At 62.5% G+C, this 115,343-nt stretch carries 95 protein-coding genes and 3 pseudogenes (1 of these 98 running past the window's edge); 67 read left to right on the top strand and 31 right to left on the bottom strand.

Annotated elements, in window-relative coordinates; translation table 11 throughout:
- The 6 genes in view from tssA to AC0IYH_RS17705 are tightly spaced (at most 24 nt apart) and all read left to right on the top strand, a layout consistent with a single transcriptional unit that may run on beyond the window.
- Positions 1–1,007 carry the 3' portion of a type VI secretion system protein TssA gene (gene tssA / locus AC0IYH_RS17730; RefSeq protein ID WP_471835460.1) on the top strand. Its footprint begins 562 nt before the window's first position, so only the last 1,007 of its 1,569 coding nucleotides appear in the window; its start codon lies beyond the left edge, outside the window; its stop codon occupies positions 1,005–1,007.
- Between the two features lie 24 nt (positions 1,008–1,031).
- The gene (gene tssF / locus AC0IYH_RS17725) at positions 1,032–2,801 is read left to right on the top strand and encodes a type VI secretion system baseplate subunit TssF (protein WP_471835458.1); all 1,770 of its coding nucleotides are present in this window, start codon (positions 1,032–1,034) and stop codon (positions 2,799–2,801) included.
- Positions 2,765–3,850, top strand: a complete 1,086-nt coding sequence (tssG, locus tag AC0IYH_RS17720; RefSeq protein ID WP_471835456.1) for a type VI secretion system baseplate subunit TssG — start codon at positions 2,765–2,767, stop codon at positions 3,848–3,850. Before tssF ends, tssG begins: the two co-directional genes overlap by 37 nt.
- Positions 3,831–4,355, top strand: a complete 525-nt coding sequence (tssJ, locus tag AC0IYH_RS17715) for a type VI secretion system lipoprotein TssJ (protein ID WP_116630255.1) — start codon at positions 3,831–3,833, stop codon at positions 4,353–4,355. Before tssG ends, tssJ begins: the two co-directional genes overlap by 20 nt.
- Before the next feature lie 3 nt (positions 4,356–4,358).
- Positions 4,359–4,799 (top strand): type VI secretion system baseplate subunit TssE, encoded by a 441-nt coding sequence (tssE, locus tag AC0IYH_RS17710; protein WP_471835453.1) that lies wholly within the window; start codon positions 4,359–4,361, stop codon positions 4,797–4,799.
- 15 nt (positions 4,800–4,814) lie between these two features.
- Positions 4,815–5,915 carry an OmpA family protein gene (locus AC0IYH_RS17705; RefSeq protein ID WP_471835451.1) on the top strand — a complete coding sequence of 367 codons (1,101 nt, stop codon included), beginning with the start codon at positions 4,815–4,817 and terminating at the stop codon, positions 5,913–5,915.
- 11 nt (positions 5,916–5,926) lie between these two features.
- Here the strand turns inward: AC0IYH_RS17705 and AC0IYH_RS17700 are convergent, their stop codons facing one another.
- Together AC0IYH_RS17700 and gspH are read right to left on the bottom strand one after the other, a co-directional pair.
- Positions 5,927–6,526 (bottom strand): type II secretion system protein GspJ, encoded by a 600-nt coding sequence (locus tag AC0IYH_RS17700; protein WP_116630252.1) that lies wholly within the window; start codon positions 6,524–6,526, stop codon positions 5,927–5,929.
- The gene (gene gspH / locus AC0IYH_RS17695; RefSeq protein WP_471835449.1) at positions 6,523–6,975 is read right to left on the bottom strand and encodes a type II secretion system minor pseudopilin GspH; all 453 of its coding nucleotides are present in this window, start codon (positions 6,973–6,975) and stop codon (positions 6,523–6,525) included. The genes AC0IYH_RS17700 and gspH overlap by 4 nt, the downstream gene beginning before the upstream one ends.
- Positions 6,976–7,053: 78 nt before the next feature.
- Here gspH and AC0IYH_RS17690 point away from each other — a divergent pair, with 78 nt between their 5' ends.
- A complete protein-coding gene (locus AC0IYH_RS17690; protein WP_116630250.1) occupies positions 7,054–7,485 on the top strand; it encodes a type II secretion system protein N in 432 nt (143 codons plus the stop codon).
- Here the strand turns inward: AC0IYH_RS17690 and gspI are convergent.
- Positions 7,472–7,837 carry a type II secretion system minor pseudopilin GspI gene (gene gspI, locus AC0IYH_RS17685; protein WP_116630249.1) on the bottom strand — a complete coding sequence of 122 codons (366 nt, stop codon included), beginning with the start codon at positions 7,835–7,837 and terminating at the stop codon, positions 7,472–7,474. The genes AC0IYH_RS17690 and gspI overlap by 14 nt on opposite strands.
- A 148-nt stretch (positions 7,838–7,985) precedes the next feature.
- On the opposite strand from gspI, the gene gspG reads away from it, so the two are divergent.
- From gspG to AC0IYH_RS17565, 24 genes and pseudogenes are all read left to right on the top strand, one after another.
- Positions 7,986–8,435: a type II secretion system major pseudopilin GspG gene (gene gspG, locus AC0IYH_RS17680; protein WP_116630248.1), complete on the top strand. Its 450-nt coding sequence runs from the start codon at positions 7,986–7,988 to the stop codon at positions 8,433–8,435.
- Between the two features lie 8 nt (positions 8,436–8,443).
- A complete protein-coding gene (gene gspK, locus AC0IYH_RS17675) occupies positions 8,444–9,322 on the top strand; it encodes a type II secretion system minor pseudopilin GspK (protein WP_163821354.1) in 879 nt (292 codons plus the stop codon).
- Positions 9,319–10,389: a type II secretion system protein GspL gene (gspL, locus tag AC0IYH_RS17670; protein WP_471835446.1), complete on the top strand. Its 1,071-nt coding sequence runs from the start codon at positions 9,319–9,321 to the stop codon at positions 10,387–10,389. The genes gspK and gspL overlap by 4 nt, the downstream gene beginning before the upstream one ends.
- Positions 10,382–10,894 (top strand): type II secretion system protein GspM, encoded by a 513-nt coding sequence (gene gspM, locus AC0IYH_RS17665; RefSeq protein WP_471835444.1) that lies wholly within the window; start codon positions 10,382–10,384, stop codon positions 10,892–10,894. Before gspL ends, gspM begins: the two co-directional genes overlap by 8 nt.
- On the top strand, positions 10,891–13,212 hold the full coding sequence (gene gspD / locus AC0IYH_RS17660; RefSeq protein WP_471835442.1) for a type II secretion system secretin GspD: 2,322 nt from the start codon (positions 10,891–10,893) through the stop codon (positions 13,210–13,212). The genes gspM and gspD overlap by 4 nt, the downstream gene beginning before the upstream one ends.
- 772 nt (positions 13,213–13,984) lie before the next feature.
- Positions 13,985–15,403, top strand: coding sequence for a type II secretion system ATPase GspE (gene gspE, locus AC0IYH_RS17655; RefSeq protein WP_116630243.1), 1,419 nt, complete (start codon positions 13,985–13,987; stop codon positions 15,401–15,403).
- Complete coding sequence (gene gspF / locus AC0IYH_RS17650) at positions 15,403–16,614, top strand: type II secretion system inner membrane protein GspF (RefSeq protein WP_122772739.1); 1,212 nt, start codon at positions 15,403–15,405, stop codon at positions 16,612–16,614. The genes gspE and gspF overlap by 1 nt, the downstream gene beginning before the upstream one ends.
- Before the next feature lie 464 nt (positions 16,615–17,078).
- Positions 17,079–18,269, top strand: a complete 1,191-nt coding sequence (locus AC0IYH_RS17645) for a substrate-binding domain-containing protein (RefSeq protein ID WP_471835439.1) — start codon at positions 17,079–17,081, stop codon at positions 18,267–18,269.
- Between the two features lie 196 nt (positions 18,270–18,465).
- Positions 18,466–30,699, top strand: coding sequence for a filamentous haemagglutinin family protein (locus tag AC0IYH_RS17640; RefSeq protein WP_471835437.1), 12,234 nt, complete (start codon positions 18,466–18,468; stop codon positions 30,697–30,699).
- A 716-nt stretch (positions 30,700–31,415) separates the two neighbouring features.
- The gene (locus tag AC0IYH_RS17635) at positions 31,416–32,009 is read left to right on the top strand and encodes a transposase (protein WP_471835558.1); all 594 of its coding nucleotides are present in this window, start codon (positions 31,416–31,418) and stop codon (positions 32,007–32,009) included.
- Between the two features lie 56 nt (positions 32,010–32,065).
- Positions 32,066–33,646, top strand: coding sequence for a ShlB/FhaC/HecB family hemolysin secretion/activation protein (locus AC0IYH_RS17630; protein WP_471835435.1), 1,581 nt, complete (start codon positions 32,066–32,068; stop codon positions 33,644–33,646).
- A 24-nt stretch (positions 33,647–33,670) separates the two neighbouring features.
- Complete coding sequence (locus AC0IYH_RS17625) at positions 33,671–35,470, top strand: DUF2341 domain-containing protein (protein WP_471835434.1); 1,800 nt, start codon at positions 33,671–33,673, stop codon at positions 35,468–35,470.
- A gap of 11 nt (positions 35,471–35,481) precedes the next feature.
- Positions 35,482–35,907, top strand: coding sequence for an ExbD/TolR family protein (locus AC0IYH_RS17620; protein ID WP_471835433.1), 426 nt, complete (start codon positions 35,482–35,484; stop codon positions 35,905–35,907).
- Between the two features lie 3 nt (positions 35,908–35,910).
- Positions 35,911–36,615 (top strand): energy transducer TonB family protein, encoded by a 705-nt coding sequence (locus AC0IYH_RS17615; protein WP_471835431.1) that lies wholly within the window; start codon positions 35,911–35,913, stop codon positions 36,613–36,615.
- Positions 36,616–36,657: 42 nt separating this feature from the next.
- On the top strand, positions 36,658–38,358 hold the full coding sequence (locus AC0IYH_RS17610; RefSeq protein ID WP_471835429.1) for a putative porin: 1,701 nt from the start codon (positions 36,658–36,660) through the stop codon (positions 38,356–38,358).
- Positions 38,359–38,376: 18 nt separating this feature from the next.
- Positions 38,377–39,003, top strand: a complete 627-nt coding sequence (locus AC0IYH_RS17605; RefSeq protein ID WP_116630234.1) for a DNA repair protein — start codon at positions 38,377–38,379, stop codon at positions 39,001–39,003.
- 19 nt (positions 39,004–39,022) lie between these two features.
- The gene (locus AC0IYH_RS17600; RefSeq protein WP_116630233.1) at positions 39,023–39,490 is read left to right on the top strand and encodes a YbjN domain-containing protein; all 468 of its coding nucleotides are present in this window, start codon (positions 39,023–39,025) and stop codon (positions 39,488–39,490) included.
- Entirely contained in the window at positions 39,487–40,428 is a 942-nt protein-coding gene (locus tag AC0IYH_RS17595) for a peptidylprolyl isomerase (protein WP_116630232.1), read from the top strand. Before AC0IYH_RS17600 ends, AC0IYH_RS17595 begins: the two co-directional genes overlap by 4 nt.
- 51 nt (positions 40,429–40,479) lie before the next feature.
- On the top strand, positions 40,480–41,457 hold the full coding sequence (locus AC0IYH_RS17590) for a LysR family transcriptional regulator (RefSeq protein WP_471835427.1): 978 nt from the start codon (positions 40,480–40,482) through the stop codon (positions 41,455–41,457).
- Positions 41,458–41,865: 408 nt separating this feature from the next.
- A pseudogene (locus AC0IYH_RS17585) lies at positions 41,866–43,026 on the top strand (HAMP domain-containing protein); the annotation flags it as partial.
- Entirely contained in the window at positions 43,027–43,890 is an 864-nt protein-coding gene (locus AC0IYH_RS17580) for a methyl-accepting chemotaxis protein (protein WP_471835557.1), read from the top strand.
- 256 nt (positions 43,891–44,146) lie between these two features.
- Positions 44,147–46,195, top strand: coding sequence for a hybrid sensor histidine kinase/response regulator (locus AC0IYH_RS17575; protein ID WP_471835425.1), 2,049 nt, complete (start codon positions 44,147–44,149; stop codon positions 46,193–46,195).
- A gap of 128 nt (positions 46,196–46,323) precedes the next feature.
- Positions 46,324–47,505, top strand: a complete 1,182-nt coding sequence (locus AC0IYH_RS17570; RefSeq protein WP_471835424.1) for a GGDEF domain-containing protein — start codon at positions 46,324–46,326, stop codon at positions 47,503–47,505.
- 127 nt (positions 47,506–47,632) lie between these two features.
- Positions 47,633–47,809 (top strand): annotated as a pseudogene (locus AC0IYH_RS17565) (histone-like nucleoid-structuring protein, MvaT/MvaU family); the annotation flags it as partial.
- Positions 47,810–47,932: 123 nt separating this feature from the next.
- Here the strand turns inward: AC0IYH_RS17565 and uraH are convergent.
- On the bottom strand, positions 47,933–48,343 hold the full coding sequence (gene uraH / locus AC0IYH_RS17560; RefSeq protein WP_116630227.1) for a hydroxyisourate hydrolase: 411 nt from the start codon (positions 48,341–48,343) through the stop codon (positions 47,933–47,935).
- 10 nt (positions 48,344–48,353) lie between these two features.
- Positions 48,354–48,857 carry a heme-binding protein gene (locus AC0IYH_RS17555; protein WP_116630226.1) on the bottom strand — a complete coding sequence of 168 codons (504 nt, stop codon included), beginning with the start codon at positions 48,855–48,857 and terminating at the stop codon, positions 48,354–48,356.
- A 146-nt stretch (positions 48,858–49,003) separates the two neighbouring features.
- Here AC0IYH_RS17555 and AC0IYH_RS17550 point away from each other — a divergent pair, with 146 nt between their 5' ends.
- From AC0IYH_RS17550 to AC0IYH_RS17520, 7 genes and pseudogenes are all read left to right on the top strand, one after another.
- The gene (locus AC0IYH_RS17550) at positions 49,004–49,675 is read left to right on the top strand and encodes a heavy metal response regulator transcription factor (protein ID WP_116630225.1); all 672 of its coding nucleotides are present in this window, start codon (positions 49,004–49,006) and stop codon (positions 49,673–49,675) included.
- Positions 49,672–51,078 (top strand): heavy metal sensor histidine kinase, encoded by a 1,407-nt coding sequence (locus AC0IYH_RS17545; protein WP_471835555.1) that lies wholly within the window; start codon positions 49,672–49,674, stop codon positions 51,076–51,078. The genes AC0IYH_RS17550 and AC0IYH_RS17545 overlap by 4 nt, the downstream gene beginning before the upstream one ends.
- Before the next feature lie 267 nt (positions 51,079–51,345).
- A pseudogene (locus tag AC0IYH_RS17540) lies at positions 51,346–52,074 on the top strand (PAS domain-containing protein); the annotation flags it as partial.
- 147 nt (positions 52,075–52,221) lie between these two features.
- On the top strand, positions 52,222–52,659 hold the full coding sequence (locus tag AC0IYH_RS17535; protein WP_471835553.1) for a methyl-accepting chemotaxis protein: 438 nt from the start codon (positions 52,222–52,224) through the stop codon (positions 52,657–52,659).
- 373 nt (positions 52,660–53,032) lie between these two features.
- Positions 53,033–53,620, top strand: a complete 588-nt coding sequence (locus tag AC0IYH_RS17530; protein WP_471835421.1) for a histidine phosphatase family protein — start codon at positions 53,033–53,035, stop codon at positions 53,618–53,620.
- Entirely contained in the window at positions 53,617–54,372 is a 756-nt protein-coding gene (cobF, locus tag AC0IYH_RS17525) for a precorrin-6A synthase (deacetylating) (protein ID WP_471835419.1), read from the top strand. Before AC0IYH_RS17530 ends, cobF begins: the two co-directional genes overlap by 4 nt.
- Positions 54,373–54,383: 11 nt before the next feature.
- Complete coding sequence (locus tag AC0IYH_RS17520; RefSeq protein ID WP_471835417.1) at positions 54,384–55,103, top strand: alpha/beta hydrolase; 720 nt, start codon at positions 54,384–54,386, stop codon at positions 55,101–55,103.
- Between the two features lie 130 nt (positions 55,104–55,233).
- Here the strand turns inward: AC0IYH_RS17520 and AC0IYH_RS17515 are convergent, their stop codons facing one another.
- Positions 55,234–55,788, bottom strand: coding sequence for a DcrB/PsbP domain-containing protein (locus AC0IYH_RS17515; protein WP_471835416.1), 555 nt, complete (start codon positions 55,786–55,788; stop codon positions 55,234–55,236).
- Positions 55,789–55,860: 72 nt separating this feature from the next.
- Positions 55,861–57,669 (bottom strand): monovalent cation:proton antiporter-2 (CPA2) family protein, encoded by a 1,809-nt coding sequence (locus AC0IYH_RS17510; protein WP_122772761.1) that lies wholly within the window; start codon positions 57,667–57,669, stop codon positions 55,861–55,863.
- A gap of 211 nt (positions 57,670–57,880) precedes the next feature.
- Here AC0IYH_RS17510 and AC0IYH_RS17505 point away from each other — a divergent pair, with 211 nt between their 5' ends.
- Positions 57,881–58,246, top strand: a complete 366-nt coding sequence (locus AC0IYH_RS17505; RefSeq protein WP_471835414.1) for a type II toxin-antitoxin system RelE/ParE family toxin — start codon at positions 57,881–57,883, stop codon at positions 58,244–58,246.
- Complete coding sequence (locus AC0IYH_RS17500) at positions 58,239–58,544, top strand: XRE family transcriptional regulator (protein WP_116630217.1); 306 nt, start codon at positions 58,239–58,241, stop codon at positions 58,542–58,544. Before AC0IYH_RS17505 ends, AC0IYH_RS17500 begins: the two co-directional genes overlap by 8 nt.
- Positions 58,545–58,596: 52 nt before the next feature.
- On the opposite strand, the gene AC0IYH_RS17495 is transcribed toward AC0IYH_RS17500, so the two are convergent.
- The 4 genes from AC0IYH_RS17495 to AC0IYH_RS17480 form a co-directional block, all read right to left on the bottom strand.
- Complete coding sequence (locus AC0IYH_RS17495) at positions 58,597–59,499, bottom strand: EamA family transporter (protein WP_116630216.1); 903 nt, start codon at positions 59,497–59,499, stop codon at positions 58,597–58,599.
- A 53-nt stretch (positions 59,500–59,552) separates the two neighbouring features.
- The gene (asnB, locus tag AC0IYH_RS17490; RefSeq protein WP_471835411.1) at positions 59,553–61,457 is read right to left on the bottom strand and encodes an asparagine synthase (glutamine-hydrolyzing); all 1,905 of its coding nucleotides are present in this window, start codon (positions 61,455–61,457) and stop codon (positions 59,553–59,555) included.
- Positions 61,458–61,502: 45 nt separating this feature from the next.
- Complete coding sequence (locus tag AC0IYH_RS17485; protein ID WP_471835409.1) at positions 61,503–62,462, bottom strand: diiron oxygenase; 960 nt, start codon at positions 62,460–62,462, stop codon at positions 61,503–61,505.
- A gap of 79 nt (positions 62,463–62,541) precedes the next feature.
- Positions 62,542–63,330: a crotonase/enoyl-CoA hydratase family protein gene (locus AC0IYH_RS17480; RefSeq protein WP_101268966.1), complete on the bottom strand. Its 789-nt coding sequence runs from the start codon at positions 63,328–63,330 to the stop codon at positions 62,542–62,544.
- A 107-nt stretch (positions 63,331–63,437) separates the two neighbouring features.
- Here AC0IYH_RS17480 and AC0IYH_RS17475 point away from each other — a divergent pair, with 107 nt between their 5' ends.
- The 3 genes from AC0IYH_RS17475 to AC0IYH_RS17465 all read left to right on the top strand — a co-directional run bounded on the left by AC0IYH_RS17475 (position 63,438) and on the right by AC0IYH_RS17465 (position 67,252).
- Entirely contained in the window at positions 63,438–64,235 is a 798-nt protein-coding gene (locus AC0IYH_RS17475) for an AraC family transcriptional regulator (RefSeq protein ID WP_471835406.1), read from the top strand.
- Between the two features lie 102 nt (positions 64,236–64,337).
- Positions 64,338–65,891 carry a DUF726 domain-containing protein gene (locus AC0IYH_RS17470; protein WP_471835405.1) on the top strand — a complete coding sequence of 518 codons (1,554 nt, stop codon included), beginning with the start codon at positions 64,338–64,340 and terminating at the stop codon, positions 65,889–65,891.
- 41 nt (positions 65,892–65,932) lie between these two features.
- Entirely contained in the window at positions 65,933–67,252 is a 1,320-nt protein-coding gene (locus AC0IYH_RS17465; RefSeq protein WP_122772766.1) for an Nramp family divalent metal transporter, read from the top strand.
- Between the two features lie 16 nt (positions 67,253–67,268).
- On the opposite strand, the gene AC0IYH_RS17460 is transcribed toward AC0IYH_RS17465, so the two are convergent.
- From AC0IYH_RS17460 to AC0IYH_RS17450, 3 genes are all read right to left on the bottom strand, one after another.
- A complete protein-coding gene (locus AC0IYH_RS17460) occupies positions 67,269–67,646 on the bottom strand; it encodes a type II toxin-antitoxin system VapC family toxin (RefSeq protein WP_471835403.1) in 378 nt (125 codons plus the stop codon).
- Positions 67,643–68,002, bottom strand: coding sequence for a type II toxin-antitoxin system Phd/YefM family antitoxin (locus AC0IYH_RS17455; protein WP_471835401.1), 360 nt, complete (start codon positions 68,000–68,002; stop codon positions 67,643–67,645). Before AC0IYH_RS17455 ends, AC0IYH_RS17460 begins: the two co-directional genes overlap by 4 nt.
- Before the next feature lie 121 nt (positions 68,003–68,123).
- Positions 68,124–69,056 (bottom strand): LysR family transcriptional regulator, encoded by a 933-nt coding sequence (locus AC0IYH_RS17450; protein WP_122772769.1) that lies wholly within the window; start codon positions 69,054–69,056, stop codon positions 68,124–68,126.
- A 117-nt stretch (positions 69,057–69,173) separates the two neighbouring features.
- Here AC0IYH_RS17450 and AC0IYH_RS17445 point away from each other — a divergent pair, with 117 nt between their 5' ends.
- The 3 genes from AC0IYH_RS17445 (at position 69,174) to AC0IYH_RS17435 (ending at position 70,379) form a co-directional block, all read left to right on the top strand.
- A complete protein-coding gene (locus AC0IYH_RS17445) occupies positions 69,174–69,662 on the top strand; it encodes a DMT family transporter (protein ID WP_116630208.1) in 489 nt (162 codons plus the stop codon).
- Between the two features lie 4 nt (positions 69,663–69,666).
- Entirely contained in the window at positions 69,667–70,119 is a 453-nt protein-coding gene (locus AC0IYH_RS17440; protein WP_116630207.1) for a DMT family transporter, read from the top strand.
- An 89-nt stretch (positions 70,120–70,208) separates the two neighbouring features.
- On the top strand, positions 70,209–70,379 hold the full coding sequence (locus tag AC0IYH_RS17435; protein WP_101268984.1) for a metallothionein: 171 nt from the start codon (positions 70,209–70,211) through the stop codon (positions 70,377–70,379).
- A gap of 122 nt (positions 70,380–70,501) precedes the next feature.
- Here the strand turns inward: AC0IYH_RS17435 and AC0IYH_RS17430 are convergent, their stop codons facing one another.
- Positions 70,502–70,774 carry a hypothetical protein gene (locus AC0IYH_RS17430; protein WP_122772771.1) on the bottom strand — a complete coding sequence of 91 codons (273 nt, stop codon included), beginning with the start codon at positions 70,772–70,774 and terminating at the stop codon, positions 70,502–70,504.
- 16 nt (positions 70,775–70,790) lie between these two features.
- On the bottom strand, positions 70,791–71,033 hold the full coding sequence (locus AC0IYH_RS17425; RefSeq protein WP_069023127.1) for a DUF6555 family protein: 243 nt from the start codon (positions 71,031–71,033) through the stop codon (positions 70,791–70,793).
- Between the two features lie 118 nt (positions 71,034–71,151).
- On the opposite strand from AC0IYH_RS17425, the gene AC0IYH_RS17420 reads away from it, so the two are divergent.
- The 3 genes from AC0IYH_RS17420 to AC0IYH_RS17410 all read left to right on the top strand — a co-directional run bounded on the left by AC0IYH_RS17420 (position 71,152) and on the right by AC0IYH_RS17410 (position 73,160).
- On the top strand, positions 71,152–71,928 hold the full coding sequence (locus tag AC0IYH_RS17420) for an AraC family transcriptional regulator (RefSeq protein ID WP_471835397.1): 777 nt from the start codon (positions 71,152–71,154) through the stop codon (positions 71,926–71,928).
- A gap of 70 nt (positions 71,929–71,998) precedes the next feature.
- Positions 71,999–72,172 (top strand): DUF1427 family protein, encoded by a 174-nt coding sequence (locus AC0IYH_RS17415; RefSeq protein ID WP_116630204.1) that lies wholly within the window; start codon positions 71,999–72,001, stop codon positions 72,170–72,172.
- 28 nt (positions 72,173–72,200) lie between these two features.
- The gene (locus AC0IYH_RS17410) at positions 72,201–73,160 is read left to right on the top strand and encodes a quinone oxidoreductase family protein (RefSeq protein WP_471835395.1); all 960 of its coding nucleotides are present in this window, start codon (positions 72,201–72,203) and stop codon (positions 73,158–73,160) included.
- Positions 73,161–73,225: 65 nt separating this feature from the next.
- Here the strand turns inward: AC0IYH_RS17410 and AC0IYH_RS17405 are convergent, their stop codons facing one another.
- The 3 genes from AC0IYH_RS17405 to AC0IYH_RS17395 form a co-directional block, all read right to left on the bottom strand.
- Positions 73,226–74,254: a purine-nucleoside phosphorylase gene (locus AC0IYH_RS17405; RefSeq protein WP_471835393.1), complete on the bottom strand. Its 1,029-nt coding sequence runs from the start codon at positions 74,252–74,254 to the stop codon at positions 73,226–73,228.
- A gap of 14 nt (positions 74,255–74,268) precedes the next feature.
- Complete coding sequence (locus AC0IYH_RS17400) at positions 74,269–75,216, bottom strand: nucleoside-specific channel-forming protein Tsx (RefSeq protein WP_116630201.1); 948 nt, start codon at positions 75,214–75,216, stop codon at positions 74,269–74,271.
- A gap of 154 nt (positions 75,217–75,370) precedes the next feature.
- A complete protein-coding gene (locus tag AC0IYH_RS17395) occupies positions 75,371–76,309 on the bottom strand; it encodes an AraC family transcriptional regulator (protein ID WP_116630200.1) in 939 nt (312 codons plus the stop codon).
- A gap of 260 nt (positions 76,310–76,569) precedes the next feature.
- Between AC0IYH_RS17395 and AC0IYH_RS17390 the strand changes: the two genes are divergently transcribed.
- Both AC0IYH_RS17390 and AC0IYH_RS17385 read left to right on the top strand, forming a co-directional pair.
- Positions 76,570–77,829 (top strand): ABC transporter substrate-binding protein, encoded by a 1,260-nt coding sequence (locus tag AC0IYH_RS17390; RefSeq protein WP_471835552.1) that lies wholly within the window; start codon positions 76,570–76,572, stop codon positions 77,827–77,829.
- A gap of 13 nt (positions 77,830–77,842) precedes the next feature.
- Positions 77,843–78,616, top strand: a complete 774-nt coding sequence (locus AC0IYH_RS17385) for an L-iditol 2-dehydrogenase (protein ID WP_471835391.1) — start codon at positions 77,843–77,845, stop codon at positions 78,614–78,616.
- Between the two features lie 142 nt (positions 78,617–78,758).
- Here AC0IYH_RS17385 and AC0IYH_RS17380 read toward each other — a convergent pair whose 3' ends face one another.
- Positions 78,759–79,451, bottom strand: coding sequence for an NUDIX hydrolase (locus AC0IYH_RS17380; RefSeq protein WP_471835389.1), 693 nt, complete (start codon positions 79,449–79,451; stop codon positions 78,759–78,761).
- 146 nt (positions 79,452–79,597) lie between these two features.
- On the opposite strand from AC0IYH_RS17380, the gene AC0IYH_RS17375 reads away from it, so the two are divergent.
- From AC0IYH_RS17375 to nadE, 3 genes are read left to right on the top strand one after another with little or no spacing between them, the layout of a single operon-like run.
- Positions 79,598–80,245: a nicotinamidase gene (locus AC0IYH_RS17375; RefSeq protein ID WP_471835387.1), complete on the top strand. Its 648-nt coding sequence runs from the start codon at positions 79,598–79,600 to the stop codon at positions 80,243–80,245.
- Positions 80,246–80,255: 10 nt separating this feature from the next.
- Positions 80,256–81,473, top strand: coding sequence for a nicotinate phosphoribosyltransferase (gene pncB / locus AC0IYH_RS17370; protein ID WP_122772778.1), 1,218 nt, complete (start codon positions 80,256–80,258; stop codon positions 81,471–81,473).
- A 1-nt stretch (position 81,474) separates the two neighbouring features.
- Positions 81,475–82,284 carry an ammonia-dependent NAD(+) synthetase gene (nadE, locus tag AC0IYH_RS17365; protein WP_471835385.1) on the top strand — a complete coding sequence of 270 codons (810 nt, stop codon included), beginning with the start codon at positions 81,475–81,477 and terminating at the stop codon, positions 82,282–82,284.
- Here the strand turns inward: nadE and AC0IYH_RS17360 are convergent, their stop codons facing one another.
- Genes AC0IYH_RS17360 through AC0IYH_RS17330 form a run of 7 tightly spaced genes read right to left on the bottom strand, consistent with a single transcriptional unit; the run spans position 82,285 to position 88,718 of the window.
- A complete protein-coding gene (locus tag AC0IYH_RS17360) occupies positions 82,285–83,316 on the bottom strand; it encodes an ABC transporter substrate-binding protein (RefSeq protein ID WP_471835383.1) in 1,032 nt (343 codons plus the stop codon).
- A gap of 14 nt (positions 83,317–83,330) precedes the next feature.
- Positions 83,331–84,428: an NAD(P)/FAD-dependent oxidoreductase gene (locus tag AC0IYH_RS17355; protein WP_471835381.1), complete on the bottom strand. Its 1,098-nt coding sequence runs from the start codon at positions 84,426–84,428 to the stop codon at positions 83,331–83,333.
- A complete protein-coding gene (locus AC0IYH_RS17350; protein WP_471835379.1) occupies positions 84,425–85,768 on the bottom strand; it encodes an FAD/NAD(P)-dependent oxidoreductase in 1,344 nt (447 codons plus the stop codon). The genes AC0IYH_RS17355 and AC0IYH_RS17350 overlap by 4 nt, the downstream gene beginning before the upstream one ends.
- Positions 85,765–86,055, bottom strand: coding sequence for a (2Fe-2S)-binding protein (locus AC0IYH_RS17345; RefSeq protein ID WP_122772782.1), 291 nt, complete (start codon positions 86,053–86,055; stop codon positions 85,765–85,767). Before AC0IYH_RS17345 ends, AC0IYH_RS17350 begins: the two co-directional genes overlap by 4 nt.
- The gene (locus AC0IYH_RS17340; protein ID WP_065932095.1) at positions 86,055–86,849 is read right to left on the bottom strand and encodes an ABC transporter permease; all 795 of its coding nucleotides are present in this window, start codon (positions 86,847–86,849) and stop codon (positions 86,055–86,057) included. The genes AC0IYH_RS17345 and AC0IYH_RS17340 overlap by 1 nt, the downstream gene beginning before the upstream one ends.
- Before the next feature lie 4 nt (positions 86,850–86,853).
- A complete protein-coding gene (locus AC0IYH_RS17335; protein ID WP_116630188.1) occupies positions 86,854–87,699 on the bottom strand; it encodes an ABC transporter permease in 846 nt (281 codons plus the stop codon).
- Positions 87,696–88,718 (bottom strand): ABC transporter ATP-binding protein, encoded by a 1,023-nt coding sequence (locus tag AC0IYH_RS17330; RefSeq protein WP_471835376.1) that lies wholly within the window; start codon positions 88,716–88,718, stop codon positions 87,696–87,698. Before AC0IYH_RS17330 ends, AC0IYH_RS17335 begins: the two co-directional genes overlap by 4 nt.
- Positions 88,719–88,960: 242 nt before the next feature.
- Here AC0IYH_RS17330 and AC0IYH_RS17325 point away from each other — a divergent pair, with 242 nt between their 5' ends.
- The gene (locus AC0IYH_RS17325) at positions 88,961–89,791 is read left to right on the top strand and encodes an IclR family transcriptional regulator (protein WP_116630186.1); all 831 of its coding nucleotides are present in this window, start codon (positions 88,961–88,963) and stop codon (positions 89,789–89,791) included.
- A 22-nt stretch (positions 89,792–89,813) separates the two neighbouring features.
- Here AC0IYH_RS17325 and AC0IYH_RS17320 read toward each other — a convergent pair whose 3' ends face one another.
- Both AC0IYH_RS17320 and AC0IYH_RS17315 read right to left on the bottom strand, forming a co-directional pair.
- Positions 89,814–90,479: a response regulator gene (locus AC0IYH_RS17320; protein WP_053256610.1), complete on the bottom strand. Its 666-nt coding sequence runs from the start codon at positions 90,477–90,479 to the stop codon at positions 89,814–89,816.
- The gene (locus tag AC0IYH_RS17315) at positions 90,454–93,837 is read right to left on the bottom strand and encodes an ATP-binding protein (protein ID WP_471835373.1); all 3,384 of its coding nucleotides are present in this window, start codon (positions 93,835–93,837) and stop codon (positions 90,454–90,456) included. The genes AC0IYH_RS17320 and AC0IYH_RS17315 overlap by 26 nt, the downstream gene beginning before the upstream one ends.
- Positions 93,838–94,150: 313 nt before the next feature.
- On the opposite strand from AC0IYH_RS17315, the gene urtA reads away from it, so the two are divergent.
- The 11 genes from urtA to AC0IYH_RS17260 all read left to right on the top strand — a co-directional run bounded on the left by urtA (position 94,151) and on the right by AC0IYH_RS17260 (position 105,478).
- A complete protein-coding gene (gene urtA / locus AC0IYH_RS17310; protein WP_116630184.1) occupies positions 94,151–95,359 on the top strand; it encodes an urea ABC transporter substrate-binding protein in 1,209 nt (402 codons plus the stop codon).
- A 169-nt stretch (positions 95,360–95,528) separates the two neighbouring features.
- Positions 95,529–96,446, top strand: a complete 918-nt coding sequence (gene urtB / locus AC0IYH_RS17305; protein WP_165842718.1) for an urea ABC transporter permease subunit UrtB — start codon at positions 95,529–95,531, stop codon at positions 96,444–96,446.
- A gap of 10 nt (positions 96,447–96,456) precedes the next feature.
- Positions 96,457–97,608, top strand: coding sequence for an urea ABC transporter permease subunit UrtC (urtC, locus tag AC0IYH_RS17300; RefSeq protein ID WP_116630183.1), 1,152 nt, complete (start codon positions 96,457–96,459; stop codon positions 97,606–97,608).
- Positions 97,605–98,363, top strand: coding sequence for an urea ABC transporter ATP-binding protein UrtD (urtD, locus tag AC0IYH_RS17295; protein ID WP_116630182.1), 759 nt, complete (start codon positions 97,605–97,607; stop codon positions 98,361–98,363). The genes urtC and urtD overlap by 4 nt, the downstream gene beginning before the upstream one ends.
- A gap of 10 nt (positions 98,364–98,373) precedes the next feature.
- On the top strand, positions 98,374–99,063 hold the full coding sequence (gene urtE, locus AC0IYH_RS17290; protein ID WP_116630181.1) for an urea ABC transporter ATP-binding subunit UrtE: 690 nt from the start codon (positions 98,374–98,376) through the stop codon (positions 99,061–99,063).
- 218 nt (positions 99,064–99,281) lie between these two features.
- Complete coding sequence (gene fmdA, locus AC0IYH_RS17285) at positions 99,282–100,511, top strand: formamidase (RefSeq protein ID WP_116630180.1); 1,230 nt, start codon at positions 99,282–99,284, stop codon at positions 100,509–100,511.
- A gap of 2 nt (positions 100,512–100,513) precedes the next feature.
- Positions 100,514–100,861, top strand: coding sequence for an FmdB family zinc ribbon protein (locus AC0IYH_RS17280; protein WP_471835369.1), 348 nt, complete (start codon positions 100,514–100,516; stop codon positions 100,859–100,861).
- Between the two features lie 15 nt (positions 100,862–100,876).
- The gene (locus AC0IYH_RS17275) at positions 100,877–101,920 is read left to right on the top strand and encodes an aliphatic amidase (RefSeq protein WP_471835367.1); all 1,044 of its coding nucleotides are present in this window, start codon (positions 100,877–100,879) and stop codon (positions 101,918–101,920) included.
- Positions 101,921–101,923: 3 nt separating this feature from the next.
- Positions 101,924–102,883 (top strand): AAA family ATPase, encoded by a 960-nt coding sequence (locus AC0IYH_RS17270; protein ID WP_471835365.1) that lies wholly within the window; start codon positions 101,924–101,926, stop codon positions 102,881–102,883.
- Between the two features lie 64 nt (positions 102,884–102,947).
- Entirely contained in the window at positions 102,948–104,303 is a 1,356-nt protein-coding gene (locus AC0IYH_RS17265) for an MATE family efflux transporter (RefSeq protein ID WP_471835364.1), read from the top strand.
- Between the two features lie 2 nt (positions 104,304–104,305).
- Positions 104,306–105,478, top strand: coding sequence for an MFS transporter (locus AC0IYH_RS17260; RefSeq protein WP_471835362.1), 1,173 nt, complete (start codon positions 104,306–104,308; stop codon positions 105,476–105,478).
- Here AC0IYH_RS17260 and AC0IYH_RS17255 read toward each other — a convergent pair whose 3' ends face one another.
- Positions 105,479–105,844 (bottom strand): type II toxin-antitoxin system HicB family antitoxin, encoded by a 366-nt coding sequence (locus AC0IYH_RS17255; RefSeq protein ID WP_116630174.1) that lies wholly within the window; start codon positions 105,842–105,844, stop codon positions 105,479–105,481. It abuts the gene before it with no gap.
- Positions 105,841–106,092 carry a type II toxin-antitoxin system HicA family toxin gene (locus AC0IYH_RS17250; protein WP_116630173.1) on the bottom strand — a complete coding sequence of 84 codons (252 nt, stop codon included), beginning with the start codon at positions 106,090–106,092 and terminating at the stop codon, positions 105,841–105,843. The genes AC0IYH_RS17255 and AC0IYH_RS17250 overlap by 4 nt, the downstream gene beginning before the upstream one ends.
- Before the next feature lie 210 nt (positions 106,093–106,302).
- Here AC0IYH_RS17250 and AC0IYH_RS17245 point away from each other — a divergent pair.
- On the top strand, positions 106,303–115,343 hold a 9,041-nt coding region (locus tag AC0IYH_RS17245; protein WP_471835359.1), incomplete at its 3' end, for an amino acid adenylation domain-containing protein.

Below are 115,343 nucleotides of genomic sequence, written 5' to 3'. Positions count from 1 at the left end.
CGGCGCGGCTGGCGCAATCGGGCGGCTTGGACGCAGTGGTGCCCCAGCACACCGTCAGTCAGGATTCAGCCGCAACCACTGCGATCAAATCCGGGCGCGACCTGTTGGACAGCAGCCGCGCCTTGGCCGCCTACCTGCGCGACCAACCCCTTGGCTGGCTGGCCGCTCATCGCCTGATGAAGAGCCTGCGCTGGGACACGGTGCATCAAACCCCGCCGCAAGAGGCGAACGGCAACACCCGCCTGACCCCACCCAGAAGTGACTACCGCGCACAGCTCAAACGCCTGTACCTGCAACAAAGCTGGACGGAGTTGATCGAGCAGGTCGAGCGCATCTATGCCGAAGGGGTCAACCATTTCTGGCTGGATTTGCAGTGGTACCTGTATCAGGCCCTGCGCAAACAACCCGCGCCGCAGGATCGCTGGGCCGATATCGCCAAGCGTGACCTGGGCATGTTCCTCGAGCGCCTGCCAGGCCTGGAAGTGCTGTGCTGGAACGATGGCAGCCCGTTCGCCGATGCCACGACCCGCGAGTGGATCACCCAGCACGTCAGCGGCAACCAACCCCGGCAATGGCTGCCCGTCGCTTCGGTGGCGCCCGTCACCGGCGATACCGACATTTTGTCCCTGGAGGGCGAGGCCGTGGCCCAGGCCGACAGTGACGGCGTGGATCAGGCGCTGGCCTGGCTGGCGGCACGCCCGGGCATCCACACCGGCCGCCAACGCTGGTTGCTGCGTCTGCTGATGGCGCGTGTTGCCGAGCAGTATGGCAAGGGCGACCTGGCCATTCACCTGCTGGCGGAGCTGGATGCCACGGCACAGCGCCAGGCCTTGGCCGAGTGGGAGCCGCAGCTGAATTTCGAGGTCAAGGCGCGCCTGCTCAAACTGTTGCGCGTGAAAGCCCAGCGCAATGACGCCGACAAACCCACCTTGGCGCGACGCATGGACACCCTGCTGGCATCACTGGTGGCCATCGACCCGGTCCGCGCCGCAGTGCTGTGCGGCTGACCTCTCTACATCAGGACTAATTCTGTGAGCATGGACAATCTGACACTGCGTTACTTCGACGCCGAAATGCGTTACCTGCGCGAGGCCGGCAAGGAATTCGCCGAGGCATTTCCGGATCGCGCGGCGCAACTCAACCTGGACAAACCGGGTGCCCAGGACCCGTATGTGGAGCGCCTGTTCGAAGGTTTTGCGTTCCTGATGGGGCGCCTGCGGGAGAAACTCGACGATGACTTGCCGGAGCTGACGGAAGGCTTGGTCAGCCTGTTATGGCCGCATTATTTGCGCACCATTCCGTCGCTGTCGGTGGTGGAATTGACGCCCGGCCTCGCTCAGATGAAGGCGAGCGAGGTCATCCCCAGCGGCTTTGAAGTGCTGTCGCAACCCATTGGCCCGCTAGGCACCCGTTGCCGTTACACCACCACCCAGGACCTGACCCTGCGGCCGCTGGAGCTGGAATCGGTGGGGCGCGGCCATGAAGCGGATGGTCGCTCGGTATTACGCCTGCGCTTTGGCTGTCGGGCGTTGACCGACTGGAGCCAGATCGACCTGAACCGCTTGCCGCTCTACCTGAACGCCGACGCACCGCTGGCCAGTGCGCTGCATCAGGCGTTGACCCTGAATGCGCAATCGCTGCACGTGCGCTGGCCCGGCCAAACCGGACGTCAGCCATTTGCCGGGCATTTCGCGGCCAAGGGCTTTGCCGATGAGGACCGGCTGTGGCCCAAGGGCGACAGCGCCTTCAGCGGTTATCAGCTGTTGCTGGAGTATTTTTGCTTCCGCGAAAAATTCATGTTCGTGACCTTGTGTGGCTTGGAGCAGCTAAAGATTGAACCCGGCACCGACTGGTTCGAGATTGAAGTGATATTGCGTGAGTCCTGGCCGGCCAATTTCGACCTGAACCGCGAACACATCCGCCTGCACGCCGTGCCGGTGATCAACCTGTTCGCGCTGGAAGCCGACCCGCTGACCCTGGCGCCCCTGGAAACCGACTACCTGCTGCGGCCCATGCGTTTGCAGGACGGCCATACCGAGATCTACTCGGTGGACCGGGTGACCGCATCGCGCAATGCGGATCTCCAGGACTACGTGCCCTTCACCAGCTTTCGCCACAAGGGCGGAATGTTGCGCGACGAGGCGCCGGAGCGTTACTTCCACACGCGCCTGAAACGCGCGGCCAACGGCTTGCATGACACCTGGTTGATCCTCGGCGGCGAGGGTTTCGACAAGGACCGCCTGCGTGGGCAAGAAAGCCTGTCATTGCGCTTGACCGGCACCCATGGCCAGCTGCCGCGCAAGGCCCTGCAAAGCACCTTGCTCGACACGGTGGCGAGTTCCACCCAAGCCAGCATACGGGTGCGCAACCTGTGTGCACCCACCCAACCCTGCTACCCACCCAACCGCGATCGTTTCCACTGGCGGGTACTCAGCCACCTGGGCTCCAACTTCCTGCCGATGCTCGACAGCGCCGAGGTCCTGCGCGGCACCCTCGCGTTGTACGACTGGACCGGCAGCGAACTCAATCGCCGGCGCCTGGCCGCGATTGCCGAGGTGCGTCATCACCTGGTGCAGCGGTTCGAGAAAGGCTTTCTGCTGCGCGGCGTGGATATCGAAATCACCCTGGATGCCAATGGCTTTTCGGGGGAGGGCGACATCAGCCTGTTCGGCGAGATGCTCAACCGCTTTTTCGCCCTGTATGCCGACATTCATCTGTACACCCAGCTCACGCTGATCCTGCAACCTACTGGAAAGTGCCTGCGATGGAACGAGAACCACAGTCAGCGTATTCCCGGCTGAAAGCCGGCGGTCTGCTCGACGCGCTAAAGGGCCAGGTCGCCGAGGCCAACCTGTACCGTTTTTGCCAGTTGCTGGAACAGGCCTTGCCGGATCACCCGCCGTTGGGCAGCACCGCGCACCCGGCCGATGATGCGGTGCGCTTTCGGCCCGACCCGGGCATGGGCTTTGCGGCGGGTGAGTTGAAGGCGATTGAGACCGACGAACGCCACCCGCAGCGCCCGGCGACGGTACGCACCCGCTTGCTTGGGTTGTACGGGGTGGATTCGCCGATGCCGACGGCGTTTCTCGATGACATCGCGCAGCGTCGTGAAGGGCATGAAGCGCTGGAAGCCTTTCTGGATATTTTCAACCATCGGATCTTCACCCAGTTCTACCGGATCTGGCGCAAATACTCCTACCCGGCAACGTTCGAAGCGGGCGGCACCGATGCCACCTCGCAATGCTTGTTGGGCCTGATCGGGCTGGGCATTCCCGGTACCGCGCGCCAGATCGCCACGCCGGTTTCACGCTTTCTGGCCTTGCTCAGTGTGATGCGCCTGCCCACGCGTAATGCGCAAGGCATTACGGCGCTGGTGACCTTATTGGCGCCCAATACTCAGGCGCAGGTGACTGCGCATTGGCCGCAGAAGATTGCGCTGGCGCGGCCGGCGAGCCTGTGCAAACGACATCCGGTGAGCTTGTCCCAAGGCACGCTGCTGGGCAGTGTCGGCCACGACGCCAACAGCCAACTGCGCCTGACGCTGGCAACCCAAGACCTGCAAGAAGCCAGTGGCTGGTTACCGGGCAACCCGTTGCACCGCGATTTGCTGGTGCTGCTGCGGGTCTACCTGGGGTGGCGCTGCACGGCAAAGTTGCAGTTGTCACTGCCGGTGCGCAGCTTGCCGGTGCCGCTGCTGGGGCAGGCACCCATTCGGCTCGGCATGACCGGCGTGCTGGGCTTGGACGAGGCTGCGGAGCACGACACGCTCACGATCAACCTGGGCCGTTACCAAGGCCTTTCGATTAATGCTCACAACAGAGACACACAGCATGTTGCGTACCTTTATTAGTCTCATGATGCTCGCTGCGCTTGGCGGTTGCGGGTTGGTCCAGACCGTCGCAGATGGCACCACATCCACCGCCAAGGCGATCTTCTACACGCAGGTGAAAACCCTGCACCTGGACTTCAGCGCGCGTACGGCGCTGAACACCGATACCAAGGACCTGAACGGCGTCTCTGCGGCCACCCTGGTGCGGGTCTACCAATTGCGCGACAGCAAGGCGGTAGAGCAGGCGAGCTACGACGGCTTGCTGGCCGATGACGACCAACTGCTGGCCAGCGCGCTGCTGGACAAACACGCGGTGGTGGTACGGCCCGAGAAGGGCGCACAGCTGAGCATGCCGCTCGATAAGGACGCCCGGTTCGTCACGGTGGTGGCGCTGTTCCGCAACCCCGATACGCAACTGCACACCTGGCGCCTGACGCTGGCGCGTGATGACCTCGATCCGGACCGCGCGCGGCTTATCGAGTTGGGGGACAACCGTTTGACCCTGCGGGCCCTCGCCAAGGACTGAGCCATGACCGAGTACAACCCCTCGCTCTACGAACGGCTGCTGCAGAATTTCGACGGTGAACTGGACCTGCACAGCGTCAGCGAGGAAGACCAGCACACCCTGTCGGTGCTGGACAACCTGCAACGCATCCTCAACAGCCGCGCCGGTGCACTCAGCCATCTGCCGGATTACGGCCTGCCGGACATGGGGCGGATCCTGCAAGGGCTGCCTGCATCGGCCCATGACTTGATCGGCACGCTGACCGCCACGGTGCTCAAGTACGAACCGCGTGTGGCGGCGGTGTCGATTGACCTGCTGCCCCAAGCGCTGCCGGGCCATCTGGAATATGCCTTGGACCTGCAATTGAAGGACGGGCAGCGCGCGTTCTTCGCCAGCACCTTGACGCCCGAAGGCAAGGTACTGATGCGCCACCTGAAACGACAGCACTCCCTGTTGAGCCGATAACGCAAAGGAAGCCTGATGACGGCGTTGTTTGAGATGCGAATTCGAGTCGGCGGCGATCCGCGCGGCTTCAATGAATTTACCGCCCTGCGCGAGGAGTTGGCCAAGCTGAATCACCCGGCCTGCCCGGATGTGGATTGGGCCAAGGTCGAACAACTGTGCCTGGCGCTGTTCGAGCACAATGGCGCGGAATTGTATTCGGCCTGTTTTTACACCTTGGCCCGCGGCCAACGCCACGGGCTGGAGGGCGTCACCCAAGGCGTGGTGCTGCTGGAAGCATTGAGCCACGAATGGGCTCGGCTGTGGCCGCTGATGGAAACTGCGCGGCTGGACTTGCTGGGATGGTTGTTCGACCAACTGCAATTGCTTATGCGCGGCCTGTCGACAGCAGCGAGCGGTGGCGGTGCGCTGGTTCGGTTAGAGGTCGAACTGGCTCGTTTGCACGCGCGTTTACTGCCCCATCTACCCGCGCCGCTACTGACACTGGACGCTTTGCGAAACCAGACTTACAACTGGGTCCAGCGCTTGGAACCGCAGCCCGCAACGGCCGAAAGGATGCTGGCTCCCATCAGGTTGATGACGCCAACGCCCGTGGTCATTTTGCCGCCGCCCGATATGGAGCTGCACGGGTGGAGCCTCGCCGCATGGCTATCAGCCGGGGCATTGATCGTTGCCTTGGCGATGGTGTTTGGATGGCGAACATGGCTGGCAAACATCGACCACCCACCGCTCGCGCCGATACGTTTGGACAGCTTGTCGCTGTTCGATGCCGGCAGCGCAACACTGAAACCGGACTCCACCAAAGTGCTGATCAATGCCCTGGCCGGCATCAAAGCCCAGCCGGGCTGGCTGATCGTGATCGCCGGTCACACCGATGCAACCGGTGCCGTGGAGCACAACCTGGCCCTGTCCCACGCCCGAGCATCCGCGGTGCGCGACTGGATGCAGCGCATGGGCGACATCGCCGACAGCTGCTTTGCAGTACAGGGGTTTGCGGCCAACCAGCCGGTCGCCAGCAACGAAACAGAGGCGGGGCGTATCGCCAATCGACGTGTCGATATCCAGCTGGTGCCACAGGCGGGGGCCTGTGGGCAAGCCGCACGGGTGGGGGAAAGCTGACCACAAAGCGCTTACTTCAATGGCCCCACCACTTGGCGATACCGCTCCACTCCCTGGGGCGTCTCCCGCACCAGGCTGATCTCCAACCCCAGCGGGTCCTCCCGCCGGTTCCCGCTCAACTGCCGCCAGCCCTTATCGGCCTCCCACACCCGCACTTGCAGATCACTGACCCCGGCCAGCACCACCACGCCGTCCTTGGCCGCCGGCAGCGGGAATCGATCCCGTGCCGGCGCTGCCGCGCGGTACAGGTTGTCGCCCTTGAGCCACCAGCGCACCCGTTGCAGGCCATCCCCCGCGACCGGTGCGCTGCGGATCACATCCAGCCTGAAGCCCTTGCTGTCGGAGCTGCGCACCGTGACTGCGGCCAAGCCTTCTGGCTTGGCGTCCGGGTCCTGTGCGCTCAGTTCGACGCTGGCGCGCAGGCTGATATCGCGTTGCATCTGGTTGAGTGCGCGCAACAGCACTTCGGTCTGTTCGGTGCTCGCCTGCAGGTGCTGATCGGCACGGGTGACGCTGTCGAGGCCGCGCCAGGCGATCACGCTGACGATGGCCATGAGCATGATCGCCACCATCACTTCGATCAGGGTAAAGCCTTGCTGGGACTTGTTCATGGTTGGGCTACCACGCGCATCAAGCCGGCAGCATCGCGTTGCAGGCTGAGGCTGTGTTGGCCGTCGGAGAGCACCACGCGCAGCGGCGGGCTGATCCATTCGGCGTCGAGCACCAGGGTTTGCCGAGGTTCAACACTGATCTGCATCGGCGTGCTTTCCCATAGGCGCGGGCGCAGTTGAGCGTCGGCCTGGAACGCCTCGGTGGCGCTGCCGTCGTCGCTGCGGCGGTTGAAGCGAAAGCCCTTGGCGTCAGCGCGCCAGGTGATGGGCCGGCCATCGGCGCGGGCTTCGGCCTGGGCGATTTGCAGCAACTGGCTCAGGCGCTCGGCGTCCTTGCGCAGCAGGTGCAGCGGGTCGGGCTTGATGGTGAGGCTGATGGCGGCGCTGGCGATGCCGATGATCACCAGCACCACCATCAACTCGATGAGGGTGAAGCCTTGTTGTTTCATCGATGGGCCTCAGGCTGAAATAAAAACGTGCGAATTGGTCTGTAGGCTGGTGCGACGGACAAACAGGAGGTCCCACCCATGGCATTCGCCCTTCGTTTTTCACCGGCCCACGGCGTGCAGGCATTGGCTGTGCTGGCGGCATTGGCCGGTGTAGCGGTATGGACGCCGCTGTTGCTCACATCCGCCGAATCCCACACGCCACCGGCCACGCCGCAGGCGTTGGCGGCGCGCAGCGATAACCCGGCGTTGCAATGGTTTTCCAATGCGCCGACGGCGTTGCAGGTCAAGGTCACCGGCGTGCTGGCCGGCGCACGGGGGGCGGTGGCGATCCTCAGCCTCAACGACGGCCCGCCGCGCAGCTTTCTATTGGGCGAGCGGCTTGGCCCGGGCGTGCGGTTGACGGCCATTGCCGGCGACGGCGTAGAGATCGAGCGCGGCGGCGAGAAGCTGCGCGTCAACCTCGACAAGTTGCCGGAGGGGCCGGCGTTGCCGCGGCTCACTCGGCCATGACCTGGGTGTCCAGGCGCGCCAGGGGCGGCGCGTCACGGCTGGCATCACGCACCAGTACATTGACCTGAAACAGCCGGCCATCGGCATTGATGGTTTGCTCGCAGCGCAGCTTCAAACGGCCCTGGTCACACTCGAAGGTCTGCTTGCCGCTGCGCAAGTGGCCTTGCAGGCGCAATTCCGCCAGGCGGCTTTGCGCCGCCAGCAAGGCCATGGATTTGTCGCGCAACAGCCCGTTGCTCTGGGTCATCAACCCGGCCACGCGCACGGCGGCGGCCATGGCCACGGCGATGATCGCCAGCGCCACCAGCACCTCTATCAGGGTAAAGCCTTGCTCCTTGCGACGGCTGTACATGGCGCTCTCAAAGGCCGGAAACAGGCCCGCAGACTAGCGCCGGCAGTTGACCGATTGGCGACCGAAACTCCCGAGGATTTTCAATACGACTGACATATGTTCTTGCAACACTGCGCCACGAAATGCACCCAAGCCAAGGAATGTCGAGATGGATATCGCGCGCCTAACAACCCCATTGCCAGGCCCTCGCGGCCAGCGTGGCTTTACCTTGATCGAGATCATGGTGGTGGTGGTCATCCTCGGGATCCTGGCCGCGATGGTGGTGCCCAAGGTCCTCGACCGGCCGGACCAGGCGCGGGCCACGGCGGCCAGGCAGGACATTGGCGGCTTGATGCAGGCATTGAAGCTCTATCGCCTCGACCACGGCACTTACCCAAACATGAACCAGGGCCTCAAGGTGCTGGTGGAGCGCCCGGCGGATGCCAAGAACAGCACCTGGCGCGCCTACCTCGACCGCTTGCCCAACGATCCGTGGGGCAACCCGTATCACTACCTCAACCCAGGCGCCAACGGTGAAGTCGATGTGTTCTCCCTCGGCGCCGACGGCCAACCGGATGGCGACGGCGTGAATGCCGATATCGGCTCCTGGCAGTTGTAAGGCGCGCCATGAACCGGTATTCGCCCACAGCGGCGAAGCAACGCGGCATGGCGATTATCAGCGCCTTGCTGATCGCGGCGGTGGTGGCGGTGCTGGCCGGCGCCATGCTCACGCGCCAGACCGTGTTCACCCGCAGCCTGGAAGCCGAGCAATTGCGCATCCAGGGCCAGTGGCTGTTGCAGGGTGGCCTGGAGCGCAGCCGGCAGCTGCTCTGGGACGCGCGCCAGAAAGACGTGCTCACGCGCCTCGACCAACCCTGGGCCCGCGCCCAGGGCGGCGCGTTCGAAGGCCGGATCGAGGACGAGCAGGGCAAGTTCAACCTGCGCAACCTAGTCAACCGTCAGCAGCTGGACACCGAGCAACTGCAGAGCTTTGAGCGCCTGTGCCGGTTGATCGGGGTCGACCCGGCCGTGAGCCGACGCATCAGCCAGCGGGTGATCGCCTCGTATGACCGCACCGACCTGCCGGCCAAATACCCGATGCTGCGCAGCCTCGACGACTTGAGCGGCATCGAAGGCCTCGACCCGGCGCTGTTGCGGCGCATGCAGGCGTATATCAGCGTGTTGCCCGGCATTACCTGGGTCAACGGCAACACCGCCAGTGCCGAAGTGCTCAGCGCGGTGGTGCCGCAGCTGAGCCTGGCCCAGGCCCATGGGCTGGTGGCCGAGCGTGATGGCGGGCATTGGTTTATCAATCGCGGGGATTTCGTCAACCGCTTGCACTTGCCGCAGGTCAATGTGGACGCCGTGCAAGTGGGCATCACCAGCGAGTGGTTTCGCCTGCAGGGCCAGGCGCGGCGCGAACAACGTCGGGTGACGCTGGAGGCGCTGCTGCACCGGCCCGAAGACCGTGCGCCACGGGTGATCTGGTCGCGGGTGGGGGTATGAAACGCCTGCGCATCGGCTTGCCGCCGCTCGCTGAGCTGAGCCTGGACAGCCCGGTGACTTTTGCCTGGCTGGAGCGCGGCGTGGTGGTGGATGAGGGCCACGCCAGCCTGGCGCAGTTGGGCAAGCAGCGCCAGGCGGTGGAGTGCTTTCTGCATCCGCGCGACAGCCTGTTGACCAGCCTGGAACTGCCGCCATTACCCGCCGCCAGAACCGCCGCCGCCGTGGCCTGCGCCGCGCAGGCGCTGATCCTTGGCGCAGTGGACCAGATGCAGGTTGCCCACGGCCCGCGCGAAAGCGATGGGCGCGTGCAGGTCGGCTGGGTGTCCAAGGCCGGGCTGGAGCAACTTGGCCAGGTGCTGGCCCAGGCGCATCTCAAACTGCGCGGCCTGTACCCGGCACCCCATGCCTTGCCAGTGGGCGCTGCGGCGTTGCACGACGGTTATCTGCTGACGCGCGACAGCCTGCAACAAGGCGCGGTGCATCCGTTGGGGTTGCAAGCACTGGATATGCCGCTGGTGGATGCGGCCCAGCGATGGAGCGGGCCGGTGCCGGCTTGGGGCTTACAGGCGCGCTTCAGCCAGGCCGCCAGTGGCGGCTGGGGCAGGGCGCTGGGTTGCGTGGCGCTGGCAGTAGCGATCTGGACCCTCGGCCTCAACCTCTACGCCGCGCGCCAGGTCGACGAAGGCCTGCGGCTCAAGGCGTTGATGAGCCAGCAGGTGCGCCAGGCGTTTCCTCAATTGCCGGTGGTGCTCAACCCGTTGCAGCAGGCTCGCCAACAGTTGGCCGCGCGCCAGAGTGGCGCGGCGGCCGACCCCGGCCAACGCTTCACCAGCCTGTTGCAACTGGCGGGCAGCAACCTGCTGTTTATGGTCGGCAGCGTCGACAGCCTGAGTTTCGAACAGGGCCGCCTGCACCTGGCACTGCTCGCCGACAGCCGCAACCCGGCGGCGGTCGGCGACTGGCAGGCCGCGCTGGCCCAGGCAGGGTTTGCCGCCGAACGCGATGAGCGTGGCTGGAGCATTGGCCCGGCGCAGGCGGCGGAAAAACCGGAGGCCGGCGATGAATAAACTCCAGCGTCTGCGCAGCCAGTCCCAGGTGTTCTGGGGCGGCCTGGCCCTGCGCGAAAAACGCTTGTTGAGCGGCGCAGGATTGGTGCTGGCGAGCCTGTTGATCTGGCTGGTGCTGGTGCAGCCGGCGTTGAAAAAAATCGATTACTGGCAGGCCGAAACCCCCAAATTACGTGCCCAGGCCGCCGCCTTGCAGGCGTTGTTGCAGGACGTCGCCGCGCCTCGGCGGGCTGACGAAGCCGCGATGCGCCAGGCCCTCGAAAGCGCTGGCTTGCAGGGGCATTACCAGCTGCAGGCATTGGAACCGGGTGGTTGGCGGCTGACCTTCGACAATGCTCCGGCCGATGCCGTGGTCGGCTGGTTGTTGGGCGGTCCCCGTTCCTTTTCTTTGGACGTGTCCGAAGCGCGTTTGCAGCGTGCCCCGGATGGCGTCGATAACTCGGCCGGCACTGTGTCCGGGACCGTTCGCATGGATCAGGCGCTTGGCGCTAAGGAAGCTTCATGAAGTGGTCAGTCCCCCCGTTTCGCACCGTCGCGCCGCTGCTGTTGCTGGCCTTGAGTGCGTGCAGCAGCCAGCAGGCGGCCAAGCCGTTGCTGGTGGACAGCGAACTCGGCCAGCCCCTGGCCGACACCCGCCGCAGCGGTGATAGCGTGCTGGATCGCCAGCGTGAACCGCTGCCCAGGCCCGCCGTACAACACCCGGTAACCAACAGCGCCCGTGGCCACGCACCGGCGGCCGTCAAGGCGCGCAACCCGCTGGGCGAGCAGCCGGTGCAGCTGAATTTTGTCGAGGCGGATATCCAGGCGGTAGTGCGCGCATTGTCCCGCGCCACCGGCCAGCAATTTTTGGTGGACCCACGCGTGAAGGGCAACCTCACCCTGGTCAGCGAAGGCCAGGTGCCCGCGCACCAGGCCTACGACATGCTGCTGGCGGCGCTGCGCATGCAGGGTTTCAGCGTGGTGGACGTGGGCGGCGTGGCCCAGGTGGTGCCGGAGGCCGATGCCAAGTTGCTCGGCGGCCCGATGTACAGCGCCGGCAGCAGTGGCATGCAGACCCGCACCTTTCGCCTGCAATATGAAAACGCGGTGAACCTGATCCCGGTGCTGCGTCCCATTGTGTCGCCGAACAACCCGATCAACGCCTACCCCGGCAACAACAGCATTGTGATCACCGACTACGCGGAAAACCTCGCGCGCGTGGCGCAGATCATCAATGGCATCGACACCCCGAGCGCCATCGACACCGACGTGGTGAAAGTGCAGAACGGCATCGCCGTGGACATCGCCGCCATGGTCGGCGAACTGCTGGAAACCCAGGGCGCCGACCAGACCCAGAAGATCAACGTGGTCGGCGACCCGCGCTCCAATTCGATCATCATCCGCTCCGGCAGCCCCGAGCGTACCGAGCTGGCGCGCAACCTGATCTACAAGCTCGACAACGCCCAGAGCAACCCGAGCAACATGCACGTGGTGTACCTGCGCAACGCCCAGGCGGGCAAGTTGGCCCAGTCGCTGCGCGGGCTGCTGACCGGCGAGAGCGATTCGGGCGTGAGCGACGATGCGCGCGGCAAGCTCAGTGCCATGGGCGGCAACAGCCAGAACAGCCAGGGTACGAATAACGCGCAAAACAGCAGCGGCACGCCCACCGGCAGTGGCAGTGGCGTGCAACCGGTCTATGGGCAAACCAGCGGTTACAGCACCGGTTCCGGCAGTGCCGCCAGCGACCAGGACACCGCGTTCAGCGCCGGCGGTGTGACCATCCAGGCAGATGCGACCACCAACACCTTGCTGATCTCCGCACCAGACCCGCTGTACCGCAACCTGCGCGAAGTCATCGACATGCTCGACCAGCGCCGCGCCCAGGTGGTGATCGAGAGCCTGATCGTGGAAGTCGGTGAAGACGACGCCACCGAGTTCGGCGTGCAGTGGCAGGCCGGCAACCTGGCGGGCAAGGGTGGTTTCGGCGGCGTGAACCTGGGCGGCAGTGGTATCAATGGCACGCCCACCAGCCCGACCAGCATCGATGTGTTGCCCAAGGGCCTGAACATCGGCCTGGTCAACGGTACCGTGGACATCCCCGGGATCGGCAAGGTCCTCGACCTCAAGGTGTTGGCCCGCGCGCTGAAGAGCAAGGGCGGCACCAATGTGCTGTCCACCCCGAACCTACTGACCCTGGACAACGAAGCGGCGAGCATTTTTGTCGGGCAGACCATCCCGTTTGTCACCGGCAGCTATGTGACCGGCGGCGGGGGCACCAGCAACAACCCGTTCCAGACCGTGCAGCGTGAAGAGGTGGGCTTGAAGCTGAACGTGCGCCCGCAGATTTCCGAGGGCGGCACGGTGAAGCTGGATATCTACCAGGAGGTCAGCAGCGTCGACACACGGGCCTCGGTGGAGGCGGGCACGGTGACCAACAAGCGCGCGATCGATACCAGTATTTTGTTGGATGACGGGCAGATCATGGTGCTCGGCGGCCTGCTGCAGGATGGCTATAGCCAGAGCAATGATGCGGTGCCGTGGCTGTCGGATATTCCGGGCTTGGGGGCGTTGTTTCGCAATGAGAAGCGCAGTGTGACCAAGACCAACTTGATGGTGTTTTTGCGGCCTTACATTATTCGCGACAGTGGGGCGGGGCGCAGTATTACGCTGAACCGCTATGAGTTTATGCGCCGGGCGCAGGGTGGGTTGCAGCCGGAGCATAGTTGGGCGATGCCGGATGTGCAGGCGCCGCAGTTGCCGGCGGTGGAGAAGGCGATACCGGGGGCTTTGGGGCCTCGGGCGGTGATTCGGGCGGTGCCGGTTTCTTCGGGGGCGCGGCCTTGATGGTGTACATATCCATTGCTGCGGTAGCGGCCACTTATGGTTCCGCTCTTACAGCGGGTCACTTTTGGAAGGACCCAAAAGTAACCAAAAGGTCCTCGCCCCACCACTCGGCACCTCGCCCAGGCTCGGTGTGCCCGCACGCAGGCTTGAATCCGTGGGCCGCCGCGATGGGCCATCCCTGGCCCAGCGCGGCTAACCCGGCGTCCTGCCGGGTTACCCACGGATTCAAGCCAGCGTGCGGCCAGCGTGGTTTACGGGGCGCTCGCAGATCAAAGGCCACAGCGCGGCGGCCTTATAGTCGACCGGTTTTTCAAGTCGTACTCAGTCTGAAATGTGGGAGGGGGCTTGCCCCCGATTGCAGTGGGTCAGCCAAATATTTATCAACTGACACCCCCTCATCGGGGGCAAGCCCCCTCCCACATTTGATCTCCACATGTCAGATGCACCGCGACCGGCTTTTGATCTGCTTTGCTTTTGATTTTGATCTTAAGCGCCCCGTAAAACCACGCTGGCCGTACGCAGGTATTGAGGAGCGGGTAAACCGGCAGGACGCCGGTTTAGCCGCGACGGGCCAGGGACGGGCCGTCGCGGCGGCCCGCGGAGCAATGCCGGAGTACGGGCACACCGAGCCTGGGCGAGGTGCCGAGTGGTGGGGCAAGAGCCTTTTGGTTACTTTTGGGCTCTTTCCAAAAGTGACCCGCCGTAAGGGCGAAACCCATAGTGGCCATTACAAAAAAACCGGATATGTACACAGCCAAAAAGGCCCAACCCAATGAGCCTCCTACCCTACGCCTGGTCCAAATCCCAACGCATCCTCCTGCGCCCCAGCGCAGAAGGCCTGCTGCTAACGGTATGCCCCTCCACCCCCGGCTGGTCCATCAGCGAAGTCCACCGCCAGTTCGGGCAAACCCAGCTGGAACACGTACGCGACGACGAACTCGACGGCCTGCTCACCAGCGCCTACGCCGATACCGGCAGCGCCGCCGCCGTGGTGGGCGCGGCCGAAAACGAAGTCGACCTCGACCGCCTGATGCAAGACATGCCCGAAATCACCGACCTGCTCGACACCCAGGACGGCGCCCCGGTGATCCGCATGATCAACGCCTTGCTCACCCAGGCCGCCCGCGACGAGGCCAGTGATATTCACATCGAGCCCTACGAAACCCACTCCGTAGTGCGCTACCGCGTCGACGGCACCCTGCGTGACGTGGTCTCGCCGCGCAAGGCATTGCATGGTGCGCTGGTGTCGCGCATCAAGATCATGGCCCAGCTGGATATCGCCGAAAAACGCCTGCCCCAGGACGGTCGCATCGCCCTGCGCGTGGCCGGGCGGCCGATTGATATCCGCGTGTCCACGGTGCCCACCGGGCATGGCGAGCGCGTGGTGATGCGCTTGCTGGACAAACAGGCCGGGCGTTTGCAGCTGGAAACCCTGGGCATGGAGCCGCAGTTGCTGGCACGCTTGGATACGCTGATCCGCCAGCCCCACGGCATCGTGCTGGTCACCGGGCCCACGGGCAGCGGCAAGACCACCAGCCTGTACGCCGCCCTGGCGCGGCTGGATGCGAGTACCAGCAATATCCTCACCGTCGAAGACCCGGTGGAGTACGACTTGCCGGGCATCAGCCAGATCCAGGTCAACGCCAAGATCGACATGACCTTCGGCCTGGCCCTGCGCGCGATCCTGCGCCAGGACCCGGACATCATCATGATCGGCGAAATCCGCGACCTGGAAACCGCACAGATCGCCGTGCAGGCCTCGCTCACCGGGCATCTGGTACTCGCCACCTTGCACACCAACGACGCGGTGTCGGCGGTCAACCGCTTGATCGACATGGGCGTGGAACCCTTCCTGCTGGCGTCGTCGCTGTTGGGCGTGTTGGCCCAGCGCCTGGTGCGCCGTCTGTGCCCGCACTGCAAGCAGGAAGACCCGGCCGCGCCCGGCACCTGGCGCCCGGTGGGCTGCGCGCAGTGCAACCAGATCGGCTACAGCGGGCGTACCGGGATCCATGAGTTGTTTTGCGTCGACGATGACGTGCGCAGCCTGATCCACAACGGCGCCGGCGAGCAGGATCTACGCCTGGCCGCACGGCGTGCCGGCATGTTCAGCATGCGTGAAGACGGCGAGCGCTGGGTGCGCAGCGGCGCCACCGCACCCGAAGAAATCCTGCGCGTGACACGGGACGCCTGATGAATCGCTATCGCTATGAAGCCGCCGATGCCAGCGGCAAGGTCGAGGCCGGGCACGTGGAGGCTGACAGCCAGAGCGGCGCATTTGCCATGCTGCGCAGCCGGGGCCTGACCGCGTTGCTGGTGCAGGTCGAAGGCGGGCAGCCAAGCGCAGCCGGCAGCAGCCTGTTCAGCGCCAAGCTGTCGGACAACGACCTGGCCTGGGCCACCCGGCAACTGGCGAGTTTGCTGGGGGCCAGCCTGCCATTGGAGGCGGCACTGAGCGCCACGGTGGAGCAAGCCGAGAAAAAACACATCGCCCAGACCCTGGCCGCGGTACGCGCCGATGTGCGTGGCGGCATGCGCCTGGCCGATGCCTTGGCCGCACGGCCCAGGGATTTTCCGTCGATCTATCGCGCGTTGATTGCGGCGGGGGAGGAGTCCGGTGACCTGGCTCAGGTGATGGAGCGCCTGGCCGACTACATCGAGGAGCGCAACAACCTGCGCGGCAAGATCCTCACCGCGTTTATCTACCCGGGCGTGGTGGGGCTGGTGTCCATAGGCATTGTGATTTTCCTGCTCAGCTATGTGGTGCCCCAGGTGGTCAGCGCGTTCTCCCAGGCACGCCAGGACCTGCCGGGGCTGACCCTGGCGATGCTCAATGCCAGCGATTTTATTCGCGCCTGGGGCTGGCTGTGTTTTGTCGGCATGCTCGGCAGTTTCTGGGGCTGGCGCCTGTACCTGCGCAACCCGGTGGCGCGCCTTAACTGGCACAGCCGCGTGCTGCGCCTGCCACTGATCGGGCGGTTTGTGCTGGGCTTGAACACGGCGCGGTTTGCCTCGACCCTGGCGATCCTCGGCGGCGCCGGTGTGCCGTTGCTGCGCGCCCTGGAAGCGGCGCGGCAAACCCTGTCCAACGAGCGCCTGAGCCAGTGCGTCAACGACGCCACCGCCAAAGTGCGCGAAGGCGTCAACCTGGCCCCGGCGCTGGCGGTGGAAAAGGTCTTTCCGCCGGTGTTGATCCACCTGATAGCCAGCGGTGAAAAAACCGGTTCGCTCCCGCCAATGCTGGAGCGCGCGGCGCAGACCTTGTCGCGGGATATCGAACGGCGCGCCATGGGTATGACCGCGTTGCTGGAGCCGCTGATGATCGTGGTGATGGGCGCCGTGGTGCTGGTGATTGTGATGGCGGTGCTGCTACCGATTATCGAGATCAACCAACTCGTCACCTGAACACACCACAAGGCTAATGTGGGAGGGGGCTTGCTCCCGATAGCAGTGGGTCAGTCAAGGATGTTGTGACTGATACACAGCAATCGGGGGCAACCCCCTCCCACATTGGTTTTGTGTTGTGTTCAGTGCAGTCCTGCAACCTCGGGTTCCTCATCCCGTCATGTTCCAACCCCCGCCACACGGCCCGCGCTGCCTCCAGCCCAACGCCGCAAAACCCTGCTGAAATCCCGCTGTCATCTGCCCCGAAACCGCTCATTTGCATGACCAAAACACCCGAGAATCTTTTTGAAAATCAACGCCTTCCTCCCGAGGTTTTTTCCTTTTGCTGTCATCGGAAACTGCCAAATTCCCTACCCATGGCCTCACCCCTCGCCACCCCCGCAAGCCGGCTTGGGACCGAAGCCATGACGTCATGCAAGCGCCATCTACCCCAAACGTACAAACACGACGAAAGGAGCTTCTTCATGTTTAAGCGCAACGTTCTCGCGGTATCCATGACCCTCGCTGCACTGTGCTCGGCCCAGGCTGCAATGGCTGACATCAACGGCGGCGGCGCAACCCTGCCACAAGCGCTGTATCAGACCTCCGGCGTACTCACCACTGGCTTTGCCGGCTACATCGGCGTGGGCAGCGGCAACGGCAAGGCAGCCTTCCTGAACAACGACTACACCAAGTTCGTGGCTGGCGTGACGAACAAGAACGTGCACTGGGCCGGTAGCGACTCCAAATTGTCGGCTACCGAGCTGTCCACCTATGTGACTAACAAGCAACCAACCTGGGGCAAGTTGATTCAAGTGCCATCGGTGGGGACTTCGGTTGCGATTCCTTTCAACAAAAGCGGCGCCGCAGCGGTTGACCTGAGCGTCAACGAGCTGTGCGGTGTGTTCTCGGGTCGTATCAACGACTGGAAAGATATTTCGGGCGCTGGTCGTACCGGTCCGATCACCATCGTGTATCGCAGCGAAAGCAGCGGTACCACTGAGTTGTTCACGCGTTTCCTTAACGCCAAGTGCACCACCGAAGCTGGCACCTTTGCCGTTACGCCTATTTTCGCCAACAGCTACAGCCTCGGCCTGACCCCACTGGTCGGCGCTGTTGCCGCCACTGGCAGCCAAGGTGTGATGACGTCCCTGTCCTCCACCGCCGGCGGCGTTACCTACATGAGCCCTGACTTCGCCGCCCCAACCCTCGCCGGTCTGGACGACGCTACCAAGGTTGCCCGCGTGGGCAAGGTGGTCGCCACTAACACCGCCGGTGTTTCGCCAGCTGCGGCTAACGTTTCCGCTGCCATCGGCGCCGTACCGGTACCTGCCACCACCGAGCGTGGCAACCCGGACGCCTGGGTTCCAGTATTCGGTCCCGACAACACCGCCGGTGTGCAACCTTACCCAACCTCGGGCTATCCGATCCTGGGCTTCACCAACGTGATCTTCGGCCAGTGCTACGCCGATGCCACCCAGACCACCCAAGTGCGTGACTTCTTCGCCAAGCACTACGGGGCGTCTAACAACAACGATGCAGCCATCACCGCCAACGCTTTCGTGCCGCTGCCAACGGCTTGGAAAGTCGCGATTCGCGGCAGCTTCCTGACCGCCAGCAACGCCCTGAGCATCGGCAACACCAACGTCTGCAACGGTATCGGTCGTCCGCTGTAACCCACGCTTTCACCGACCTGCAACACCTGATCAGCAACGGCTTGTGCCGTTGCTGATTTTTGCGTTTGTGCCCGTTGCTACCAGCCCTCTATGAACTTTGCGTGACAGAAGTTCGGTCCCGCCCCTCGCCAACCGCCTAACCCTCATACGTGAGCTTGTCTTGCCTCTGGCGAATAACAAACAAGGAAGATTCCCGATGGTCCGCTGCAAATCACCGGTTAACCTGAAAGCCCAAGAGCCCGTCCTGCGTCTCAAGCCTTTGGCCCAGGCCATTGCGTTGTTGATGGTGGCGGGCAACGCCCACGCGGCCACGGCGTTCAGTTCCAGCTGGTTTGCCGACAAAGGCGCGACCCAGGCGGCGACGGCGGCGCGGATCAGTGCCGGGCAGGTGCCGGGGATTCCGACGTTGAACCAGCAGGCGAAGGTCAACCAGCAGTTGGCGCGTTCCATCAGCACCTTGAATACCAGCGTGGCGGCGATTGCCGCGCAGCAGGCGGCGCAGGCCGCTGGGCGCCAGGCCGCGTTCGGCCAGGTCTCGACCATTCCCGATGGCCTCGGCAAGGGCGGCCTGCAGGTCGATAACAGCCTGACCCAGGGCTGGACCAATGCCAAGGGCCCGGTACAGACCCAGGCTGGCGGCAAGACCACGGTGACCATCGAGCAAACCGCCGACAAGGCGATCCTCAATTGGGAGACCTTCAACGTCGGGCGCAACACCAGCGTGGATTTCCAGCAGCAGTCGAGCTGGGCCGTGCTTAACCGCGTCAACGACCCTGATGCACGCCCCAGCGAGATCCAGGGCCAGATCAACGGCGCCGGGACGGTGATGATCATGAACCGCAACGGCGTGGTGTTCAGCGGCACCAGCCAGGTCAACGTGCGTAACCTGGTGGCAGCGGCGGCGAACATCACCGACGAGCAGTTCACCCAGCGCGGCATTTACGTGGACGCCACCGGCACCCAGCCGACCTTCACCGATGCGGCGGGCAAGGTCGAGGTGCAGCGCGGCGCATTGATCCAGACCCACAACCCAGCCACCTCCACCGACGCCGGCGGCTATGCCTTGCTGTTGGGCTCGGAAGTGGAAAACGCCGGCACCATCAACACCGCCAAAGGCCAGACCACCTTGGCTGCCGGCGACAGCTTTTACATCCGCAAGGGCGTCGGCACCACCGGCAATGACCGCTCTACCACGCGCGGCAATGAAGTGGCCACCAGCCTCAAGGCCGGCAGCACCGCAGGCAAAGTCAGCAACACGGGCCTGATCATGGCCGCCACCGGTGACATCACCCTGACCGGGCACCAGGTGCAGCAAAACGGCGTGGCCCTGGCCAGCACCTCGGTGGACACCCGTGGCACCATCCACTTGCTCAACGCCTCCACCGACACCACCGGCAGCGTGACCCTGGGCGAGGGCAGCACCACCGCGATCCTGCTCGACAGCAGCGGCAGCACCGCGCTCAACGGCCAGAAAGACAACGGCCTGATCAAGCTCGACGGCACGCCCGCCAACCTGATCACCGGCCAGTTCAACAACCTCAGCGCCGTGGCCGACCGCACCGACCAATCACGCATCGAAATCGTCAGCGGCGGCACCGTGGACTTCCAGAAAGGCTCGATCACCCTCGCCACGGGCGGCCAGGTGGCGGTCAGCGCGGCCGGGCGCAGCCTGGTGCGCGACGGCGCGATGATCGACGTGTCGGGCGCCGTCGGCGTCAAGGTGTCGATGGAATCCAATAACATCAAGATCAACGTGCAGGGCAATGAGCAGCGCGATGCGCCGGTCAACCGTGACGATGGGCAGTTGATCAACAACGATGTGTGGGTCGACCTGCGTGATCTGGTGTTCGTGCCCGCTGGCACCAACGGCTACGCCACGGACCGCTGGTACACCGCCGGCGGTTTGCTCGAAGTCGGCGGCTACCTCGGCACCCAGGGCCACTCGGTGGGCGAGTGGATGGCCCAGGGCGGCACCGTGACTTTTACCGGCAAGGACGTGGTGACCCAGACCGGCGCGCAGATCAACCTGTCGGGCGGCACCGTGGATGTGCAGGCCGGTTATATCCAGCAGACCTGGCTCAAGGGCCCGGATGGGCGGCTGTACGAGCTGTCCAACGCGCCTGGCGACATCCTCTATTCCGGGATCTACAAAGGCTATGAAGACACCAGCGTGCGCTGGGGCCAGACCGAGTACTACTACAACCCGATGATCGCCAAGCAGCGCCGTTACGAGAGCGGTTACACGGTGGGCCGCGATGCCGGCAAGCTGGTGATCGGTACCACCAGCGCGGTGCTCGAAGGGCAGGTAATCAGCGACGTGTTCCAGGGCGACCGCCAGACCCAGGCGCCGAATATCAACCTCGACGGTTACCAGCAGTCGCAGAAGGCCATGGCCCAGCGCGCGCAGTTGATCATTGGCGGCTACACACCGGTGTACAACAAGACCACCGGCACGCTGCGTTATGCCTTGGGCGCGAACGCGGACGAGGTGTTGATCGAAGGCAGCACGCAGAAAATCGCCGATGGCCTGGACCTCACCACCGCACTGCCGGCGGACCGCCAGGGCAAGATGGTGCTCGACAGCGACCAGCTCAATGGCTACCAACTGGGCGCGATCAAGGTCGCTGGCAAGCAGCAGGTTACCGTCAACGGTGCGCTCAAGGTGGGCGATGGCGGCGATATCACCCTGTTCGGGCGTGGCGTTGCGATCAACGCCAACCTCACGGCCCACGGCGGCAGTATCAATGCGGGCAATATCCTCAGCCAGGTCGACCCGCTTAAAGCCGGTGCCGTGGGTGACACGATCTTCAACGGCGGCGGCACGGTAAACGTCGCCGCCGGGGTCACGCTGGACACCAGCGGGCGTTGGAGCAACCTGCTGCTGGCCCCGACCGACAACAGCGGTGTGGCCTTTGTGAACGGCGGCAAAGTGTCGTTGCGCAGCACGGGCAATGTGAACCTGGTGGCTGGCAGCGTGGTGGACACATCCTCCGGCGGCACCCTCGGCCTGGATGGCAAGCTCAACGGCGGCAAGGGCGGCGATGTGACCTTGGCGTCGCTGAGCACCCTGGGCTTGGACGGCGAGATTCGCGGTTATGGCGTCAGCGGTGGCGGCACCCTGGCGTTGCAGGCGCGCAAGGTGCAGATCGGCGCCAGCGCCACGGCGCCGGATGCAGGTACCGTGCAACTGGCCGGTGACTTCTTCAACAAAGGCTTCTCGGCCTATGACATCACCGGTAATGAAGGGCTGCTGGTCACGGACGGCACCCAGGTCGATGTGACCGCGCCGGTGTATCGCGTGGGCGAACAGACATCGGCGGCCCCCACGGGCAGCGATCCGACCACCGCCCTTGAGCGCTGGACGCCGGCGCTGTACCAGGAAGACGCGAGCAAAGGTGTGCTGACCCAGCGCCGTGGGGCCAGCCTGACCCTGACCGCCGGCAATCTGAATTCCACGGCGGCTGAACTGGCCACCACGGCCTTGAGTGTGGGGCAGGGCGCGGTGATCAGTGTCGACCCCGGCCAGGCCATCAACCTGCGCAGCGTCGGCCAATTGACCATGAACGGCAGCCTCAACGCCTGGGGCGGCAGCGTCAGCCTCGGTGGCCTGACGGCGACGGGTTCGGAAGCGGCCAACGCCGCTGGCCATAGCCGTTCGATCTGGGTGGGTGAAAACGCGCTGATCGATGTGGCGTCGCGTGCGGTCACGGCGGTGAGCAACCGTGGCAATGTCTACGGCCAGGTGCGCAATGGCGGCACGATCAGCATTGGTGGCGACATCAACCTGGCCACCGGTATCGCCAAGGCCAGCGACCTGTTTGTGGTGGTGCGCGACGGCGCCCGCCTGGACGCGTCCGGCGCCCAGGCGTTGCTCGATGTGCCCGGCCAGGGCCGCGTGCCGGTTGCTAGCAACGGTGGCAGCATCAGCTTTGCCTCGAACAACGGCCTGTACCTGGACGGCAGCTTCATTGCCCGTGCGGGTGGCGCAGGTGCGGCGGGCGGCAGCCTGGCCGTGGCCCTGGAAAGCCCGTATTACCTCAAGGCCGGTGTCAACGACAGTGTGCTCAAGGTGCGAGAACTGGTACTCAGCCAGACCCATCAATCCAGCCCCACCGCCAGCCTGGAGTACGGCCATGGCCGCCTCGGCGTGGACCAGATCAGTGCCGGCGGCTTTGACAACCTGGCGCTGCTCAGCAACGGCTTGCTGAGTTTTGACGGTGACGTGTCGTTGGGCATGGGGCAGAGCCTGCGCTTGTACGGCGGCAGCTATAACCTCAGTGAAAACGCGGCGGCCACCTCGCGGGTCAACCTGTCGGCGCCTTACCTGTTGCTGGCCGGCATCCTTGCGCCGGCAGAATCCGGCAAGGAAGCCTACACCCGTGCGGTGCCGGTGCTGCCCAGTTCCTCCGCGCTGGCCACCACGGCGCAGTTCAACGCCAACGCCAACCTGATCGAGGTGCGTGGCAATGTGCTGTTTGGCAACAAGAGCTATCTGTTGCAGCCCGACAACAGCCAGGCCAGCCTTGAACGGCGTGGGTTCGATGATGTGCAATTGACCAGCCAGGGTGACCTGCGCTTCCTGGCCGGTGCTGGCGCGGATGTGATTGCCCAGGGCATCAGCACGCAATTGATGACCGGCGGCGATATGACCCTGCGCGCAGCGCAGCTGTACCCGGCGACTGAAGTGGGCGCGCGGGTCGTCGCAGGTTATTTGGCCGCTGACTATGACCCTACACGTACCCTGACGATCGAACGCGTGGGTGGCACCACGGCGGCAGTCCCTTACTCAGCCTTTGGCCGCTTGCAGTTGGGCGGCCCGACGATCAAGCAAGGGGGTGTGGTGCGTGCACCACTGGGGCTTATCGAAGTGGGCATTCTGAACTCCGACAAGGTCGAATTGCTGCCGGGCAGCATCACCTCGGTGAGTGGCAAGGGGCTGGTATTGCCTTACGGCGGCACGGTGGATGGCCAAGTCTACAAGTACAACGGCAAGACGGTGACGTTCATCGGCCAGGGTGGTGGCAACACGGCTGGCAGCCTGAACGTTGGGGTGGTTCTGGGTGGCCAGTCGGTGGCGGTGCTGCCTGAGGCGACGGTGGATCTGTCCGGCGGTGGCGAACTGCTCGGTGCGGGGTTTATTTCCGGGCGCGGGGGCTCTACGGATGCGCGTTACAACCCGTTGGTACAGTTCGGGGCGAATGGAGGGTTTGTGCTGCCTGGCCTGGGCACCAACCCGATCTATGCGATTGTGCCGGGCGTGCAGCCGGGTTATGCCCCCGTGGCGCCGGAAGGCGGCGCGGTCGACCCGCTGATCGGCCAGCAGATCACCATTGGCGCCGGCGTGCCGGGCTTGGCTGCCGGCACTTACACCCTGATGCCGTCGACCTATGCGCTGATGCCAGGCGCTTTCCGGGTTGAAATCAATGGCCTGGCCGGGCTTGGCGCCGACGGTGTGACCCAGGCGTTGCGCAATGGCTCATGGGCCACGGCCGGGCGCTTGTCCATCGCCAATACCGGCATCAGCAACAGTACAGCCAGCCAGGTGATCCTCACGTCGGCGGATACATTGCGCCGCTACTCCCAATACAACGAAACCGGTTACGCGCAATTCGCCCTAGCCGATGCCGCGAGGCTGGGTGTGCCCCGCGCTCTGCTGCCAGTGGATGCCAAGACCTTGCAACTGGCCTTGCGGCCGGGCGCGGGTGCGGATGCCTTTTCGTTCCAGGGCATCGGTCGCTTCGAGGCGGCTGACGGCGGTTACGGCGGTACCGTATCGCTGATTAACGCAGAAAGGGGCGTGTTAGGGCGCGATATCGAAATTGTCGCGCCAGGCAAAGCGGCTACCGGCGGTTTCAGAGGCATTACGCTGGATGCCGACAGCCTCAATGCAATGGGCGCCGCCCGCCTGCTGATCGGTGGAATGACCTATGTCATTTACGGCCAGGGTGGCAACTACATCAACCTCCCCAGCAGTATCACCAGTTCCATCGTCCTGCGCGAGGGTGCGAACCTGGCGGCACCGGAGGTCATGCTGCTGACCTCTACGGGCAACATAGCGGTCGAACAAGGCGCCTCGATCAACACCATCGGCCAGGGCAAGGCCAGCTACGACGCACGTGACGGGTTTATCTACAACCTGACCAATGTGCTGGCGGTGTCCAACGGTTTGCTCAACGTTGTCGCCGCACCGTCAACGGGCGGTAATGTGAGTGGGGGCATCCAGCTGGGCGCGTGCAACAGCGCACCCTGCAGTGGGCAAACGGCCCTGTATTCCGAAGGCAGCATCGTCGCCTTGACCGACAGCACACTGCAGATGGGCGATGCGGTGCGTTATGGCACCCGCCACCTGAATCTGGGGGTGTCCAGCATCAACGTCGGCAGCCCCGAAGCCCTGGCCGATGCCGCCGCCAACAATCGCCTGCCGGTGGGGATGACCCTCAGCCAGCAACTGCTGGAGCGCCTGCTGCGCGGTGATACCCAATTCGGCGCGCCGGCCCTGGAGACCCTGCAACTGTCGGCGCGCGACAGCTTCAACTTCTACGGCACAAGCACCCTGGACACCTATGACGCGGTGACCGGCAAGTCGTTGCTGAGCAACTTGATGCTGTCCACCCCGGCGATCTACGGCGCCGGCGGCGCGAATGACGTGGCGACTATCCACACCGCCAACCTGATCTGGCAGGGCGCCGTGGCGCCGCCTGTGGCAGCAGTGACCGGCGGTGCCGGCACCGGCAGCGGGCGCCTGGACATCAACGCCGAGCGTATCGAGTTCGGCTACGGCGACTTTGCCCAACCGAGCACCACCAAGACCTTTGACCGCCTGGCGCTGGGTTTTGCCAACGTCAACCTGAATGCCAGCGAGCGCATCACCGCCAACCACAAAGGCAGCCTGTCGGTGTACCAGAGCCAGGGCGCCTACGACGCGATAAAGGGCTTTGCCTACAGCGGCGGCAACCTGAATATCCTCACGCCGCTGATGACCGGTGAAGCCGGTTCGGTGAATAAAATCACGGCCGGTGGCGCCATCGATGTGAGCGCATCGGCCGGCGCGGTGGGCAAGGTCGACGGTATCGGCGCCGAGTTGTCGTTGCAGGGCGACAGCATTCGCCTGGCCAGCGCGGTGGTGCTGCCCAGCGGTAAAGTCACCCTGGGCGCCCGTGGCGACGTGGTGCTGACCGATGCCGCCTCGATTGATGTGGCCGGTCGGGCCCTTGCCTTCAACGACCTGACCAAGTACAGCGCGGGTGGCGAGGTGTTGCTGGAGAGCCGCGCGGGCAATGTGCAACAGGCGGCTGGCTCGACCATCGACCTGTCGGCGCAATTCAACCAGGCCGGCCGGTTGCGCGCAGTGGCGGTGGACAGCGCGGCGGGGACAGTCGACCTGGCGGGCAAGATCGTTGCCGGCAGCAGCGGTTACTACGATGCTGGCGGCACCCTGGTGCCGTACCTGGCCGGTGCGGTGGAGATCCAGGCCCAGCACCTGGGTGGCAGCGGCACCCTCAACGACCAATTTGCCGCGCTGAACCAGCGCCTCAACCAGGGTCAGGTGTTCGGCGCGCGCAGCTTCCAGCTCAAGCAGGGCGACTTGACCATCGGCAGTGGCGTCAAGGCCAACAGCATCAACGTCTCGATCGACAACGGCAGCCTGCGCGTGACCGGCCTGGTGGACGCCAGCGGCGAGCGCATCGGCAGCATCAACCTGGCCGCCAAGAATGGCCTGACCCTGGACGGCAGCGCCGTGCTCAATGCCCATGGCACGCAACTGCGCGTGGACAGCTACGGCAAGATCATCGACTCACCGAACCGCGCCACCGTAGTCCTCAGCTCGGGCCAGGGCCAGTTGACCCTGGCCGATGGCGTGCACATCGACCTGCGCCATGGCACCGACGCTGCGACCAGCGACGGGCGCCCGCGTGGCACCCTGGAACTCAACGCGCCGCGCCTGGGTGGCAATGACATCGCCATTGACGCCAGTGGGCAGTTGACGATCCAGGGCGCGCGGTCGATCGCCCTCAACGGCATGATCACCTATGACGACGCCCCGACCAAAACCGATGAAACGCCGAATGGGCGTCCCTACCAGGTGATTGATCAGGACTACCTCAAGAAGGTTGTCGATCCTGCTAACACGGCGTTCATCAACGCCGCCCGCGCGAATAACAACCTGGTGCAAAACAAGCTGGCCGGCCTGAACAACGCCACCTACGGCGATACGTTCCATCTGCGCCCTGGGGTAGAGATCATCAGCAAAACCGCGGACGGCGACCTGGTGGTGCAGGGCGATCTGGACCTGTCCGGCTATCGCTACGCCAGCCTTAAATCCACCGCCTTGACCGAAGCCGGTAGCCTGACCCTGCGTGCCGGTGGCGACCTGAATATCTACGGCAGCATCAACGACGGCTTCGCGGCGCCGCTCGAGACGGACGATGACAATGGCTGGGTACTGCGCGCCGGTATCGACTACACCGGCGGCACGGTGGTGGTGCCGGGCAGTGGCGTGACGCTGGAAGCGGGCACTGTGTTTCCAGCCGGTGCGGCGCTTAATTTTGATGTGCTGACCCAGGCGCTGTTTATGCAGGCGGGCACCCGGTTTCCGGTCGCGGCAACGCTCAGCCAACCGCTGGTGCTGCCGGCCGGTACGGTATTGGCGGCCGCCGTGCGGGATGCGTCGGGCAATGTGCTGTTCGCGGCGGGCACTCTGTTGAGCCAGAGTGAAACCCTCGCCATCGGCAGCAAGCTGGATGCTGGCACCTTGCTGAGCATTTCGGCCAATATCGACGGGCTGATCTGGCCCAAAGGGGTTCCTTTGGTCAGCAACGTCACGCTGGCCGTCAGCACAGTGCTGCCCCGGGGAGCCTTGTTGCCGTCGGGTACCAACGTCAAGTTGCCGGGTGGCGTGGAGTCGGTGCAACTGCGGGTTGCCGACGCCGGTCGCCAGGGCAAGAACTGGGCGATTGCGCCGATGCTGGAGGAAGGTTCGCAGTCGTGGTCGCTGCGCCTGGTGGCCGGTGCTGATACGCAAGCGGCGGATAGTCGCCTGCTGCAGCCGCTCCCGGTGAGCGGTAATCTGCGCCTCGCCGACAGTCACTATGGGATGTTTGGAGTGCCCGGCGCGGGCGCCACAATTGTATGGAGCGAGGAGGGCGCCATCGAATGGCTTGGCGACAGCGGCATGGCGGGACAACCGATTGACTTCGATAACGAAGCGTACCCCGGCATGTGTGATGAATACCCGATGTTTTGCGTTACGCAGGGGGGCGGCACAAGCTATCTGGCCGGGGGCAGTACCCGTTTCAGTGTGATACGCACGGGGGCGGCGGACCTGGAATTACTGGCGGCCGGAAACCTGAGTATGGAGTCGCTGTTCGGTGTCTACACCGCTGGCAGTTCATCCAGCGCCACCTCGGCCAATGACCCGTACAACCTCAAACGCGCCTTGGGCAGCAATAACAAGGTGCTGGGCAATGCCCAGGGCAACAATGAGCAACTGGTCAATGGCGAACCGGGCAGCCTGTATCGTGCCTGGTACCCGGATACGGGGGGCAATTTACTGCTGAAAGTGGGTGGCGACCTGACGGGCAATGTCACCAGCCCGTCACTGATTGGCGCCGGGCGCCCGGTAGCTGTCGATTTGGGTCAGGATTCGGCCAACGTCGGCAATTGGTTGTGGCGCCAGGGCGATGGTAACGCGCAAGCCACTGCCTGGTGGATCAACTTTGGCTCCTATGTCTCAAGCCTGGGTGCCGACCAGATGGTCGGCTTCACCGGCTTTGGCACCCTGGGCGGCGGCAACCTCAATGTTGATGTAGGCGGCGATGCAGGGCTTATCCGCCCAGTGTCGTCAACCCCTCAAAACGTCAGCCCCCGCAGCCAGGGCGTGGTACTCGCAGTCGGCAGCACTGGCCGGGTCGCGGCCGACGGCAGCGTACAGCTGACCGGTGGCGGCGATTTGAACCTGCGGGTCGGCGGCGCCATCAACCCAGCCAGCCAGACCTTCACCGGCCACCTCAACGGCGCACTGGTGAACCTGCGTGGGCATGTGCAGTTGACCGGTGGCGCCCTTGGCAGCCTGACCTTGCGTTACGGTAACCAGCTCAGAGACCAGAGCCCCAGCGAAGTGCGGGCCTACGATCCGTTGCGTTCCACCTCCGCCGCCGCGGCGGGTGGTTTGAGCCTGCTGCCGGGCGACGCAACCTTCAGTCTCTCCACCCGGGGCGACCTGGTGTTGCAGGACGTCGCCGACCCAGGGCGCGCGCCGCAAATGAATGCCTTGGCTTATGTCAACGGTGGGGTCAATGGGATCGGGCAAAGCTGGTTCAGCCTGTGGACCGACCACACGGCGGTGGACCTGTTCTCCGCTGGCGGCAACCTCACGCCGCTGACCGAGACCCTGGAAACCGATATGGCCGCGGTCTATCCCGCCACATTGCGGGCGGTCGCCGCCAACGGCAGCCTGTATTACGGGCGTGCCTCGAGTTTCAATACCAACTCGGTGGCACCGCTCAAAGCCTTGGTGCTGGCACCCTCGGCCAACGGGCAATTGGAGTTGCTGGCGGGCGATTCGATCTATGGCGGCGACCTGACCATCAGCCGCTCCAGCGCTACCCCGGATAGCCTGGCCTCGATCCTGCGTCCGGCCTTCCTTGGTTTTCTGAGCGATCGCAACCCGGTAACGGGCAGCGGTAACCTGTCCAGCGACGGCAGCACTGCGCTTTTCGGACGATCGCCGCTGTTTGCCTTTGGCCCCAACACGGCCAGCACGGCCTGGGGTGAAAACCTGGAGCCTGCACGCTTCTATGCCTTGAGTGGTGACCTGCTGGGGGTCAACAGTGGGCGGGCGATCACCATTACGACCGCCGTTGATCCGCGTTTTGGGCAAACCTACTATGAAGGCGCCGGCCCGGTATGGATGCTGGCCGGTCGCGACATCGTCAGCAGCGGCACACCACTCAGTGGCGCCGAGGGCGGTGTATCGACCACGGGCGCCTATTCCATCACCGGCAACCTGTTCGTACACAACAGCCCCACCGACATCTCCATCGCCAGCGCCGGGCGCGACATTCTCTACAGCAGTTTCAACGTGGCCGGCCCGGGCACCCTGGAGCTGTCGGCAGGGCGCAACATCCAGATGGAAGACAAGGTCGGGGTCAACAGCCTCGGCGCAGTCGCGGCCGGCGACAACCGTCCCGGCGCGAGCATTGTGATGCAAGCCGGCGTCGGCCCCAACGGCCCGGATTACCTGCGTTTTGTCGAGGCTTACCTCGACCCCGCCAACCTGGCCCAACCGGGCGAATCGTTGCAGGGCAGCAAGGTAGCCAAGACCTACGAAAACGAACTGGTCGGCTGGCTTGCCGAGCGCTTCGGGTTTGTCGGCAACAGCGAACAGGCGCGGGCCTACTACGCGGCGCTGCCGGCCCAGCAGCAACGGGTCTTCGCCCGTGACGTGTACTTTGCCGAACTCAAGGCCGCCGGCCGCGAGTACAACCAGGACGGCAGCGTGCGCCAGGGCAGTTACCTGCGTGGGCGTGACGCTATCGCGGCGTTGTTCCCGAGCACCGATGTGGCCGGCAACCCGATCACCTACAAAGGCGATATCACGATGTTCGGCGGTGCCGGTGTGCACACCAACTTCGGCGGCTCGATCCAGATGCTCACCCCGGGCGGCCGCCAGACCTTTGGCATCGAAGGCGCGGCGCCACCGTCCACGGCGGGTGTGATCACCCAGGGCGCCGGCGATATCCAGCTGTACTCCCTGGGCAGCATCTTGCTGGGCCAGAGCCGCATCATGACCACCTTCGGCGGTTCGATCATGGGCTGGACCAGCGAAGGTGACATCAACGCCGGGCGGGGCTCCAAGACCACCGTGGTGTACACGCCGCCCAAGCGTGTCTATGACAACTGGGGCAATGTGGGGCTGTCGCCGTCGGTGCCGAGCACCGGCGCGGGGATCGCCACGCTCAACCCGATTCCGGAAGTGCCGGCGGGGGATATCGACCTGATCGCACCGTTGGGCACTATCGATGCGGGCGAGGCGGGCATTCGCGTGTCAGGCAACGTCAACATCGCCGCCTTGCGCGTGGTGAACGCGGCGAATATCCAGACCCAGGGCAAGTCGTCCGGGGTGCCGGTATCGGCCACGGTCAACACCGGCGCCATGAGCTCGGCCAGTGCGGCCGGGGCGGCAGCGTCCCAGGCGGCGGAAGACGCGGCGCGCAGCCAGCAGGCGGCAGCCAGGCAGGGCCGGCCGTCGATCATGACCGTGGAAGTGCTGAGCCTGGGCACCGAGCCCTTGCCCCAAACCCCGGCGCCGCAACAGAAAACCTCGGGCTACAACCCCAACAGCCCGGTGCAGGTACTCGGCGCCGGGCCATTGAGCGAGCAGGCGCGGGCGCGGTTGACGGATGAGGAGCGCAAGCAGATCAGTTTGTAAGGACCTCTCGATGTACATTCGGGGCGATCAATCGCCTGCGTTCGGCCAGTGTGTTTGACGGGGCGATTCGAGATCAAAATCAAAAGCCGGCGGCCTTAAATCCGACCGGTTTTGCATGTTGGAACTCGGTTAAAAAATGTGGGAGGGGGCTTGCCCCCGATGGCAGTGTGTCAGCTAGAAATTTATTAGCTGACACACCCTCATCGGGGGCAAGCCCCCTCCCACATTTGACACATATATCAGATAGGTATCGGCCGGCTTTTGCTTTGCTTTGCTTTGCTTTGCTTTGGCTTGTGATCTTGATCTCAGGCGCCCCGTTAACCACGCTGGCCGAAAACAGGTAGTACGGAGCGGGTAAACCGGCAGGACGCAGGTTTAGCCGCGACGGGGCAGGGACGCCCCGTCGCGGCGGCCCGCTGCGTAGTACCTGTTTTCGGGCATACCGAGCCTAGGCGAGGTACCGAGTGGTGGGGCAAGAGCCCTTTGCTTACTTTGGGGCTTTTCCAAAGTGAGTCGCCGTAAGGGCGAAACCATAAGCTGCCATCACCCAAATAACGGATAAACCCCCATCAACCCCGAGCAAAAATGAAGCTTTCATGACAAAAGTTCGGTAGCCCAAGGCCACTCCCGTCTCTCCTGTGTAACGCGATTGACAACGTCAGCACGACGTCCAAATCAACCGCCAGCAGGATGCCAGGAGTGGGGCGATGGGAACTATGGAACGTTACTCGAAAGTCGGCATGCAGGAGCTCGACCAGCGCCTGTCAAAGATCGTCGAAGCGGCGCGCAAGAAGCCGGTGTCGGTCTATCGCTATGGCGCACCGTGGGTGTGGATCGTCTCCCAGGACGATTGGCAAGGCGCCTTGAAGGAAGTCTCAAGCTACATCCCGGCGGGCCATTCCCTGGTGCTGCTGCGCCCGCAGATCGACGAGGTACTCGACCAGCATCGCGACTGGCTGGCAGCCGAAGCCTCGATGTCGATCGCACCACAGACCGTGTTGCAGATCCTCCTGCTGCAGCTGTTGTATTCCGTGCCCAGCGAACAGCAACTGCATGAACAGCTCAACTACAACCTGCTGTTTCGCTGGTTCGTCGGCCTGGACCTGAACCAGAAGGTCTGGAGCATCCACGTACTCACCCGCGACATCGCCACGCTGCTGGACAACCCGCGCGCGGTGCACCTTATCCAGAAAATCATCGGTGACGTGTTTTGTGGCGCCTTGCTGCACATGCCGGAGTTCTCCTTGAACTTCGCGCTGTTGCACACCTGGCTGGCCCGGCACGGCAGCACCTCGATATCCAGCAATTGAGCAGGCCGTACGCCGTACACACGGCGACGCATAAAAATACAAGGTCAGGGGGCGGTGTGGAGCATCTGTTCAAATTAACGTTGGCGCTGTGTTGCGTGACGCTGGGGAGCTGGACGCAAACCGCGCTGGCCGAAGAGGAAGCGCCGCGCAAGGTCGACGTCAACGAGTACTTCGTGCGCGGCAATACCGTGCTCGACGCGGCGACGATCGAAGAAGCGGTGTACCCGTTTCTCGGGCCGCAAAAGACCCTGGGCGATATCGAAGGCGCCCGTGATGCGCTGCAGAAAATCTACCAGGCACGCGGTTACCAGTCGGTGTTTGTCGAGCTGCCGGAGCAGAAGGTCGATGACGGCATCGTCTACCTGCAGGTCAGCGAAACCAAGGTCGGCCGCGTGCGTGTGGTGGGTGCCAAGCATTACTCGCCGGTGGAGATCCGCGAGCAAGTGCCGGGCCTGGAGGAGGGCACGGTGCCGGACTTCGCCACGGTGCAAACCCAGCTCGCCGGCCTCAACCGTGGGGCCGGGCGCCAGGTTACGCCGCTGGTGCGTGAAGGCCAGCGCCCAGGCACCATGGATGTGGATCTGCAGGTCGAGGACCAGAACCCCTGGCACGCCAGCATCGGCCTGAACAACGACTACAGCGCCGACACCGAGAAGCTGCGCTCGGTCGCGACCCTCGGCTACGACAACCTCTGGCAACTGGGCCACAGCATTTCCCTGACCTACTTCACCGCGCCCCAGGACACCGAGAATGCCAAGGTCTGGTCGGGCTCCTACACCGCGCCGCTGAACGAGCGCTGGAGCCTGCAGTTCTCCGGGTACCAGTCCGACAGCAATATCGCCACCATCGGCGGCAGCAACGTGCTGGGCAAGGGCCATTCCTACGGTGTGGCGGCGATCTACAGCCTGCCGGCCGCCGGTAACTGGGCCAATTCGTTTTCGTTCGGCATCGACTTCAAGGATTTCGACGAAGAGATGAAGTTCGGTTCCAGCAGCGACCAGGTGCCGCTCAAGTACGCGCCGTTCAACGTCGGCTACAACGGCTATCGCTACACCGAGCAATCGCAACTGGGCCTGGGCTTGAACCTGATCGTCGGCACGCGTGCGTTCTTCGGCTACGGCAGCGACGCCGAGGAGTTCGACTACAAGCGCTACAAGGCCAGCGCCAGTTTTGCCGTGCTCAAGGGCGACCTGAATTACACCTACACCTTCGCCAACGATTGGCAGTCCGCCTCCAAGGCCGGCTTCCAGTTGGCCTCGGGACCGCTGGTGTCCAACGAGCAATATTCCGCCGGCGGCGCCACCTCGGTGCGCGGCTACCTGGCGGCCGAGCGCACGGGGGACGAAGGGTATCTGCTGTCCCAGGAATTGCGCACCCCGTCGCTCGCCAAGTTCCTCGGCAGTTACGTGCAGGAGTGGCGCTTCTATGCCTTCGCCGAAGGCGCACGCATGCGCCTGCACGACCCGCTGCCCGAGCAGGAAGACGAATACAGCCTGGCCAGTGTCGGCCTGGGCACCCGCGCCAGTTTGAGCAAATGGTTGTCCGGCAGCCTGGATTGGGGCTACCCGCTGCTCGATGGACCGAACACCCAGAAACAGGACTCGCGACTGCACTTCAGTGTGCAGGCGACTTTCTGACTTTTTCTCCCGGAGATTTCACCCATGCAACGCCTAATCCTGAGCCTGTTGATCTGCCTGGGCTTCGCGCTCCCGGCCACCGCCCATGCCTGGTGGCAAGACGACTGGCACTACCGCAAGCAGATCTCGGTAGACACCACCGCCCAAGGCGCGGCGATCAGCCAGGCCCTGGGCCGCACCGCGCTGCTGGTGCGCCTGCACACCGGCAATTTCACCTTTGACGGGGTCAAGGACGACGGCAGCGACCTGCGCTTTGTGAGCGCCGACGACAAGATCGTGTTCAACCACCAGATCGAAAGCTTCGACCCGTTGATGGGCATGGCGCTGATCTGGGTGGATGTGCCCAAGGTCGAAGGCGGCCAGCGCCAGGACCTGTGGATGTACTACGGCAACCAGAAAGCGCCGGCCACGGCCAACGGCCAGCTGACCTTTGATCCGAACTACACCGCGCTCTACCACTTTGACGGCGCCAACGGCACACCGGCACGGGACACCACGGCCTACGCCAACACCTCGGTGAACGCTACCGGCGCCAGCATCGACGGCGTGATCGGCCGTGCCTTGCAGTTCAGCGGCCAGCCGTTGCTGCTGCCGGCCAGTCCGTCGCTGCAACATGCCGCCGGTGGTGCGTTCACCGCCAGTGCCTGGCTGCGGCTGGACCAGGCCAGTGGCGAGCAAGTGCTGCTGGCCCGCCGCGACGGTCCCCATAGCCTGTTACTGGGGCTGAACCAGGGCATGCCGTTTATTGAAGTCGACGGCCAGCGCGCCGTGTCGACCCAGCCGCTGAACCCCGGCCAATGGCAGCACCTGGCATTCACTGCCGAGGGCGAAAAAATCACCCTGTATGTGAACGGCCGCGAAACCGCGACCCTCGCCGTGGCCCTGCCGGCGTTCAATTCGCAACTGGCGGTCGGCGCCGACTTGCCGGACACCGCCAGCACGCACCTGCCATTCGCCGGCGCCATCGATGAGCTGCGCCTGTCCAAGGTCGCACGCCCGGCCGCACTGTTGCTGGCCGACGCGAGTGCCCAGGGCGCCGAGTCGAAACTGGTGGCCTACGGCGTCGATGAAGAACAGTCGGGCTTCGGTTTCGGCAGCCTGGGCTTCCTGCTCAACGCCGTGCCGGTGGACGCCTGGGTAATCATCCTGGTGCTGGTGGCGATGATGTTCCAGTCGTGGGTGATCATGCTGCGCAAGAACCGCCAGGTCAGCCGCGTGAGCAGTGCCAACGAGATCTTCCGCGAGCACTTTGCGCAGATCGGTACGCGCCTGGAGATGTACGCCGACGACGCGCAACTGGGCGAACGCCTGACCCATTCCTCGCTGTGGCGCCTGTACCTAGTGGCGGTGAAGGAGATCCGCACCCGCCGCGCCCAGGGCGCCGACACCTCGTCGGTGTCGGCCGCCACCATCGAAGCCATTCGCTGCTCCATGGACGGTGTGCGCACCCGCGAAAACCAGCAGCTCAGTTCCAAACTCTCGACCCTGTCCAACGCCATCGCCGGCGGCCCGTACATCGGCCTGCTCGGCACGGTACTGGGGATCATGGTGGTGTTCCTCGGCACGGCCATGGCCGGTGACGTCAACATCAACGCCATCGCCCCGGGCATGGCGGCGGCCTTGCTGGCCACGGCCATGGGCCTGTTCGTCGCGATCCCCGCGCTGTTTGGCTACAACCGCCTGATCACGCGCAACAAGGAAGTCAGCGCGGATATGCGCGTGTTCGTCGACGAGTTCATCACCCGCCTGGCGGAGATGCACGGCGAGAGCCAGCACAGCGAAGCCGCGCACCGCCGCGAGCATCACGCCGCGGTTCCGGCCTGAGGAGAATCACCATGGCTTCCGTAAATGCCTCCCACGACGATGACGATGACGCCGCCGTCGACAGTATCAACATCACGCCCCTGGTGGACGTGCTGATGGTGGTGCTGGTGATGTTCATCCTCACTGCCACCGCCCAGGTCTCGGGCATCCAGATTCACCTGCCCAAGGCCAGCGCCTCGGTGTCGTTGTCGGAGGCCAAGACCAAGGCCATCTCCGTGAATGACGGCGGCCAGGTGTTCCTCGACGCCTACCCGGTGACGCTCGGCGAGCTGGAAGAGCGCCTGCGTATCGAGAAAGCGCTGAACCCGGATTTCCCGGTGATCGTGCGCGGCGACGCGATGGTGCAGTACCAGAAGGTGATCGAAGTACTCGACTTGCTGCGTCGGCTGGAGCTGTCCCAGGTCGGGCTGGTCACCGGCAAACCGAGCCAGGACTGAGCCATGACCGCACAGATCCCGATCACGCCGTTGCCCGTGAACAAGAAACCACCGTTGCGCCCGCTGAAGTGGGGCGCCGGCCTGTTACTGGGCGCGGTGGCGGCCTGGTTTTTGTGGCAGTGGGCCAATGACATGAGTGGCGTGCGCCGTGAAGCGCCCAAGGTGCCGACGATTATTCCGTTGCCGCCGCCGCCGCCACCACCGCCGGAGAAACCCAAGGAGCCCGAGCCGCAGGTCGAAGAAAAAGTCCCCGAGCCGGTGCCCAGCCCCGAACCCGAAGAGGTTAAACCGGCCGAGGAAGCACCGCCTTCGCCTAACGAAGACTTGGCCAACCCGATGCAGATCGACGGCGACGCCCAGTCCGGCAATGACGGTTTCAACATCGGCGCCGGCAAGGGCGGCGGCATGGCTGGCAGCGGTGGCGGCGGTTTGGGCACCGGCACTTACAAACAGTATTTGGCCGGTACCTACCAGCGCCTGATGCGTGAGGACCCGGAGCTGCGCAAGAAGGCGTTTTCGATACAGATAGACCTGTGGCTGGGCGCCGAAGGCGAGGTCACCAAGGCAGTGGTGGCCAAGTCCAGCGGCGATGCCGAGACCGACGCCCAGATGCTCGCCCTGGTGCGTGCGCCACGTGCCACCCAGAAACCTCCGGCGTCGATGACGCTGCCCGTGCGCTTGGCCCTCAAGGGCCGGCGTCCGGATTGATCCTTGGTTTTTTCAACGGTTTTTTACAGGAGTTGCGTACACATGATTTCCCCCGTGAATCGACTGACCCTGGCGGTTGGCATGGTCATCGCGACCCTGGTTGGCCAGGCGACGGCAGCCCCGGTCGCCCCCTCGGAAAACGTCACCATCAACCTGATCCGTTTGTTGGTGCAGCAAGGCGTGCTGACCCAGGACACCGCCAATGGCCTGATTGCCCAGGCCGAAAAAGAAGCCCAGCAGGCGCGCCAGGCCAATGCCGCACCGGTGGTGGCCGCCGGCCCGACCGCAGCGCCGGGCGATGTGCGCGTGCAGTACGTGCCGCAAGCGGTACGCGATCAGATCCGCGACCAGGTCAAAGCCGAGGTCATGGCCACCGCCAAGCAGGAAAACTGGGCCCAGCCCAATACGTTCCCGGACTGGATTTCGCGTATCAGCTTTGATGGCGACATCCGCCTGCGCGATGAATCGCGCTACTTTTCGGGCAATAACAGCAACAACATCACTGACTTCGCCAAGCTCAATGACACCGGCCCCTACGACGTCAACAAAAACTCCAACACCCGGTTCCCACCCTTGCTCAACACCCGCGAGGACCGCGAAAACCTGTTCCGCCTGCGCGCCCGCCTGGGCATGAAAGCAGTGATTTCGCCGGACTGGACCGCCGGCATCCGCATCGCCACCGGCTCGGACAATAACCCGGTGTCCACCACCCAGACCCTGGGCGGCGGCTTCGGCAAAAAAGACATCTGGCTCGACCAGGGCTACCTGACCTGGAAGACCACCGACGACATGACCCTGACCGCCGGGCGTATCGGCAATCCGTTCTACTCCACCGACATGATGTACTCCAACGACCTCAACTTCGACGGCGTGGCGGCGATCTTCAACCACAGCCTCAACAGCGAGTGGGGCCTGTTCGGCACGCTCGGCGCGTTCCCGGTCGAGTACACCTCCGACACTGCCAGTTCCAACGGAATCGACAAGGAAGACAGCGAAACCAAGTGGCTGTTCGGCGGGCAGATTGGCGCCGACTGGAAGATCAACCGGGCTAACCGCCTCAAACTCGCCGCGGCCTACTACCAGTTCCAGGACATCGAGGGCGAGCGCTCCAGCCCTTGCTCTCCGTGGGCCGGAGCTGCCGGTTGCGACACCGACGGCACGCGTGTTGCCTTTATGCAAAAAGGCAACACGGTGTTCAACCTGCGCAATAACACCACCAACCCGGCCACGCCAGCCACCACCGCGGACCCGCAGTTCGTCGGACTGGCCTCCAAGTTCAACGTGCTCGACCTCAACCTGGTCTGGGACAGCGAACTGCCGAGCGACTTCAAGCTGCGCAGCCAGGCCAACTTCATTCATAACCTGGCCTACGACAAGAACGAGATGCTCAAGCGCAGCGAAGGCGAGATCGTCAACAACATCAACAGCAAGGGCCAGTTTGAAAGTGGCGGCAATGCCTTGATGGTCTCCTTCACCCTCGGCAGCGCCCTGGAAATGCGCAAGCGCGGCGACTGGAACGTGTTGGCCGGCTACAAGTACATCCAGCCCGACGCCTTGCCCGACGGCTTCAACGACTCCTCATTCCACCTGGGCGGCACCAACGCCAAGGGCTACTTCATTGGCGGCAACTACGGCATCGACAAGAACATCTACGCCAGTGCGCGCTGGTTGAGCGCGTCCGAAGTGTATGGCCAGCCGTTCGAAGTGGATGTGATGCAACTGGAACTCAACACGCGCTTTTGATGCGCAGGGAGATGCCACATGAACACGCGAATCTGCGGGCTGTTGTTGCTGTTCGTCGCCACGGCGGCGTCGGCCGAAGGCATGGAGGAGCGCCTGCGTACGCAATTGCGCAGCACCACCCAGCAATTGCAGGCGCTGCAAAGCGAGCAGGCCCAGGCCAGCGCGGCGCGTATCGCCGCCGAAAACCAGGCCAAACAGGCCCAGGCGCAAATCAAGCAACTGACCGCCGAGCTTGAGAAAACCCGTGGCGTGGCCGAGCAAATGGCCGGCCAGCAACAGAGCCTGCACAGCCAGGCCCAAGCCCAGGTGGCGGCGAGCAACGAACAGATCGGCAAGTTCAAGAAGGCTTATGACGAACTGCTGGTGCTGGCCAAGGGCAAGGAAGCCGAGCGCGCCCGCTTGCAGGCGCAACTGAGCGAACGTGACACACAAGTGCAGCAATGTTCAGTCAAGAATCAACAGATGTACGGCGTGGCCCAGCAGTTGCTCGCGGCCTACGAAAAGATCGATGTGGCCGAGGTGATGAGTATTCGCCAGCCCTTCGCCAGTGGCGCGCGGGTCAAGTTCGAGGAACTGGCCCAGGGTTTTGGCGACGATCTGTACAAGAGCCGTTTCGATGCGCCCCAGGCGGGCGTCAATCATTGATCACAAGGAAGAACCGAACATGAACGAATTGATCATCAGCGTGACCACCCAGAGCCTCACCGAGCTGCTGCAAGAGGCCGGTTATCGCGTGAACCAGACTGAACAGAACGGCATCGTGCAACTGCTCAGCGCCAGCCAGGGCATCGGTTTTGCCGTGCGCTTTGGCAACCCGGCGGCAGAGCAGGGCGGCTATGTGGATTTCACCTATAGCTGTGCGCTGCGAATTCAGGGCGAGTTGCCCGAAGGCCTGGCCCAGGTGTGGAACGCCTCACGCCGTTTTGCGCGGTTGTCGGTGCAGGGCGAATTCCTGTTGATGGAAATGGACGTGGTGGTCGCCGGCGTGGGCGCATCGCACCTGCGCAGCCAGCTGGAGTTGTGGGACCGCCTGTTGCAGGAATTCATTGTCTACCTGCGTGAATACAGCCAGCAGGCGGCACAGTTGCAGGCCCAGGCCGCGCCCGCTGACGAAGAGGCACCGGTCCTGTGAAGAAGCCAACCCTGATGATCAGCGCGGGTGCGCTGGCCTTGCTGGTGGTGGCGGTGGGGTTGAGCGTGCGCCCGGGCAGCGACCCGGTGGCCGCGCAACAGCCGGCGCCGGCGCTCAGCCCGGCACCGAGCGGGCCGGCGGTGGCGCGCCTGGGCAACCAGCAAATCGACCTGCCGGAGCTGAACAGCGTACTCGCCAGCCTGCCGGCCGAGTCCCGCGAGCAATTGCGCGGCAACCGTGGCGCGCTGGAAACCTGGCTACGTTCACGCCTGGCGCAAAAGGCCGTGCTCGAACAGGCCGACGCCCAGGGCTGGCGCCAGCGCCCCGAGGTGGAACAGCAGACCCGCGCCGCCACGGAGCAGATCGTGTTTCGCGACTACATGCTGTCGGTCAGCCAGGTGCCGGCCGATTACCCGAGTGCCGCCGAACTGCAACAGGCGTACGACAGTGGCAAGGCGCAATGGGTCACGCCGCCGATGTACCGGGTGAGCCAGATTTTCCTCGCCGTGAATGACCCGCAAAGCGCCGATGCCGTGCGTCGCCAGGCCCAGGAACTGAGCCGCCGCGCCCAGGCCGCACCGGGTGATTTTGCCGCCCTGGCCACGCAATATTCCCAGGACCCGGAGACCGCCGCGCGCGGTGGCGATTCGGGCATGCAGCCGTTGCAGCAACTGGTGCCGCAAGTGCGCGAGGCGGTCTCACGGCTCAAGGTCGGTGCCGTATCGGACGTGGTGCAGAGCGGGGCGGGCTTGCATGTGCTCAAGCTCACCGGCCAGCAACCGGCGCGCACTGCCAGCCTCGACGAACTGCGCCCACGCCTGACCGAAGCCTTGCGCGCCCAGCGTCAGGAGCAGATCGCCAAGGCCTACCTGGAAGGCATGCTCAACACCGCGACCTTGAGCATCGACGGCGCCGAGTTGAACAAAGTGCTGGAGTAACCCGTATCAACCCGCATTGGATGCACCGACCGACAAGACAGGGAGTCTCACATGGCATTACTGGAACCGTCCGGCCAACCGGGGCCTTCGTCCTATGGGGCACCTGCCGGGTCGCGCAGCAACTGGGAGGCCCTGGCAAACGAGATTGACCCGGAGGTAGTGCGCTACTTCCTGGTGAGTGCGCGCTGCGGCTGTTTCATGCAGGCGGCGCGCAGCCTGAATATCAAGGCGACCCTGCTGCGCAAGCGCCTGGCGCAGCTCGAGGAGCAAGTGCGGCATGCGTTGTTCTGCTACCAGGGCAACGGCCTGGTGCTCAGTCGCGACGGCCAGCAATTGCAGGCGCAACTGGTTGCCCTGGCCCACGCACGGCGCCTGCCGGTGGTCGAGCAGCCGCTGATCCGCTTGGCGGTGGCCGAGCCGATCCTGCATGACATCCTCGGTCGCGACCTGATCGCCTTGCTGCGGCGCAATGCCAGCGTGCGCCTGGAGATCATCTCCCTCGACAGCCAATTGTCGCTGCAGGCGGTGGATGTGGATGTGGTGCTGTGGCTGGCGGACGGTGACGGCCCGCTGCCCGGTCCGAGCTTCGCCACCGAGCCGCCTCGGGCCCTGGCGCGCCTGCACTACCTGCCGCACATCGCCAAGCGCTACTCGCGCCTGACCACACGGCCGGACAGTGTGGAGGACTTGACTGACTACATGCTGGTGCAGTGGCAGCCGGATGCGCAGGTCGACGCGTTGCAGCCGTGGAACCAGGTGGTGCAACAGCGGCTGGCGGCGGTGGTGCAGGTGCAGGCTTATTCGCTGATGCTGGAGATGATCCGCTGCGGCGCCTGCATCGGCCTGCTACCGCATTATATGAGCAGCTTTGACCGGGGGTTGGTGGCGTTGCCGGGGTTGTTGGGTGAGAGCATGCAGCGCCAAGTGTGGCTGGCGGTGAATGCGCAGGTGCGGGATGTGGAGGCGGTGCGGGGGGTTGTGGAGTTGATTGTGGGGACGTTTGAGGGGCGGCGGGAGTGGTTTGATTGATTGGGCCGGGGTACATATCCGTTATTCAGCTAACGGCTAGTTGTGGTTCCCCCCCCCCCGGTGTCAGGGTAGTTGTCGTGTGACCGCTTTTTAAAAGCAATCCGGGGGCGGCGACAGTAGGGTCATGCCTTTATTGGCGCAAGCAAGCGGCTGTCAGAAGCTCCCCCTCAAGCAATGATGGCTCTGCGACATCACTGCTTTCCAGACGTTCCTAAGTTGTACAAAAATAAATATCTGTACAACTTTTCATAAAGTTCTCAATCTCAATGCCGACAGGATGTCTGAAACGTTTAATTACATAAACGTGATTAGCCGAATGAGCCAGACAGAGCCAGGCATTCGAGAAAATGGAGTGTTCTCAACTACACATCAACTGCAAACCGTCCCATTCCGGGCTGTGAGAACTCCATGAACATCCTTGCTCCTGCCGTACACCTGGCCGACCGATTACGCTTCTCCACGAAGTTCGCTGTGCTCGCCATCATCGTGCTGATCCCTCTGTTTCTGCTCGGTACTCGCGTTATCCATCAGATCAACGCAAGCCTTGAGGTCATTCGCTCGGAGCAACTGGGCCAGCGCTATCTGTTGGACGTAACGCCTGTACTGCGTTTATCGATGTTGCAACGCGCCCTCACCAACCGCTTGCTCAGCGGTGACAGAAGCGCTCAAGCCGATCTATCGGCCAACCAGTTGAAGTTGGAGGACGCATTTTCGAAACTGGCCGCAACCGACCGGCAGCTCAACACGCAGCTGGAAACCGGTGATCGAGTGCAGCGTCTGCACGCTGGGGCGCAGCGTTTGATTGAGCTGGCGAAAGCGGATGCCAACCAGGGCGCGACCTTCGACGACTGGAACGATCAGCTCACCGAGACGTTGAACTTCGTATACTACGTATCGGCCACGTCGGGCATGGTGCTGGATGAAGATTACGCATCGTTGTTCATGATCGATCAGAGCACCTTGAGGCTGCCACGACAAATCAATATCGTCGGGCAATTGCGCGGGCTGGCCAGCGGGCTGCATGACGGGCAAACGTTGAATGCGGGTACGCGCAGCGTCATCAAGTCGATGCTCAAAAACGAGTTACTCATCCATAAAGAACTGCAGCAAAGCCTGGCACTTTTGCGTAGAAGAGAACCCGCCCTCGCCGACAGTATTCAGGCGCCGATCACCCGTGCTTTTACCAGCCTGGACAGCTTCCGCGCCGACCTCGAAGTATTGATTGACGCGCCAAGCGACATCATCAGCGGCGCGCAGAACTTGCCGGGCAAGGGCAATGCGGTGGTGGCTGAGTTGTACAAAGCGCAAGACACGCTGCAAGACGCACTGCTGAATGCGCTTGAACGCCGAGTTCAGGAAAAAACGTCGGAACGCCTATTCATTCTCGGCATGTTTGTCGTTCTTGGCCTGTTGCTGGTGTATGTGTTCAGCGGCATCTACAGCGCCATGCGTCGCACTATCAACGATGTGTTGATTGCCACCCAACTGATTGCTCAGGGCGACCTGAGCGTGCGCATTCAAGTGCGTGGCAAAGATGAAATGGCCGATGTGGGCAACGGCCTTAACCATATGGTGCAGGCCTTTAGCTCTTCGCTGGCTCAGGTCGAACGCAGTTCACAATCGGTCTCCGATGCGGCGCAGCGCATTGGGGTGTCGATTGACCGGGCTAAACGCGCGATGAGCGCACAGCAAAGCGAAACCGAACAAGTCGCTACGGCTATCAACGAGATGACCACCAGCGTTGCGGACGTGGCGCAAAACACCGAGGGCGCCGCCCACGCCGCAGAGCACGCCAGCCAGTCCTCCAACACCGGCCTGGCGAAGATGCAGGAGACCCGCGTGACTATTGAAGCCTTGGCCGATGAGGTGGAGCGCAGTGCGCAAAAGGTTTCGGCGCTTGCGCAACACAGCCAGCAAATTGGCGGCGTTATTGAGGTGATCCGTAACATTGCTGATCAAACAAACCTGCTGGCGCTGAACGCGGCCATTGAGGCGGCCCGCGCCGGTGAGCAGGGTCGAGGATTCGCGGTGGTCGCCGACGAGGTCAGAACGCTGGCCTCGCGCACACAAAACTCCACCGAAGAGATCCGCCGGATTATCCAGGAGCTGCAACTGGCGACAGGCGACGCCGTCGAGCAAATGAAAGCGGGCAGACTCCGCGCGCAGGAATGCATCGAGTCGGCTGATCAGGCCTCGACCAGCCTGGATGCAATCAATGACGGCGTTGAGCAAATCGTCGGCATGAACACCCAGATAGCCAGCGCGGCGGTTCAGCAGCATGCGGTCTCGGAGGATATCAATCGCAATGTGACCGAGATTCGTAACGGCAGTGTGGCGCTGATGGAAGGCATAGAGGACAACGCTGTGACTGCGCAGGAGCTCTCGCTGCTGGCAGGGGAACTGCGTACGGTCGTTGCGCGTTTCAAGCTGTAACGCGACAAGGAGGGAGCCCAACTTGTTGGCTCCCCGAGTCTTTGTTTGCGGGCTTATGCTGGTGCTTATCTGCTCAATCTCTGTTCCAATCGAGCGAGTACGAATTAATTTTTAAACCTTCTCAGGTAAAGGCTAGTCGATGTAAATACAGTGACGCCATATTGATTACTGGTGATACCTGAATAATGCTCCCACGCCTCTAAAAATAAACGTATTGCCAAGCTTCCAAGCGCTTGGTTGAGACAGGTTGAAAGCAATGAATCACGATGCCATTGATGGTATTCCCATCGACTATGCAGATCTCTACCAGCAGGCTCAGCAGGCATCTGAACGGCTTCAACTGGCACTTGATGCAGGTGCCATCATTGGTACGTGGGTTTGGGATGTGCCAGCAGATCGCTTTACCGCAGATGAACGCTTCGCGCGTTCATTCGGTCTTTCGCCTGACCTATGTTTAAAAGGGTTGCCGCTGGAACTGGTCACGGCCTCTATTCATACGGATGACTTTGCGCACGTGCAAAGCAAAATGACCGATGCGCTCGGAAGAGGGGGTGCCTACCGCTGCGAATATCGCGTTTTGCAAAGCGATGGTGTTTACAGATGGGTTGAAGCAAATGGGCGTGTGGAACTCGATGAGGATCACAAACCGCTGCGCTTTCCTGGCGTCCTTATTGATATCGAAGCGCGGCGGGTAGCAGAGGCCGAACGCGACAGGCTCAACACGCTGCTGCGAACGTTCACTGCCGCAGTCCCAGGCGTAGTGTTTGCGAAAGATCGGCAAGGCAGGATGCTTGTAGCTAACCAGGGTACGACCGAGCTGATCGGTAAAAGTCCTGAGTTTTACATTGGCAAAACAGATGTCGAGTATCTGGATGACCCGCAGCAGGGTCGCGTAATCATGGCGACAGATCGAAGAATTATGGAGAGTGGTGTATCAGAGCAAGTTGAGGAGGAGGTCCGGCTTGCTGATGGCTCTGCCGCTACATGGCTGTCGGCCAAGGCACCCCTGTTTGATGAGAGCGGCGAGGTCATCGGACTGATCGGCTCGTCAATCGACGTGACAGACAGGAAAAAAGCCGAGGACGCACTCAAGGAACTTAACCAGACCCTCGAGCAGCGGATTCTTGTTGCCGTAAGTGAACGTGAGAACATCGAGAAAACCTTGCGTCACTCGCAAAAAATGGAAGTGGTGGGCCAGCTCACTGGGGGCATCGCACACGACTTCAATAACATTTTAGCGGGCATCTCGGGCAGTCTGGAATTGATGCAGACTCGGCTCGCTCAAGGGCGCTCAGCAGATGTTGATAAGTACCTTGCTGTTGCCCAGAGTGCTGTCAAAAGGGCGAGCGCGCTTACTCATCGCCTTTTGGCGTTTTCTCGACGCCAAACACTGACACCTCAGCTAACTGATGTGAAGGCGCTTATCGAGGGAATGGTCGAACTCATTTCACGGGCTGTTGGGCCTTCGATTAGCATCGACGTCAAAGAGATGGAGGGATTGTGGCCTGCGTTGATTGACTCTGCCCAGTTGGAGAACTCGTTACTCAACCTCTGTCTGAATGCGCGTGACTCGATGCCTGACGGGGGGCGAATAGTCATATCGGCGTCCAATGAATGGCTTGAAAGAAATGACGAACTCGATCATGAAATCGTACCCGGTCGATACCTTCGTATATCTATTTCGGATAACGGCTCGGGTATGACTGCTGAGACGCTCTCCAAAGCGTTTGAGCCGTTCTTTACCACCAAGCCTTTCGGTACAGGTACAGGCCTGGGACTCTCAATGGTTTTCGGTTTTACACGTCAGTCCGGTGGCGATACCAAGGTTGAATCTGCGCCGGGTAGAGGAACGACCGTATCGATTTTTCTGCCACGCCACGATGGCCACGTTATGCCAAATCCTGACGAGGCTGATATCAGTGATGACCATTCTGGACGAAAGCGGGAAACCATACTGATAGTCGATGACGAGCCTTCAATCCGGATGCTTGTGGCTGACGTCCTGAGTAACCTTGGATATGCCACGCTTGAGGCTGCTGACGGTGTAGATGGCTTGAAAATTCTTCAGTCTGACGCGGCTGTAGACTTGCTCATTACTGACGTCGGATTGCCAGGTGGAATGAACGGTCGACAGATGGCAGGGGCTGGTCGCAAATCTCGTCCCAATCTCCCTGTCCTCTTCATCACAGGTTACGCCGAAAGCGCTGTATTAAAAGACGTCCATCTCGAACCCAATACGCATGTTCTAACGAAGCCATTTGGGCTGGATGTTCTGACTTCTCTGGTGGCGGACCTGGTCGAATAGTCCACGTTGCGAAGGCGCGGCCAGTTGCGAGTGATCAGTGGATATTGGATGCAAAACATCTTTCCGACGTTTGAACCGCTCAACTAAACTTGCGATCAGCCACTCCTGCCAGCACTCGGTGAGACGCCATGATCGCCCATACGCCCACTCTGTTTGCCTGTGTCGCTTTAGTCGCAACGATCATGGCTTTTTGTTTAATCCTGGTCGGACAGTTCAACCAGCGTGACGGTCTTCTAACGATTGGCTTTGGTTTGTTAGCGCACGCCTTGGCCTATATTGGCTATACGTTCTATGGTCATGCACCGTTGTGGTTGACCTACGGCGCCGCCAACACCCTGCTGGCAGTCGCACTGGCCTTTTATGGGGCCAGTGTTTTTCGGATTGTCGAGCTTCCTGTCGCCTGGTGGCGAGTGTTTGCTCCAGCAGCATTGATGCTGGTGTTGATGGTCAGTTTGATCGACACGCTGGAACCGCGAATGCTCGCTGCGACGCTCGTGTTGATGGTGCAGTGTTCATTGATTATCTACTGGACGCGCCGGCACATTCCCGCCCAAGGTCGTGCACGCATGTTGTTGATCATCGGATCGAGTATCAGCCTGATCGGTTTGGGAATGCGGGTTGTCGCGGTGCTTGGCGGAGGTGCTGCGCAAATGCGTTATGACGTAAGCAACCTCAAGCAAACACTGTCGGTAAGTATCGGTACGTTCACCGCGATGATGATCTCCCTCGGCTTGGTGCTCCTGGCTAAAGAGCGTAGCGAGTCTTTGCTTCAGCACATGGCGCTGCGAGATGTGCTGACCGGTATCCTGAATCGTAGAGCCATCCTTGAGCAGTTTTCGACGGATTTGGAACGTGCACGACGAGAGGGTTCCAGCCTGGCAGTCGCTATGGTCGATATCGATCACTTCAAACAGATCAACGACAGGTATGGCCATCTGGCGGGAGACGAAGTGATTAGCCACTGCGCCAATCATCTAACCCAGCGACTTCGTCATTCCGACAGTATTGGTCGTTATGGCGGTGAGGAGTTTTTGATCTTGCTACCCAGCACTGATCCTGAAGGGGCCTTTGCTGTATTGGATGAGCTGCGCGAATCTTTGGCCCAGTCACCAGCTCAATATGGTGAGGCAACCATTTCTCTGCGCATCAGTATGGGTGTTTGCTGTGTGGTGCCCAATGACGACGATACGACAGCCGCCGTGCTAGCCAAGGCGGACGCGGCGCTTTATGACGCTAAAGCATCAGGGCGCAATACTTTGAAGCTCGTGCAGTCATCCCCCCAACAGCATGAAGCGCCTCTAATGCGGTAGCCGCAGTGCTAAAGCACTTCCTCCCGGCAGCATGATCATTCTCCTGCACGTCCTTATTGATCGTAAGCGCCTGATGAGACGGGCCCGAAGCGAGCAGTAAGGTTCTGCGAGTCAGGGGGCGGAGTGTCGACGCGCTCCGGTATCCGCACCGAACACAGGTACGCGTAAAGCTCGTCAGGTGAAGGTCTATGAGAACCCACACACCGGTGAAACCATCGAAACAAAAGGTGGTAACCACGGAGGCTTGAAACAGTGGAAAAGTGATCACGGCGCCGCGACAGTAGAGTCTTGGCTCTCCAAGTAATTTCAGGTGAGTACAAAGGGCCCCTTGAAGGCCCTTTTTTTTGGCTTAACTCTTCGTGCGCCGGCACGTGCACAATAAAATCGCTACCCATCCGGCTGACTGAGATCTCTGTTGGCTAGAAACTCAGTTACCTCTGTAGGTAGAGAAACCGTAGGGGCTGAGCAGTAATGGGATGTGGTAGTGCGCAACGGCACCGTCTACCTCAAAAATGACCGGTACTTCCGGAAAGAAACTTGAGACGTTGTGCGCTTTGAACCACTCACCGGTTTTAAAGGTGACGCGGTAGGTGCCTTTCTGCAGGGCCTGACCATCGGGGTACAGACCGGGAATACGACCTTGCTCGTTTGTCGCTGCGCTGTTGAGCATGTTCCAGTTCTTGCCGTCCTGTTTTTCCAGCGTGACATTGACACCCGGGGACGGTAAACCATCTTGTAAGTTGAGTACATGCACGCTGAGCGGGTTGGCTGCCGCCAGTGCCAGTGACGATACGACACTCAATACAACGCCGGCGAAGAGAGCTTTTAATACAGTCATGATGATGTCCTTAGTTTTTAACGGCAGGTAAAATTTTGTTGATAGCGACTAATGCGCAACCTTCATCGAATGCTGCCCCACCGGCACCGGCCACTCCGATAGCGCCAATGACTTGCCCTTCAAACACCAACGGCACTCCGCCGCCCAGCAGCAATAGCTCATCCAGGGTGTTGAGGTTTTCAGCATCGGGTGTACTGCGAGCACGTTCTGCCAATAGTCGTGTTGGCGTCTTGGTCGATAGGGCGGTATAGGCCTTACGTTGGGCGGCTAATGTGTTGTGTGGGCCAACGTTATCGTCGCGTTGCAAGGCGACTAAATTGCCCCCACGGTCGACAATTGCCGCAACACCCGTACGGCCATCGGCATGACACGCTGCCAGCGCGGCATCTAGCAAATCATTGGCCAATGCCAGTGACACGTCGTTGCGCTGCACAACTTGATCCGGTGCTGCAACAGCAAGCGCAGAGCTCATTGCGAGTGACATCAGCAATGAGGTCGATAGGCTTATACGCATGTTTTTTCCTTTGTTTTGTCTGGCTGAGTCATCGCCAGACATCATGATCCGTGCACTGCGTCAGAATGATTGCCTGATGATTACCAAGATGTAATGTGCCAAAACCGTCAGGCGCGCTAGCCTATACTCCAGTTCTGGAGGAAAAGATGCGTATCCTGGTCGTTGAAGATGAAGCGAAAACAGCGGATTACCTCCACAAAGCCCTGACTGAATCGGGCTATGTGGTTGAGGTCGCCCTGGATGGCCTGGAGGGCCAGTATCTGGCGCAGGAAAGTGAGTTCGACCTGATCATCCTGGACGTCATGCTGCCGGGCCTGGACGGGTGGCAGTTGCTTCAGATTATTCGGCGCAAATGGCAAACCCCGGTGCTTTTTCTTACCGCCAGGGACTCTGTGGCGGATCGGGTCAAGGGGCTTGAGTCAGGGGCCGATGATTACCTGGTCAAACCCTTTTCCTATGCCGAGTTGTTGGCGCGCGTACGTACTCTGCTGCGCAGGGGGCCGCCCCGTGAGGTCGAGCAGTTCTTGGTGGCAGACCTGAGCGTGGATCTGTTGCGGCGTAAGGTCACGCGTCAGGGTGAACGCCTGACCCTGACCAACAAGGAGTTTGCCCTGTTGCACCTGTTAGTCAGTCGGGAAGGGGAGGTGCTGTCGCGCTCCTCGATTGCATCGCAAATCTGGCAGATGAACTTTGACAGTGATACCAATGTGGTCGACGTCGCCATTCGGCGACTGCGCGCCAAGGTTGACGATCCTTATCCGCTCAAATTGATACACACAGTGCGTGGCATCGGCTACATGCTTGAGGTGCAATCCTGAAACTGTTCCCGCGTGCCCTGAGCTTGCGCCTGGCGGTCATGTTCGCATTAGTCAGTGCGCTGCTGCTGGGCTCCATTGGTTTTTATCTTTATCAGTCGTTACAGCGAGAAATCGCTTGGCGCGATGACCAGGCCCTGCTCGGGCGCCTGGAGCGCATGCAGGCGTTGATCAACGACAGTGTCAGCGTCGAGCAACTCAGAAATCGGCCCAAGCTATACGAAAATATGCTGGGCAATCGCGACAACCTGCTGTGGATTATCGATGACACGGGCCAGGTGCTGATCGAAATCAACCCCGTCAGCATGAGCTTGCCCACGTTACCGGCTGCAGCCCAGGCTCAGCTGAGTGACGGAGACTCTTCGCTGTCAGTGCGGCTTGCCTGGCAACACGTCATGCAGGGTGACCGCGGCTTGACCCTGATTGCCGGCAAGTTGTTGAGCGAGCGTGAGCAGATGCTGGGGGCTTACCGACTCAAGCTCTGGCTCGCGATGTCGGTCGGGGCGCTGCTGGCTTTTGTGCTCGGCGGGTGGGTCAGTCAGCGAGGCTTACGACCTGTGCGCCTGCTGGCGAAGCGCGCGGCCGCAATTGATGTACACCATCTGCATCTGCGGCTGGATGAGTTCAATGAACTGAGTGAACTACAAGCACTCAGCCAAGCGCTTAATCAGATGCTTGCACGCCTCGAAGAGGGGTTCGCCCAGCTATCACGATTCTCGGAGGATCTCGCCCATGAAATGCGCACTCCGCTCACTAATCTGATGGGGCACACCCAGCAAGCCCTGAGGCATTGTCGTTCAATCGAAGACTATCAAAACTTGCTGGTTTCCAATCAGGAAGAGTATGAGCGTTTGGCGCGAATGATCGACAGCATGCTGTTTCTCGCTCGTACCGAGCAGTCGCATGCATCTGTAAGTAATGAGCTCATCAACCTGCACGATCTAGTGGAGCAACTGTGTGAGTATTTTGAAGGTGTGGCGCAAGAACGTGATGTGACGCTGATCAATCAGGCCCATGATCAATTGCGTGCTGATCCTGCTTTGATCCGTCGAGCACTGGCCAACTTGCTGGCCAACGCGCTGCGTTATGGCTCTGCTGCTACGGCAGTCACCATTAGCAGTGTGGCGTTGGGGGACAGGGTTGAAATTACTGTGCATAACCTGGGCCAGCCGATTTCAGCGCAACATCTCCCTCGACTGTTTGAGCGCTTCTACCGGTGCGATCCGTCACGTAGTCAACCGGACGATTCCGGGGGATTAGGTTTAGCAATCGTTCGCTCAATTATACAGTTGCATGGCGGTCGGGTAAGCGTAGACAGCAATTCGTCTGGAACGAGCTTTCGTTTGGAGTTTCCTGCAATGGGCTCGGTAGCAAGCCAGATTGAATCCAGGCGAATTATCGAGTGAGGCGACGGATGAGGCGGGACATGCGTCTGGAGCAAAATCCTGCCATTTCCTTGTAAGGCTTCCACCAGCTGCGCTCAGCATAGCGCAGCCTGAAAAATGGTAAGGCGTCTTGCGGACAAATCCTCTGGCTCATCAAATAATCGGAGTACGCGCTAACCCGTTACCAGCATTTTGATTGGAAAACGTTTCGGCGGTACGTCCGTCGGTTTTTCTCAACTTGTAGGGGGAAACGCCGATAGCCTCTCATAACCAAAGAGGCGGTTGTTCATGTTCAATACCACGCTCAAAAAACAGCTCATTTCCCAGGAAGCAGAGCTGTCCGAGCTGCGCCAACTACGCGATGGGCTTAATCGTGAAATGCTGACGTTGAGCATCGATTCAACGTTCAAAATCATTGCATGTAACGATAATTTCGCATCTGCTTTGGGCTACACCCAAGATCGTCTCGTTGGGCGTGCCATGTCGGAAATTGTTCCGCATTACGTATCGAAGCTTCCCTGCTTTCATAATTTTCGCGCTGCAGTCGCTTCAGGCAAATCAATTACGGACGAGTACCGGTACTTGCATTCCGACGGTTCCCTGGTCTGGATCCATGCGCTTTGGCAGCCTATAACGGACGTAGGTGGCAAGTTGAGCCATGTCACGTGTAGTGCGACGAATATTACTTCGCGCCTGGAACAGGCTTCGGAGAATGCGTCATTCATCGATGCATTGCTTCGTTCAACTGCGGTAATCGAGTTCGACCTCTCCGGGCACGTACTCAAGGCGAATGACCAGTTCTTGAAAGCGATGGGCTATAACCTCGCACAAGCGAAAGGCAGTCATCACCGTATCTTCTGCAAGCCAGAAGAAACCTCGTCCCAAGGATACAAAGATTTTTGGCTGACCTTGAACAAGGGCGAGTTCGTTGCGGGTCGATTTGAACGTATTGACAGTCGCGGTCAGACCATATGGCTGGAAGCGACCTACAACCCGGTATATGACACTGAAGGGACGCTGTGCAAGGTGGTCAAGTTTGCGACGGTAGTCACTGACCAGGTTGCCCGAGAACAAGAGGTCAGTGAGGCAGCCCGAACGGCATTTGAAATTTCCCAGCAGACTGATGTGAGTGCTCAGCGCGGATCAGTCGTCGTAAACGACACGATGCATACCATGCGCAAAATCGCCGTTGATATGCAGGCAGCCTCTGGCGGCGTTGAAGCGCTCGGCAAGCAGTCACTGTTGATCAGCTCGATCATTCAGACGATCAGTAGTATTGCTCAACAAACCAATCTGTTGGCTTTGAACGCTGCGATTGAAGCTGCTCGTGCAGGCGAACAGGGTCGAGGTTTTGCCGTAGTAGCGGATGAGGTCAGACAATTGGCTGGGCGCACCAGCAGCGCGACCGAAGAAATTGCCTCTGTCGTCTTGCAGAACCAGAAGTTGGTTGATGAAACCGTTGGTGAAATGGCAAACAGTAAGTCCCAGGCGGAACAGGGCCTCGCACTTGCTACCCAGGCAGGCGAGGTCATCGTGGAGATCCAGGATGGCGCCAAAAGGGTAGTTGACGCAGTAGGCAAATTCGCTAATCAGCTAGCTTAAGACGTGGTGTGCAAGGTTCGTGAGAAGCAGTCGCTACCTGCTCTTTGGCCTGTTTTCGGGCCTGGTTTGTCGGGTTGAGGTCTCAATCCATGTAAGAGCGCAACCCATATCAGCCTTTACCGCAGCAACGGATATGTACACATAAAAAGCAGCATTCGTTGCAGCAGTGTGAGCCATGAGAACTTCCAGCGATGATGCGCCCCGAAATGGATAGCGATAGGGCTGAAACAGGTTCTGGCTTACGGCTGTAGGGCCGAATACAGTGGCGCGCCCGCGCCGGCATTCAACCGGCTGCGCTTTCATGTTCGTTGTAACATGTGTAACAGCTTCGCCAATCTATGCCGACTGCGCGACGAAACAGAGTGAAATTGCGATGCAGGCCTCCCGCTTGACCCTGATTTGCCATGCCCTGACGCCGTTGCAGAAACAGGGGCGGTTTTCCGATGACGAGTCGGTGGCGATGGATTGGCAGGGCGCGGCGTTGTCCCTGGCGGCGCAGTACAGCAAAAAACCGCGCCTGCTGTGTGGGCCGGAGGCGCGAGCCCGGCAGACGGCGGGGCTGTTCGGCGCTCAGCCGGTGATCGAAGAGGCCCTGCGCGACGGTGATTTCGGCGCTTGGAAAGGCCAGGGCATCGGGCAGATTGACAGTGTGCAACTCAATGCCTGGCTTACCGACAGCACCAGCGCCCCCCATGGCGGCGAATCGGTGGAGCAGATCTGCGCGCGCGTGGCTCAGTGGCTCAAATCCCTTGAAGCGCAGCCTGGCCATGTAGTGGCTGTCACCCACCCGTTTATCATCCGCGCTGCACTGCTGAACGTGATGCAGTTGCCGATGACGATGTTTTATCGGATCGACGTCGAGCCCCTGGCCATCACCGAGCTGCGCTTTAACAGCGTATGGCGCTTGCGCCTGGAGACTCACATGGCAAAATCGTCGCCCCGCAATGAGAGCAACCCATGAAACGCATCCTGATCATCGGCATTGGCGCCGGCAACCCTGACTACATCACGATGCAGGCCGTGAAGGCGCTGAACCGCACCGACGTGTTCTTCCTGATGGACAAGGGCCAGAGCAAAGACAAGCTGATCGACCTGCGCCGCGAGATCTGCGACACCTATATCACCGAGCCCGGCTACCGCTTTGTCGAGGCCGAGTGCCCCGAGCGCGTGCGCGGTGACATCGACTACACCACGGCCGTGCGCGACCTCAACCGCGACAAGCAGCAAACGTTCGAACGCATGATCAATGAGGAAATGGCCGACGGTGAAGTGGGCGCTTTCCTGGCCTGGGGCGACCCGGCGCTGTACGACAGCACCATCCGTATCCTGCAGGCGATCCTGGCCAGTGGCCGCTGCACCTTCGAGTTCGAGGTGATCCCCGGTATCACCAGCGTGCAGGCCCTCGCGGCTCAGCACAAAGTGGCGCTGAACCGCATTGGCAAATCCATCGAAATCACCACCGGGCGCCGCCTGGCAGCGGGGCAGGCGAGTGATGCCGATACGTTGGTGGTGATGCTCGACGCCGAAGATTCCTACCGCAGCGTGGCCGATCAGGACCTGGATATTTACTGGGGCGCCTACCTGGGTACGCCGGATGAAATCCTCATCAGCGGTAAAGTCAGTGAAGTGGCGGAAGAAATCGAACGGGTGCGCAAGGCGGCGCGCTTGGAAAATGGCTGGATCATGGACACTTATCTGCTGCGCAAACCCTGAGGTAACGTCCCATGCTCAAACTGTTTGCCCTCGCGCTGACCCTGCTGGCCGGCGCCGCCCATGCCGACGACAGCCTGCACACCGACTTGCCGCTGGCGTACCTGGAGCAGACCCAGGGCGAGGCGCGCAACCAGCCGTTGGTGATTTTCCTGCACGGGTTCGGCAGCAATGAGGAAGACCTGTTCGGCATCAAGGACGCGCTGCCCTCGACCTGGACCTACCTGTCGGCCCGCGCGCCGATGCCGGTGGATCCCCACGGTTATCGCTGGTTTACCAAGACCACCGGCGAGGCCGATTACAACGGCGAGACCGCCGACCTGCAACGCAGCGCCAGGCTGATCGAAGACTTTGTGACCCAGGCTACGGCCAAGTACCACACCCAAAGTGATCGGGTGTACCTGGTGGGGTTCAGCCAGGGCGCGATCATGTCCTACGAGGTAGGGCTGCGTAAGCCTGCGTTGGTGCGCGGGATTGCGGCGTTGAGCGGCAGTGTGTTGCCGGTGCTCAAGGCTGAGTTGAAGCCGAATGAAGGCTTGAACGGGCTGGCGATCTTTATCGGCCACGGCACGTTGGATCAGGCGCTGCCGTATGCGTCGGCGACGCGGGCGAATGAGGTGTTGACGGGGTTGGGGCTAAAGCCTGAGTTTCATGGGTATCCGGGGATGAACCACACCATCAGTGACGCGGAAGTGCAGGATCTGAAAGCCTGGTTGGAAAAGAATCTAAGATAATTACAGTTTTAAATGTGGGAGGGGGCTTGCCCCCGATAGCAGTGTGCCAGTCAATAAATCAGTGACTGAACCACCGCCATCGGGGGCAAGCCCCCTCCCACATTTGATTTATGTTGCTGGTAAGAGCGGCTTACTTACCACCAGTAATCTGCTTCACCAACTCCGCATGGCCTTTTGCATCATCTGCCCGCGAAATCGCCTGGATCACCAACAGATGGTTGCCCGAACCGCCCAGGAAGGTGGAGTTCAAGGTCTTGCCGCCGCCCTGGGTGGCGGTGCTGTCCACCTGGCGCAGGCCGAGGCCCTTGAAGGTGAGTTTTTTCTCATTGAGTTTCTTGAAGTCAGGCAGGGCGGCGCTCTGGTCCTTGACGAAACCGGCCACGGCGCCATCAAGAAACTGCGGGTCGTTATCCTGGATGGTTACCCCATCCTTGCGCAGCGTTTCGGCGACGATCACCACACTTTTCGTGGTCGGGTTGGCGTACATCGTGCCTTGGGTATCGGCAGTGCCATCCTCGGCCTTGCCGGCCGGCAGGGTGTCGGCCGCATAGGCCTTGGGCAGGTTGAAGGAGAATTTCCCGCCCAAGGTGGAGATGGTTTGCGTGGCCGGTTTGGCGGCGGCGAATACACTACCGGCGCTAAGCGCGAGGGCCAGCAGGACGGCGGTCTTGGTGAAAGTGGCCATGAAGCGCTCCGGTGATGAACGAATTTGCGCCGTATTCTGTCAGAAAAATCGCAGCATCGTTCATCCCCAGCTTCACACCTTGTCGGACTCTTCCTCAAGCCGGTCCATCTCAAACAAGCGCGCCAGTTCCGCACGGGCTTCCTGGGCGGTTTGCATCACCTTGGCCGCATCGTCGTACACCGCGTGTTGTGCGGCGAGTAGTTGCAGGTCGTGGTTCTTGAACCGTGTGATGCGCGCATCGGCCTGGACCTGGCTCAGGCCCAGGCCTACGAGGGTGCGGCGGCTCATTTCGAGACTGGAATAGAAGGTCTCGCGAATCGGCGAGGCGTCCAGGTCCACCAGGCGGTGCACGTGCTGGCGGTTACGCGCGCGGGCGATGATTTTCATGTGCGGGTAGAGGCTGCGCACCAGCTCGGCGGTCTTGATGTTGATCTCCGGGTCATCCATGGCGATCACGAAGAATTCCGCCTGGTCGACCTTGGCCGCGTGGAGGATTTCCGGGCGTTGCGGGTCGCCGTAGAACACCGGCATGCCGCCGAAACTACGGGTCAGCTCGATGGTTTCCACCGAGGTGTCGAGGGCGATGAACGAGATGTTCTGCGCGCGCAGGATCCGCGCCACGATCTGGCCCATACGGCCCATGCCGGCGATCACCACGCGCGGCGCATCGCTTTCGATGGTGCGGTATTCCTCGGGCACTTCCACCGGTTTGACCTTGGGCTTGAACAGCTTCGGGCATATCAACAGCAGCAACGGGGTCACGGCCATGGACAGGGTGATGGTCAGCACCAGGATGTCGTACAGATGGGGCTCGAACAGGCCCTGGTCGCGGCCGATCTTGAACACCACGAAGGCAAACTCACCCCCGGCCGCCAGCACCACGCCCAGGCGCAGGGCGCTTTCGCGGTTGAGATCGCCCACCAGGCGGCCCACGGCGTACAACAGCGGCAGCTTCAAACCGATCAGCAACAGCGTCAGGCCGATCACGATCAGCGGCGAGCTGAGCAGCAGGCTGAGGTTGGCGCCCATGCCCACGCTGATGAAAAACAGCCCGAGCAGCAGGCCCTTGAACGGCTCGATCTGGGATTCCAGTTCGTGACGGTACTCCGAGTCCGCCAGCAGCAGGCCGGCGAGGAAGGCGCCGAGGGCCATGGACACACCCACCAGCTCCATCAGCCATGCGGTGCCGATCACCACCAGCAAGGCGGTGGCGGTGGACACTTCGCGCAGGCCGGTCTTGGCGACGATGCGAAACACCGGCCGCAGCAGGTAGCGCCCGCCGATGATCACCACGGCGATGCTGCCGAGGATCTGCAACACGTGTTGCAGGCCCTGGGCTTCGGTGGTCGGGTGGTCGCTGCCGGCCAGCAGCGGCACCATGGCGATCAACGGGATTGCGGCGATGTCCTGGAACAGCAGGATGGCAAACGCCAGGCGCCCGTGGGGCTGGTTCAGCTCCTTGCGCTCGGCCAGGCTTTGCAGGCCGAATGCGGTGGACGACAGCGCCAGGCCCAGGCCCAGCACGATTGCGCTGTTCCACGACTGGCCAAACAGCCACAACGCCACCACGCCCATCACCAGGCCGGTGAGCAGCACCTGGGCCAGGCCGACCCCAAATACCGCCTTGCGCATGACCCAAAGACGTTTGGGTGACAGCTCCAGACCGATGATGAACAGCAGCAGCACCACCCCCAGTTCAGAAAATTGCGCGACGCTCTGCGGGTTGCCGATCAGGCCCAGTACCGACGGGCCGATGATCACACCGGCGAACAGATAGCCCAGCACTGCGCCCAACTGCAGGCGCTTGGCCAGGGGCACGGTCAGCACGGCCGCGAGCAGGAACACCACGGCTGCTTGTAACAGGTTGCCTTCATGGGGCATTGCGAACTCCAGGATCTTTAAAGCCAGTCAACAGGAGCGTATTAGAGCGCTTTTTACATTTCGATAATTGTGTTTTTGCGGCGTGTGAGCGTTTGCCGTCAGGCCGGAAGTACCTACAAACAATTTCCCGGGGGAGGCGGGTGGCAGTTCATCCGGTTCTTCTACTAGCTTTTAGGCTCTTGAGTTTATATTCCATGGGTGGCATATTTGCATGAGCTGGGAAATTGAATACACGGATGAATTCGGCGCCTGGTGGGAGCAACTTGGGGTCAAGGAGCAAGTGTCGGTATCTGCCAGCGTGGACTTGCTGGGGCTTTTCGGGCCTGGCCTGGGCTTTCCCCACAGTAGCGATATCAAGGGCTCTCGGCACGGTAACCTGCGGGAATTGCGCATACAGCACGCGGGGCGACCCTATCGGGTGTTGTACGCCTTTGATCCACGCCGATGCGCGTTATTGCTGATCGGTGCGGATAAAACCGGGCAACGGCGATGGTATGAGGAACACATCCCAATGGCCGAAAAGTTATACGACGTACACCTGGACACATTGCGTAAAGAGGGCCGTAACCATGGCTAAGAAATTCGCTGAACTTCAAGCCCGCATGACATCGCAGGCACGTGAAGACGCCAAGCAGCTGTTCGAGCAGCACCTGAAGGAAATGCCGCTGCATGAGCTGCGCAAGGCCCAACAGTTGAGCCAGGAGAACCTGGCCAAACGCTTGAATATCAACCAGGCCGCCGTCTCCAAGATGGAGCGGCGCACCGACATGTACATCAGCACGTTGCGCGACTACATCCGTGCGATGGGCGGCGAGCTGGAAATTATCGCGACGTTCCCCGACGGCCAGGTAAAGATCGATAACTTCGCGTGCTGAGTGGATCGCGCCTGTAGCGAGCTAGCGAGCCCGCTCGCTACAAGGTACGGATTTATTTTTCCGCCTGCATCACGGTCGGACGCCCGGCAGGCGCCAAATTCGCGGGCTTGCGATACAAACCCACCGCCAGCCCGGCGATGATGATCCCGATCGAAATCAGGTTCGGCGTGGAAATCCGCTCACCGATGATCAACATCGAGCTGGTAATGCCAAACACCGGAATCAACAACGACAGCGGCGCCACGGTCGACACCGGGTACAGCTTGAGCAGCGAGTTCCAGCCCCAGTAGGCAAAGTGTGTGGCCAGGTACACCTGGAACAGGATGGACAGGATGGCCGTCAGGTCGAGGCTGGCTTGCAGGCCTTCGAATGCGGCGCTGCCATGCATCAGCCAGGCGGTCAGAAACAGCGGGATCGGCGGGATCAGGCTGGCCCACACCATGAACGAGAAGATCTCCTTGACCCCGGATTTTTTGATGATCACGTTGCCCACGCTCCAGGCCACCGCACTGAGTACGATCAGCATGACCCCCAGCACCGCATGGTTGCCTTGCTGGGTGGAAATGATTCCCGCCAGGCCGATCAGGGCCATGACGGCGCCGAGCATTTGTGCGCCGCGGATTTTCTCCTTGAACAGCACAAAGCCCCAACCCATGGTGAAAAACACGCTGAGTTGGATGATCAATGAAGCAATCCCCGGGCTCACGCCCACCTGGATCCCGTAGTTGATCACGCCCCACATGCCCAGCCCGAAGATAAAGCCGTAGGCGGCCACGTAGCTGAATTTCACGGCTGGGCGCTTGATGAAAAACACCAGCGGCAAGGCGGCGAGGGCAAAGCGGATGCCGGTGAGTACAAACGGGTCGATCGCGCGCAGGCCCAATTTGGTGATGGGGAAATTCACCCCCCACACCAGGGTGACGAGTACGGCGAGCGACAAATGTTTTTTCAGCATGGACCCTCCTTGGGTCTGGCGGCGCAGCGCAGTCGCACTGCGCCGCCGTTAGGTCAGTTCAAGGCGAACCGTTTTTGCATCAGGCACAGCCCGGCAATTTCCATCAGCAGGTTGTCGGCCGATGCGCGCTGGGCAGCAGACAAGCTTGGCAGGGTGGCCAGCAAGGCGCGCACTTTGCGCGAGTCGAAGAACGGCACATTGCTCAGGGCCGGGCCGCTCAACACGTCGTTGACCATCTCGAACAGCTTCGATTGCGGGCTTTCGGACGCCGGAGGCGCGCGGAAGTACTGCTTCTTGCGGTCCAGCACTGCCTGAGGCACATACGGGCGCATGGCTTCGCGCAACGCATATTTTTCGGTGGCGCCGCGTACTTTCATGTTCACCGGCAGGCGGCAGGCGGCTTCGATCACCTGATGGTCGAGCAGAGGCGGGCGGCCTTCGAGGCTGCCGGCCATTTCCATGCGGTCGCCCAGGGAGGTGAGGACCACGTTGGGCAGGCTGGACTTGGCCACCATGTACAGCGAGCGGTTAACCGGCTCCCAGCCGTTAAGCGCGCGCGGGCTCAGGCGGTCGTAGAACTGGCGGTAGGCATCCACATCGCAGAAACGCTCGCGGAAGTCATCGGTGTACAACTGCGCCAGCGGGCCGAACAGCGCCGATTGGGTTTGCAGCCAGGACACGCCGTGACCCAATTCATCCTGCACCCACTTCACGTCATTTTTGCCGCTAGGCAGGTAGCGGTCTTCGCTGGCATGCAGGCGGCGAGCGAGTTCGGCGATCACCGCAGGGTCCTGGTGTTCGTGGTTGTACAGCACCATGTCGCGGCGGTAGTGCGGGTAGCCGCCGAATACTTCGTCTGCGCCTTCACCGGTCAGCACCGCTCGCATGCCCTGGTTCTGCACGTATTTGCACAGCAGGTACTTGGCCACGCTGTGGGCGTTGGCGAACGGCATCTCGGCGTGCCACAGCGCATTTTCGAAGTTGTCCGCCATGTCGGAGGAGTTCACCGATAACACATTGAGGTGCGCGCGGTTATGCCGTGCAGCAATCTCGGCGTACTGGCGCTCGTCGTAGGCCTGTTCGCCCTCGAACGACAAGTGGAACGCCTGCAACGGCTGGCCGGTCAGCTCGGTGGCGATCCCCAGCATCGCCGAGGAGTCCAGCCCGCCACTCAGGCACACGCCCACCGGCACGTCGGCATGCAGGCGCAGGCGCACGGATTCCTCGATGGTGTGGCGCAGAGAATCGATGATTTCGGCTTCGCTGCGTTGCTCGGTGGCCTGGGCGTCAGGGAAATCCCAGTCCCAATATTGCTCGGTCTGCAGCCCGCTTTCGTCGGCGATGATCCAGCAGCCCGGCTTGACGCTGCGGATGTTGTTGAACAGCGTGCGGTCGCGCAGGATAAAGCCACGGCTGGCGTAGGCTTCGTGGTCCCACTGCGCCGGCACGCCGGCCGCCAGCAGGGCCTTGATTTCGGAGGCGAAGTACCAGGCGCCTTCATGCTCGGTGTAGTACAGCGGCTTGACGCCCACCCGGTCACGCACGGCAAACAGCTTTTTGCGCAGGCGGTCGAAAATCAGGATGGTGAATTCGCCGCGAAGTTGCTTGAGCCCGCGTACGCCGTGGCGGCGGTACAGGTGCATGGCGATTTCGCTGTCGGAGGAGGTCTTGAAGCGGCAGCCGTCACTTTCCAGCTCGCTGCGAATGCGCTGATAGTCATAGAACTCGCCGTTGACCATCATCACCAGGTCGCCTTCGTCGGCGACGATAGGCTGGGTGCCATTGCCCAGCCCGACCAGGCCCAGGCGCACATAACCGAAAGCGGCCTGGCCCTTGGGGTCGAACCATTGGCTGGAGCTGTCCGGGCCACGGTGATGGATGGCGCGCAGGGCGGCATCAAACATGTTCGGGTTGAACGCACGGGGTTGCTTGGCAAACACGCCAATGTATCCACACATAATCAGTACTCTGTTGAATTTGTATTGGTCAGCGGCACGCTGGGTTCAAACGGTGATCGCCGGTTCGGGCGTCACCGGCAGCTCGGGCAGCACCGAGGTGGGCTGTATGCCAATCGAGCTAAGGATTTCGGGCATGGCCGAGTAGTCCGCTTCGCCGGTTTCGATAAATTGCGTCGGCAGCAGCAGCGAGCGATCGCCGAACACTTCAAGCAGTTGCGGCAGGATGATTCGCCACGCGGAAATCTCGCGCATCGGGAACACCCGGATCGAGTTGGCGATGCCACGGGTAAACAGGGCGGTTTGCTGTGGGGTGAAGTCGCCGACCACCTGCTGCACGAACAGCGGGAAGATGTGCTTGTGCACCAGTTCGTCTTTTTTGTGCAGCGCCACCACGTGACGGAATACCGGCTGGATCTCCGGCGCGTCGCTGAGTTCGGCCAGGTAGTCGCTGATGAACGTCTCCGAGACCAGCGAGAAGGCCAGGCGGTAAATCTTGAAATCCGCCTCGGACAGGGTGGCCTGGGCCTGACTCAGGTGGCGGGTCAGTTCCAGCTCCGGCCATTTGATGCGGATGCCGCGTTGGGTGATCGCCAGTTCGCACATGTTGATCGAGAACAGTGTGTGGTAAGCCTCATCCGCCAGGGTTTCGGAAATCGTCGCGGCGCTGGCCGAACTCAGGCGCGAGCCCAGTTGCAGCAGATCCAGGCAGGAAGGGCAGATGATCTCGGTTTCGATGGCGATGGTTTTCTGGTTGTAGATCACCCAGCCGGCCGACAGGATCAGCAGTTTCAGGGCGTGGGGGTAATTCTGGTAATGCGGGTCATGGGCGAAGGGCAGCAGGGCTTCGAGGAAGTCCGGCGCCTGCAGGTCAAGCTGGATGTCCGGGCGCTGGGAGTCCAGCTTGATCTGTGCGCGTTTGTGCCAGCTGCGTTCGATTTTGATCAGTCGTTCATCGGCTGCGTCATTGCTGCGATAAAGATCGTCTTGAGTGCTGTGCTGAAACATGGTTTCACCGGTTGATAGTGAGTTGTGAAGGCCATCCATGGTTTGCCGAGGCGCGCTCGGCAACGTTCACGACCGGGAGCTACACCGCTTCTGGTGCGGTTTGGATCTTGTCCTTCTTGCGATCCAGGAAGTCCGCCAGGCGATCCTGGGTGCGCACGTCGGAGGACACCACCGCCGCAATCAGGGCTTCTGTCATCAGGCCGTCCTGTTGGCTCTGGTCGACAATGCGCGGCAATACGTGGGTGACCGCGTAGTTGGTCATGGGCAGGTTGCCCGCGATCTTGTGGGCCAATTCGGTGGCCTTGAGCACCGCCTGGCCAACCGGCACCAGGTATTGAGCCACGCCGCGCTCGTAGCTTTCCTTGGCGTAGAGGGTGCGGCCGGTGAGCATCATGTCGGTCATCAGCGCAATGCCGGCGATACGCGGGAAGCGTACCGAGGCACCAACCCCCACATACAGGCCGCGCATGGCTTCGGGCAGCGAGAAGAACGCGCTGTCATCGACCACACGCAGGCTGCACGCCGTGGCGATTTCCAGGCCGCCACCGATGGCCGCGCCGGTAATGGCGGCCACCACGGGCACTTTGCCGAACTGGATCAGTTCGAACGTCTTGTGCCATTCACGGAAGGCCTGCACGTTGTCGATCACCGACTGGTCGCGGATTTCCGACAGGTCCAACCCGGTACAAAAATGCTGGCTGGTGCTGTAGAGCACGGCGGCGCCAATGCCTTCAGGCAGGTTGCTGAAGGTGTCGCGCAGTTCGTGCATGACCTCCAGAGACATGGCGTTGCGCTTCTGTGGTCGATTGAGCCCTACCATCAGCACAGCGCCGTCTACTCGTACGTCCAAGTAGTTTTTGACTGTCATTTTCCGAATATCCCTTCGAAATGAACCCAGCTTGGGGAGCAACGATTCTAGGTGGGGAACTTTTGGCCTGCTTGCTATGTCAGGTCATAGTTTGACAAAATCGGGCCATGCAGCCGACCTTCACCTTTTCGCCCTATGAACCCGACAGCCCTGAAGCGGTGGTGACGCTGCGCGAGTACCCGTCGGGCACCGTGTTTCCACGCCACACGCACCGGCGTGGGCAGTTCGCCTATGCCTCCACCGGCGCGCTGAAGATGTTCACCGACCTGGGCAACTGGGTGGTGCCGCCACAACGGGCGATCTGGGTGCCGGGTGGGGTAGCGCATGAAATGCACATGCGCGGTGACGTGGTGATGCTCAACACCTACCTCGACGACGATGCCACCCAGCGCGCGGGGTTGCAGGACCATTGCCAGGTGTTTGGCGTATCGCCACTGCTGCGCCACCTGCTGGAGGCCGCGCTGGCGATCGGGCCATCCGCCTCGCCCAGCGTGCGCGACCGCTGCGTGCTGACCCTGCTGATCGACGAAATCGGCACCATGCCCGAATTGCCCCTCAGCGCGCCGTTGCCCTCCGAGTCACGCCTGGCCCGTTCCTGTCAGCGCTTTCTGGACGCGCCCACGCAGAAAATCTCCATCGGCGAAATGGCCGACTGGTCGAGCATGAGCCGGCGCACCTTTACGCGTAACTTTCGTGAGTGCACCGGCATGACCTTTGTGTCGTGGCGCCAGCAGGTCTGCCTGTTGGAGGCAACGGCGCGCCTCAGCCACGGCTCGTCGATCACCGATGTGGCGTTTGAGCTGGGCTTCAGCAGCTCCAGCGCGTTTACCTCGGTGTTTCGCCGCAACCTGGGGGATTCGCCGGCGCGCTACCTGGCCAAGTCCAAGGCTGCGTCGATGTTCTGAAAGGAGGAGGACGCCAACCGGGTGCCTTTCCCCCGGCGGTACGGCGTTGAGCCTCACCCTTTGATACTATCGCCGTCCCTTGTTACCAGGAGTCACCGGCCCATGCAGCACCAGTGGGATGAAATGCACCGCACCCGCAAGCCCACGTTCCTGCTGTGCGGCGAGCCTCAGGGGGATGTGCTCAATCTCTATGTTCACGGTTATTCGGCGTTCTTCAATCGGCAACAACTGGGCAGTTTCAAGGCGCAGCTGGCGGGTATCGAAGGCTCGACCAACCTGATGCTGTTCTGGCCGGCGGGGCATTTTCTGGAAAACCTGTTCGCGCCGTTCAAGGATGTCATCGGTGCGATGCTCGGCGGTGGCAGCCTGGGCGCGGCGACGGTGGGAGTAGGCAAGGCGATTGCCTATTTTCTCGACCACTACAAAAGCGTCGAAGCCCGGGTGGACGAAGTGGCCAGGAGCCTGCTGCCCGAGCTTGCCGCTTACCTGCATGGTGAGTCACTGCAGGTGCGGCGCATCAACCTGATCGGGCATTCCCTGGGCGCGCGGATCCTGGTCAAGAGCCTGCTGGCCAACCCGGAAACCGCCCGCGAGCTGCCGCTGGACAACCTGCTGTTGATGGGCGGGGCGATCTGCACTTCAAGCCCGTGGGATGAGGTGGCGGCGCCGCTCAAGGGCCGGGTCATCAACTGCCATTCCAGCAAGGACTGGGCCCTGGCCATGAAGCCCGACACCGAGCGTTGCATCGGCCGTTATGCGATCCCGCTGACGCCTGTACTCAAGGCCAAGGTGACCAATGTGCACCTGGCATCCTTCGATCACGCGGCCTATTGGCCGCAATTGCAGACGGTGGTGCAGTACACCGACCTGCTGCATGAGCGGCGCGGCCTGATCCGTTCCGACCAGCGCAGCAGCGAGGTGCGCTTTGCCGAGGAAGACGTGGAACTGTTCCCGGCCCTGGTGCAGGCGCGGCCGGAGGAATTGAAGTTCCTCGCCGAATTGATGGCGCAAAAGCGCAGCGCGTCGATCGATGCCACGGTGCGCGGGCCGCTCAAGCTGGCCATCGAGTTGCAACGCATGGGCGGCGACACCTTTATGAACCTGGCCCGTGGCCATGGCGTGAACTACCGGCAGATCGCCGAAGATGTGGCGCAGCGCCTGGGCATCAAATTTGACGAGCCCCTGGCCAGCGTCGCGCTGGCGGACCTTGAGGCCAGGGTCGCGGAAACGCTCATCGAACAGTACAAGGACAAACTCAGCAATGCCGACCGGCAGGTGTTCGAGGCTGAACTCAAGGCCGCCGCGCAAAAAGAGCAGGGGTTGTTCAATCGTATTGATGTCGGGCGTTCAGCCACCACGGCATTGAGCGGCACTGCGCTGGCCGGGCTGACCGGTTTTATCCTGCGCCGTGGCGCCGCCACGGCGATCCCGGTGGTGGGCCAGGCGCTGGCTGCCGCGATGCTGCTGGTGAGCGGGGTGCGCGCGTTTTCCGGGCCGGCGTACTCGATCACCACCCTGGCGGTGCTGGTGGTGGGAGTGATTCGCCAGCGCATGGAACGTGAGGCGCTGAGCCAGGAGCTGGACCTGGTGGTGCAGGTGGTGGAGGCGTTTGACCTGCCGCGGGATACGGTGATGCGCACGGTTGCATCCGACTGATAAGCTGCGCCCTTGTCTTAAGTGTTTGCCTGGGATACCGCGTGAAATTCAGCCTGCCGAAAATTGCTACCGCCCCGTTCTGCCCGCCGGAAGTGGCCGGCTCCGTCGCCGTTGATCCCAAGGCGTCGTTCTTCAAGCGCGTTTTAATGTTCGCAGGCCCCGGGCTGCTGATCTCCATCGGCTACATGGACCCGGGCAACTGGGCCACGGCCATCGAGGCCGGCTCGCGCTACGGCTACAGCCTGTTGTTTGTGGTGCTGCTGGCCAGCCTGGCAGGGATGGCGGTGCAGTGCCTGTGTTCGCGGCTGGGCATCGCCACCGGCAAGGACCTGGCGCAACTGTGCCGCGAACGCTACAGCAAGCGTTCCGCACGCACCCAATGGGTGCTGGCGGAAATCTCGATTATCGCCACCGACCTTGCCGAAGTGCTTGGCTGCGCCCTGGCGTTTCACTTACTGCTGGGGGTGTCGTTGACCACCGGCATTGTCATCACGGCCTTTGACACGTTGTTGATCCTGGCCCTGCAAAACCGCGGGTTCCGTCGCCTGGAGGCGATCATGCTGGCGCTGGTGGCGACCATCGGCGTGTGCTTCTTCATCGAACTGGTGCTGATCAAACCCTACTGGCCCGACGTATTCAGCGGTTTTACCCCGTCACTGTCGGCCATCAGCGATGCCGCGCCGCTGTACCTGGCCATTGGCATCCTCGGCGCCACGGTGATGCCCCATAACCTGTACCTGCACAGTTCGATTGTGCAAACCCGGCTGATCGGCAAAGACCTCGCCAGCAAACAGGACGCGGTCAAGCTGGCGCGCATCGACACCATCGGCTCCCTGGCCCTGGCGCTGCTGGTCAACGCCGCGATCCTGGTGCTTGCCGCCGCAGCCTTCCACAAGACTGGCCACACCGACGTGGTGGAAATCCAGGACGCCTACCACCTGCTCGACCCGCTGGTGGGCGGCGCGTTTGCCAGCATCCTGTTCGGCGTTGCCTTGCTGGCGTCCGGGCAAAGCTCGACGTTTACCGGCACCATCGCCGGGCAAGTGATCATGGAGGGCTACCTCAACCTGCGCATCCCGTGCTGGCAACGGCGCTTGATTACCCGTGGGCTGGCGCTGATCCCGGCGTTTCTCGGCGTGTGGCTGATGGGCGACGACGCCATCGGCAAGCTGTTGATCCTCAGCCAGGTGGTGCTCAGCCTGCAATTGCCGTTCGCGCTGTACCCGCTGATCCGCATGACGGGCGATAAGCAGCTGATGGGGCCCTTCGTTAACCGCCTGCCTACGCGGGTGTTGGCGTGGTTTCTGTTTGCGGTGATCAGTGGGGCGAATGCGTGGTTGATTGGGCAGTGGGTGTTTTGATCAAGGTCGGGCAGTACTAAACAAGGATCGCCAAGGATGTGTATTGGGCGACCTGTGGGTCGGCGGTCAATAACTTCATCGGTTCGTTGATGGCTGTTGCAACAATGAGCCGGTCGAAAGGATCCTTGTGATGGTGTTTCAGATCCTTTACCGCAATCGCATGTTCTGATGTGACGGGCAGTTCGACGAACCCGCTATCCAGGCAGCACTCACGGATTTCATTCAGATCGACAGTGAGTTTTCCCAAGCCGACCTTGATTGCCATCTCCCAGAATGTTGCAGCGCTGATGTAAATCTCCGCTGCATTCTCGATCAGCTTTCTGGCTTTACGGGATAACTTGGCGTCATCAGTCAGTACCCATAGCAGGATATGAGTATCTAAAAGCACCCTCATAGTAGGGTGCCCTCGAAGGCCGCCAGTAGATCGTCGGGTAGAGGGGCATCGAAGTCCTCAGGAATAACCAACTTCCCTTTCATCTCACCAATTCGTCGACCTTTGGACTTGCCTACGGGTACAAGCTGCGCCATTGCACGTCCATGTTTGGCAATGGTGATGACTTTACCGTTGGCGGCTTCATCGACCAGTTTTGACAGATTATTTTTCGCTTCACCCAAGGGTACGGTAATCATTTGGCTCTCCCCGTATTTTGGCCAAATATAGCCAAAGTTTGGAGGGCTATCAAAGATTGCCCGACAGCTGGCTGAAGCGGTTTGTCCGGCGGGCGACTTTTTGTAGTACATGACTTCCATGGCATATCTCCAAAAAAGAACTAGCCGAAGTCTGCCGCAGACTTTTTTGTTCAGAAATACTGGCCAGTAAAATCAGAACGGACCTACTTTTTAAGCTAGGAAATTTCGCCAAAACCTGTGCTCATCTATCCCAATACGGCACCACCCCAAAACACTCCACAAAATAATCAATCACTGTACGCACCTTCAGCGACAACCGCCGGCTGCCTGGCCACAACGCGGCGATCTGCTGCGGCTCCAGAGTGGTTGCCACTTCATAGTCGGTGAGTACCGCCTGCAAGGTGCCGGCGCGCAGGCCTTCGCCGATCAGCCAGGACGGAAACACCACCAGCCCCAGGCCCTGTTCGGCGGCATGGGTGAGGGTGTCGGCATGGTTGCCGGTGATCGGACCCTTGACGCTGTAGGGTTTCCAGTCGCCGTGGCCCTTGCGGAAGAACCAGCGTTGCTGGCCGGTGATGCCTTTGTAGGCCAGGCACTGGTGGTTGAGCAGTTCGTCTGGGTGGTGCGGCGTGCCGTGCCGGGCCAGGTAGGCGGGGCTGGCGGCGATGCGAAAGCGTTGGGGCGCGAAGATGCGCGCCTGCATGCTGGAGTCGTTGAGCACGCCGATGCGGAACATCAAGTCGGTGCCGTCCTGCAGGGGGTCGACGTAGGTGTCGGTCTGCTGGATATCCAGCTGCAGCTTCGGATAGCGCCGGCACAGTTCGCCCAGCCACGGTGACAGATGGCGCTGACCGAACACCATTGGCGCATTGATGCGCACCAGGCCGCTGGGTTCGTTTTCCTGCTCCTGGAGTTCCTGGCCGGCAGCTTCCAGTTGTTCGAGCAGCAAGCGCGCATGCCGCCCGAGCAGGCGCCCGGCCTCGGTGGGGCTGACCGCGCGGGTGTGGCGATAGAGCAATTGCTGGCCGAGCGCCTGCTCCATCAGCTGGATTTGCCGGGAGATCGAGGAGGGCGCCAGGCCTTCGCGGCGTGCCACTTCCGAAAAGCTGCCGTGGTCCAGCACCGCTACAAACAGGCGCAAGGCCTTGAAACTCAATTCATTCAAACCCTGCATCGTGGCTCCGTGCTGTGCGTAATGCGCAAAGGTGTTATCCGCATGCTCCCATTTATCGCACAGGACGGCCACCGGATAATGCGCGCCATGTTTCCTTTCTTGACGCGCAGGTGATGTATGCAGGCCAGTTCCATCGAGGGTGTAGCGCAGGCTACGCCGAAAAAAAACCTTCTGCGTTTGCTGTTGTTGCCGCTGGTGATCCTGGCCGGTATGGGCCTGTCGGTGGAGGCCGGTTTGCTCGGGCCTCTGGGTGGGCAGGTCGGGCATTTGTGGGCGACCCTGAGCATCTTCGGCGTCGGCACGGCGATCCTGTTTTTGCTGCTGCTGTTCAGCGGCCCGCAAAAGGGCCCGGCCTTGACCGACCTGCCGCGCTGGCAACTGATCGGCGGCTTTTTGGGGCCGATGTACGTGGTGGTGCTGACCCTGGCCACGCCGCATATCGGGATCGCGATGACCATGATCGCGATTCTGTCCGGCCAAGTCGGCAAGAGTGTACTGATCGACCATTTCGGCTGGTTCGGCACGGCGCGCAAACGCGTGAATGGCGAGCGCTGGATTGCCCTGGCGCTGATTGTGGCGGCACTTGTTTTGATTGCGCGAGGATAAGGCGATGAATCTGATTCTGTTATTGGTCGTAGTGGTTGCCGCCGGCGCGGTCCTGAGTGTGCAGGCGGCAATCAACGGTCGGCTGGGCCAGACGGTGGGCGTGCTGCGCAGCAGCCTGGTGACCTTTTCGGTGGGCGCCCTGGTTACCGCGCTGTTGATTTTCTTCTTCGAACCGGCCCAGGCCGTAAGCCTGCTGGACGTGCCCAAGTGGCAGTTGACCGGCGCGTTGTTTGGCGTGGTGTACATGATGGTGATGGTCGGCGCGGTACCGGTCGTTGGCACCGCGGTGGCCACCGTGGCGGTGATCACCGGGCAGTTGGGCATGGGCATGCTGATCGACAACTTCGGCTGGCTGGGCAACCCGGCGATTGAACTGTCGAGCGGTCGCATCGTGGCGATGGCGTGTTTGGCCTTGGCGCTGGTGTTCATGTACCGCAGCAATACGCGCACCGACTGACAGGATGAACCATTGGCGCCGGGCTACAGTCATTGCTTAAGGTGCCGGCGCCCGCCGCACCGGGACGACCATGAAGAAGGAGTCTGACCATGCCTGATAAAACCTGTGCCTGCCCACACTGCAAGTGTGTGCTGGGTGTTGATGCGGTGATGAAGGACGGCAAGGGCTATTGCTGCCAGGGCTGTGCCGAGCACCATGCGCACGGTGAGCCGTGTGCGGCGGCGACGGGCTGTGAGTGTGCCAAGTCGGCCCATGGCTAAACGCGGTTGATAATGTGGGAGGGGGCTTGCCCCCGATGAGGGAGTGTCAGTACAGGTATCTGTGACTGACACACCGCCATCGGGGGCAAGCCCCCTCCCACATTTGCTCTGTGTTGATTGGGTTATTGGGTTTCCAGTTCCAGGCGCAGGCTGTGATCGGATAAGTGCTGTCGGTCCTTCACGACGCCGCTGGTGCGTCGCCCCTCCAGCGCAAATACCACGGTTTGCGCGTCATGCAAATCGTCCGGCAGCGGCTGGAACACCTTCAGCACCAGCCAACCGGGCTTATGTTGCAAGCTGACGTGACACTCTGCGTGCCTGGCCAGCGGCCCGAACAGGGTGTCCTGGGTGTAATCGATCCGCGCCTTGCCGTTGACCTGTGCGGGTAAAGCCATCGTTTTCTCTCCTTGATCAAGCCTGGGCGCGCGCGTCCGAGCGGCGCCATTGCACGTTGGTAATGCCGAACTTCTCGGCTTGCTGCTGGCTGGTCTTCTTCACCTGCTCACGGGCGAACCGGCCGATACGGCCCACGCCGGCATCGCAACTCGCCCAATGCCAGGCTTCGGCCGCATCGAGCTTCTCCAGGCGGATGATGAAGGACTTGGGCTCGCCATGCAGGGTGTAGTCGATCACAAACAGTTTTGCGTTATTCATTGGCCCATCGATCCTGGTGGTCTAAAGCTAGTGATCGCCCAGGGCGGCAAAAATTCACTCGGATTGTCGGACGGTCGTCACTACCATGGCGGCTTACCCTGGCTGGATGTGTACCCCCATGGCCCTGGCTGCGCCCCCCGATCTCAGTGACCCCGCCGTCCCCGTGCAACCTCTGGCGCGCACCTACCCGCGCGGCTTGTATGTGGAGCCCCATAGCCACGACTGGGGCCAATTGCTGTATGCCATGAGCGGCGTGATGTGGGTCGAAACGCCCCGCGAAGCCCTGGTGGTGCCGCCCCAGCGCGCCGTATGGCTGCCGCCGGGAGTGGAGCATGGGATTCGCGTGGTGTCGGATTTGCAGATGCGCAACATCTACCTGCGCCCGGCGCTGGCGGCGACGTTGGACAGCCAGGTGCAGGTGATCGAAGTGGGCGGGCTGTTGCGCGAGCTGATCGTGACGCTGGTGGAGCAGGGCGACAGCGGTGACGCGGGCTACTACGACGCGGTGGTCAGCCTGGCATTGCTGGAACTGCAACGCGCGCGCCGCTCGCAGATCCGCATCGCCATGCCGGTGGCGGCCGACCGGCGTCTGATCAACGCGTGCCAGGCAGTGATGGCCACGCCGTCGCTGGAGATCCCGTTCGAGCAGCATGCCGAAACGGCCGGTGCCAGCGTGCGCACCCTGGCGCGGTTATTCCAGAACCATCTGGGCATGGGCTTCGCTGAATGGCGCCGCCAGGTGCAACTGGCCACGGCGGTGGCGGAGTTGATCCAGGGTGAACCGGTCAGCGGCATTGCGCGCTCCTTGGGTTACTCGCCGAGCAGCTTCAGCGACATGTTCCGCCGCGAACTGGGGATGGCGCCGTCGCAGTATGTGAGTTGGCCGAAATCCTGAAGCACTTGGCCGATGCTTCAGGAGTGGGCTCTCTAGACTGAGCCCATCAATCAGTCAGGCGCCAACCCCCATGAATTATCTGATCTCCCTAGGCATCGGCCTGTTCGTCGGCGTGATCTACGGCGCCCTGGATTTCCGCTCGCCCGCGCCGCCGGCCATCGCCCTGGTGGGCCTGATGGGCATGCTGCTCGGCGAAAAGCTGTGGCCCATGGGACGCCAGTTGGTCAGCGGTTGGTTGTCTTGAATGTCTTTCCCTTCGATGGAGGCTGCCCATGAAAGCCCTGCAATTTTCCGCCACCGGCGACCTTAATGCCCTGCGCTTTGTCGACGTCGCCACTCCGGTGCCGGTTGCCGATCAGGTGCTGGTCCAGATCAAGGCCGCTGGCCTCAACCCCAGCGACGTCAAAAACGTGCTCGGGCGTTTCCCCTACACCACCTTGCCGCGCATTCCCGGGCGGGATTTTGCCGGGGTGGTTGTAGAGGGGCCCGAAGCCTTGATTGGCCAGGAAGTCTGGGGCACCGGCCGCGACCTGGGCTTTTTCGCCGACGGTTCCCACGCCCAATACCTCACTGTGTCGGCCAAGGGCGTGGCGCATAAACCCAGCCACCTGAGCTTTGCCCAGGCCGCCAGCCTCGGCGTGCCGTACACCACCGCCTGGGACGCCCTGGAGCGCAGCGGTGTAGGCAAAGGCACGCGGTTGTTGGTGATTGGTGCCAATGGGGCGGTAGGCAGCGCAGCGCTGGCCCTGGCGAAAATTCGCGGTGCCGAGGTGTTGGGCGCGGTGCGCCGGGCGGATCAGGTCGAGGCGCTGCAGGCGCAGGGTTTTGACGCGATTGCCCTGGGCACGCCTGAAGAACTCGGCTCGCAGGTAAATGCGGTGTTCAAGGGCGGTGCCGATGTGATCTTCGACACCACCGGTTTCTGGCTGCCTGCGGCCGTGGCAGGCCTGGCGCCGTTCGGGCGCATCGCGATCATCGCCGCACCGGTGGACGGCCACGTGCAACTGCCGGCCCTGGCCCTGTATCGCAAGGGTGGCTCGGTGGTAGGGATCAATTCGTTGCTCTACAACTGCGAGCAGTGCGCGGTGATGCTGGAGCAGTTCGGGCGCTTCTTCGATGAAGGGCTGCTGCCACTGCCCACCGGCCTGCGCGAAGTGGCGCTGGCGGATGGGGTGCAGTGTTTTGAAGAGGTGAATCACGGCAGTGCGGACAAGATCATCTTCCTGCCTTAACCCAATCAAATGTGGGAGGGGCGGTGCGACGATTCGACTTGTCCCCTCCCACATTTTTATCTGCGCTAGGCCTCGGGAACACCTTTTTCCCAGGCCGACCAGTTCTTCAGAATCGCCTGCACCAGCGGGTTCCCCGTGCGGTACAGGTTCTCCAGGGCCGGTACAAAGCCGCCCTGGTCGGCGTATTTGAGCAGGTTGTCGACTTCGCTGTAGCCGGGATACGGCCGGTCGAAATCGGAACCGGCGCGCACCACGGCCAGGCGTTGGATATCCACCAGGCCTTCGCGACTGGCGCGCAGCAGGGCCTCGTAGGTGGAGTTGTCTTCCTGCTGGGTGGTGCAGTACTCGCCTTTGTTATCCGTCAGCAGTTTGGTCCAGACTTCGGCGCGTTCGCTCAGGCGTGTACCGGAGAACCAGGTGTTGCCCGCCAGGGTGTCGCAGCGGGTGACCTGCGGCGGCTGGTTGGCCGGTGCGGCCGGGTAGTGTTTGCGCCAGGCACTGGATTCCTTGCTCTCCGTCAGCTCCACCTTGTGTGACAAGGCAAACGCCTTGGCTTGCAGCTTGGGGTTCAGCTCGAACACTTCGGTCTTGTAGTCCAGCGGCGGTTTCTCGTTGGGACCCTTGGTGTTGATGCCGATGTAGCCGGTTGGCCAATCCTTGGGCGCATCCCGCGAGTCCAGCTCCCACTGAGTGCCGAATTCCACCAGGTAATGGGCCCAGGCCGCGGTGCCGATGGTGCCGTGCTTGGGGCTGATGCCGGCAATTCCGGCGATCAGGAAATAGCTCTGGCGCAGGTCGAACCTGGTCGACAACGCCAGGGCCAGGGTGGACGCGGCGGCGTTGGTCTGGCCCATGCCGGTCACCAGCAGGCACACGTCCTGGGTGTTGCAGCGGATTACCGGGTACTCGGCGGACAGGCCCGGCACGCGGACTTCCTGCTTGAGCTCCAGGCGGTCGATCCAGGTTTGCGCCTCAGGTGCGAACATGGTGATCAGCATCACCTTGGGTTTGATCGGTGCCGGCGCAGCCGCCAGCACCACGTGGGGCAGCAGGGCCAGGCCGACGGCCAGTGAGGCTCGGGTAAAGGTTTTCATCTCATACTCCTTGATCAGAATTGGTAGCCGACGCCGGCGTAGTAACCCCAGCCATCGGAGCGGGCGCGGAAGTTGCCCTCGCCGAAGTTCAGCTCGCTGCCGTCCTCCCAGTTGCCGCCGTTATGAAAGTACCGGCCGACCAGGGTGAAACGCAGGTGGGTAAACGAGTACAGCAGCACGTTGGTGGCCACCGTGGAGTTGGCGGTGCGCGCCGGGTTGTCCTTGTGCAGGCTTGAGCCGAAGTCGTGGTTGGTGAAGCCGATATAGGTCAGCGAGGCGCCGTTGTCGAAGCTGGCGATGGGCACGATGTACTTCATCTGCGCGCGGTAGCCGTCCCACGAGTATTCATTGCTGGCGCCGTAGTTTTCCCACTGGTAACGCCCGTAGAAGTTGGCCGACAGGTTGACCCGTGAGTGGGTGTCGATATCGGTGCCCAAACCGCTATACAGCGTATTGGCGCGGTTGGCCTTGTTGCTGCCGTGGTCGTAGATCCAGTCAAACGCCACATACCATTCCTTGAATGGGCCGATCGCCAGGCTGCGGCCGGCCAGGTAGTCGATGGAAATACGCGGCTCATGCTCCATGAACACCGGCGAGCCATGGTCCCACACACCTTTGTCATTGCTGTTGCCGATGCCGAGGACCTTGGGCACGTCGATGTAGCCGTACAGTTCGAACGGGCCCTTGCGGCCGAAGTATTCGTATTCCAGGTACACGTCATCGGCGGGTTTGGGGCCGAAGCTGATGTCTTTGCTGCCGATCAGTGTCAGGTCCTGGTTGAACCAGTCCGACCAGTACGCGCCTTTTTTTGCCGGGCTCGCTTCCGGGCTGAGCGTTTCGCCCTGTGCTGAGTCATCGACCGGTTTTTGCTGCGCCAAAATGGGGGCACTGAGTACTCCCGTAACGGCGGCCAGTAGCAAGGAAACACCAAAGCAGGCGCGAGGCCTTGAGGTCGAGTGCATTGAAAATCCCTATTCGTACGCGGTTTGAACCCGATTCTCGGGTAACGGTGAACTTGGTTGCCAAGTTCGTTCCGCAAACGTTTGCACGTGGCGTACCAACTTTGATCAAGGGATTGAACAGCCTGGGAAAAATCGGAATTAGTCGACCCTTTGGTCAAAATTGACTGGGTGTCATTTTCTCGATGCGCTTGAACAGGTGCATCGCGGTTTCGCGCCGATACTCGCTCGGCGTCTGGTTCATCTCGATGCGAAAATGCCGGTTGAAATTCGACAGGTTGGCGTAGCCCACTTCAAAGCAGATATCCGCCACCGACATTTCGCTTTGCAACAACAAGCGGCAGGCGCGCTGCACGCGAAACTTGCGCATCAGGTCGATAAACCCGTGGCCGGTGTTGCGCTTGAAGAAGCGCGAGAAGCCCGGTTCGCTCATGTCCAGTTGTTGCGCGATCACCGACAGGCGCACGTCGCCGGTAAGTTCGCGCATCAAATAATCGAAAGCCTTGTTGATGCGCTCGGCGCTGCGTGCGTCCAGGGTCGGCGCGTAGCAGGGGCTGGCCAGGGCCTTTACCTGCGGCGGCGCGGCGTTTTTCAGGGTGTCGAGCAGTCGCAGGAACAGGATCAGCCGTTGCAGGCCGTGGGCAGCGCCGATGGCTTCCATCAAATGCGCCGCCTGCAGCGCCGTTTCACCGCTGAACTCGAGGCCGCGTCGGGCCTGTTCGAATAACGGGTGCAAGTCGCCGAGTTCCGGCAGGGTCTTGCGCAGGGCGAGCAGGGCGGCGCCGTCGAATTGCAGCACCACATCGCGACCGGCCAGGTATTCGCCGGGGGCCAATTCGCCGATCCAGTCGTGGGGCAGGTCAGGGCCGATCAGCGCGACATGCCCGGCACTGAACGCGCCAATATAGTCGCCCGCCACCAACTTGCCGCTGCCCTGGCGGATCAGGTGGATTTCGAATTCGGGGTGGTGGTTCCAGCGCGCCAGGTCATAGGGATAGTCGTGTTCGAACCAGCGGAAACAGTGGTCCGGCTCGGGCAGGATCACCTCCAGCTCGGCGGGGCGATGCTCGAACAGGGTGGCGCGGTCGACGGGCATTGAGGCTGCCTCTTGTACAGTGGGTCCGGCCAAAATACGCGCCTCGGGCAGGCTTGCGCTACCCCCGGTCTCGCCCGGCACTGATACTTTTTTGATCCTGGGGCGGTGGTTAAAAAAGTATCGGTCGGGCATCCGCCATGCGTTTGTGACGGCCTGGCCAAGCTGCTGTAATCGGCGCTCAACAACAAAAACAACAGGTGGATACCGCCATGCTCAAGCTTCCTCACGCGTTGTTCCTGCTGTCCGGCCTGGCGCTGGCCATGCCCAGCCATGCCGCCGACACGGTCACCATCGCCACGGTCAACAACAGCGACATGATCCGCATGCAGCGCCTGTCCAAGGTGTTCGAAGCACAGCACCCGGACATTAAGCTCAATTGGGTGGTGCTCGAAGAAAACGTGCTGCGCCAGCGCCTCACCACCGATATCGCCACCCAGGGCGGCCAGTTCGATGTGCTGACCATCGGCACCTACGAAACCCCGCTGTGGGGCGCCAAGCACTGGCTGGAACCGCTGACCCAACTGCCGGCCGACTACGACGCCGACGATATTTTCCCGGCGGTGCGCCAGGGCCTGTCGGTCAACAACACCCTGTACGCCTTGCCGTTCTACGGCGAAAGCACCGTCACCTACTACCGCACCGACCTGTTCCAGCAAGCCGGCCTGAGCATGCCCGCGCACCCGACCTGGACCCAGCTCGGCGAGTTCGCCGCCAAGCTCACCGCCAAAGACAAGGGCCAGTACGGCATGTGCCTGCGCGGCAAGGCCGGCTGGGGCGAGAACATCGCGCTCCTGAGCACCATGGCCAACGCCTTCGGTGCGCGCTGGTTCGACGAACAATGGAAGCCCGAGCTGACCAGCCCCGAGTGGACGGCGGCGGCCAACTTCTACGTCAACACCCTCAAGCAATCTGGCCCGCCGGGCGTGTCCAGCAACGGCTTCAACGAAACCCTGGCGTTGTTCAACAGCGGCAAATGCGCGATCTGGGTCGATGCCAGTGTCGCCGGCTCGTTCACCACCGACAAGGCGCAGAGCAAGGTTGCCGACAGCGTAGGTTTTGCCGCCGCGCCCACCGAGGTCACCGACAAGGGCTCGTCCTGGCTCTACGCCTGGTCCCTGGCGATTCCGGCCACCTCCAAGCACAAGGACGCCGCCAAGGCCTTTATCACCTGGGCGACCTCCAAGGACTACATCCAACTGGTCGCCGATAAAGAAGGCATCACCAACGTACCGCCGGGCACGCGCCAATCCACCTACAACGCGGCGTACTTGAAGGCCGCGCCGTTCGCACAGGTGACCCTGGAAATGATGCAGCACGCCGACCCTGCGCACCCGTCGGCCAAACCGGTGCCGTATGTGGGCATCCAGTACGTGACCATCCCCGAGTTCCAGGCCATTGGTACCTCGGTCGGCAAGCTGTTCTCGGCGGCGCTCACCGGCGGCATGACGGTTGACCAGGCGTTGCTCGAAGCCCAGGCCACCACCGAGCGCGAGATGAAACGCGCCGGCTACCCTAAATAAACAGGACCTCAGCATGAAACGACTCGAAGGTAAAAGCGCGCTGATCACCGGATCGGCGCGGGGTATCGGTCGCGCGTTTGCCCAGGCGTATATCGCCGAAGGCGCCAGCGTGGCCATTGCCGATATCAACCTGCAACGCGCCCAAGCCACCGCAGCCGAGCTGGGCCCCCAGGCCTACGCGGTGGCGATGGACGTCACCGACCAGGCTTCCATCGACAGCGCGATTGCCGCCGTGGTCGCCCAGGTCGGCAAGCTGGATATCCTGGTCAACAACGCGGCGCTGTTCGACCTGGCGCCCATTGTCGATATCACCCGCGACAGCTATGAGCGGCTGTTCTCGATCAACGTCGCCGGCACGCTGTTCACCCTGCAGGCGGCCGCGCGGCAGATGATCAGCCAGGGCCATGGCGGCAAGATCATCAACATGGCCAGCCAGGCCGGGCGACGCGGCGAGCCGCTGGTGGCGATCTACTGCGCGACCAAGGCGGCGGTGATCAGCCTGACGCAATCGGCGGGGCTCAATTTGATCAAGCAGGGCATCAACGTCAACGCCATCGCGCCGGGCGTGGTGGATGGCGAGCATTGGGACGGTGTGGATGCGCTGTTTGCCAGACATGAAGGGCTGGCGCCGGGGGAGAAGAAGAAGCGGGTAGGGGATGAAGTGCCGTTTGGGCGGATGGGCACGGCGCAGGATCTGACCGGGATGGCGGTTTTTCTGGCCTCCAAAGACGCCGATTATGTGGTGGCCCAGACCTACAACGTGGATGGCGGTAACTGGATGAACTGAAGCCTGTACGCGGAGAAAAATGTGGGAGGGGGCTTGCTCCCGATAGCGGTGTGTCAGTTGGATATGCATCAGCTGACCCAATGCCATCGGGGGCAAGCCCCCTCCCACATTTATTTGACCTCTGGTGTTCTTGGGATCGGGGCTAATCAGCAAAACTGCGATCAAAGAAGTACACCGCTCCAGGCCTTAGATTCTCCACCGTCGCCTGGGGCCGGCCGCCCTCGCCATGCTTCTTGCGCCCGGTCTCACGCAAATACCCCGCCTCAGTCAGCTTCAACAAGCGCTGGCGAATGCTGGTCTTGAGCACCGGCCGCTCCAGCACCAGGGAAAAGATCGTGGTCGCTTCCGGTGCGCTGAATTCATCGCCCAGAAACAACAGCGGCAAGCTGCTGTACAGCGACTTGGACAACAAGCGCTCCTGCACCGCCGCCACGATGCTGTTGTGATCGAACGGCAACTTGATGCTGCCGTCCGCCACCGCCTTGAGCGAATACCAACCCTGATGCTCGCCCAGGCTCACCTCGTCCGCAACGATCGCCAGATAGTAAGTGGACGATGACCAGCAGCGCGGATCGCGAAACGCATCCCCCACGGTGCCGACTTGCTCGCTCCAGGCCAGGGCCAGGCCGACCTTGCTGCTGGCGCGCAAGCGCTCCACGGCATCCTTGAGGCTCAGATCTTGCACGTCGCCATTCACCACCACGCCCGGCAGCGCCCAATGCCCGGCGAAGGGCTCGGCGTCGCGTTTGTTCAGCAGCAGCTTGAGTTCCCCGGAGGCGCGGCAATAACACAGCACGCACAAATCGACGGTATGGAGGTAGGGGCTAAGGGGCATGGGACGTCCTTCTGAACAGCGGTGGGGCACAGTCTAGCGGATCGAACAGATATGTCATGTACTGGCTCCTGCATAGATAACTAAATGTTTCTTGCAATGAAAGTACATGACGTGTACTTTTGTTTCCAAGCCACAGGAGAACCACCATGACCCTCGCGAAAACTGCCCTTGCTTCCTTCGACGTCGATGCCCAGAAGAGCTTCACGCCGTTGTGCCCCAACGAGTTGCCGGTGGCCGGCGGTGACCAGATCGGTGCCGAACTCAACTACATGGCCAGCCTCGCCTGCCACCGCGTCGGCAGCAAGGACGCCCACACCCCGCACGCACCGTGGGTGGTGAGGCAACACAGCGAGATGCTGCAACCCACCGGCCTGGCCCACGCCGATGTCACCTGGGTCAGCCACTGCGTGCCGGGCACCGAGGGCTTCACCTTGCTCGACGAACTGCCCACGCCCTATGACTACGACTACTTCGTCTGGAAAGGCGTCGAACCCGACCTGCACCCCTATGGCGCCTGCTACCACGACTTGCACGACAAACTCTCCACCGGCGTCATCGAGTACCTCAAGGCCCACGGCGTCACCCGCGTGATCGTCGGCGGCCTGGCTCTGGACTACTGCGTCAAGACCACCGCGCTGCAACTGCTCAAGGCCGGCCTCGACGTGGTGCTGTACCTGCCGGCATGCCGGGGTATCAGCGAGGAGGGCGGCGTGCAGGCCGTGAATGAGTTGCTCAAGGCGGGGGCTGCCATCAGCAACACCCGCGAAGAACTGGCCGCGATGGCCGCGCGTTAAGGAGAACACCATGGAAAGTGCCTACGACTACGAAGCCCCGGTGATCCAGGGCCTGCTCGACACCGATTACTACACCTTCACCATGATGCAGGCGGTGTTGCACCAGTACCCCAACGTCGATGTGGAGTACAACTTCATCGTGCGCTCGCGGGAAAAGCTCGGCCACCTGATCCCGCAATTGCGCGCCGAGCTCGAGCACCTCGCCGGCCTGCAGATGCGTGAAGGCGAGTTGCGTTTTCTGTTCAACCCGCGTTTTCGCGAATACCTGACGCCCGATTACGAGCGCTTCCTCGGCCTGTTCCGCTTCAACCTGCGTTATATCCATGTCAGTGAAGTCGACGGCCAACTGAACATCCGTGTGGTCGGCCCGATGCTGCACTGCATCATGTTCGAGCAGCCGGTACTGGCGCTGGTCAGCGAGTTGCGCAACCGCGACAAATACCCCGACGTGACCCTCGAAGACGTCACCCGCAAGCTCTACCAGAAGTTCGACTGGCTGGAGAAAAACCTCAGCCGCGACGAGCTGGCCGACCTGCGCGTCTCGGACTTCTCTACCCGTCGGCGCCTGTCGTTCAAGGCCCAGCGCGAAGTGGTCGACATCATGCGCCGCGACTTCCCCGGCCAGTTCGTCGGCACCAGCAACGCGCACCTGGCTTACGAATTCGACCTGCCGCTGATCGGCACCATGGCCCACCAATGGCTGATGGTGCACCAGCAACTGGGGCGCCTGCGCGAAAGCCAGAACGCCGCGCTGGAACACTGGGTGCGTGAATACCGTGGGCGCCTGGGCATTGCCCTGACCGACTGCATCAGCACCGACTTTTTCCTCAAGGATTTCGACCTGTACTTCGCCAAGCTTTACGATGGCCTGCGCCAGGACTCCGGCGACCCCATCGCCTGGGCCGACAAGGTGCTGGCGCGCTACAAGCAACTGGGCATCGACCCGATGACCAAGGACCTGATGTTCTCCGACGGCCTGAACTTCGAAAAATGCCTGCCGATCCTGCGCCACGTGCGCGGCAAGGCCAAATTCGGCTTCGGCATGGGCACCAGCCTGGCCTGCGATGTGGAAGGGGTGGAGCCACTGAGCATCGTGATGAAACTGGTGCGGGTGCACGGCGAACCGGTGGTGAAGTTCTCGGATGACCCGATCAAGAATGTCTGCGAAGACCCGTCGTTTTTGCAGTACGCCGCGCAAGTATTCAAGGTAGGCACTGTGGAGGTGTGACATGCAAGACCGTATTGCACAGGAACTGAATATCAACCGCGCATTGGTCCAGGGCGGCGAGCCCCTCGAGATTCAACGGCGCATCGACTTCATCAAAACCACCTTGCGCCAATCCGGCTGCAAGGCCCTGGTGCTGGGCATCAGCGGCGGCGTGGACTCCCTCACGGCGGGCCGCCTGTGCCAGCTGGCGGCCGAGCAATTGCGTGCTGAAGGCTACGCCGCGCGCTTTATCGCCATGCGCCTGCCGTACAAGACCCAGGCGGATGAAGCTGACGCCCAGGCCTCCTTGAACTTCATCACCCCGGACCACATCGACAGCCTCAACATCGCCGCCAGCGTCGACGGCCTGATGGCCAGCCTCACCGCCGCCGAAGCCAGCGCCGCACACATCGACTTCATCAAGGGCAACGTCAAGGCGCGCACGCGGATGATCGCGCAATACGCCGTGGCCAACCTGCACAATGGCCTGGTGGTCGGCACCGACCACGGTGCCGAAGCGCTGATGGGCTTTTTCACCAAATTCGGCGACGGTGCCTGCGACCTGGCGCCGCTGTCGGGCCTGACCAAAACCCAGGTGCGTCTGCTGGCCAGCGCCCTCGGTGCGCCGGCCAACCTGGTACACAAACACCCCACTGCCGACCTGGAAGAGCTGGTGCCGGGCAGGCTGGATGAGCATGCCTATGGTTGCTCCTACGCAGAGATCGACGCGTACCTGATGGGCGAACCGGTGAGCGAGCGGGTGAGGGAGATTGTGGAAGGCGCCTACAGCAAGACAGCGCACAAACGTGCGCTGCCGATTGCCCCGGCTTGATCAGCGCTCGATTGAACGACTCCAGCGTGCGTTCCACTCCGGCCGCGCCTGGTTGACCTGGTCCCAGTCAATCGAAATTGCGGTCTGCAAGTAGCCCTGCATGGCTTCCACCCGCGCACGGGTCTTGTCGGTGGTCGGGGTGGTCGGGTTTGACGGGATCTGGTCGCCTTCCTCCAGCGCCGGCGCCTGGGCTTCGGCGGTCAGCAGGAACGCCGCAAGTTTCTGCGCCAGTTCGGGTTGGTCATTACGCGCGATCACGCATTCGGCGACGTTGAGCACCACCGCGCCTTCCTTGGGTTGCGCATATTCCATCGGCACGCCGAGCAGCTTTTGCGTGGCCACCTGGGTGGGCGTCAAAGGGAAAATCGCCGCTTCGTCGGTCTGCACCATCTCGGAGATTTTCGCCGAGCTGGCGATGTATTCCAGCACGTTGGGGCCGACGGTTTTTGGCCAGGCCTTGAAACCCGGGTCGACGTTGGTCTCGTCGCCGCCCTGCAAGCGGTTGAACATCAGGAACCCGTGCAGGCCGAAGGTGGAGGAGGCCAGGGACTGGAACACCACTTTGTCCTTGAACTTCGGGTCGGCCAGGTCCATCCATGAGGTGGGTGCGGCCCAGCCTTTTTCCTTGAACATCTTGGCGTTGTAGCCCAGGCCGGTGACGCCGAGGGTCACGGCCACGGCTTCGTCCTTGATTCTGGCCTTGGCCGGGATCTGCTCCAGCGTCGGGCTCGGCGCGAGTTTGTCGCACAGGCCCATGGAGATGGCGCGGTACATGATGCCGTCGTCAAGGAACATCACGTGCATCTGCGGGTTGTCTTTGTTGGCCTGGACCTTGGCGAGGATGTCCGAGGAGGTGCCGGGCACGATCACCACCTTGACGTTATTGGCCTTCTCGAACGCGGGCAGCACCTTGTCGGCGTACACCCGTTCCATGGTGCCGCCGTTCATGCCCAGGTACAGCGTGGGCGCGGCTTGGGCGGTGGAGGCGAGCAACGCGAGGGTCAAGCAGGACAGTGCAATACGTGGGTGCATGGGTGTTTTTCCTCTCAGGCTTGGAAACGACGGATGGAAAACGCTTCGATGGGTTGGCGGCTGGCCCCGGAGCAGACGATCTCTGCCAGGGCTTCACCGACCGCGGGGCCCAGCTGGAACCCGGCGCCGGCGAAGCCGAAACCGTGGAGCAGGCCAGGTTGGATGCTGCTGGGGCCGATCACCGGTTCATGATCGGGGAGGTAACCTTCGGTGCCGCTCCAGGTACGAATCGCCTGGGCACCCTTGAGAAACGGGTAGAGTTCGCCGGCATTGCGCAGAATTTCCAGCACCGCCGCCTGGCCGGGGCGGGCCTTCAATGGGCCAAGGGCAAAGCCACGGCCACCGCCGAGGATGCAATTGCCCCGTGCCACCTGGCGCGCATAAATGCCACCGCCTTCGACGCCGGTGCTGACGTTCATCACCACCGGCAACGGCTCGGTGACCAGCATCGCCGGGTGCGCCGAGGTGATCGGCACCGGCTCGCCAAATTGCGCGGCGAGCGTGCCGGCCCAGGCGCCGGCGCAGTTGAGCAACCACGGCGCGTGCAGGTGCAGGCCGTTGGCGCAGTGCACCTGGAAGTGCTGGCCATCATGTTCGACTTGAATCACTTCGGCCTGTTCGTAGATCGATGCGCCAAGGCGCTGCGCGGCGCGGGCGAAGGCGGGCGACACCAGGCGCGGGTTGGCGTGGCCGTCTTCGGGGCACAGCGACGCGCCCACGGCGATGTCGCCGACCCACGGGAAGCGTGCGCGCAACTCGGCGTAATCCAACAGTTGCAAGCCCAGGCCGAAGCCTCGCGTTTGCTCTGCGTAGGCCTCAAGCGCGGCGAAGTCCACATGGCTGCGCGCGAGTTTCAGATGCCCGGAACGCACGTACTCGCCATCGATACCGATCAACCCCGGCAAGTCGGACCACAGCTGATGCGCACGCTGCGACAACGGCAACTGGTGCAACGGCCGACCCTGGCGCCGTACACCGCCGTAGTTGACGCCACTGGAATGCGAGCCGCAGAAGTCCCGCTCCACCAACGCCACGCGCTGACCTTTTTGCGCGAGCATCAAGGCCGCCGACGCGCCGACAATCCCGCCGCCCAACACGATGACGTCGATCATGGCTGCACCTGCACACCAAACGGCAGCGGCTTGATCGGCGCCTGGCCGCGCAGACGGCCGACATTTTCAATCCCGCGGCCACTGCGCTCGGCAACAATCTCCGCTGCCGCCAGCCCGCACATGCGGCCCTGGCAGCGGCCCATGCCGACGCGGCAATGGGCCTTGACCCGATTGATCTCCCAATGGCCTTCATCCACCACCGCGCGCACGTCGCCCACGCTGACTTCTTCGCAGCGGCACAGGATCAAGTTATCCGGCGCCTGCGCGGCCCATTGCGCCGGGAAGGGGAAGGCGGTTTCGAGGCCATGCCGGAAGCGCTGGATGCCTGCCAATTGCTGCTCCAGCACGGCGGCGCGGCGAGGGTCGACGGCGATACCCGCGTCTTCCAACAGCGCCAATGCTGCACGCTCGCCGGCCATTTGCGCGGCATCCGCGCCCATGATCCCGGCACCGTCGCCGGCCAGGTAAACGCCGTTCACACTGCTGCGCCCGGCGCTGTCGCGTTGCGGCAGCCAGGCGCGGTTCAGGACGTTCCATTCAAATTCACAGCCGAGCAGATCGGCCAGTTGCGTCTCGCTGCGCAGGGCGTGGGCGAAGGCCACGGCGTCGCAGTCGAGCTTTTGATTGCCCCAGCGGATACTGCTGACCCGCTGTTCACCGTCGATCTGCGTGAGGCTGACGCCTTGATGCACGGGAATCCCTTGGGCGGTCAGCCAGGCGCGGTAGTACAGGCCTTTGAGCAATGTCAGCGGTTGCCCGAGCAGCGCCGGTAACGCGCGGCATTGCGCACTGAACGGCGCGCTGTCGAGTACGGCGACTACCTTGGCGCCGGCCTTGGCGTATTGATACGCGACCAGATAGAGCAACGGCCCGCTGCCACACAACGCCACCCGCTCGCCGATGGCGCAGCCTTGGTACTTCAAGGCGATCTGCGCCGCGCCCAGGCTGTACACACCCGGCAAGGTCCAGCCCGGCACCGGCAGGATGCGGTCGGTGGCGCCAGTGGCGACGATGAGCTGCGCGTATTCGACGCTCATTGCGTGGCCGTTACTGAGCATATCCAGACGGCCGTCCTCGGCGTTCCACACCAGGGTTTGCGGGCGGTAGTCGACCAGCGGCGCCAGCTCATCCAGGGTGCGATGCACGGCCTCGGCCTTGCCTGCTTCGAAGCCATACAGCTGCTTGGCCGAGCGCTGGAAGTTCGCCGGTTGGCGCCGATAGATCTGCCCGCCACCGCGCAGGCTTTCATCCACCAGGCACGGGGTAATGCCATGGTCGAGCAGGGTGCGCGCCGCGCTGATGCCGGCCGGGCCTGCGCCTACAATCACAATCGGTTTCATACCTGGCGCCCCGGATCGCGGCTGATTGCCTGGCCTTCTTCCAGCAAGGTCGAGCAGGCGCGCACCCGGCGCCCGTCGCCGAGGCGCACCCAGCAATCCTGGCACGCGCCCATCAGGCAGAACCCGGCCCGGCGTTCGGCGCTGAAATCGCTGCCGCGCAGGTGCTCGGCGCTGGTCAGTACGGCGGTCAACAGGGTGTCGCCGAGCAGGCCGCTTGCCGGTTGGCCGTCGAGGGTAAAGGCCAGGGCAGGGCGCGTGGTTTCGGCCAGGCGTTTGAACAGGGCCATCAATGCTTCCCCACCAGCACGCGGTCGAGGCCGTAGACCCGGTCGAGCAGGATCATGGTCGCCGCCGTCAATGCGATTACCAGCGCCGACACGGCGGCCATCATCGGGTCGATGGACTCGGTGGCGTACACATACATGCGCACCGGCAGGGTTTGCGTGGCCGGCGAGCTGACGAAAATCGACAGCGTCACTTCGTCGAAACTGTTGATGAATGCCAGCAGCCAGCCCCCGGCCACGCCGGGCAAAATCATCGGCAAGGTGATCTGGCGAAACAGCGTAAAGCGCCCGGCCCCGAGGGACTCGGCCGCCTGCTCGGCACTGCGGTCAATGCCGATCGCCGCCGCCAGCACCAGGCGCAGCACGTACGGGGTGATGATCACCACGTGCGCCAGCATCAGCCAGGTGAAGCTGCCATTCACGCCCATCAGCGCAAACAGGCGCAGCATCGCCACCCCCAGCACCAGGTGCGGGATGATGATCGGCGACAGGAACAGCGCGCTGAAAAAATTGCGCCCCGGGAACTGGTAACGGCTGATCGCCAACGCCGCAGGCACCGCGATCAGCGTCGCCAATGTGGCGGCGGTAAACGCCAGGATCAGGCTGTTGTAGAACGCCTGGATAAAGTCGGCGCGCTCGAACACTGCGCGAAACCAGCGCAGCGAGAAGCCCGAGGTGGGCAGGCTCAAGGTGTTCTCCGGGGTGAACGCCACCAGGCACACCACCACCAGTGGCGCCATCATGAACAGCACCACCAGGCCATGGAAGCCGAGGGCCAAAGGACCGTTTCTGGACATGCGCTTAAACTCCCAGGGACTTTTTATAGCGGCCTTCGACCATGCGGTTCCAGCTCAGCATGATCAGCAGATTGACCAACAGCAGCACCACCGCGATGGTCGCGCCCATGGGCCAGTTGAGTTCCGACAGGTACTGGTCGTACACCACGGTGGCGACCATTTTCAGGCGCCGCCCGCCGAGCAGGCCAGGGATTGCAAAGGAGCTGGCTGCCAGGCCGAACACGATCAAGGTGCCCGACAGCACCCCCGGCATCACCTGCGGCAACACGATCTTGCGCATCACCGTGGCCTGGCTCGCACCCAGCGACAACGCCGCCTGTTCGGCCGACGGGTCGAGTTTTTGCAGCGAGGTCCACACCGGAATGATCATGAACGGCAGCATCACGTGCACCAGCGCGATAATCACCGCGAACGGCGTGTACAGCAGCTTCACCGGGCGCCCGCCAAGCAACTGGATAGTCTGGTTCACCAGCCCGTCGGCACCCAGCAGCAGGCTCCAGCCAAACGCGCGCACCACCACCGAAATCAGCAGCGGCGTGAGGATAAGGATCAGGAAGATCGAGCGCCACGGGGCGCCCATGCGGCTGAGAATGTAGGCCTCGGGCACGCCGATCACCACACACAGCAAGGTCACCAGCGCGCTGATCCAGAAGGTGCGCCAGAAGATCTCGTAGAAGTACGAGTCGCTGAACAGCGAAAGGTAGTGGGCCAGGGTCCATTCATCGCCCTTCACGCCCACCTGGTAATCGAACACGTTGAACGACAGCACCAGTGTCAGCCCGAGCGGCAAAATCAGCAGCCCGGTAAACAGCAGCAGGGCGGGCAGCGACAGCAAATAACCGCGACTCATGTGCGCACCTCATCCAGCACCCGCAGCAGCTCGGCGTGCCAGTCCAGGCCCACCATCGCGCCGTTGCCCAGTGGAGCGCTGCCGTCGTTGCCACGCACCACGGTGATTTCGCCGAGGTCGGTGTGGATGCGGTACAGCCACTGGCTGCCGAAGAAGTAGCGGTCCAGAACCTTGCCTTGCAGGCGCCCGGTGCCGGCGTCCACCAGTTGGATTTTTTCCGGGCGCAGGCTCAGGGTCAGCTCGCCGTCGCCACCTTCGTGGCGCACTTGCGGGATACCCAGTTGATCGTAATCGCCGGCCAGCAGGTTGGCCTTGCCGACGAAGTCCGAGATAAACCGCGTGCGCGGGTGTTCGTAAAGTTTGTACGGCGCGTCGATCTGGGTCACGCGCCCGGCCTGCATCACCACCACGCGGTCGCTGATGGACAGCGCCTCGGCCTGGTCGTGGGTGACCATCAAGGTGGTGATGCCCACCGCGCACTGGATGCGGCGGATCTCGAACTGCATCTCTTCGCGCAAATTGGCGTCGAGGTTGGACAGCGGCTCGTCCAGCAGCAACACCGGCGGTTCGATCACCAACGCGCGGGCCAGGGCCACGCGCTGGCGCTGGCCGCCGGACAGCTCGCGGGGGTAGCGCTCGGCATGGGGCGCCAGGCGTACCAGTTCGAGCACGGTTTTGACTTTGCTGGCGATCTCGGCGGCCGGCACCTTGCGCATCTTCAGGCCGAAGGCAACGTTGTCGCGCACGCTCATGTGCGGGAACAGCGCATAACTCTGGAACACCACGCCCAGGCCTCGGCTGGCGGGTTTGGCGTGGGTGATGTCACGGCCGTCGAGCAGGATCTGCCCGCCGCTCACATCAACGAAGCCGGCGATCATTTGCAGGGTGGTGGTCTTGCCGCAACCCGAGGGGCCGAGCAGGGAAACGAACTCGCCTTTTTCCACCGCAAGGTCGGTGGCGACCACCGCGTCGACGGCGCCGTAGCGTTTGCTCAAGGCGTTGAGTTGGAGAAATGCCATGTCTGCGTTCCACCTTTTTTGAGTCGCGTCGAAACGCGCTTTTTTGTTTTGGGCAGATGCGAAAAGAGTCTTGCCGGTGCGGTGGCGCTCGATCTTGAGTCGGCTGCCGGTTGTTGTTCATTTCGCCCCTGTGGACGCAGATTAGGACGAAGACTAGGATGGGCGGAAGATCGAATTTCACTGAATGAGTAAGTATTTTCGGTTTAATTCATTCACCAGAATTTATAGCGAGATTAAGTGTTATGGATTCCACTGAGCGGAATGACAGCAGCAAAGAAGTCGGCGCGGGTGCGGTCTCCCGTTTATTTGCCTTGCTGCGCACCTTGGGCGCAGTGCCGGAAGGCGGCGAGCGCGTCACCCAACTCGCGCAGCAGGTGGGCCTGTCGCAACCCACCACCCACCGCCTGCTGCGCAGCCTGATGGACGAAGGCATGGTCGAGCAGGACGCGCGCAGCAAGCGCTATCGCCTGAGCCTGGAGTTTTTCGCCCTGGCGGCGAACGCGGGCAAGACCGACAACCTGCGCGAGCTGGTGCGGCCCAGCATGCTGCGCCTGAGTGCCTCGCTGGGTGATTCGCTGTTCCTGCTGGCGCGCAGCGGGTTTGATGCGATCTGCCTGGATCGCAGCGAAGGGCCGTACCCGATTCGCACCTTTACCGGTGATATCGGCGGGCGCGTGGCGTTGGGCGTGGGGCAGGGCAGTTTGGCGATTCTGGCGTTTTTGCCCGAGGAAGAGCGTGAAACGGTGATCCGCTACAACTTGCCTAGGCTCAAGGATTTTCACCTGTATGACGAGGTGCTGTTGCGCTCGGAGGTGGAGAACGTGCGGCGCCTGGGTTACGCGGCGCGCAATACCGGGGTGCTGGAAGGCATGGCGGGGTTGGCGGTGCCGATCCTCAACCGGGACGGGCATGCGGTGGCGGCGCTGAGTGTGGCGACCATCAGTGATCGCCTGGGGCCGGGGCGGTTGCCGATGGTGGTGGAATTGCTCAAGCGTGAGGCGGCGGCGATCGGGCCTCGGATTAATCCGTTTGATCCGACGTTAAGGCGGCCATCACAAACTTTCGGCGGTTAGCGGATCTTCATCCATCAGGTGATCAGATGGCGGCCAACGCGACGGACGTGGCGGCTGTCCGTGTCTCCACGCCCAACTTCACATACACATGCTCCAGATGCTTATTCACCGTCCTCGGACTCAACCCCAAAATATCGCCAATATCCCGGTTGGTCTTGCCACACGCCACCCAGCGCAACACTTCAACCTCGCGCTCGGTCAGTTGAAACCTGGCCGACAACAGCCGCTGCGCCGGTGCATCTTCCAGGGTCAACACACTCGGCTGCGTCGCCGCCCGTGCCGACAGCAGAATTCGCGACGTACGTAAATGCGCCGCCACCCGCGCCAACACCTCATCGGTCTGGATCGGCTTGGTCACGTAATCACTGCCGCCCACCTCAAAGCCCTGCACCACATGCTTGCTGTCGGTCAGCCCGGTCATGAACACCACCGGGATATCTGCGCTGGCAGGCTGCGCCTTGAGCCGGCGGCAGGTTTCAAAGCCGTCCAGGCCCGGCATCATCGCGTCCAGCAGGATCAGGTCCGGGCGCCGGCGTTGCACGCGGTTCAACGCGCTGAGGCCGTCGAGGGCCACCAGCACCATGTAGCCGGCGTCGTCGAGGGCGTCGGAGAGCATGGCCAAATTGTCGGGCGTGTCATCGACGATCAGCACCACGCCGGGTTCAGTGCTGCGGGTGAGTGCATTCATCTTCGGCCTCCTTGAGGGTTCGGTTGAGTTCATCCAGGCGGAAACCCTTGAGCAGCCCGCGCACCTTGCTGATGAAAGGCTCGGTGTCGGGGCGCTGTTCAAGGAGTGAGTCGAGTTTGGCGTGCAGGCCGCGCACGTAGCCGATGGCACTGAGCTCGGCGAGTTCGGCGAGGTCTTCGGCACAGGGCAGGACCCGGGGGGAGGTGGGCGGCACCCGGCTTTGGATGCGCCGCAGCCACTCCAGCCCCAGGTGCTGTTGCAGGCGCCCGAGCAGTTCCGGAGTACGCACCGGCTTGGCCAGGTAGTCGTTGCAGGCGGCGGCGATGCTGCGTTCGCGGTCGTCGGTGAAGGCGTTGGCGGAAATTACGATGATCGGTGCGGTGGACAGCGCATTGCGGCGGATCAGGCGGCTGGTTTCATAGCCGTCCAGGGTCGGCATCGACAGGTCCATCAGAATCAGGTCCGGCGCCAGCAGCGCCACTTGGCGGATCGCGTCCTGGCCATTGCTGGCCTGCACCACCTCAAAGCCTAAAGGTATGAGCATGCCGCTGAGCACCTTGCGATGGTCCACATGGTCGTCGACCACCAGGATGCGCCGGCGCGCGCCCTGGTAGCCGATGATGTCGTGCTCCACGTGCACCACCGCCTGCGGCGCGCGTACCTGGGACAGGAACAGCCGTACCTGGAAGCACGTGCCTTGGTCGAGTGCGCTGGTCACCCGCAGCTCGCCGCCCATGAGCGCGGTGAGCATGCGCGTGATGGTCAGCCCCAGGCCCACGCCCTTGTCCTGGCGCATCAGGTCGCCGCGCTCGAACGGCTGGAAAATCCGCTCGATCTGTTCCGGGTCGATGCCGATGCCGGTGTCGATGATTTCGAAATTGGCGGTCTCGCGCATGTAGCTGACCCGCAGGCGCACCTCACCGCTGTCGGTGAAATTCACCGCGTTGCCGAGCAGGTTGATCAGGATCTGGCGCACGCGCTTTTCATCGCCGCGCACCACCGCCGGGATCTTGCCCACGCAGTCCAGGCGAAAGCGCAGGCCCTTGTCCTGTGCCTGGGGCGTGAACATTTGCTCCAGGTCGTGGAGCAGTTCGGGGAAGGGGATTTCGGTGAGTTCCAGGCGCAGCTTGCCGGCCTCGATCTTGGCCACATCCAGCAGGCCGTCGATCAGCGACACCAGGTGCGAGCCGCTGCGCAGGATGGTCGCCAGGGCGTCCTGATGCTGCTCGGGCATGGCGCTGTCGCGCTGCAGGATCTGGGTGAAACCGAGGATGCTGTTGAGCGGCGTGCGCAGTTCGTGGGACAGCCCGGTGACGTAGCGGCTCTTGGCGGCGTTGGCGGCTTCCGAGGCTTCCTTGGCCTGTTGCAGGGCCTGGTCGGTGAGGCTGTGGGCGTCGATTTCGTGCATCAAGAGCAAGGTCTGGCGGTCGGATTCTTCCTGGGCTACGCGGCGGCTTTCGCGGGTCAGCACCACCCACCAGGCGAGCACGGCGGCCAGCACCGAGAGGGTCAGGAAAGCCTTGAAAAACGCCTGGTACAAGGTTTCGGAGTGCGGCAAGCCTTGGGCCGCCTGCACGTAGATCAAGGCCAGGGCGCTGGCGAGCAGCAGCTCCAGCACCAGTAACAGCCCCAGGTAGTGGGCCAAGCGCGTGTGCAGGCGCGGCATCAAGGTGTTGGGCAGCAACCAGCGCATCACGCCTTCGAACTGGCTGACCAGCCGCGCATGGGGTTTGCAGCGATCGCCGCAACGCGCATCCAGCGAACAGCACAGCGAGCAGATCGGCGTGCTGTAGGCCGGGCAGAACGCCATGTCTGCCGTCTCGAACGGGTTGCTGCACAGCCCGCACACGGCGTGGGTGGCGGGCGCAACCGGGTGAATCAACTGCGGGTCGCTGGTGCGCGCGATGTAGTACTTGCCCTGGGTCAGCCATGCCAACAGCGGCGCCATCACCAGCGCAGTGCCCAGCGCCACGAACGGCGGCGCGGCCTGGGCCAGGCTGCCGAACAGGCCGAAGTGCGCGAGGATCGACAGCAACGAAGCGATCAGCATCGAGCCGACGCCCACCGGGTTGATGTCGTAGAGGTGCGCGCGCTTGAACTCGATGTGTTTGGGCGACAGCCCCAACGGCTTGTTGATCACCAGGTCGGCCACCAGCGTGCCGATCCAGGCAATTGCAATGTTGGCGTAGAGCCCCAGTACCTGGTCGATCACATCGAACACGCCCAGCTCCATCAGCATCAGCGCAATGGCCACGTTGAACACCAGCCACACCACGCGGCCGGGGTGGCTGTGGGTGACGCGGGCAAAGAAATTCGACCAGGCCAGGGAGCCGGCGTAGGCGTTGGTGAGGTTGATCTTCATCTGCGAGATGAACACAAACAGCACCATGGCGCCGAGCGCCCATTCCGGCGAGCTGAACACATAGCGGAACGCGACCAGGTACATCTGCGTCGGCTCGGCCGCGCGCTCCATGGGGATTTCATGTTGCAGGGCGAGAAACGCGAGGAACGCGCCGGCGAACATTTTCAGCGCGCCGGGGATGATCCAGCCCGGGCCGGCGCAGAGCAAGGCGGCCCACCAGCGCTTGCGGTTGGCCACGGTTTTTTCCGGCAGGAAGCGCAGATAGTCCACTTGCTCGCCGATCTGCGTCACCAGCGACAGCGCCACGGTGCAGGCGGCGCAGAACGCCAACAGGTTGAAGCCGCCGCCATCGCCGCTGCGCCCGACAAAGCTGGTCCAGTCACTGAAGGCGTCGGGATTTTTCCACCCCACAAAGCCATAGGGCAGCACCAGCAACAGCAGCCAGATCGGTTGTGTCCACAGTTGCAGGCGGCTGATCAGGGTCACGCCGTAGGCCACCAGCGGGATCACCAGCAGGGAGCAGATCACATAGGCGATGGCCAGCGGGATATGGAAATACAGCTCCAGCGCCAGGGCCATGATCGCTGCCTCAAGGGCGAAAAACAGGAAGGTGAAACTGGCGTAGATCAACGAGGTGATGGTGGAACCGATATAGCCGAAGCCGGCGCCACGGGTCAGCAGGTCCATGTCCACGCCGTAGCGCGCGGCGTAATAGCTGATGGGAAGGCCGGTGAGGAAGATCACCAGGCTGATGGTGAGAATCGCCCAGAAGGTGTTGGTAAACCCGTAACTCAAGGCCAGCACGCCGCCGATGGCCTCGAGTGCGAGGAACGACACCGCGCCCAGCGCGGTGTTGGCGATTCGCAGCTCCGACCATTTGCGAAACGACTTGGGGGTGTAGCGCAGGGCGTAGTCTTCCATGGTCTCGTCGGCGACCCAGGTGTTGTAGTCGCGGCGGATCTTGACGATGCGCTGGGTGCCGGGGGTGGGGTGCACGGTGGGAGACTCCGGGGAGTGGGCTGAGTTGGATGAGCAAATTCCATGCCCTTGAACACACTGAATTCCAAATGTGGGAGGGGGCTTGCCCCCGATGGCGGTGGGTCAGTTAAAAATTTATCAACTGACACACCCTCATCGGGGGCAAGCCCCCTCCCACATTGGATCTCCAGTGGCTGGGCGGGCGGGATCCTGCGCGAAAATGGTGCGTAGCGGCATACGTCAAATGACGTACTCCGCTACGTCAGCCTGCGTATACCCGCGCTGGCCCACTGCCGCCATGCTGGACCCCTCATTGCAGAGGAGTCGCCCCATGGAACCACGATTGATCCGCTCCAAACCGCTGTTGGCCTTGTCCTTGTTGGCGGCCGCGCTGTTCAGCCAGGGCGTGCTGGCCGATAACGAAGGCCTGGCCGTGACCCCTACCGAAGTGACCGTCGGCCAGTTGCACTCGGCCACCGGCACCATGGCGATTTCCGAAACCGGCTCGATCCAGGCCGAACGCCTGGCCATCGAACAGATCAACGCGTCGGGCGGGATCCTCGGTCGGCAGATCAAGGTGATCCAGGAAGACGGCGCGTCCGACTGGCCGACCTTCGCGGAAAAAGCCAAGAAGTTGCTGGTCAACGACAAGGTCGCCGCCGTGTTCGGCTGCTGGACCTCGGCCTCGCGCAAAGCCGTGCTGCCGATCTTCGAAAAAGAGAACGGTCTGCTCTACTACCCGACCTTCTATGAAGGCCTGGAACAGTCGAAAAACGTGATCTACACCGGCCAAGAAGCCACCCAGCAGATCCTCGCCAGCCTCGACTGGATCGCCAAGACCAAGGGCGCAAAAACCTTCTACCTGGTCGGCTCCGACTACATCTGGCCGCGAACCTCGATGAAAATCGCGCGCAAGCACATTGAAAACGTGCTGCACGGCACCGTGGTCGGCGAAGACTACTACCCGCTGGGCAACACCCAATTCGGTTCGCTGATCAACAAGGTCAAGCTGAAAAAGCCTGACGTGGTGTTCGCGGCGGTGGTTGGCGGCTCCAACGTGGCCTTCTACAAACAACTGAATGCGGCAGGCGTGAACTCGGCCAAGCAGACCCTGCTGACCCTATCGGTGACCGAAGACGAACTGCTCGGCATCGGCGGCGAAAACATGGCCGGTTTCTATGCCTCGATGAAGTACTTCCAGAGCCTGGACAACCCCAACAACAAAGCCTTCGTCGACGCCTTCAAGGCCAAGTACGGCAAGGATGCGGTGATCGGCGACGTGACCCAGGCCGCCTACCTCGGCCCATGGTTGTGGAAAGCCGCAGTGGAAAAGGCCGGCAGTTTCGACGTGGATAAAGTCGTCGCGGCAAGCCCTGGCATCGAACTGAAAACCGCGCCGGAAGGCTATGTGAAGATCCACGAAAACCACCACCTGTGGAGCAAATCGCGGATCGGTGAAGTGCTGCCTAACGGTCAGTTCAAGGTGATCTTCGAGTCGGATCTGATCGAGCCGAACCCGTTTCCCAAGGGTTACCAGTAAGTAACAAGTCAATAGAGATCCAAATGTGGGAGGGGGCTTGCCCCCGATGAGGGAGTGTCAGTCACCTGATGTGTTGCTGACCCACTGCTATCGGGGGCATGCCCCCTCCCACATAGAGCAAAAGCGCACTGCATACCCACTATCACCTCCCGCTCAGGAGACCATCATCATGGAATGGCTATCGGAATTTGGAGCCATCGCGGCAATGCAGGGGTTCAACGGTTTGTCCGTGTTCTGCGTGCTGTTGCTGATGGCGTTGGGGCTGGCGATCATCTTTGGCCAGATGGGCGTGATCAACATGGCCCACGGTGAGTTCCTGACCATCGGCGCCTATACCACCTACGTGTGTTCCAGCCTCACTGCGCACTTTGCGCCGAGCTTCCAGCCCTATTACTTTTTCTTCGCCATTGCCCTGTCATTCCTGGTCGCCGGCGCCATCGGCTGGCTGGTGGAATGGGCGATGATCAGCCGTTTGTACAAGCGCCCGCTGGACACCTTGCTCGCGACCTGGGGCCTGTCTCTGGTGATGCAGCAAACCTTCCGCTCGGTGTTCGGCGCCCGTGAAGTCAGCGCCGAACCGCCAGCCTGGCTGATGGGCTCGGTGAACTTCACCGACGCCATCGAAATCCCGCGCAACGGCCTGTTCATGATGGGCCTGACCCTGCTGCTGACCGGCGCGATCTTCCTGATGCTCTACCGCTCGCGCTGGGGCCTGCAGGTGCGCGCCACGGTGCAGAACCGCTTGATGAGCCGCGCGGTGGGCATCAACACGCGCAAGGTCGACCGCATGACCTTCGCCCTCGGCTGCGGCGTGGCCGGTGTGGCTGGCGCGGCGTTTACCACCATCGGTTCAACCGGCCCCACGGCCGGCTCACAGTACATCGTCGACACCTTTCTGGTGGTGGTGTTCGGCGGCGCGCAAAGCCTGTTCGGCACCATCGCCTCGGCGTTCGTGATCGCCCAGACCCAATCGCTGTCGGAGTTTTTCCTCAGTGGCTCGATGGCCAAGGTGCTGACCTTGTCGTCGGTGATTCTGATCCTGATGCTGCGCCCGCAAGGGTTGTTCTCCATCAAAGTGCGCAAGTAGAGGCGAGCAGATGAAGGCTTTAGACAAGCTGCTGGGCGGCCAGCAAAACCTGATCGGCATCGTGCTGCTGGCGCTGTTGATCCTTGTGGTGTTCCCCCTCACATTGGACGCGTTTCGCCTGAACATGGTCGGCAAATACCTGACCTACGCGTTTGTGGCGGTCGGCCTGGTGCTGTGCTGGGGCTATGGCGGCATTCTCAGCCTGGGGCAGGGCGTGTTCTTCGGTGTCGGCGGCTACTGCATGGCGATGTTCCTCAAACTTGAGGCCTCGGACCCGCAGAGCACCAAGATCCAGTCCACGCCGGGCATCCCGGACTTCATGGACTGGAACCAGATCACAGAGCTGCCCTGGCTGTGGCAGCCGTTCCACAGTTTCAGCTTCACGCTGGTGGCGGTGATTGCGGTGCCGGTGCTGCTGGCATTCATCATCGGCATGGCGCTGTTCAAGCGCCGCGTGGGTGATGTGTATTTCTCCATTGTCACCCAGGCGATTGCGCTGATTCTTACCGTGCTGATTGTCGGCCAACAAGGCTTGACCGGCGGCGTCAACGGCATCACCGACCTCAAGACCCTGCTCGGCTGGGACCTGCGCACCGACAGCGCAAAAATGCTCCTGTACTTCATCAACGCCGGCTTGCTGTTCGGCTGCATCTTCATTGGCCGCTTTATTCTCGCGTCCAAGCTCGGCCGGTTGCTGATGGCCATGCGTGACAAGGAAGAGCGCGTGCGGTTTTCTGGCTATGACGTGGCCAGCTTCAAGATCTTCGTGTTCTGCGTGGCCGCCGCGTTTTCGGCGATTGGCGGGGCGATGTTTGCCTTGCAGGTGGGCTTTATGTCGCCGTCGTTCGTGGGCATCGTGCCGTCGATCGAGATGGTGATTTTTGCCGCAGTGGGCGGGCGCATGTCGCTGCTCGGCGCGGTGTATGGCGCGCTGTTGGTGAACTACGGCAAGACCTACTTTTCCGAGTCCTTCCCCGAGCTGTGGCTGTACCTGATGGGCGGGTTGTTTATCGCCGTGGTCATGTACTTCCCCAACGGTTTGGCCGGTTTGTGGGACAGCCATGGGCGCCAGGCGTTGGCAAAACTGCTGCGGCGCAAACCGCTGGTCAAGGCCCCGGTTAAAGCCAAGGCCAAAACCAAGATCCTGGAGACTCAACCATGACCGCCGTCGGCTTTGAAATGAATAAACCGGTATTGGCCATCGAAGGCCTTACCGTGTCGTTCGACGGCTTCAAGGCCGTCGACAACCTCAACCTGTATATCGACCGCAATGAAGTGCGCGTGGTCATCGGCCCCAACGGCGCCGGCAAGACCACGGTGCTCGACCTGATCTGCGGCAAGACCCGCGCCACCAGCGGCAGCATCCAGTTCGACGGCAAGGAACTGACCAAAATGCGCGAGTACAACATCGTGCGCGCCGGGGTTGGGCGCAAATTCCAGAACCCGTCGATCTACGAAAACCTCACGGTGTTCGAGAACCTCGAGATGTCCTACCCGGCCGGGCGCAAGGTGTGGGGCGCGCTGTTCTTCAAGCGCAACGCCCAGGTGGTCGCGCGGGTGGAGGAGGTGGCGCGGGAAATCTTCCTCGGCGACTTGCTGCAGCAACAGGCCGACCTGCTGTCCCACGGGCAGAAGCAGTGGCTGGAAATCGGCATGTTGCTGATGCAAGACCCGGAGTTGCTGATGCTCGATGAGCCGGTGGCAGGCATGAGCGTCAACGAGCGCGCGCAAACCGCCGAGCTGCTCAACCGCATCAGCCAGGGCCGTTCGGTGCTGGTGATCGAGCACGACATGGAATTCGTCAAAAGCATCGCTCACAAAGTCACGGTGCTGCACCAGGGCAAGGTGCTGGCCGAGGGCAGCATGGAGTCGGTGCAAAGCAATCCTAAAGTCATTGAAGTGTATTTGGGCCACTGAGGAAGCAGGCATGTTCAAGATCGACCAGTTGTCCTGCGGCTACGGGCAGAGCCAGATCCTCCACGACCTGGACCTCAACGTGGCCAAGCGCGAGATCGTCGCGGTGATGGGCCGCAATGGCATGGGCAAGACCACCTTGTTCAAGAGCCTGATGGGCATCCTGCCGCAGTGGAAAGGCCAGGTCAGCGTGGATGGGCACAATGTGTCGGCGCTGGAGACCCACGAACGGGTCGCGCGTGGCATCGCCTATGTGCCCCAGGGCCGCATGATTTTCCCGAGCATGAGTGTGCTGGAGAATATCCAGACCGGGCTGCCGGCGTCGGCACGGGGCAAAGTGCCGGAGGATTTGTACGCGCTGTTTCCGGTGCTCTATGACATGCAGTCGCGCAAGGGCGGCAACCTCTCTGGCGGCCAGCAACAGCAACTGGCAATTGCCCGGGCGTTGGCGACCAACCCCAAAGTGTTGTTGCTGGATGAGCCGACCGAGGGGATTCAGCCGTCGATCATCAAGGACATTGCGCGCACGTTGAAAGAGATTCGCACTTTGCGCGATTTGACCATTGTGGTGTCGGAGCAGGTGCTGTCGTTTACCCTGGAAATTGCCGATCGGTTTTTGGTGATCGAGAAGGGGCGGTTTGTGATTGAGGAGACGCGGGATCGGGTGGATGAGGCGACCATAAGCCGCTACCTATCCGTCTAGAGGTAGCACCGTTCAACATGTGGGAGGGGGCTTGCCCCCGATAGCAGTCTTTCAGCCACTTATATCGTGGCTGACCCACCGCTATCGGGGGCAAGCCCCCTCCCACATGTGTTTGGTGTTGCAACTGCGAGATTTATACGTCATCCGACGTATTCCCCGTTTTACCTGGCTCCATGAGACTGGATCGAACGCACCGTCATCCGTCCAGGAGCCAGCCCATGACCGAAACGCTGATCAAAGTCGACCTCAACCAACCCGTCACCGAGAACGAGCAGATCCACAACCGTTGGCACCCGGATATCCCGATGGCCTGCTGGGTGAAGCCGGGTGACGACTTCATTCTCGAAACCTACGACTGGACCGCCGGCGCGATCAAGAACAACGACGACGCCAGCGATGTGCGCGACGTGGACCTGTCCACCGTGCATTACCTGTCGGGCCCGGTGGGTGTGCACGGCGCCGAGCCGGGTGACCTGTTGGTGGTGGACTTGCTCGACATCGGCGCCAAGGCCGATTCGCAGTGGGGCTTCAACGGCTTCTTCTCGCGCCAGAACGGCGGCGGGTTTCTCACCGACCACTTCCCCAGCGCGCAAAAAGCCATTTGGGATTTCAAGGGCATGTTCACTAGCTCCAGGCATATCCCGGGGGTGAATTTCGCCGGCCTGATCCATCCCGGGCTGATCGGCTGCCTGCCCGACCCGGTGATGCTCGCCGACTGGAACCGCCGCGAGCAGGAACTGATCGACACCAACCCCACCCGCGTGCCGCCGCTGGCCAACGCACCGCTGGCCGCCACCGCGCACATGGGCAAGCTGCAGGGCCAGGCCCGTGACGATGCCGCCGCCACCGGCGCACGCACCGTGCCGCCGCGCGAGCATGGCGGTAACTGCGATATCAAGGATTTGTCCCGCGGTTCGAAGATCTTCTTCCCGGTCTACGTCAACGGCGCCGGGCTGTCGGTGGGCGATTTGCACTTCAGCCAGGGCGACGGCGAAATCACCTTTTGCGGCGCCATCGAAATGGCCGGCTGGGTGCATATGAAAGTCGAGCTGATCAAGGGCGGCATGGCCAAGTACGGGATCAAGAACCCGGTGTTCAAGCCAAGCCCGATCACGCCGAACTACAAGAACTACCTGATCTTCGAAGGCATCTCGGTGGACGAACAGGGCCAGCAGCATTACCTGGACGTCAACGTCGCCTACCGCCAGGCGTGCCTGAATGCGATCAACTACCTGACCAAGTTCGGCTACTCGCCGGCCCAGGGTTACGCGTTGCTCGGCTCGGCGCCGGTGCAGGGGCATATCAGCGGCGTGGTGGACATCCCGAATGCCTGCGCGACCTTGTGGCTGCCGACGGAAATCTTCGAGTTCGATATCAACCCGAATGCCAACGGCCCGACCAAATTCTTGGACGGCAGCATCGACCTGCCCATCGCCCCGGACCTGTAGCCATGCCGACCTACGAATACACCTGCGAGAGCTGCGGCACCTTCACGATGTTGCGGCCGATCGCCCAGCGCAACGAACCCAGCCAATGCCCGTACTGCGCGGGGGCAGGCGGGCAGTTGCTGATATCGGCCCCGGCCCTGCAAACGTTGTCGGCGAACCAGCGCAAGGCCATTGCCGGCAACGAGCGCAGCGCCAACGCGCCGCAGACCGTCGGCGAATACCAGCAAAGCCGCAAGCACCCGGCCGGTTGCAGCTGTTGCGGCACCAGCAAGAAGGTGCTGCCGAGCAAGGCCAACCCATTGGGCCTCAAGACCAAAACCGGGCCACGCCCGTGGATGATCAGCCACTAGACCAGGAGCGTTGTTATGCGTCATGGCGACATTTCCAGCAGCCCGGACACCGTCGGTGTCGCGGTGGTGAACTACAAGATGCCGCGCCTGCACAGCAAGGCCGAGGTCATCGACAACGCAAAGAAGATTGCCGAGATTATCGTCGGCATGAAGCAGGGCCTGCCCGGCATGGACCTGGTGGTGTTCCCGGAATACAGCACCATGGGCATCATGTACGACCACGACGAGATGATGGCCACCGCCGCGAGCATCCCCGGTGAAGAAACCGCGATTTTCTCCGCCGCCTGCCGCCAGGCCAACACCTGGGGCGTGTTTTCCCTGACCGGCGAGCGCCACGAGGAGCATCCGCACAAGGCGCCTTACAACACGCTGGTGCTGATCAATAACCTCGGCGAAATCGTGCAACGCTACCGCAAGTGCATTCCGTGGTGCCCCATTGAGGGCTGGTATCCGGGGGATCGCACTTATGTGTGCGACGGGCCCAAAGGCATGAAGATCAGCCTGATTATCTGCGACGACGGCAACTACCCGGAGATCTGGCGCGACTGCGCGATGAAGGGCGCGGAGCTGATCGTGCGTTGCCAGGGCTATATGTACCCGGCCAAGGAGCAGCAGGTGCAGATGTCCAAGAGCATGGCCTGGGCGAACAACTGCTATGTGGCCGTGGCCAACGCGGCGGGTTTTGACGGGGTGTATTCGTACTTCGGTCACTCGGCGATCATCGGCTTTGACGGGCGCACGCTGGGCGAGTGCGGCGAGGAAGAGATGGGCATTCAGTACGCCCAGCTCTCGGTGTCGCAGATTCGCGATGCGCGGGCCAATGACCAGTCGCAGAACCACCTGTTCAAGCTGCTGCACCGGGGTTACACCGGCATGCACGCCTCGGGCGATGGCGACAAGGGCGTGGCCGACTGCCCGTTCGAGTTCTATCGCACCTGGGTACTGGATGCGCAAAAGGCCCAGGAAAACGTCGAGAAAATCACCCGCAATACAGTGGGCGTCGCCGAGTGCCCGGTGGGGCAACTGCCCCACGGCGGTAAAGAAAAAACCGTGGAGTAGGGCATGCGTTTTACCTTTGAACCGGCTCAGGTGATGGCCTTGCTGCGCAGCCGTATCGTCGGCCAGGACGCCGCGTTGGCCCAGGTGGAAGGCCTGCTCAAGGTGGTCAAGGCGGATATCGGCGAGCGCGACCGGCCCTTGAGCGTCAACCTGTTCATGGGCCCCACCGGCGTGGGCAAGACCGAAATCGTGCGCCTGCTGGCCCAGGCACTGCACGGCCGCGCCGATGGCTTTTGTCGTATCGACATGCACACCCTGGCCCAGGAACATTACGCGGCGGCACTCACCGGCGCGCCGCCTGGCTACGTGGGTAGCAAAGAGGGCATCAGCCTGTTCAACAGCGAGTTGATCCAGGGCACCTACAGCCGGCCCGGGATCGTGCTGTTCGATGAGCTGGAAAAAGCCAGCCAGGAAGTGGTGCGCAGCCTGCTCGGCATCCTTGAAAACGGCCAACTGACCCTGGCCGGCGGCACGCGCACCCTGGACTTTCGCAACAGCCTGATTTTCATGACCAGCAATATCGGCGCGCAGCAGGCGCGTCGGCATCGCCAGCGTTTTGCCCAAGGCTGGCGGCGCCTGCTGCGGGTGTTTGCGCGGGGCGAGGCGGCGGTGCTGGAAGAGGCGTTGCACGGGCACTTCGAGCCGGAGTTTCTCAACCGCATCGACCGCATCCTGCTGTTCGAGCCCATCGACGCCCAGTGGCTGGAGGCACTGCTGGACGTGGAGTTGGCCAAACTCAACCAACGCCTGGCGGCGCAACAACGCTCGTTGAGCGTGGATGCGCAGGCGCGGGCATGGCTGTGCCGCCAGCATGACGTGCGTTTTGGCGCGCGCGCCTTGAGTCGGCGCTTGCGGGTCGAACTGGAGCCGGCGATTGCCGAGTGTGTGTTGCGCGGGCCGGGCCGGCACTTGAGGGCGACACTGCTCGACAGCCGCCTGGTGGTAGAACCCCAGCACGGATAAAGCACATAGGATCCAATTACGGTATAACCCTCGGACGCTTTAGCTCTCCGAGGCCCCGTTTTTCATGCAAAGCCCTTTGCAACGCCCGCTGTGGCAGGTCTACCTGATCTTCCTGGCACCGATGGTGCTGTCCAACTTCCTGCAGAGTTTTTCCGGCACGCTCAATGGTATCTACGTCGGGCAGATGCTCGGCACCCAGGCGCTGGCGGCGGTGTCGGGCATGTTCCCCATCGTGTTTTTCTTCATTGCCCTGGTGATCGGCCTGGGGGCGGGCGCCTCGGTATTGATCGGCCAGGCCTGGGGCGCGCAGGAAACGGCGATGGTCAAGTCGATTACCGGCGCCACCCTGACCCTCGGCGCGCTGGTGGGCTTGATCGCGGCGGTGCTGGGCAGCCTGTTTGCGCGCCCGGCGTTGCAGGCGCTGGGCACGCCGGTGGATGTGCTCGACGACGCGGTGGGTTACGCGCAGATGATGATGCTGATCATGCCGTTGCTGCTGGTCTTCATCCTCTATACGCAATTGCTGCGCGGGGTCAGCGATACAATTTCGCCGTTGCTGGCGCTGATGGTCTCGACCCTGGTGGGCCTGCTGCTGACCCCGGCGCTGATTCGCGGCTGGATCGGCCTGCCGCCCCTGGGCATCCAGAGCGCGGTGTACGCCGGCCTGGTGGGTAACGCCTCGGCGATGCTGTTTCTGGTCCTGCGCCTGCGCCATAAAAACCATGTGATGGCGCCTGATCGTGAGTTGCTCGCGGCCCTGCGCCTGGACCGCGTGATCCTCGGCAAAGTCCTGCGGATCGGCTTGCCCACCGGCTTGCAGATGGTGGTGCTGTCGCTGTCGGAGCTGGTCATCCTGGCCCTGGTCAACGGCCACGGCTCCCAGGCCACGGCGGCCTACGGCGCGGTGACGCAGATCGTCAACTATGTGCAATTCCCGGCGCTGTCGATTGCCATCACCGCCTCGATCCTCGGCGCCCAGGCGATTGGCGCCGGCAAGCTGGAACGCATCGGGCCGATCCTGCGCACCGGGTTGCTGATCAACACCGGCCTGACCGGTGGACTGATTGTGCTGGGCTACGTGTTGTCGCACTGGTTGCTCGGCCTGTTCATCACCGACGACGCGGCGCGCATCAACGCCGAACACCTGCTGCACATCATGCTCTGGAGCATCCTGGTGTTCGGCTTCCAGGCCGTGATTGGCGGCATCATGCGCGCCAGTGGCGTGGTGCTGATGCCGGTCGTTATCTCGATCTTCTGCGTGTTGTGCGTGGAACTGCCGATGGCGTATCTGCTCAACGCGCACTTTGGCCTGGAAGGCGTGTGGATGGCATTTCCGGTGACGTACCTGGCGATGCTGGCGCTGCAGACCGCGTATTACCGGCTGGTGTGGCGGCACAAACAGATCAAGCGGTTGGTGTGAAGATGGCAAACCCTTACGCGGCGTTATTCCAGGCCCCGGGTTCCCGGGCGTTTGTATTGGCCGGCATGCTGGCGCGGATGCCGGTGTCGATGACCGGCATCGGCCTGATCACCATGTTGGCCCAGGTGCATGGCGGCTACGGCCTGGCCGGTTCGGTGGCGGCGGTGTTTGCGCTGGCCACGGCGTTTTGCGCGCCGCAGGTGTCGCGCTTGGTCGACCGCTACGGCCAGGGCCGGGTGCTGCCGATTGCGGCGTTGATCGGCGGCGGGGCGTTGCTGCTGTTGTTGCTGTGCACCCGCTTGCAGGCGCCGAGCTGGACGCTGTTCCTGTTCGCCGCGCTGGCCGGCTGCATACCGAATATGTCGGCCATGGTGCGGGCGCGCTGGACCGAGTTGTATCGGGGCCAGCCCCAGCTGCAAACCGCGTTTGCCCTGGAGTCGGTGCTCGATGAAGTGTGCTTTATCATCGGCCCGCCGATTTCGGTCGGCCTGAGCGTGGTGCTGTTTCCGGAAGCCGGGCCCTTGGTGGCCGCGCTGTTGCTGGCGGTGGGCGTGACCACCTTTGTGCTGCAACGCGCGACTGAACCGCCGGTGCACGCGCACCAGGCCCATCACGGCCGCTGGCTGATCGCTTCGCCCTCGGTGCTGATCCTGATGATTTTGCTGTTGGCCATGGGCGTGATCGTCGGCGTGGTCGACGTGGTTAGCGTGGCTTTCGCCCAGCATCAGGGGCAGCCGGCGGCGGCGAGTATCGTGCTGTCGGTGTACGCCATCGGTTCGTGCCTGGCGGGGTTGGCCTTTGGCACGCTCAAGCTCAAGGCCTCGTTGCCCCGGCAGTTCCTGTTCTGCGGCGTGGCGACGGCGCTGACCACCGTGCCGTTGCTGCTGGTGAGCAATATTGCGGGGCTGGCGGCGGCGATCTTTGTCTCCGGGCTGTTCTTCGCCCCCACGCTCATTGTGTCCATGGCCCTGGTGGAGCGCATCGTGCCGCCCAGCCGCCTCACCGAGGGCATGACCTGGCTGATCACCGGCCTCAGCATCGGCGTGGCCATTGGTGCGGCAAGCGCCGGGTGGATGATCGACCACTTTGGCGCCACCAGCGGCTTTTGGGTGGCGGTGGCGGCGGGGGCGGTGGTGCTCGGGTCAGCGTTGCTGGGCTATCGGCGCCTGGGCTGATCAGCCAATCGCTGGGTAAGCGTCTGCGCTGTGCTGTTGCAAAAACTCACTCAGCGCCTGGCGCGTCAGGTCATTGAGCGTCACCTTTTTACGGGTTGCGGCCAGGGCTGCAGCCAGGTGCAGGTCATGGCCGACGCGAACATTGAAGGAACCTTTGCACGGTTTCTCCGGCGTGTGCCCGAGGCTCTGGCAGGTCGCGAGGTAGTCGTCCACCGCCTCGCGAAACGCCGCGTCCAGCTCGGCGACGGTTTTGCCTTCGTAACTCACCAGCGCCTTGATGAACAGGATCTTGCCGAACAGGCAGTTGTCTTCGACGCTGGCTTCGATAGAGCCAATGTAGCCTTTGTGTTTCAGTTGGTTGTTCACTGAATCAGTTCTCCTGATTTCAATTGTTCGATGATCTGGCGCCGAATGTAGTGTTTCAGTTCGTTGCCGGGGTGGGGCCTGTGCAAGGTGATCATTGCACTGGGGTCGCCGAGGTCGAACTTGACGCGGCTTCCTGCCCCCTCGATCTGTGTGTATCCAAGCCAGCGCAGCAGCGTGACAAGCTCGGGCCAGGTAAATGCCATGTGCTCGTTGAGCAGTTTGGCGAGCAGCTTTTCATTTTTGGACACGGCGTTCCCTGCGTGTAACTAAATGTAGTTGCAAAAAGTGGTGTCCGTCAATGCTAGCTCGAGTCGCGCAGCCTTTCTCGGGATTGATGTAACCCCTGATGACACGTCGCTCCAGGCCTTCATGCCCCGCGCTAATTTTTCCCTCGCCGGTTCGTTTTATAGGGACGACGTGCCTTTGTGCTTCCTGCCTATTGCTCCGGACTCCACGAAATGAATGCTGAAGACTCCTTGAAACTTGCTCGCCGGTTTATCGGGTTGCCCCTGGAAAAACGCCAGCTGTTCCTGCAGGCACTGCAGAAAGAAGGGGTGGATTTTTCCCGGTTTCCGATTCCGGCCGGGGTGGAGGCCGAGGACCGCTTTGCGCTGTCCTACGCGCAGCAGCGCATGTGGTTCCTGTGGCAACTGGACCCGGCCAGCGGCGCCTACAACCTGCCGGGCGCCGTGCGCCTCAAGGGCGCGCTGAGCCTGAGCGCGATGCAACAGGCATTCGCCAGCCTGGTGGCGCGGCACGAAACCCTGCGCACGGTATTCCAGCGCCAGGCCGATGAGCGCCTGCTGCAGGTGGCGCTGGAGCCGTCGCTGGCCGTCGAACAGCTCGACCTGAGCGACCTGGCCCCAGAGGTGCGCGAGCACGCCGTCAACGACGCGGCCACTCGCCAGTCGCTGCTGCCGTTCGACCTGGAGCATGGCCCGCTGCTGCGCGTGCAGTTGCTCAAGCTCGACGCGCAGGAGCACGTGCTGCTGCTGACCCTGCACCACATCGTCTCCGATGGCTGGTCGATGAACGTGCTGATCGACGAATTCATCCGTTTTTACGACGCCCATGAGCGCAACCAGGCCCCGCAATTGCCGGCGCTGCCGATCCAGTACGGCGACTACGCCCTGTGGCAGCGCCGCTGGCTGGAAGCCGGCGAGCAGGCCCGTCAGCTGGAATACTGGCAGGCACGCCTGGGTGATGAGCACCCGGTGCTGGAGCTGCCAACCGATCACCCGCGCCCGGCCATGCCCAGCTACCAGGGCACTCGCCACAATTTTGCGATAGACCCGGCGCTGGCCACGCAGTTGCGTAGCTACGCGCAACAGCACAACGTCACCGTGTTCATGCTGTTGCTCGGCGCGTTCAATGTGCTGCTGCATCGCTACACCGGCCAGGGCGATATCCGTGTCGGCGTGCCGATTGCCAACCGCAACCGTACCGAGGTCGAAGGGCTGATCGGCTTCTTCGTCAACACCCAGGTCCTGCGCACCGAACTCAGCGGGCAAACCCGCGTCAACGAGCTGCTGCAAGGCATCAAGGAACACGCCCTCGGCGCCCAGGCCCATCAGGAATTGCCCTTCGAACGCCTGGTGGAAGCCCTCAAGGTCGAGCGCAGCCTCAGCCATACGCCGCTGTTCCAGGTGATGTACAACCACCAGCCGGTGGTGTCCGACATCGGATCGGTCAGCACCGCGTCCGGCCTTGAACTGGCCCTGGTGGAGTGGCAAGGCCGCACCACCCAGTTCGACCTGACCCTGGACACCTATGAAAAGTCCGGCACCCTGCACGCCGCGCTGACCTACGCCAACGACCTGTTCGACGCGCCGACCATCGCCCGCATGGCCCAACACTGGACCCGCCTGCTGCACGCCATGGTCGCCGATGGCGAGCAGCGCATCGGTGAGTTGCCGATGCTGGCCGCCGATGAGCAACAGGTGCTGGTGCAGGCCTGGAACCATACCGCGCAGGCCTATCCGACCGAGCGCGGCATTCATCACCTGATCGAAGACCAGGTGCGCGCCACGCCTGATGCGCCGGCGCTGGTGTTCGGCGCCACCACGCTGACCTATGCGCAACTCGACGCGCGTGCCAACCGGCTGGCCCATGCCTTGCGCGAGCAGGGGGTTGGCCCCGATGCCCTGGTAGGCATCTGTGTCGAGCGTTCCATCGAAATGGTGGTCGGCCTGCTGGCGATCCTCAAGGCCGGCGGCGCCTACGTGCCCCTCGACCCCGAATACCCCCAGGACCGCCTGGCCTACATGATCGAAGACAGCGGCATTCAGTTGCTGCTCAGCCAGCACAGCCTGTTGCCGTTGCTGCCCACCGCAGGCATCCGGGTGATTGCCCTCGACCAGCCTGCATCATGGCTGGACGGCTACAGCAGCGAGTCACCCGCGGTTGCAGTCCACGCGCTGAACTTGGCCTACGTGATCTACACCTCCGGCTCCACCGGCAAGCCCAAGGGCGCCGGCAACAGCCATCGCGCCTTGGTCAACCGCCTGTGCTGGATGCAGCAGGCCTATGGTTTGGATGCCAGCGATGCCGTGCTGCAGAAAACCCCGTTCAGCTTTGACGTGTCGGTGTGGGAGTTCTTCTGGCCGCTGATGACCGGCGCGCGCCTGGTGGTTGCGGCCCCTGGCGAACACCGCGAGCCGGCACGCCTGATCGACACCATCGGCCGCCACGCGATCACCACCTTGCACTTCGTGCCGTCGATGCTGCAGGCGTTTATCCATGAGCCGGGCGTGCAGGCGTGCGCCAGCCTCAAGCGCATCGTGTGCAGCGGCGAAGCCTTGCCGCTGGATGCGCAGGTCCAGGTGTTCGCCAAGCTGCCGCACGCCGGTTTGTTCAACCTCTACGGCCCCACCGAAGCGGCCATCGACGTGACCCACTGGACCTGCGTCGACGAAGGCCGTGACGCCGTGCCCATCGGCCGCCCGATTGCCAACCTTGGTACCTACGTACTCGACGCCCAACTCAACCCGGTTCCCGCTGGCGTCGCCGGCGAGCTGTACCTGGGCGGCACAGGCCTGGCCCGCAGTTACCACCGTCGCCCGGGATTGACCGCCGAGCGTTTCGTGCCCAGTCCCTTCGGTGACGGCGCGCGCCTGTACCGCACTGGCGACCGCGTGCGCCAGCGTGCCGATGGCGTGATCGACTACCTCGGCCGCCTCGACCACCAGGTCAAGCTGCGTGGCCTGCGCATCGAATTGGGCGAAATCGAGACACGCCTGATGCAACACCCCGGCGTGCGCGAGGCCGTGGTGCTGGTGCCGGGCGGCAAGCAACTGGTGGCGTACCTGGTGCTGGAAGGCGAGGCGCCCACCGACCTCAAGGCCTGGCTGCTCAGCACCCTGCCGGAATACATGGTGCCGACGCACTTCGTCACCCTGGCAAAGCTGCCGGTGACCGCCAACGGCAAGCTCGACCGCAAGGCCCTGCCATTGCCGGACGCTACGCCGCACCAGGCCTATGTCGCGCCGGAAAATCCGTTGCAACAGGCCTTGGCGGCGATCTGGAGCGATGTGCTTGGCGTCGATCAGGTCGGCCTCGAAGACAACTTTTTCGAACTGGGCGGCGATTCGATCATCTCCATCCAGGTGGTCAGCCGCGCGCGCCAGGCCGGGATTCGCTTGAGCCCGCGCGACCTGTTCCAGTACCAGAGTGTGCGCAGCCTGGCGTTGGTGGCCACGTTTGAGCAGGCCTGCGCTATCGACCAGGGCCCGGTCACCGGTGAGGTGCCCCTGACCCCGGTGCAGCAACACTTTTTCGCCGAGGCGATCCCCGCGCGTCAGCATTGGAACCAGTCGTTGCTGCTGACCCCGCGCGAGGCCCTGGAGCCTGCGCGTCTGGAGGCGGCGCTGGCTCAAGTGATCAACCATCACGACGCCCTGCGCCTGCGTTTTGTAGCGCGGGCCGAAGGCTGGCAGCAAACCCATGCCGCGCCGCTCGGCGAAGTTGCACTGTGGCAATCCCAAGCCGCCGACGACACGGCGTTGGCCGCACTCTGCGACGAAGCCCAGCGCAGCCTCGACCTCGAGCGCGGCCCGCTGCTGCGCGCTGTCTTGGTCAGCCTGGCCGACGGCACCCAGCGCCTGCTGCTGGTGGTCCATCACCTGGTGGTGGACGGCGTGTCCTGGCGCATCCTGCTCGAGGATCTGCAGCAGGCCTACAGCGGCGCCGCCTTGCCGGCCAAGACCAGCGCCTACCAATTGTGGGCGCAGCAATTGCAGGCCCATGCCCTGACCCTCGACGCGCAACTGCCGTACTGGCAGGCGCAAACCGTGGGCGCGGACTTGCCCTGCGACAACGCCCACGGCGGCCTGCAAAACCGCCTGGGCAGCACACTCGAAATCCGCCTCAGCGCCGAGCATACCCGCCAACTCTTGCAGGATGCCCCGGCGGCCTACCGCACCCAGGTCAACGACCTGCTGCTGACGGCCCTGACGCGCGTGATCAGCCGTTGGAGCGGCCAGCCAGGCGCGCTGATCCAGTTGGAAGGCCATGGTCGCGAAGACCTGTTCGATGGCGTCGACCTGAGCCGCACCGTTGGCTGGTTCACCAGCCTGTTCCCGGTACGTCTGCAAGCCGATGGCGAGCTGTCGACTGCAATCAAGGCGGTCAAGGAGCAACTGCGCGGCGTGCCCGACAAAGGCATCGGCTACGGCCTGCTGCGTTACCTCGGCACGCCCGATGCCCGTGACAGCCTGGCGAACCTCACCGCGCCACGCATCACCTTCAATTACCTGGGGCAGTTCGACCGCCAGTTCAACGAGTCGGCGCTGTTTGTGCCGGCCACCCAAGGTAGCGGCCAGGCCCAGGACCCCGAGGCACCGTTGGCGAACTGGCTGACGGTGGAAGGGCAGGTGTACGGCGGCGAGCTGGCGCTGCAATGGGGCTTCAGCCGCGACATGTTCGAGGCAGCGACCATTCAGGCGCTGGCGGATGACTACCAGCACGAACTGCTGGCATTGATCGCCCATTGCATCGACCCCCAACACGGCGGCCTGACCCCGGCCGACGTGCCGCTGGCGCGCCTGGCCCAGGCACAACTGGATGAGCTGGCACTGCCCACCCGTGGGGTGCAGGACCTGTACCCGCTGTCGCCGATGCAGCAGGGCATGCTGTTCCATAACCTGTACCAACAGGGCCAGGACGATATCTACGTCAGCCAGTTGCGGGCCGATATCGAGGGCCTTGACGTGCCGCGCTTCCAGCGTGCCTGGGAGCAGGTGCTGGCACGCCATGACATGCTGCGCACCGGGTTTGTCTGGCAGGACGCCCACGCCCAACCGCTGCAGGCGGTATACCGCGAGGTGGGGTTGCCGTTCGCCGAATATGACTGGCAGGCCCGCACCGACCAAGAGGCCGCGCTGGACGCGCTGAGCGAATCGACCCGCGCCCAGGGCTTCGTGCTGGAGCAGGCGCCGTCGCTGAACCTGACATTGGTGCGCACCGGCACCGACCGTGTCCACCTGATCTACACCAACCACCACATCCTGCTCGACGGCTGGAGCCGTGCGCAGCTGTTTGGTGAAGTCTTGCAGCACTATGCCGGCCAACCCCTGGCAGCCATCCAGGGGCGATATCGCGACTACATCGGCTGGTTGCAGGCGCAAGACGCATCGCTCAGCGAGACGTTCTGGAAAGGCCAGTTGGCCGCGCTGCAAGTGCCGACGCAGTTGGCACGCGGCGCCGCGACCACGCACTCAGCCGCCAAGGGCGCTGTACACCTGGCCTTCGACCCCGCGCAAACCGCGCACCTCAAGGCCTTTGCCCAGGCCCATAAAGTCACCTTGAACACCCTGGTGCAGGCGGCCTGGCTGCTGTTGTTGCAACGCCACACCGGCCAGGACACCGTCGCTTTCGGCGCCACCGTTTCCGGGCGGCCGGCAGGCCTGCCGGGGGTCGAGCAGCAAGTGGGCCTGTTTATCAATACCTTGCCGGTCATTGCCACACCCAGCCCGCAGCTGTGGGTCGGTGAATGGTTGCAGCAGCTCCAGGAACTCAACCTGAGCCTGCGTGAGCACGAACACACGCCGCTGTTTGACATCCAGCGTTGGGCGGGGGCGGGCGGCACGGCGCTGTTCGATACCCTGCTGGTGGTGGAAAACTACCCGGTGTCCGCGGCCCTGGCCCACGGCGCCCCGGCCGGCCTGACCTTCAGCAACGTGCGCAACCTTGAGCAGACGCACTATCCGCTGACCGTCCTGCTGGGCGCCGGTGCCGCCCTTGAGTTCGAGTTCAGCTTCGATGTGCAACGCTTCTGCGAGGGTGACATTCGCCAGCTGGCAGACACCTTCCGTCATCTGCTGCAAGGCTTGAGCAGCGCCACGCCACAACGCTTGGGGGACGTGCCGGTGCTGAACGACGCGGCGCGCCAGCAGTTGGTCTACGGGTGGAACGCCACCGCCCGCGACTACCCGTTGCCGCACTGCGTGCACCAGTTGATCGAAGCGCAGGCCGCCCGTACGCCGGACGCGCCTGCACTGGTCTTCGCCCGGCAGCGCCTGAGCTACGCCGAGCTGAACCGGCGCGCCAACCGCCTGGCCCATCGTTTGATCGAGGCCGGTGTGGGGCCGGATGTGCTGGTGGGCGTGGCCGTGGAGCGCTCCGTGGAGATGGTCGTCGGCTTGCTGGCCATCCTCAAGGCCGGCGGCGCGTACGTGCCACTGGACCCGGAATACCCTCGCGAACGCCTGGCCTACATGCTTGAGGACAGCGGAGTGAAACTGCTGCTGACCCAGGCGCATTGGCTGCAACAGCTGCCGATCCCGGCCGGGCTGGACTGCCTGGTGCTGGGTGAGTCAGGGTTTGAGGGCTACAGCGAAGCCAACCCCGAGATTGCACTGGATGGCGAAAACCTCGCCTACGTGATTTACACCTCGGGTTCCACCGGCCAGCCCAAGGGCGCCGGCAACCGCCATTCGGCACTGACCAACCGCCTGCAATGGATGCAGCAAGTCTATGCCCTGGACCTCAGCGACACCGTGCTGCAAAAGACTCCGTTCAGCTTCGACGTGTCAGTGTGGGAGTTCTTCTGGCCGCTGATGACCGGCGCACGCCTGGTGGTGGCGGCGCCGGGTGACCATCGCGATCCGGCCAGGCTGGTCAGCCTGATCAATGCCGAGCAGGTCACCACGTTGCACTTCGTGCCGTCGATGTTGCAGGCGTTCATGCAAGAGCCGACCGTCGCCACCTGCCACACCCTGCACCGCATCGTGTGCAGCGGCGAAGCCTTGCCGGTGGATGCGCAGCAGCAGGTTTTCGCCAAGCTGCCCGGTGCCGGCCTGTACAACCTCTATGGCCCCACCGAAGCCGCCATCGATGTGACCCACTGGACCTGTATCGATGAAGGCCGCGACGCGGTGCCGATTGGCCGCCCGATCGCCAACCTCGGCTGCTACATCCTCGACAGCAACTTTGAACCCGCCCCCGTCGGCGTGCTGGGCGAGTTATACCTGGGAGGCGTCGGCCTGGCTCGGGGCTACCACCGTCGCCCAGCCCTGACCGCCGAGCGCTTTATCGCGCATCCGTTCGTCACGGGTGAGCGCCTGTACCGCACCGGCGACCTGGCACGCTATCGCGAAGACGGGGTGATCGAGTATGCCGGGCGTATCGACCATCAAGTCAAGCTGCGTGGCCAGCGTATCGAGCTGGGCGAAATCGAAGCACGCCTGCTGGAACACAGCGGCGTGCGCGAGGCTGCGGTGCTGGCGGTCGATGGCCAATACCTGGTGGCGTATGTGGTGCCCCATGAGGTCGGTGATGACTGGCGCGAAGTGTTGAGCGCCCACCTGGCCCAGCACCTGCCGGACTACATGGTGCCGGCGCAATGGTTGCTGCTGGAGCACATGCCCCTGAGCCCCAACGGCAAGCTGGACCGCAAGGCGCTGCCGAAGGTGGACGTGCAAACCCGCGCCTACCTCGCCCCGAACACCGCACTCGAACAACAGGTCGCCGCAATCTGGGCCCACGTGCTGGGTGTGGAGCAGGTTGGCCTGAACGACCAGTTCTTTGAACTGGGCGGGCATTCGCTGCTGGCCACCCAAGTGATCTCGCGTTTGCGCCATGGCCTTGGGCTGGATGTCGGTTTGAAGGCACTGTTCGATCAGCCTGTGCTGGGCGACTTCGTCCAGGCATTAGGCGTTGCAGGAGTTGACGCTGCAAGGCTTGAAAGCAGCGCGATCCAACGCGTCGAACGCGATCAACCGTTGGCGCTGTCTTACGCCCAGGAGCGCCAGTGGTTCCTCTGGCAACTGGACCCGCACAGCGCCGCTTATCACGTGCCCAGCGCCTTGCGCCTCAAGGGCTCGCTCGATCAGGGCGCCCTGCAACGCGCCTTCGACACCCTGGTCGCGCGCCACGACAGCCTGCGCACCCATTTGCAGCAGGACGCCGAGCGCACGGTGCAAGTGATCAGCACGCACCTGAACATCGAACTTACCCCGGTGGATGCCGATGAGGTTCGCCTCAAGGCACTGGTAGAAGCGTGCATCACCCAGCCGTTCGACCTGCGCCAGGGCCCGCTGATGCGCGTCAGCCTGTTGCGCCTGGCCGCCGATGAGCATGTGTTGGTGCTGGTGCAACATCACATCATCTCCGACGGCTGGTCGATGCAGGTGATGGTCGACGAGTTGGTCCAGCTCTACGCCGCCTATAGCCAGGGGCAGGCGCTGCAACTGCCGGCGCTGCCGATCCAGTACGCCGATTACGCCGTGTGGCAACGCCAGTGGATGGAAGCCGGGGAGAAGGCTCGCCAGCTCGACTATTGGCGTCAGCGGCTCGGCGGCGAACAGCCGGTGCTGGAGCTGCCGTTTGACCATCAGCGCCCGGCGGTACCGACCCACCGTGGGGCGCGTCTGCAGGTGCCATTGCCGGCGCCGTTGCTCGAGGGCCTCAAGGCCCTGGCCCAGGGTGAGGGCGTGACCCTGTTCATGCTGTTGCTGGCGTCTTATCAGGTGCTGTTGCACCGCTACAGTGGCCAGCAGGATATTCGCGTCGGCGTGCCCATCGCCAACCGCAACCGGGTCGAGACCGAGGGCCTGATCGGCTTCTTCGTCAACACCCAGGTGCTCAAGGCCGATATCGACGGGCACACCACCGTTCGCCAGCTGCTGGCCCAGGTCAAGCAGCGTGCGCTGGAGGCGCAAGCCCACCAGGACCTGCCGTTCGAACAACTGGTGGAAGCGCTGCAACCGGAGCGCAGCCTCAGCCTCAGCCCGTTGTTCCAGGTCGCATTCAACCACCATATCAGCTTGGCGGGCGGGCACTTGCGTCGCCTCGGGCAGTTGGATATCAGCCCGGTCGGATGGAATGAAGCGGTTGCGCAGTTCGACCTGACCCTGGACATCGAGGAGTCCCAGGCACAGCTGCGTGCGTCGTTGAGCTACGCCACCGACCTGTTTGACGCCGCCACCATCGAGCGCATGGCCCGCCACTGGCAGAACCTGTTGCAGGCGATGGTGGCTGACCAGGCGCAAAACATTGGCCA

The organism is Pseudomonas sp. AC463, from assembly GCF_979253585.1.
This window is presented reverse-complemented; position numbering and strand designations above follow the sequence as displayed.

Excerpts from the sequence above, each read along its gene's own strand:
- tssG (WP_471835456.1), top strand. The coding sequence starts at position 2,765 with ATGGAACGAGAACCACAGTCAGCGTATTCCCGGCTGAAAGCCGGCGGT.
- tssJ (WP_116630255.1), top strand. The coding sequence starts at position 3,831 with ATGTTGCGTACCTTTATTAGTCTCATGATGCTCGCTGCGCTTGGCGGT.
- tssE (WP_471835453.1), top strand. The coding sequence starts at position 4,359 with ATGACCGAGTACAACCCCTCGCTCTACGAACGGCTGCTGCAGAATTTC.
- AC0IYH_RS17705 (WP_471835451.1), top strand. The coding sequence starts at position 4,815 with ATGACGGCGTTGTTTGAGATGCGAATTCGAGTCGGCGGCGATCCGCGC.
- AC0IYH_RS17700 (WP_116630252.1), bottom strand. The coding sequence starts at position 6,526 with ATGAACAAGTCCCAGCAAGGCTTTACCCTGATCGAAGTGATGGTGGCG.
- gspH (WP_471835449.1), bottom strand. The coding sequence starts at position 6,975 with ATGAAACAACAAGGCTTCACCCTCATCGAGTTGATGGTGGTGCTGGTG.
- AC0IYH_RS17690 (WP_116630250.1), top strand. The coding sequence starts at position 7,054 with ATGGCATTCGCCCTTCGTTTTTCACCGGCCCACGGCGTGCAGGCATTG.
- gspI (WP_116630249.1), bottom strand. The coding sequence starts at position 7,837 with ATGTACAGCCGTCGCAAGGAGCAAGGCTTTACCCTGATAGAGGTGCTG.
- gspG (WP_116630248.1), top strand. The coding sequence starts at position 7,986 with ATGGATATCGCGCGCCTAACAACCCCATTGCCAGGCCCTCGCGGCCAG.
- gspK (WP_163821354.1), top strand. The coding sequence starts at position 8,444 with ATGAACCGGTATTCGCCCACAGCGGCGAAGCAACGCGGCATGGCGATT.
- gspL (WP_471835446.1), top strand. The coding sequence starts at position 9,319 with ATGAAACGCCTGCGCATCGGCTTGCCGCCGCTCGCTGAGCTGAGCCTG.
- gspM (WP_471835444.1), top strand. The coding sequence starts at position 10,382 with ATGAATAAACTCCAGCGTCTGCGCAGCCAGTCCCAGGTGTTCTGGGGC.
- gspD (WP_471835442.1), top strand. The coding sequence starts at position 10,891 with ATGAAGTGGTCAGTCCCCCCGTTTCGCACCGTCGCGCCGCTGCTGTTG.
- gspE (WP_116630243.1), top strand. The coding sequence starts at position 13,985 with ATGAGCCTCCTACCCTACGCCTGGTCCAAATCCCAACGCATCCTCCTG.
- gspF (WP_122772739.1), top strand. The coding sequence starts at position 15,403 with ATGAATCGCTATCGCTATGAAGCCGCCGATGCCAGCGGCAAGGTCGAG.
- AC0IYH_RS17645 (WP_471835439.1), top strand. The coding sequence starts at position 17,079 with ATGTTTAAGCGCAACGTTCTCGCGGTATCCATGACCCTCGCTGCACTG.
- AC0IYH_RS17640 (WP_471835437.1), top strand. The coding sequence starts at position 18,466 with ATGGTCCGCTGCAAATCACCGGTTAACCTGAAAGCCCAAGAGCCCGTC.
- AC0IYH_RS17635 (WP_471835558.1), top strand. The coding sequence starts at position 31,416 with ATGGAACGTTACTCGAAAGTCGGCATGCAGGAGCTCGACCAGCGCCTG.
- AC0IYH_RS17625 (WP_471835434.1), top strand. The coding sequence starts at position 33,671 with ATGCAACGCCTAATCCTGAGCCTGTTGATCTGCCTGGGCTTCGCGCTC.
- AC0IYH_RS17620 (WP_471835433.1), top strand. The coding sequence starts at position 35,482 with ATGGCTTCCGTAAATGCCTCCCACGACGATGACGATGACGCCGCCGTC.
- AC0IYH_RS17615 (WP_471835431.1), top strand. The coding sequence starts at position 35,911 with ATGACCGCACAGATCCCGATCACGCCGTTGCCCGTGAACAAGAAACCA.
- AC0IYH_RS17610 (WP_471835429.1), top strand. The coding sequence starts at position 36,658 with ATGATTTCCCCCGTGAATCGACTGACCCTGGCGGTTGGCATGGTCATC.
- AC0IYH_RS17605 (WP_116630234.1), top strand. The coding sequence starts at position 38,377 with ATGAACACGCGAATCTGCGGGCTGTTGTTGCTGTTCGTCGCCACGGCG.
- AC0IYH_RS17600 (WP_116630233.1), top strand. The coding sequence starts at position 39,023 with ATGAACGAATTGATCATCAGCGTGACCACCCAGAGCCTCACCGAGCTG.
- AC0IYH_RS17590 (WP_471835427.1), top strand. The coding sequence starts at position 40,480 with ATGGCATTACTGGAACCGTCCGGCCAACCGGGGCCTTCGTCCTATGGG.
- AC0IYH_RS17580 (WP_471835557.1), top strand. The coding sequence starts at position 43,027 with ATGGTGCAGGCCTTTAGCTCTTCGCTGGCTCAGGTCGAACGCAGTTCA.
- AC0IYH_RS17575 (WP_471835425.1), top strand. The coding sequence starts at position 44,147 with ATGAATCACGATGCCATTGATGGTATTCCCATCGACTATGCAGATCTC.
- AC0IYH_RS17570 (WP_471835424.1), top strand. The coding sequence starts at position 46,324 with ATGATCGCCCATACGCCCACTCTGTTTGCCTGTGTCGCTTTAGTCGCA.
- uraH (WP_116630227.1), bottom strand. The coding sequence starts at position 48,343 with ATGACTGTATTAAAAGCTCTCTTCGCCGGCGTTGTATTGAGTGTCGTA.
- AC0IYH_RS17555 (WP_116630226.1), bottom strand. The coding sequence starts at position 48,857 with ATGCGTATAAGCCTATCGACCTCATTGCTGATGTCACTCGCAATGAGC.
- AC0IYH_RS17550 (WP_116630225.1), top strand. The coding sequence starts at position 49,004 with ATGCGTATCCTGGTCGTTGAAGATGAAGCGAAAACAGCGGATTACCTC.
- AC0IYH_RS17535 (WP_471835553.1), top strand. The coding sequence starts at position 52,222 with ATGCATACCATGCGCAAAATCGCCGTTGATATGCAGGCAGCCTCTGGC.
- AC0IYH_RS17530 (WP_471835421.1), top strand. The coding sequence starts at position 53,033 with ATGCAGGCCTCCCGCTTGACCCTGATTTGCCATGCCCTGACGCCGTTG.
- cobF (WP_471835419.1), top strand. The coding sequence starts at position 53,617 with ATGAAACGCATCCTGATCATCGGCATTGGCGCCGGCAACCCTGACTAC.
- AC0IYH_RS17520 (WP_471835417.1), top strand. The coding sequence starts at position 54,384 with ATGCTCAAACTGTTTGCCCTCGCGCTGACCCTGCTGGCCGGCGCCGCC.
- AC0IYH_RS17515 (WP_471835416.1), bottom strand. The coding sequence starts at position 55,788 with ATGGCCACTTTCACCAAGACCGCCGTCCTGCTGGCCCTCGCGCTTAGC.
- AC0IYH_RS17510 (WP_122772761.1), bottom strand. The coding sequence starts at position 57,669 with ATGCCCCATGAAGGCAACCTGTTACAAGCAGCCGTGGTGTTCCTGCTC.
- AC0IYH_RS17505 (WP_471835414.1), top strand. The coding sequence starts at position 57,881 with ATGAGCTGGGAAATTGAATACACGGATGAATTCGGCGCCTGGTGGGAG.
- AC0IYH_RS17500 (WP_116630217.1), top strand. The coding sequence starts at position 58,239 with ATGGCTAAGAAATTCGCTGAACTTCAAGCCCGCATGACATCGCAGGCA.
- AC0IYH_RS17495 (WP_116630216.1), bottom strand. The coding sequence starts at position 59,499 with ATGCTGAAAAAACATTTGTCGCTCGCCGTACTCGTCACCCTGGTGTGG.
- asnB (WP_471835411.1), bottom strand. The coding sequence starts at position 61,457 with ATGTGTGGATACATTGGCGTGTTTGCCAAGCAACCCCGTGCGTTCAAC.
- AC0IYH_RS17485 (WP_471835409.1), bottom strand. The coding sequence starts at position 62,462 with ATGTTTCAGCACAGCACTCAAGACGATCTTTATCGCAGCAATGACGCA.
- AC0IYH_RS17480 (WP_101268966.1), bottom strand. The coding sequence starts at position 63,330 with ATGACAGTCAAAAACTACTTGGACGTACGAGTAGACGGCGCTGTGCTG.
- AC0IYH_RS17475 (WP_471835406.1), top strand. The coding sequence starts at position 63,438 with ATGCAGCCGACCTTCACCTTTTCGCCCTATGAACCCGACAGCCCTGAA.
- AC0IYH_RS17470 (WP_471835405.1), top strand. The coding sequence starts at position 64,338 with ATGCAGCACCAGTGGGATGAAATGCACCGCACCCGCAAGCCCACGTTC.
- AC0IYH_RS17460 (WP_471835403.1), bottom strand. The coding sequence starts at position 67,646 with ATGAGGGTGCTTTTAGATACTCATATCCTGCTATGGGTACTGACTGAT.
- AC0IYH_RS17455 (WP_471835401.1), bottom strand. The coding sequence starts at position 68,002 with ATGGAAGTCATGTACTACAAAAAGTCGCCCGCCGGACAAACCGCTTCA.
- AC0IYH_RS17450 (WP_122772769.1), bottom strand. The coding sequence starts at position 69,056 with ATGCAGGGTTTGAATGAATTGAGTTTCAAGGCCTTGCGCCTGTTTGTA.
- AC0IYH_RS17445 (WP_116630208.1), top strand. The coding sequence starts at position 69,174 with ATGCAGGCCAGTTCCATCGAGGGTGTAGCGCAGGCTACGCCGAAAAAA.
- AC0IYH_RS17440 (WP_116630207.1), top strand. The coding sequence starts at position 69,667 with ATGAATCTGATTCTGTTATTGGTCGTAGTGGTTGCCGCCGGCGCGGTC.
- AC0IYH_RS17435 (WP_101268984.1), top strand. The coding sequence starts at position 70,209 with ATGCCTGATAAAACCTGTGCCTGCCCACACTGCAAGTGTGTGCTGGGT.
- AC0IYH_RS17430 (WP_122772771.1), bottom strand. The coding sequence starts at position 70,774 with ATGGCTTTACCCGCACAGGTCAACGGCAAGGCGCGGATCGATTACACC.
- AC0IYH_RS17425 (WP_069023127.1), bottom strand. The coding sequence starts at position 71,033 with ATGAATAACGCAAAACTGTTTGTGATCGACTACACCCTGCATGGCGAG.
- AC0IYH_RS17420 (WP_471835397.1), top strand. The coding sequence starts at position 71,152 with ATGGCCCTGGCTGCGCCCCCCGATCTCAGTGACCCCGCCGTCCCCGTG.
- AC0IYH_RS17415 (WP_116630204.1), top strand. The coding sequence starts at position 71,999 with ATGAATTATCTGATCTCCCTAGGCATCGGCCTGTTCGTCGGCGTGATC.
- AC0IYH_RS17410 (WP_471835395.1), top strand. The coding sequence starts at position 72,201 with ATGAAAGCCCTGCAATTTTCCGCCACCGGCGACCTTAATGCCCTGCGC.
- AC0IYH_RS17405 (WP_471835393.1), bottom strand. The coding sequence starts at position 74,254 with ATGAAAACCTTTACCCGAGCCTCACTGGCCGTCGGCCTGGCCCTGCTG.
- AC0IYH_RS17400 (WP_116630201.1), bottom strand. The coding sequence starts at position 75,216 with ATGCACTCGACCTCAAGGCCTCGCGCCTGCTTTGGTGTTTCCTTGCTA.
- AC0IYH_RS17395 (WP_116630200.1), bottom strand. The coding sequence starts at position 76,309 with ATGCCCGTCGACCGCGCCACCCTGTTCGAGCATCGCCCCGCCGAGCTG.
- AC0IYH_RS17390 (WP_471835552.1), top strand. The coding sequence starts at position 76,570 with ATGCCCAGCCATGCCGCCGACACGGTCACCATCGCCACGGTCAACAAC.
- AC0IYH_RS17385 (WP_471835391.1), top strand. The coding sequence starts at position 77,843 with ATGAAACGACTCGAAGGTAAAAGCGCGCTGATCACCGGATCGGCGCGG.
- AC0IYH_RS17380 (WP_471835389.1), bottom strand. The coding sequence starts at position 79,451 with ATGCCCCTTAGCCCCTACCTCCATACCGTCGATTTGTGCGTGCTGTGT.
- AC0IYH_RS17375 (WP_471835387.1), top strand. The coding sequence starts at position 79,598 with ATGACCCTCGCGAAAACTGCCCTTGCTTCCTTCGACGTCGATGCCCAG.
- pncB (WP_122772778.1), top strand. The coding sequence starts at position 80,256 with ATGGAAAGTGCCTACGACTACGAAGCCCCGGTGATCCAGGGCCTGCTC.
- nadE (WP_471835385.1), top strand. The coding sequence starts at position 81,475 with ATGCAAGACCGTATTGCACAGGAACTGAATATCAACCGCGCATTGGTC.
- AC0IYH_RS17360 (WP_471835383.1), bottom strand. The coding sequence starts at position 83,316 with ATGCACCCACGTATTGCACTGTCCTGCTTGACCCTCGCGTTGCTCGCC.
- AC0IYH_RS17355 (WP_471835381.1), bottom strand. The coding sequence starts at position 84,428 with ATGATCGACGTCATCGTGTTGGGCGGCGGGATTGTCGGCGCGTCGGCG.
- AC0IYH_RS17350 (WP_471835379.1), bottom strand. The coding sequence starts at position 85,768 with ATGAAACCGATTGTGATTGTAGGCGCAGGCCCGGCCGGCATCAGCGCG.
- AC0IYH_RS17345 (WP_122772782.1), bottom strand. The coding sequence starts at position 86,055 with ATGGCCCTGTTCAAACGCCTGGCCGAAACCACGCGCCCTGCCCTGGCC.
- AC0IYH_RS17340 (WP_065932095.1), bottom strand. The coding sequence starts at position 86,849 with ATGTCCAGAAACGGTCCTTTGGCCCTCGGCTTCCATGGCCTGGTGGTG.
- AC0IYH_RS17335 (WP_116630188.1), bottom strand. The coding sequence starts at position 87,699 with ATGAGTCGCGGTTATTTGCTGTCGCTGCCCGCCCTGCTGCTGTTTACC.
- AC0IYH_RS17330 (WP_471835376.1), bottom strand. The coding sequence starts at position 88,718 with ATGGCATTTCTCCAACTCAACGCCTTGAGCAAACGCTACGGCGCCGTC.
- AC0IYH_RS17325 (WP_116630186.1), top strand. The coding sequence starts at position 88,961 with ATGGATTCCACTGAGCGGAATGACAGCAGCAAAGAAGTCGGCGCGGGT.
- AC0IYH_RS17320 (WP_053256610.1), bottom strand. The coding sequence starts at position 90,479 with ATGAATGCACTCACCCGCAGCACTGAACCCGGCGTGGTGCTGATCGTC.
- urtA (WP_116630184.1), top strand. The coding sequence starts at position 94,151 with ATGGAACCACGATTGATCCGCTCCAAACCGCTGTTGGCCTTGTCCTTG.
- urtB (WP_165842718.1), top strand. The coding sequence starts at position 95,529 with ATGGAATGGCTATCGGAATTTGGAGCCATCGCGGCAATGCAGGGGTTC.
- urtC (WP_116630183.1), top strand. The coding sequence starts at position 96,457 with ATGAAGGCTTTAGACAAGCTGCTGGGCGGCCAGCAAAACCTGATCGGC.
- urtD (WP_116630182.1), top strand. The coding sequence starts at position 97,605 with ATGACCGCCGTCGGCTTTGAAATGAATAAACCGGTATTGGCCATCGAA.
- urtE (WP_116630181.1), top strand. The coding sequence starts at position 98,374 with ATGTTCAAGATCGACCAGTTGTCCTGCGGCTACGGGCAGAGCCAGATC.
- fmdA (WP_116630180.1), top strand. The coding sequence starts at position 99,282 with ATGACCGAAACGCTGATCAAAGTCGACCTCAACCAACCCGTCACCGAG.
- AC0IYH_RS17280 (WP_471835369.1), top strand. The coding sequence starts at position 100,514 with ATGCCGACCTACGAATACACCTGCGAGAGCTGCGGCACCTTCACGATG.
- AC0IYH_RS17275 (WP_471835367.1), top strand. The coding sequence starts at position 100,877 with ATGCGTCATGGCGACATTTCCAGCAGCCCGGACACCGTCGGTGTCGCG.
- AC0IYH_RS17270 (WP_471835365.1), top strand. The coding sequence starts at position 101,924 with ATGCGTTTTACCTTTGAACCGGCTCAGGTGATGGCCTTGCTGCGCAGC.
- AC0IYH_RS17265 (WP_471835364.1), top strand. The coding sequence starts at position 102,948 with ATGCAAAGCCCTTTGCAACGCCCGCTGTGGCAGGTCTACCTGATCTTC.
- AC0IYH_RS17260 (WP_471835362.1), top strand. The coding sequence starts at position 104,306 with ATGGCAAACCCTTACGCGGCGTTATTCCAGGCCCCGGGTTCCCGGGCG.